We start from the raw sequence: 113,329 nt of genomic DNA, 5'->3' as shown, positions 1-113,329 counted from the left end.
CGTGAGGCGTTGTTGCAGTTGGAGGCGCAGGGGCAGATTTATCGCGAGGAGCGACGGGGCTGGTTCGTTTCGCCGCCGCGTCTGGCGTACAACCTGATGCAGCGCAGTCACTTTCACGCGATGGTCAGTGCGCAGGGGCGTGTGCCGTCGACCGAGGTGATTTCGGCACGTTTGCAGCCGGCGTCGGCGGCGGTGTGTGCGTGGTTGCAGTTGCCGGCGTTGTCGAGCGTGATTCAGATTTGCCGGTCGCGGCGCATTGATGGGCGGCTGGTGCTGTATGTGGAGCACTATTTGAATCCGCAGTTTTTTCCGGGGATTCTTGAGTTTGATCTGAATCAGTCGATGACCGAGTTGTATGCGCGGCATTACGATTTGCACTATGGGCGGGTGCGGTTTGAGATTGTGCCTACGTCGTTGTCGGTGGATGCGGCGGCGGCTTTACGGGTGTCGGTGGGGAGTCCGGGATTGCGGATTGCTCGGGTCAATTATGATCAGCATGAGCGGTTGATTGATTGTGATCTGGAGTTTTGGCGGCATGATGCGATTCACGTCGGGGTTGATGTGGTTTGAGGCTTTGGCCTTGGCGGCCTGTGGGCCGACCAGGCTATTGGGTTCTGTGTGAATATCCGTTTCTGCGGGTGTCGCCGCTGGCGGTTTCGCTCTTACAGCGACTCACTTTTCCAGACGCCGAAAAGTAAGCAAAAGGCTGGGCCCCGGCGTTCGGCCCGCTCGCTAAAGCTCGGGGTTCCTTCGCTCCGGGATCGATCCGGGCGCATCGCCTCCGGTTTGCTTCGCTGCACCTAATCCCTCCACTCAGCCTGCCGAAGGGGCCAGCACGGCAAGATCAAGAGCTGCAGCCGAGCTAACGCTCATCCTGTTGAGTGGTGAGAAGCCGAAGCGGGTTTACCGGTTGGACTCAATCCCTGTGGGAGCTGGCTTGCCAGCGATGGCGGCCTGACAGCCGACCTGTTTCTGGCAGGCTGCACACGGTCCAAATGTGGGAGTGAGCCTGCTCGCGATGGCGGCCTGACAGCCGACCAGTTTCTGACAGGCTGTCCACGGTCCAAATGTGCCAGCGATGGCGGCCTGACAGCCGACCAATTTCTAACTGGCTGCACACGATCCAAATGTGGGAGCGAGCCTGCTCGCGAAAGCGCCCCCACAGTCACCTCATCCCTATTTGTCTGCCCCTGCATTGGCATACAAATAATCCGTCGCCAACGAGGCCAATGTCCTTACCCCGACCACCAGCGCCGACTCATCCACAAAGAACCCGGGATTATGATTCGGCGCTGCCTTGCTCATGTCCTGGTCTCTTGGTGTCACGCCGAGAAACACAAACAGCCCCGGCACTTCTTTGGCAAAAAACGAGAAATCTTCCGCGCCCCCCACCAGCGGTGCATTCACCACATCATCCTTGGCCGCCCACTTCAGCGTCGGCAGCATCTTTTCCGTCAGCGCCGGGTTGTTGATGGTCGGGTCGTATTTTTCGATGATGGTGACATCCGCTTTCGCACCGCCGCTTTCGGCTATTTTTTCCACGGTCTGGCGGACGTCGGCATGCAGTTTCTGGCGGATGCCGTAGTCGTAGGAGCGGATTGTGCCGGTCATGTCGACGGATTCGGGAATGATGTTGTAGCGCGTGCCGCCGTTGATGGTGCCGATGCTGACCACTGACGGATAAGAGGAGATATCGGTGCGGCGGCTGACTACGGTTTGCAGGCCGACGATGGTTTGTGCGCCGACGGTGATCGGGTCGATGCCGTCCCATGGGCGGCCGGCGTGGGTTTGTTTGCCGAGGATTTTGATGCGCAAGTCGTCGGAGCTGGCCAGGGTCGCGCCTGGGCGATAGGCGATCTGGCCGGCGGGGACGCCGGCCCAGACGTGCAGGCCGAAAACGGCGTCGGGTTTCGGTGATTTCATCACACCTTCCTCGACCATCATTTTTGCGCCCCAGGTATTTTTGCCGTCGGGGATGAAGTCGCTCGGGCCTTCTTCGGCGGGCTGGAAGTAGAACACCACGGTGCCGGGCAGGGTGTCGCGCATACCCGTGAGAACTTTCGCCGTGCTGAGCAGGATCGCGGTGTGCGCATCGTGGCCGCAGGCGTGCATGACGTCGACTTCTTTGTCGAGGTAGGTGCCTTTGGCTTTTGATGCGAACGGCAGGTCGGCGACTTCCTTGACCGGCAGCGCGTCCATGTCGGCGCGCAGGGCCACGGTCGGGCCGGGCAAGCCACCCTTGAGGATGGCGACCACGCCGGTGCGGGCGACGCCGGTTTTGACTTCCAGGCCCATGGCCTTGAGTTGTTTGGCGACCAGTTCCGCGGTGCGTTTTTCCGTGTTGCCGAGTTCTGGATGAGCGTGGATGTCGCGGCGGGTTTCCAGCAGTTCCGGCTCGAGCTTTTGCGCTTGTTCGGCGATTTGCGTGCGGGTGCTTTCCAGCGTGGCGGCGCCGGCGTGGCTGGCGAACAGGCTGAGTAGAACGGCTTGGGCAATGCGCGTCAGTTGCATCGGTTTCTCCTTGATTATTGTTGTCGGGCTTCCCTGCCTGTGACTGCAACCGCGCGCCTGAGTGCTATTCCTTCGGCTGGCCGCCACCGGCAGTGATCACTTGCACGCTCATGCGCGGCGTTGCCAGATCGAGTCCGGCTTCGTCGAGGTGGCGTTTGAGCGACAGGTTGAAGGCTCGAGAAACTTCCCATTGTTTGATCGGCGCGGTCTTGAACCGCGCGCGCAGAATCGCGCTGCCGGATTCGAAACTTTCGACGCCCTGTATCTCCAGCGGCGACCAGATGTTGCGCCGTTGCAGTGGATCGGTGCGCATCTTCTGGCCGACTTCGCGCATCAGTTTGATCGCGTCGTCGATTTCCATGTTGTACGGCACCGCCACACGGAAGATCGCGTAGCCGAACTCGCGGGAGTAGTTCTTGATGCTTTTGATTTCGCTGAACGGGATGGTGTGGACGATGCCGTCGATGTCGCGCAGGCGCACGGTGCGGATGGTCAGGCCTTCGACGGTGCCGAGGTGGCCGCCGACATCGACGTAGTCATCAATGGCCAGTGAGTCTTCGATGATGATGAAAAGGCCGGTGATCAAATCCGCAACCAGCGACTGCGCGCCGAAACCGATGGCCAGACCGATCACGCCGGCACCGGCCAGCAGTGGCGTGACGTTCATGCCCATGTTCGCCAGCGCGACGATCAGCGCAATGATGAAGATCGCCACGAACAGCACGTTGCGGATCAGCGGCATCATCGTTTGCGCACGGGCATTCGCCAGACCTTTGCGCGAGCGGGTGAGGGCGTGATGCACGGCGGTGTCGGCGAGGATCCAGATCAGCCAGGAGAAAATCAGTGTGCCGATCAGGCTGAACAGTTTGACGCTGACATCATGCCCTTCGCCCTCGGCGAAACCGATCAGCGACTGGCCCCAGACGCGCAGGCCGAGTTCGATGAAGACCAGCCAGACCACCAGGTGCGCGAGGGTGTAGAAGAAGTTTTTCAGGCGTTCGGAGTACAGCGCGTGGCGTTTCGGCCCGCGTTGCGGTTTCAGTGAGTGGCGGCGCACGAGGCCGTTGATCACCATGCACATCACCAGCAGCACGGTGCAGATCAGCGACTGGCGCAAGGCGGTGCTGGTGTCGCCGGCGGAAACGAACGTGGCGAACAGCGAGATGCCGACCAGCACCAGCGCCGGCACGTACCAGAAGGTGCCGAGGATTTCGATGGTGTCGCTGAGGGCGCGGCGGGTCAGGCGCCGCGACAGCGGCTGGTTGCGGATCAAATGCGCAATCGGTCGGCGGAAACGCAGGATAAACAGACCGGTCGACAGTGCCGCGAGGACATTGGCGATAGTGGCGGCGGTGTGGGCCAGATGCACGCCGAGGCTTTCGATCAGGCGTGGATCGTTCAGCGCCTCACCGAACGCGGCGAAGCTGCCGATCAGCCACAGCGGGCGGAACGCCTGATGACGCAGGATGTACAGCGCGCGATGGCGGTGCGGGCCATCGAGCAGGGAAAACGCGATCACGCAGATCGCCGAAAAACAGGTGCCGACCACCAGCGCATAGGCGAGCACCATCGCCAGGCTTTTACCCAGCGACGACGGCAGCGCGTAGCTCATGTAAACGGTCATCACCAGTGCGATCAGCCACGGCCCGAGCTTGCGCAAAGCGAAGCGCAGCATGTCGAGGGCTTTGGGGTGTTGCGGCAATTCTTCAGTGAGGCCGAAGCGCATGCGCACGCGATGGCCGAGCCAGATCAGCGCGGCGGCGAGCAGGCTCCACACCGCGAGGATCATGGCGAAGCCGAAGATGATCGGCAGCCATTCGTTGGCCGGCAACATCATGCCGCTCAGCTCTTCCTTGGCCAGGTCGAACTCGTTGCCCCAGCGATTGAGCGGGCTGTCGGCGCCGGTAAATTGTTTTTCGAAGTTGGACAGAGTGCCGCCGATCAAGCCGAGCACGCCTTCTTCAGGGCTGGCCTGAGCCTTTTTGGTGGCGTCGCGCAGCTTCTTCAGATCGGTCAGCAACTGTGCGCGTTGCTTGTCGTTTTCCAGCGACTTGATGACTTCGTCGAGGGACTGGCCGAGCGGCTCCTGCGCTTCGGGCTGCGCTTTGTTGGTGTTGAGCAGGCCGGGCAAACCGACCGCGTGGGCGGGGGCCAGCGGCAACAGCGTCATCAGGCAGACGAGGAACAGGCTGGGCAAAGCAAAAAGACGAGCGAACACTAGGCGGTCAACCTCGCAAGGGGCGGATTCGCTGGAGTGTACGAGGCCCACTAATGCATTGCGAGCCGGGCGCGGATTTATTCGTTGAGTTTGGCGAGGATCTTGTACACCACCGTGGCGAGGATCGTGAGCATGCCGATCCACATGGCGAACACGCCGGCGTTCTTGTCACGGAAGTTGAAGCCGATGGCCAGCAGGATCATTCCGCTCAGAATCGGAATGAGCATGGCGTGGAACGAAGACATCGAGATCATGGAGACTGCCTTGTCGAAATGAATGATGTAAGTCTAGGTCGGTTTCTGCCGGCCGGTATTGATCTGAGTAGGAGCTGCCGAAGCTTTTAAGGCAGCTCGCGGCAGGCGTAGAACGCGCTCAGCACTTTGACCAGGTGTGCCAGGTCGTGGCTGCCGCACAGTTCGCGGATCGAGTGCATGGCGAAGGTCGGCAGGCCGATATCGACGGTGCGCACACCGAGGTGGCTGGCGGTGATCGGGCCGATGGTCGAGCCACAGCCCATGTCGCTGCGTACCACGAAGCTTTGCACCGGCACCTCTTCGGCCATGCACAGATGGCGGAAGAAGCCGGCGGTTTCGCTGTTGGTGGCGTAGCGCTGGTTGCTGTTGACCTTGATCACCGGGCCGGCGTTGAGTTTCGGGCCGTGGTTGGCGTCGTGCTTTTCTGCGTAGTTGGGGTGCACGCCGTGGGCGTTGTCGGCCGAGACCAGCAGGGATTTCTGGATGGTGCGGACGAACTCGTCACCTTCCGGCAGCAGACGGCGCAGGGTCTGTTCGAGCATCGGGCCATCGGCACCGCAGGCCGAGCAGGAGCCGACTTCTTCGTGGTCGTTGCACACCAGCACGCAGGTTTCGTCGGTTTCAGCGGTGAGCAAGGCTTGCAGGCCGGCGTAGCACGACAGCAGGTTATCGAGGCGCGCGCCAGCGATGAAGTCGCCATTGAGGCCGATGACCGCAGCACTTTGCGTGTCGTAGAAACTCAGCTCGTAATCGAGCACGACGTCGGCGTTCAAGCCATGTTCGCGGGCCAGTTGATCGGTGAGCACGGCACGGAAGTCGACGCGCTCGTCACCGGCGAATTGCGCGAGGATCGGCGGTAGTTCGGTCTGCGCGTTGATCGCCCAGCCTTGATTGGCTTCACGGTTGAGGTGAATGGCCAGGTTCGGAATGATGGCGATCGGCGCTTTGAAGTCGATCAACTGGCTTTCGACCTTGCCGTCGCGGCGGAAGGTCACGCGGCCGGCCAGCGACAGATCGCGGTCGAACCACGGTGCCAGCAGCGCGCCGCCGTAGACTTCAACGCCCAGTTGCCAGAAGCCCTGGCGCTGCAGCTCCGGTTGCGGCTTGACCCGCAGGCAAGGGCTGTCGGTGTGCGCGCCGACCAGGCGGATGCCGCCGTGCAGTGGCGAAGTGCGGCCCATTTTGATCGCGACAATCGAGGAGTCGTTGCGGGTGACGTAATAGCGGCCGTTCGGCTCGGTGGTCCATGGTTCGCGCTCGTCGAGGCGCACGAAACCGGCGGCCTCCAGACGCTGCACCAGACTGGCAGTGGCGTGGAACGGGGTAGGGGAGGCCTTGAGAAAGTCGATCAGGCCTTGGTTCAACTCTTCGCGCATAAGAAACTCCAGACAGCAATGGGCGGGAGTTTAACGCATCGGCCGGGGAATTGAATCTGCACCGGATCCGTGTAGGAGCTGCCGAAGGCTCGGGCCGCGATCGGACGATCTTTTGATCTCGCTTTTGATTTACGAAACACCAGATCAAAAGATCGCAGCCTTCGGCAGCTCCTACAGGGGTTCAGTGTGGTCGGTCAGAACGGTGCAGGGCACTCGAAGCGCAGGCGTTCGCCGCTTTGCGGATGGGTGAAGCTGAGCATGCTCGCGTGCAGGCACAGACGTGGCCAGGCGGCCAGAGCCTGCTCGTGGGCGTAGAGCCCGTCACCCAGCAGCGGATGCCCGATCGACAGCATGTGCACGCGCAACTGGTGCGAACGGCCGGTGATCGGTGTCAGCTCGACGCGGCACCAGTCACCGCAACGTTCCAGCACACGCCAGAAGGTCAGCGCATGCTTGCCGAATTCATGGTCGACCACGTGGCGCGGTTTGGTCGGCGGGTCGTAACGCAGCGGCAAATCGATGCTGCCACTGTCGAGTTCCGGCTGACCCCAGGCCAACGCGGTGTAGGCCTTTTCAGTTTCGCGGTCGTGAAACTGGCGCGACAGTTCGCGATGCGTATCGGCATCACGCGCCAGCAAAATGATGCCGGAGGTTTCCCAGTCCAGGCGATGGACGATGCGCGCTTCCGGGTAGCCGTTTTCCTGCAAACGGGTAATCAGGCAATCCTTGTTGTCGTCAGCGCGACCGGGCACCGAGAGCAGTAACGTCGGTTTGTTCACCACCAGTACGGCGGCGTCCTGATGGATGATGCGGATGTTGGACAGCGGCATTAAAACAGCCTCGTAACAAATGCCAACGGCGGCTCGGAACTGCTGATAACCCTGTAGGAGCTGCCGAAGGCTGCGATCTTTTGACTTTGAAGATCAAAAGATCGCAGCCTTCGGCAGCTCCTACACAAGCATCAATAGTCCGAGCCGCCGTAGCGACTGCCAAATCGACTCAGCGATCGGGCAGGGTGATGTTGAGTTCCAGAATCGAGCAACTGCCCTGGCTTTCCAGTGCAACATGTACGTCGTCATTGCCGATGTTGACGTACTTGCGGATCACGTCGACCAGTTCCTTCTGCAAGGCTGGCAAGTAATCCGGCGTGCTGCGCTGGCCGCGCTCATGCGCCACGATGATCTGTAGACGCTCTTTCGCTACCGAGGCGGTACTTGGCTTTTTGTTGGCACGAAAGAAGTCAAAAAGGTTCATTACCTACCTCCAAACAGGCGCTCGAAGAATCCCTTCTTCTCGACATCGAGGAAACGGTGGGCTTTTTCTTTGCCCAACAGGCGGTCGACGGTATCGCTGTAAGCCTGACCGGCATCGCTCTGGTCGTCGAGAATCACCGGGACGCCCTGGTTGGATGCCTTGAGCACCGCCTGGGATTCCGGGATCACGCCGAGCAGGGTTACCGAGAGGATCTCCTTGACGTCTTCAACGCCCAGCATCTCGCCCTTTTCAACACGCTCTGGATGGTAGCGGGTGATCAGCAGGTGTTCTTTGATCGGGTCTTCGCCACGTTCGGCGCGACGCGATTTGCTCGCCAACAGGCCGAGCATGCGGTCCGAATCTCGTACCGAGGACACTTCCGGGTTGGTCACGACGATCGCTTCGTCAGCGAAGTACATGGCCAGGTGAGCACCTTTTTCGATGCCGGCCGGGGAGTCGCAGACGACGAACTCGAATTGTTCCTTGAGCTCCATCAGGACTTTTTCCACGCCTTCGACAGTCAGCGCGTCTTTGTCGCGGGTCTGACTGGCGGCCAGTACGTAGAGGTTTTCCAGGCGCTTGTCTTTGATCAGGGCCTGTTGCAGGTTGGCTTCGCCGTTGACCACGTTGACGAAGTCGTACACCACGCGGCGCTCGCAACCCATGATCAGGTCAAGGTTACGCAAGCCCACGTCGAAGTCGACGATCACTGTTTTGTGGCCGCGCAGAGCGAGGCCGGTACCGATAGCGGCGCTGGTGGTGGTCTTACCCACACCACCCTTGCCGGATGTAACCACGAGAATCTTGGCCAAGGTGTTTCACCCCTAAGGAAGAAGGACTTTTTAGCCCCTGAAAAACATCTCTTGAAAACTACTGCAGTCGGACAGCCTTGGCTGGAATTCGGCGTTGAGCCTTTTTCCTACTTCGTTTGAGCCGTTTTCGCTACGTTTTAGAGATGCTTGGAAAATGCGGCAGTATCCGTTAAAGCCGAATGATGTTCAACACGTCGCCCGACAGGCTGACCTGTACGCCCGAGCCCCACATAGGGTCGCGGCGCAAATCTTCGGAGACCTTGTAATGACCGGCGATGGAGATCAGTTCAGCGCTCAATTGCTGACAGAAAATCCGTGCCTTGGTATCACCCTTCACGCCGGCCAGCGCCCGACCACGCATCGGGCCGTATACATGGATGTTGCCATCGGCGAGAAGTTCCGCCCCCGGGCTGACCGAGGACACCACGACCAGATCGCCACCCTGGGCATATATCTGTTGGCCACCACGTACTGGCGTGGTGATGACACGGGTCGGTTTGACGGTGGGTTCCGGCGGTTTTTCCGGTTTCTTTTTGACTTCGGCTTCCGGCGTTTCCAGCGGCCGCTCACGGGCACCGGACGGCGGCAGCACCGGAATGTCGATGGCGATGGCGGCGGCGATGTCTTCGATGCGGCTGGCGCGAATCGCCAGGGTGCGCAGGCCATGTTGGCGGCAGACGCGCATCAGGCCCGGCAGATCGACGGCACCTTCGCTCGGCGGCAGTTTGTCCAGCGCCAGAACCAGCGGCGCGTTGCTGAAGAAGTTCGGCGCCTGGGCGACTTTGGCGGCCAATTGCCGATCGAGGCTTTCGAGGTCGTTACGGGCCAGTTCCAGCACAGTAATGGCCAGCATGCTGCCCTTGAGCTGGAATACGGGATCTTGGTCTAACGGTTCGGTTTGGCTCATGTCGGCATACAACGGCTTGTCACTAAAAGTGCCGAGACTTATAACGAGAACGCCCGCAGGCCGCAAGCCGGGTCGAACGATGTAGAATGCGCGGCCACTGTATTTACGGAAGCTTTAATGGATCGCCCGCGTTTTCGAAAAGCATTTTTATCGCCGCGCTTCTGGCCGCTCTGGTGCGGTCTGGGGCTTTTATGGCTGATCGTGCAGTTGCCGTATCCGGCGTTGCTGACCATCGGTCGAGTTTTGGGCGCCTTGATGTATCGCGTGGCCGGCGACCGGCGGCGCATCGCCAAGCGCAATCTTGAGCTGTGCTTCCCGGAAAAATCCGCCGCCGAGCGCAAACGTCTGCTCAAGGAGAACTTCGCCTCCACCGGCATCGCTTTCTTTGAAATGGCCATGAGCTGGTGGTGGTCGCGTGAACGTCTGGCCAAGCTGGCCCACGTCGAAGGCCTGGAGCATTTGCAAAAGGCCCAGCGCGAAGGCAAAGGCGTGATCCTGATGGCCGCGCATTTCACCACGCTGGAAATCGGCGCAGCGTTGCTTGGTCAGCAGCACACCATCGACGGTATGTACCGCGAGCACAAGAATCCGTTGTTTGACTATGTTCAGCGTCAGGGTCGCGAGCGGCACAACCTCGACTCGCTGGCGGTGGAGCGTGACGACGTGCGTGGCATGCTCAAGCTACTGCGTTCCGGTCGCGCGATCTGGTACGCACCGGATCAGGACTACGGCGCCAAACAAAGCATCTTCGTGCCGCTGTTCGGCATCCAGGCCGCGACCGTGACGGCGACGACGAAATTCGCCCGTCTCGGCAAGGCGTTGGTCGTGCCGTTCACTCAGGAACGTCTGGCCGATGGCAGCGGTTATCGCTTGGTGATTCATCCGCCGCTGGAAGACTTCCCCGGCGAAACCGAAGAGGCCGACTGCATCCGCATCAACCAGTGGGTCGAGAGCGCCTTGCGCGCCTGCCCCGAGCAGTATCTATGGGCGCATCGACGCTTCAAGAGCCGTCCACCGGGCGAGCCGAAGCTGTACGCCAAACGCCGCTGAACCAATCACTGACAAGCACCATGGAGTGTTGCGATGAGCCCAGCTGAACCGGTCACAGGTTTGATTCTTTCCGGCGGCGGGGCTCGGGCGGCGTATCAGGTGGGGGTACTGGCGGCGATTGCCGAATTGCTGCCGTTGGGCGCGGACAATCCGTTCCCGGTGATCGTCGGCACCTCGGCCGGGGCGATCAACGCCGTCAGCCTGGCCAGTGGTGCCACGGATTTTCGCGCCGCCATCGAACGTCTCACCTTGTTCTGGCAGGGCTTTCGCAGCCATCGCGTGCTGCGCAGTGACTGGCCCGGGGTTATCCGTCAGGCCAGCCGCTTTGTCAGCCACAGCCTGCTCGGCCTCGGTCGACAACTGCCGGTGGCGCTGCTCAACAGTTCGCCGCTGCGCGAACTGCTCAATGAAAAACTGCACATGCCCGGCATCGCCGAATCGATCGCGCGCAAGCAATTGCATGCCGTGGCGGTGACTGCGTTCGGCTATGAGTCGGGGCAAGCGGTGACGTTCTATCAGGGCGGCGGCAAGATCGATTCATGGCTGCGCCATCGGCGCATTGGCGTGCCGACGCAACTGTCGGTGGATCACCTGCTGGCCAGTTCGGCGATTCCGTTGTTGTTCGCGCCGGTGAAAATCGGTGACGAATACTTTGGTGATGGTGCCGTGCGGCAGTCGGCGCCGATCAGTCCGGCATTGCACTTGGGCGCGAGCCGGGTGCTGGTGGTCGGTGTCAGCGGCAACCCACGCGGGTTTGATCCGCAGCAGCCGCTGGAGCGCGCCTACACCGGCCAGCAGCCGACGCTGGCGCAGATTGGCGGGCACATGCTCAACAGCACGTTCATTGACAGCCTCGAGAGCGACATCGAGTTGCTGCAGCGTCTCAACCAGTTCAGCCACTTGATGCCCGCCGGCACGCCGACGCGCGAGTTGGGTGTGGCACCGGTGGAGGTGTTGGTGATTTCGCCGAGTCAGCCGATCGATGAGATCGCGGCGCGGCATCGCCAGGAGTTGCCGGCGGCGTTGCGTTTGTTTCTGCGTGGGCCGGGAGCGACCAAGACGAGTGGGGCAGGGGTGTTGAGTTATCTGCTGTTCGAGGCGGGGTATTGCAGCGAGTTGATTGATCTGGGGCGGCGCGATGCGTTGGCCAAGCGCGAGGAGCTGTGCCGGTTTTTGGGATTGCCATTTTAAAGCAAAAAATCGCAGCCTTCGGCAGCTCCTACATTGGAATGCGCTATCCCTGTAGGAGCTGGCGAAGCCTGCGATCTTTTGATTTTTATCAGAAGTGGAACTTCACCAGGAAGCTCGTGGTGCTCTGATTGGTCTTGAACGCACCGGTGTCGTCGATGCCGTACTTGTCTTTCCAGTAGTCGTATTCCACACCGACATACAACTGCTTCTCGCCAAAACTCAACGCCTTGCCCAGGTCGTATTTGACCTGTGGGTTGAAGTGCAGGTTGGCGTGGTAATCGCCTTTGGAGTTGGAATCGTTGTCGGTGACCCAGTCCATGTAGCCATCGATCAGGATGTCCGACTTGCCGACCGGGATGGTGTAGGACCAGACCGGGGTGATCTGCCAGACGTTGTCACCGGCACGCGAGCCTTCGGTGTGACGCTGGTAGAAGTTCAGTTGGAAGTAATCGAAACCCGGGATGGCCAGGTCGAAGCCAGGACCGATCAGGTAGGACTCGGTGTCACCCTCACCGAACTCGTAGGTCATCGCCAGCAGGACGTCTTTGATCGGGCCGAACTCGATCTTCTGGTCGAGCACCTTGCCCAGCGAGATGCGCGGGCTGAACTCACCGTAGTAGGTGTTCGGACCGTTGCTGAAGTCCTTGCCACCGTTGTAGAAGATCTTGTCGAAGAAGAAGAAGTTGTCGCCGTACGTCCACGCATCGGCGTGTTCGAAGGTGACGGTCTGCTGGATGCGCGGGTTGACCTGGAAGTCCTTGCCATACAGGTAGGTCAGGCTGTTGTTCTGCCACTGCAGCAGACCCTCGGCCATGGCCTGGCCGCCGGCCAGCATCGATCCCGCGAGCATCAGGCTGGTGCACATACGTTTCATTCGGTTGCTCCCAAAGTAGGTGTTCCACGTTTATTTTTTTAAGATCGGCGCTCTGGTGTGGCGCCTTTTTTCGTTGCTGCAAAAGTCATCCGATCGGTCAGCTTCGTTGCTGTTAGCAAGAGCCGAGCCAAGGCTTTCGAAAAGCAAAAAAACACCCGCTCGGCTGCTGAAAAACAGTCGATTGAGTGTGTTTTCGGGATGCCTCGGTACTGACCGGGGCCGGGATAAGTTGGCTTTTCGGTCAGGAATTAAATCCGGGCTTTTTTTTAGACCGAATTCAAGAGGCCGCGGAGAATACTGACTCAACGGCCAGGTCTCAAGTGCCCCGCAACAGAGCACCGACGACAGGTATGGGGCACGGTTGCGGGCCATCTTAAAAGTGCACCTTCACCAGCAGGCTGGCGGTGTTCTGGTTGGTGTCGAAGTTGTGGGTGTTTTCGACGCCGTATTTATTTTTCCAATAACTGTATTCGGTGCCGACATACAGTTGCTTGTGGCTCCAGCCCAAGGCTTTGCCCAAGTCATATTTGATCTGCGGATTGATGTGCAGGTTGGCGTGGTAGGTGCCGCGTGAGTTCTCATCGTTGTCGACCACCCAATCGAGGTAGCCGTCGATCAGCACATCGGAATTGCCCAGGGGAAAGCTGTAGGACCAGCCCGGCGTGATCTGCCAGACGCCGTCGCCGGGGCGTGGGCCTTCGGTCTGGCGGCGGAAGATGTTCAGGGTGACGTAGTTGAAGCCGGGCACCTTGAGGTCGAAACCGGGGCCGATCAGATAGGCCTCGCTGTCGCCTTCGCCGTACTCGTAAGTCATCGCCAGCAAGACGTCTTTGATCGGGCCGAACTCGAGCTTCTGGTCGAAGATCTTGCCGAATGAGAAGCGCGGGGTGAATTCACCGTAGAAGGCGTGCGGGCCTTTGTTCGCGTCTTCCTTGCCGTTGTAGAAGATCTTGTCGACGAACAGGAAGTTGTCGCCGTATTTCCACTTGTCGGCGTGCTCGAAGGTCAGCGTCTGCTGGATCGACGGGTTGATCGCGAAATTCTTGCCGTACAGATAGCTCAGGCTGTTGGTCTGCCACAGCAGTAAATCGCCGGCCATGGCCTGACTCGCGGCCAGCAGGCCGCCACTCAACAACATGTTGGTTTGCGTGCGAATCATCTGTTGCTCCCTCTTGTTTTTATTGTTTGAGGCGCAGAGCTGTTTGCCCTTGTAGGAGTGAGCCTGCTCGCGATAGCGGAATGAAATTCAACACATCTGTTGACTGAAAAAACGCTATCGCGAGCAGGCTCACTCCTACAGGGGGATATCGGTGTTGCTTTAGTGCTGGTGTGCGTGGCAGTCGTTGATCGCTGCGCGCTCTTTACCGCCGAGAATGTTGAACAGCAGGTTCAGCGTCAGCGCGCTGAGCGTGGCCATGGCGATACCGCTGTGGGTAATCGGGCTCATCCACATCGGCAGATGCGCGAAGAACTCCGGACGCACCACCGGGATCAGGCCCATGCCGATGCTCACCGCCACCAGCAATTGGTTGCGACGGTCACCGATGTCGGCTTCCTGGAGAATCTTGATGCCGGTCGCGGCAACCATGCCGAACATCGCAATCGCCGCGCCACCGAGTACCGCTGGCGGAATCGACGCCACCAGAAACGCCGCTTTCGGCAGCAGGCTCAGGACGATCAGCAAGCCACCGGCAACGATGGTCACCGAGCGGCAACGTACACCGGTCATCTGCACCAAACCGATGTTCTGCGCGAAAGAGGAGTGGGTAAACGTGTTGAAGAAACCAGCGACAAACGAGGCGCCGGCATCACACAGCAAGCCGCGACGCAGCATGCGCGGGCAGACTTCCTGGCCGGTGATTTTGCCCAGCGCGAGGAACATCCCGGTGGATTCTACGAAGATGATCACGACTACCAGACACATCGACAGGATCGGTGCGAGTTCGAATTTCGGCATGCCGAAATGCAGCGGAGTGACGAACTGAACCCATGGCGCGTTGGCCATGCCGCTCAGGTCGACCATGCCGATCGCGCCGCACAGCAGGTAGCCGAAGCACATGCCGATCAACACGGAAATATTGACCCAGAAACCGCGCATAAAGCGGTGAATCAACAGAATGGTGCCCAACACCAGAGCGGCGATGGCCAGATAAATCGGTGAGCCGAATTGCGCAGCGGCAGCGCCGCCACCGGCCCAATTCACGGCCACGGGGAACAGCGACAAACCGATCGAGGTGATGACCGTGCCGGTCACCAGCGGCGGGAAAAAACGCACGACCTTGGACATGAACGGCGCGATGATCATGCCGAAGAAACCGGCGGCGATCGTTGCACCGAAGATGCCTTGCAGACCGATACCGGGCATGCCGGCCATGGCGACCATGCTGCCGACCGCAGCGAAACTGGCGCCCATCATCACCGGCATGCGGATGCCCATCGGGCCGATGCCCATGGACTGGACGATGGTGGCGATGCCGGCGACCAGCAGGTCGGCGTTGATCAGGAAGGCAATCTCTTCACGACTCAGGCCAGCGGCCTGTCCAATGATCAGCGGCACCGCGATGGCACCACCGTACATCAGCAGAACATGTTGCAAACCGACCAGGATCAGTTGCAAAAGGGGCAATCGCTGAATGGCGGGTGCGTCGGGGATGCGCGCTTTGGACAGCTCGGACATGCAACACCTCGGATCTTTTTATTCTTGTGATTAACAGCTGCCGGGTTGCTCACAGCTGTTTATTTGCATCAGGCGGACCGCATTGCGGCCAATCGCTGGCAAGCCAGCTCCCACACAGGCAGTGCAAAACCCTGTGGGAGCTGGCTTGCCAGCGATGCTTTTACTGCTTAGTTGGTCTGTGCTCCCTGGGCGATCCATGCACCGATCAGGTCACGTTCCTGCTGGGTCATCTGAGTGATGTTGCCCAGTGGCATGATCTGCGTGGTGATGGCTTGCGCCTGGATGCGTGCCGCGTTCTGACGGATCTGCTCTGGGGTGTCGAACATCACACCGGCAGGCGCCGCACTGAACAGCGGGCTGGTTGGTTTGGCCGAATGGCAAACCGCGCAACGCTCTTGAATCACGGTGTGCACCTTGTCGAAGCCAGGACCGGCATTCGACGCCTGCGCCGGTGCTGCTGGAGCTTCTGCGGGGGCAGCAGGTGCCGCCGCTTCAGCCGGTTTCAAACCACCGCCCAGTGCCGTTTCCGGCAACGGTTGATACTCGATTTTCGCTGGCGCCTTGGCCACTTCCGGCGCGGTCGACATCGGCATCGGGCCGGTGACGTACGCCAGACTGATCATGCCCACCGCCGCAACCGGCAGGGTCCAGGCAAACTTGTGGCTGTCATGACGGGTGTTGAAGTAGTGACGCACCAACACCGCCAACACCGCGATCCCGGCGAGGATCAACCAGTTGTACTGGCTGCCATAAGTGCTTGGGAAGTGGTTGCTGATCATGATGAACAGCACCGGCAGGGTGAAGTAGTTGTTATGACGCGAACGCAGCAAGCCTTTGGCTGGCAGCGCCGGATCCGGCGTGCGGTTTTCGGCAATCGCCGCGACCAGTGCGCGTTGCGCCGGCATGATGATGCGGAACACGTTACCGACCATGATCGTGCCGATGATCGCGCCGACGTGCAGGTACGCACCACGACCGCTGAACACTTTGCTGAAGCCATACGCCGCGCCGATGATCAGCACGAACAGAATGAAACCGAGCAGAGCAGGGCGTTTGCCCAAGGCCGAGTCGCACAGGAAGGAGTAGATGAACCAGCCGATAAACAGCGAGCCGATGCCGATCGCCACGCCTTCAGGGCCGCTCAGGGTGCTGCCCGGAGCCAGCAGGTAGAGCGTTGGATTGGAGTAGAACACCACGCACAGCAGCGCGATCCCCGACATCCAGGTGAAGTAGGCTTCCCATTTGAACCAGTGCAGGTTCTCCGGCATCGCCGGCGGGGCCAGTTTGTATTTTTCGAGGTGATAGATACCGCCACCGTGGATCGCCCACAGGTCACCGGCCAGGCCGGTTTTCGGGTTGACGCGGTTGAGGTTGTTCTCCAGCCAGACGAAGTAGAACGACGCGCCGATCCAGGCCACGCCAGTAATCATGTGAACCCAGCGCACGCTCAGGTTCAGCCATTCCAACAGATGTGCTTCCACAGTCTTTACCTCTCGCCTGTCACTCTTGTTGTCGAGTGATCAGACCTTCTCTTATTGGTGGGGGGCGAGGATCAAACGCTCATCCTCTTTGAAAAAATGCTCATCGCAGTTATTGCCTGTGCCACTGCGATCAACCACCAGGAAGTCATCCCGCTTTTCGATCGTCAGCACCGGATGGTGCCAAACGCCGCGATGGTAATTAATGCCCTGCCTGCCGTTGGTGACGAAGGCGCGGACCAAGCCTGATACAGGTTCATCGCCAACTGGCGCGACCACGATCAGAAAGGGGTTGCCGAGCAGCGGAATGAAAGCCTGGCTGCCCAGCGGATGGCGTTCCAGCATGCAAACGGTCAGCGGCATGTCCTGCGCGTCGGCGCGGAATATGCTGATGATCGCGTTGTCCTCAGGCTGAGCGGTTTCGACCGTCGCCAGTTTGTGGAAGCGCATGGTCGAACCGTTGTTGATCATGAAGTGATCGCTGCCGTCGGTTTCGATCACGTCACCGAAAGGGGCGAAGGCTTCTTTGCTCAGCGGTTCAATCGTTAGTGTGCGCATGCTGTTCTTCTTATCCGAATTCGTTGTCTGTTCACTGCATTTCCCTGTAGGAGCTGGCGAAGCCTGCGATCTTTTGACTTTGTTTTTAAGATCAAAAGATCGCAGCCTGCGGCAGCTCCTACAGGCTCAGCATTACTTCGCGACCTTGCCGAGAACGCGCAGGCGGCTCACACCACCGTCCGGGAACACGTTCAGGCGGATGTGGGTGATCGGGCCCAGCGCCTTGATCTGCTCGACGAAGGTGTGTTCGGCGTGCATTTCCAGCTTCTGGCTCGGCAGCAGTTCACGCCAGAACAGCGACTGGGTTTCGATCTGGCTGTCAGTACCGCCCTTGACGAACGCGCCCTGGATCGAGCAGGTGTCTGGGTAGTTACCTTTGAAGTGCAGGGTGTCGACGACGATCTTCTCGATCTCGCCAGGATGACCCAGCGCGACGATCACCCAGTCATTGCCCGGCGTGCGACGACGTGCAGTTTCCCAGCCGTCGCCCATGTTGATGCCACGGCCCGGGTTGAGGATGTTGCTCATGCGGCCGAAGTGTTCGTCGGAGCAGGCGAGGGCGCGGCCACCATTCAGGGCTGCTGCCAGATCGACTTGCTCGTTATCGCCAACCGCCGACCAGTCGCGGAACGGAATGCCGTACACGCGCAGACGGGCTACACCGCCGTCCGGGTAGATGTTGAAGCGCAGGTGGCTGAACGCTTGGTCGTTGCTGATTTCGTGGTAGTGGTGGCTGTTGCCCTGCAGCTCGACGGCCGACAGCACTTCAGTCCACTGGGTGTTTTCATCAGGCTCGCCCGAGGCCAGGAAGCACGCTTCCAGAGAGGCCGATGGCGGGAAGTTGCCGGTGAAGAATGAAGTGTCGATGTCCACGCCTTTGATCGAGCCCGGTACGCCCAGACGAATCACAGCGCTGTCGAAGCCTTCGAAGCGCTTGCGGCGCGATTCCCAGCCGTCCATCCACTTGCCGTTGTCATCGAACACGCCCTCCTTCCATACGGCCGGGGTCGGTTGGAACAGACGATTGGCGTCTGCGAACCAGTCATCGGTGACCGAGATGATTTTGGTGCCCAGACGGGCATCGGCCAGGTTGACGAATTTTTCGAAAGGTACGGCGTAAGCTTTCATTCTTCTTGTCTGCCTTTAAATAAGTGGCTGGGGATGCTTGCAAGACCCTGGGTGCTCTCCGCGTCTGATGCACTCGGGTCAGGCTTCGCTAAAGAGTCAGTAAACGGAACAGGGCGATCTTGTTGATCTCCGCCAGCGCGCATTTGAACTCGGTATCTTCCGAGTTGTGAATACGCGTTTCGAACGCCGCGAGGATCTGATGCCGGTTGCTGCCTTTTACCGCCATGATGAAGGGAAACTTGAACTTGGCTTTGTAGGCGTCGTTCAGCTCGGTGAAGCGCTGGAACTCTTCGGCCGTGCATTGGTGAATACCGGCGCCAGCCTGTTCATTGGTGCTGGCTTCGGTCAGTTGGCCCTGGACGGCGGCTTTGCCGGCCAGGTCCGGGTGAGCGTTGATCAGTGCCAGTTGACTGGCGTGATCGGCGCTCAACAGGATGTCGCTCATGCGCTGGTGCAGGGTTTCGATCTCGTCGATCGATGTGTCCGCGCCCAGGTCGTAGGCCTTCTCGGCCACCCATGGCGAATGTTCGTAGATGTCGGCGAAGGCTTTGACGAAAGCGTCGCGGCTCAGGCTCGACGGTTGCAGGGTTTGAAAGCGGCTCATTGGGCGGCCCCTTGGTACGGCTGGGTTTCGTGCCAGTGACGCGCGATGTCGACGCGACGGCTGAACCAAACCTGTTCATGACTTTTAGCGTATTCGATAAAGCGTTTGAGCGAAGCGATGCGACCCGGACGGCCGATCAGGCGGCAGTGCAGGCCGATCGAGAGCATTTTCGGTGCGTCAGCGCCTTCGGCGTAAAGCACGTCAAACGCGTCTTTGAGGTATTCGAAGAAATCGTCACCCTTGTTGAAACCTTGCACTTGGGTGAAGCGCATGTCGTTGGTGTCGAGGGTGTACGGGATCACCAGATGCGGCTTGCCGGTCGGGTTGTTCGGTTCCCAGTAGGGCAGGTCATCGTCGTAGGTGTCGCAGTCGTAGAGGAAACCACCTTCTTCCATGACCAGACGACGAGTGTTCGGGCCTGTGCGGCCGGTGTACCAGCCCAGTGGGCGCTCACCGGTGATTTCGGTGAGGACGCGGATCGCTTCGAGCATGTGCTCGCGTTCCTGCGCTTCGTCCATGTACTGATAGTCGATCCAGCGGTAGCCGTGGCTGCAGATTTCGTGGCCGGCATCGACCATCGCACGGATCACGTCCGGATGGCGCTGGGCGGCCATGGCGACGGCGAAGATGGTCAACGGAATGTCGAATTCCTTGAACAGTTTCAGGATCCGCCAGACGCCGGCACGGCTGCCATACTCGTAAAGCGATTCCATGCTCATGTTGCGCGCGCCTTGCAGCGGCTGAGCGGCAACCATTTCAGACAGGAAGGCTTCGGATTCTTTGTCGCCGTGCAGAATATTGCGCTCGCCGCCTTCTTCGTAATTCAGCACGAACGACAGGGCGATGCGGGCATTACCCGGCCAGTGTGGGTGAGGAGGGTTACTGCCGTAACCGATCAGGTCGCGAGGGTAGTCAGCGCTCACTGCAGTCTTCCTTCTTGTTCGTTGACAGATTGGTGTGGCGGCCTGGCAGGCTGGCGTCACAGCGATGGGCTGATTGTATACAACTTTATTCGCAATTTGTAAGCCTGAATTTTCGCATTTTTCACCGACTGTCATCTTTTGCTGCTATTGGCGTAAGCCTGCAAGAAACCTGCCTGACCAGTCAGCTAATGGATAGGAGGTTCAATGAATAGGCGTGTTGCTGGCAGAACTCGAGGAAACCCCCGAATGGCGGGGGTGGTGTGAAAAATGTCGTTTTTATTGTGTACAATTTTTTTGAAAAGTGTCTTAATCAATCGCTCGCCGCAGCTTTTCGTGCTCCGAATCGGTGCGGTCTCCTTTTCAACTGACTTCGGGAGGCGCGAAGTCTGACTGCTCCACGCAGGCAGGCGCGCAGAATCAATGGGACGTTTGACAACACACGTTTTGGACGCTGCACACGGTTGCCCGGGCAGTTCGATCAAGGTCGAGCTGTACCGCGTTGAAGGTTCGCAACTGGAATTGGTCGCCAGTGCGGTCACCAACAGCGATGGCCGGGTCGATGCGCCGCTGCTGCAAGGCGATGATTATCGTACCGGGGTTTATCAGGTTCAGTTCCACGCGGGCGATTACTACCGCGCCCGTGGCGTTCAGTTGCCGGAACCGGCATTTCTGGACGTGGTTGTGCTGCGCTTCGGCATCTCTGCCGAGCAGGATCACTACCACGTGCCATTGCTGATTTCGCCTTACAGCTATTCCACATACCGGGGCAGCTGACCCCCAAGCAGCTGCCCCCACCGGGAAGCGACTGCGCATATAGCTTCTTTGGTCTTTCGCCCGCTCACACTGCGGGCTTTTTTTATTCCTGCGTTTTGTGAAGATCTGCTCGCGTGCGCTCCAGAGAACTCTGGAGCGCGTTGCTGTGTTTCCGGGTAATCGTTGATTGCCAGGTCATTCAGCTGTGTCGAATGACGATCAGGTTGTGTTCTTGCGTTGGCACAGGCGCGTTGATGCCCAGCAAAAAAATGATCCTGTTCGTATGCAAATGCTCCACCAGGTCGTCTTTGACATGGGCAACCATGTTGTCGAGCAAGATTCTTTTTTGGAGCCAGATAATTGGATTAGAGAGAAAAACAGTGTTGTTCTGAATTTTGTCCATGAACATGATGAAAACATGGTCAACACCTGTTCGCTTGATCACTAAGGCATCCCCCAGGCTGGCGCCAAATTCATGGGTAATGGAGTAACCGTGTGCGGCAAGAAGATCTTTGAAAAGTGTCCGCGTAGTTCGGCCGCCCCTTCGAAGTTGCGAACCGGAGAGCAGTCCCGGATTGATTTCGATTGTTCGCAGATCTTCAGCGGACGGTCGCGGCATACGCTTGTAGCCATGTACGTCGGTCGCAAGCGGCGATAGGAGCATCAGCGGGTCGCTCAAGTCTTGCCGAACGACCCTGTTATCGCCCACGAACATAGAACGATTTTCCCAGAACTTGAACGTATCGAACAATGCACTGATCCCGGACCCGCTTATTTGATCTGAATGACTGGCCCGATTGAACATCTCCCGTGCCGCTTTGCTTGCAGTAGGGCCGGAAAGGTAGGGGAACTGATCACTGACATATTGAGTCAGGCTTTTTTCAAATGGCCGACTCTCGACAATATTCCAGGTATCACTGCCTTGCCCTGTCCTGTCCACTACCTTTACCGCCACCCTGGGTTGAAGCTCAGGCGTAGTCAGAAGCAACTGTTCGAAAGCATCGAAACGAGTAGCAGAAAACGATGGAGGCTTGATGAAGACGAAGGCGTCAACGGCTCGGGTCGGCTGGTCAAGTATCGCAAAGTGCCTGCCGCCGATTTCGATGGAGTCGCCGGCTGGCGGTTTCGTCGTGGTTCCCCAGCCTTTCCATAGTTCACTGATGCCCATGAGCACGAAGGGATCGAGAGGATCACTGTCCTCTGGCAGTCGAGGGCGTTTATTTGGGCTCGGGCCGGGCGTCTCTGACGGGTTGAGGCTACGAGAACTGCCTGGTTGTGGAGCTTGTTGTGTATCTGTAGAAGTCTGCAGTTTACGGCGCCAGAAAAATTGCCCCGGAGTCCGTTCTAACGTTACATCCGGCACATTGGTCGTGGTTGATGAAGCCTGTTTGTATTCACCTTGTTCATTCCTGCGAATCTGGACGGTTCCTCCTTCTATGTCGACATAGGTAGTTCCGCGCAGCCCTTTGCGGATGCCGTCTGGGGACGCGTACTTGTCCGGGAGATAGGACGCCAGTTTCGGGTCTACGAAAATCAGTTTGGCAGACTGTTGGTGCGCTGGCAGGTCGCGCCGCCTGAAATGAGCCTCGAACCACTGTGCATCGACTTGCCAACGTGGCTGGCCGTCGATTTTTTTCACAATCGGAGGTGTCACGCCTGGCGCTGCGGGCCAGGGAATCTGGTAGTCACCGGCGGTACTGAGTTCAACCCGGTAATGACTGCCGTCTTTCATATGCGCGTAAGTCCGACCGTCCGGGGCCACGAATAGTCCGTCGACGGATCCGTGTGGCTTTAGCAGATGGGCTTGTAATACCGGCAGTGATATCTCGGCCAGTCTGGCATTGGCTTCGTTGATCACCGGGTCCGTAATGTGACTAACCACAACATGTGGGGCGCCGGTAGTTGGGGGGCCAGACGCATGGGGAATGGAAGTGTCGGGCAGTCGATTCGTACCTGGTGCAAGAATGTTGGAGCTGCCAGGAATGGCTCCGCTGCCATTGCCAGCGTTAGACCTGTTGGTAGTTGAGGTATCGGGCGACGCAGGGCGAACCGTGGTCTTTGTGGGTTTGATCATTGAAATGTCTCTGAGCGATTCATGGTTTATTACTGACTGTCCTGCTTGATCATCGGTCTTTGAAAATGAACAGCGTTGTCTGCCCCAGAACATCTGTCTGGGTTCCACCAAGCAGGTAGCTGATTTTTTTATCTCTGCTGTAAGCCGACAGTGGCGTTGGTTCACGGCTGGCTGTGTGCACGACGACCTCGCTGCGTTGAAAACGCTCAGGCTGAAATCGTTGCAGGCGTCCGTCGATAAGAGGCGGCAGTTTCAGCACAAATACGTGATCGATTTTCTCCCTGTAAAAGAGCAATTCGTTCTCGGCAAACGTGCTCTTCGACTGGTTGACCACGTAACCGTCATCTTCCAGAAGCTGGCTGAACAGCCTGCGCAAGTTGGGAGCCGTTGGCGCTGCGGCGTATTCGTTCCAGTGTCGAGAGAAACGTCCGGGATCAAAATCCAGTCGCATCAAGCCTTCACCCAGCGAGGACGGAATCGGCAGGGTTTCTTCAGTTCCGGAAAGTGGGCGCAACATTAAAAGCGGATCAGAAAGTTCTCGACGCGGCGCTCTTCGCTGATCCCTGTTAGCCCAGTAACGAAACACCTGGTTCATCAACGCCAAACCGGGAGCAATGATGATTTCGGATCGGTTCGCCTGATTGAACATGGCTCTGGCGAGTGAGTTGACCGATTGATCCGACAGATATTTGAAGGTTGTGGATATGTACTGAGTAATCGGCATCTCAAAGGGCACAACACTGTCCAGTACCGTCCATTGGTTGTTTCTTTTGACCGCCCATTTCGGCTGCATCGACGGGTTATCCCGCAGCATGTATTCGAAGGCGTCATACAAGGCGGGTGAAAACAGCGGATGTTGCAGATAAACCAGTTGCGGGTTGGCACTCAAGTCCTGTTGCATCACCCGGTAATACTGCCCGTCTATCTCGATATGCTGGCCTAGCTGTGGGCGGACACTGTGCCCCCAGTTTCGCCATAACCCGAAACTCAGATTGATCGCGTCGGGGTTGGCGGACAGCAAACTCTCGGTCAGCGCGTGGGTGGCGTCTGTCCCTTCTCCATGATGCGGTCGCTTGCTTGGGCCGGCCATGAGCTCTGGCATATCGGCCGAGGCTTTGCGTTTTTCCTGTAGCAAACGCTCCGGTTCAGAACCGGTTTGTCCGGTTTTGCGGCGCCACAGGCGTGTCCCGGGAATCTGTTCGAACAATAATGCGGATGCATCGCGCACGTTCGCCGAAGATTGCTGATACTGACCGTTGGCGTTTTTACGCACCATGACGGTTCCTTCAGCGGTATCGATATAGGTTTTGCGGTGCTTGTCGTAGCGGATTCCGTCTGGCGTCTGCCGGGAGGGGGAGAGCAGGGCCGCTGCATCGGGTGCCAGGTAAATCGGGGGTTCCGCAGGAAGATCCTCGGTGACTATATTTCGCCGATCACTTTCCGAGCTGTGCGCCAGCCAATTGGGCCGTTCGAACGTCCAGACGGACTGGCGTTCGGTCTTGATCAGAAAGGTGCCTGGCAAGTGCGGGGTGAAATCGAAGGGAATTCGATAGCGGCCATCGTGCTGCATCTCGACCAGCAGATGTCCTTCGTTTTCAACATTGGCGTACAACTTGCCCCCCGGACTGGTGAACAGGCCTCTGTCGGGATCGAGCCGCTGGAGCAGGTGTACTTGATCGGCAGGCCAGGTAATTGATCGCAGCGCTGACTCAACTTGCGGTGAGTGGAACTCAGCCATTTTGTTGACCTGCACTGACGGTTGATGCGATGGGGCGTCCGGCAGGCCAGCGGAGAATGGTGTGGTTGCCTGGATTTCAACCGGTTGTCGGGGGGATGTACTTGCAATGTTTGGGCGAATATCGGGCGCAGTGACCCCGGCCACACGCTTCGGTGGTTTGACCATTGATTTGATCTCGCTGTATGAAACAAGAGGTTTTATTGCGGCTTGTCCACAGAAACTTGCGGACGCGTTGCAGAAATGCCGGGTTGTGTATTCAACCTTCTCTGACAATGAACAGGGTCGAGTTATCAGGGGAAAACTGTTCTTTGCCCCCCACTAGATAAACCACTTCGTAATGATTCAAATGCTCGGCCAGCGCCTGTCTTTCCACTTGGCTGAGTCTGCTCTGGAAGTCCGGATTGGCAAGTTCGGAGCCGACGACGGTGTAACGAGGAATGGGCGTCTGCGTAACCGGGGTCAACCTCAGTACGAAAATGGCGGCGACGCCTTCCCGGTGAAAAATCATCACGTCTTCGCCACTCGGGTGCGGGTGCCTGTTCGGGTTGATGCTGTAACCGCTCAGACCAAGAATCCTTTCGAACAAGTCGCGTGAACTCGAGGCACTTGGCATCGAATCCTGTTGGCGGGCGTCGAAGTCCAGACGCTGCAAACGGTTCGACGTAAGCGCCGGCAACGTGAGCAGCCCTCCGGCATATTGGTCATGGTGCCGTGCGGGCAATCTGGGCAGCATCATCAAGGGGTCGGAAAGACTGTGCTGTGCCATCGTCTCGTTGACTCCGTCTGCCCAATGGCGAAACGTCAGAGTCATCGCTGAAAGTCCGGCGGCATCAATCCCTTCAGGCGTGGACACGCGATTAAATACGGCTCTGGCGAGGTTATTTACCGAATGTTCGGACAGATATCTCAGGGCGGTGGATACATATTGCGTTGGCGACATTTCGAACGGCGCGTGGTTGTCCAGAACCCTCCACTGGCCATTGCGTTTCAGCGCCCATTTCGGCTGCAACGAGGATTCATGGCGCAGCATGTTTTCAAACTCGTTGAAACCTTCGGGTTTAAACCTCGGGTGTTGCAGATAAACCAGCTCGGTGTCGGCGTGTAAAACCTGTTTTACCAGTGGATAGTGCAATCCCTCTATCTCTATGGACTCACTCGTTTCCGGTTTTGTGGCTTTGCCCCAGTTTTTCCACTGCGCTACGGACAAGTCCAATGCGGCTGCTTGATGGGCTGACAGACGCTCGACCAGCACGTTTGTAGTCGATGCGACGTCGACTTCCTGGGCTCGCTGCGAGCGATTGCTCGGACCGGGTATGGCGTCGGTCGTTTCAGTGGACACTGGATCGGTTGCGGCTTGATGGCGGTGGCGCGGTTCGTCGATTTCACGCCACCGCTTGGTGCCCGGAATCCGTTCAACCCATTTACCCGTTGGAGTCGCCTCCCCGGCATGTGTCTGTCGCCAGCCGTGCGCAGTGTTTCCCACCATGATCATGCCGTCGTCCATTTCGACATACGCTTTATTGTGCTTGTCGTATCGAAACCCCTCTACCGTGTCTGGCTGTAACTTCAGTTGGCTCGCCAACTCGGCGTTGATAAACCCCGAGTGTTGCGCTTGCTCTCTTGTGGAGGTACTTGCGACAGCGGCTTGCCGGCTTTCCCTGAAGTGCAGGGACACCCAGCCGGCGGCACGTGATTGACCCGAACCCTCAGGATAGTGGTGGATGGTGATTGTCGGGCGCGGGGAAGTGACAGGCGGTAAGGGGTGAACGGTGACCGTGCGGGGTGCGGCTATTGCTGGTAAAGCGCTTGAAGACGCGCCGGCTGCGGCAGGCAGATTGACGGCATCAGGAGCAGGATGAGTGATTTCGCCGGTAGTTGGTCCGAGAGGATTGCCCGAGTGTTCGATGGGTGTCCCGGACGAATCGGGCGAAAGCGTGCGGGGAGCTTTCCTGGGGGGCTTTGCCATTGAATGACTCCTTGAGATTGTTGATCCAGTCGTTTGCATAGAGGTGAAGGAGCCATTGTCGGGAAAACAACTTCCGGGCGTGCGGTACATATGTATTGCCTTGTCAGCATTTGTCGCACGATGTTGCGTAATCCAGCGGATGTGTAAAAACTCTCATGGCCGCGTCGCCGGCGAGAGTTTTTACACCGACCTTCAGCGCTCTCTGAGGATGAACACGGATTCGGGATTCGACTGGACCTTCAATACGCCACCGATCAGCCATACCACTTTGTTTTGTGCAGTGGCGGTTGTCAGGGCTTGCAACGCGTCGGCGCCAATTCTGGCCGGCAAGTCCGGGTCTGCCAGCTCATTGCCTGGGGTATGGGACAGGCCGATATATTCCACCGCACCCAGTTTCAGAAAGTAGACCTGGTCATGGGGTTCACGCCGCAGTACCAGGGTTGGCTTACGGTGTTCATATGTCAGGGGAAAGACGTCGTAACCGCTTCGAACCAACAAGGCGCCAAGCAGGCGCCTGAGGTTCAGATCTGTCGGGTAGGTTTTGTAGTGGTTCCACTCGATAGGGAAGTATTTGGGATCGAACGTCAGCCGTTCCAGTTCGCTGTCGACCTGGGAGGGCATCCGGATAAGTTTTTTTCCCTCGAAATCGGTGGATGGCGCCACCGCCAGCATGTTCAGCGGGTCGGCATAAGCCGGTGCGGAGGGAAAGGGGGTCTGCTTCCACTGATGCAGGACGGCTTGAATATTGATCAGTCCGGTGCCGGTAATCACTGGCGAGTTGCCCGCGAGTTCGAAAAGCTTCCTGGCGACGGCATATGCAGTGGGATCAGAAAAGTCGGGAAACGCTCTGGCAACCGACTGCGATATCGGTTCAGAGAAAAAACGTTTACCGGGGTTGATTTCGCCCGGGTCGTTACCTACGCGAAACGTTGCAACTGGCTGCAACGAGGGCGCCGTATAGAGCATATGTTCGAACGCGTCGAAGTCTGCTGGCGCAAAGTCGGGATGCTGCACAAAGTAGACTTTAGGTGCGGGGTTGGAGCCGACGGGCACAATGGGATAATGAAACCAGCCAAGTTGAACGGACTCCACCAGCGGTGGTTTGTTCAGATGGCCCCACGGTAACCAGAAAAACGGTGTTTGCTCGGCCGCGGCGCTTGTGTCGGTGACGGGCGCTGACACTGGATCCTCGGGGGTGTCGGTCCGTGGGCGTTTGCTTGGGCCAGGTTGCGATTCGTCCACTTCGCCACTCTGCCGAGAGCCGCCCTCGGCAGGACCCTCGCTGGTTGGTGAGTCCGGACCCTTTCGGCGCCAGAGTACCGTTCCGGGAATCTGTTCATAAAATACCTCAGGCGAGTTTCTGCTCGTCACCGAGGTAAGTTGATACTCACCTTGTTGGTTTTTCCGGACCATGACCGTGCCCTTTGCCGTATCGACGAAGGTATGTTTGAACTTGTTGTAACGGATGCCACCCGTTGATAGCTCTGCTCTGGTCAGCGTTGTTGCGTCCTCGGGAGAAAGGTAAGAGATGGTTTGTGGCGTGGCAGGCGTACTGGGCCGAGACTCTGTCGATTGCCAGCCGGGGCGCTGAATGTGCCAACTGGCCTCGCCTTCAATCCTGGTCAGCACCGGTCCGGGAACACCCGGCGCAAAGGTCAATGGAACGTAATAGTTGCCCTGTAAATCCCGTTCGACGGCGAATCGGCCTTCGCTGCCGATTTGTGCGTATGTCCTCTGATCCGGTCCGGTGAACAAACCGGTGTTTTCTCCGCTCGGTGTCAGCTCGTGCAATCGGTCCTGAGGCCAGGCGATTGCGCTGCGGGCGGTCCTGTACTCGTTGACGATGACGGCGGGCGACCAACTGGTGGAGGTGCCGGGAGGCGGCGATCCCGGGGACGAATCGACGCTCGACAGTAGGGTGTCAGGTCGGTTTGCGGTAACACGGCTACCCGAGTCAGACTGCACAGCTCTTGTTGTAGCAGTCGTATCGGCGGGTGCTGTCACCGGAGCTTTCTTGGGTGGTTTGGGCATGTGAAATTACTCGTTGAAGGGGGGGGCGCGGACCGCACGGAAGTGCCTCGCCGCATTTTTCAGGCGCACTCGTCTACATCCCGGAACATCCAGGTTGGGAAACGATGGCGAAGTTCGATTACTTCAACTTCGGAGCGCGCGCGTGGTTACGGGTTTGCCTGATGTGCGGCGTGTTAAGCGCCAGGCTCATTGAAAATGTTGAGATCTTGATGGCTGCAACGGTTGATCACCCGTAGCCGGGAGTACTCAACGCGGGATTTGTCGCTGCGCAGGATCCAGCCGTGTGCGGGAAAGCTGTAACTCAGCGCCCCGGGCCGGCTGTCGTCAAAAATGATGTTTCTCACTTTGACCGCTTTATTGGCCATTGCCGCAAAGGCTTCGGGCAAGGCTTTTATCGGGTCGGGTTCTTCAAAGAACCGCGCATCCAGGCCGTCCAGGTAAACTCTGTCGAAGGACAGATCGACGGTATGGACGACTCCTTTTTGAGTGATGACGCGTACCTGATCGATCAGGTCTTCGCTTTCGTAATCGGGCAGGTGAACAATGCAGGTGCCGACATGCAGCTGGTTGTTTTCCAGTCTGATCTCGACCTTGCCAAGTGTTGTCGCGTCAAGATCCCAGGTAGACGAGTAAGGCAGTCTGGCAGGAGCGTTCGCAAGTGCCCCCGGGGTCGAGAGTCTTATCGCGATATCGGCAACCAGATGAATCAGATACGTGGCGCCAGTGCCTTCAAGATTCTGGATCGAGGTTTGTTCGGGGTAGGAAAAAAGCGAACCGCATCCTGCCCTGTCGAATTTGAAGGGCTTGGTATCCGGCAGTTCAAAAGGGGTCTGGTCTGTGCGACGTGGCAACGGCAGTGACATCTGCATCAGCCAACGATCAAAGCCATACGGGGTATGGCTTTCAAGGGGGCAAACATCGGTTTCAGGTGTAAGACCTGCATTGACAGTAATGCCACCTTTAAAAATGAGCACAAACCGGTAGTTGGGACGTGCGGCCATGGTTCTCAGGATTTTGGTCATGTTTCTGGGGTCGGATCCACCTTGCGCGTAGGCAAAATCTCTGAGCTTTATCGTGTTTTGGCCAAAGTGATAAAGCAGGTCGCAGCCAGCAAAGAGTTCTCTATTATTTTTCCACTCGCCAGAACCAAAGTGCGCTTCAACTTTAGTGAGCTCGCTTAAGTCGTAATCCAGATGCAGACGGACTACTGCCTCGGCGCGTTTTATGGACCAGAATGTCGTATTTTTTCTGGACCTTGGCAGGTAATAACTCGCTTCGCGTTGATGATCGATCGAGCACTCGGAAGCGTGGAGGATTAGTGGTCTTTCTGGAGTACCTTTTTTTACAACGACGACCTTGACCTCAAGACCCTGGCCGTTTTCGATACTGGCGGGCAGTTCAGATGCGTCAGGCAGTTTTAAAAAGTAGCCATCGCTGGTCATGAACGTCAGCTTATTATTCTGTAGAACGAAGTTGTCTGCGTTTTTCTTATATACGTGTTTAATGATCACCACACCTTTCGGGGTGTCCGCGAATGGGAACCGTGAACTGATGATCAGTGAGCCATCCTCGATTAGCCAACTATCGATCAGTTCATATTTCCAGTTGAGCAAGATGATACTTTCTTCTGCGCCATCTTCTACGATAGTGATCCGGCCCGGTTTATGGTCAATGATGTATTCGTCAACACCTGCTTCGCCAGCGGCAGTTGCTCCCGCGTGCGACAGATGGATTTGATCGTTCCCGGCCCCCGCATTGATCGTGTCTTCGCCGCGCGAATTAATAATGTTGCGATGTTCTGAGCCGATCACAACACTGTTGGCGCCACTTACGGTTTCGACATTTTCGATACTTTCCAAGAGGCTGTGGAGGGTATGTTTTTCGCCACTTTCGGCAGATGCATCGGTTTCTATTAACTGCAGGGTTTGGGCGAGTAAATCGACGTCATAACCTTTTTTATCTTCGCGGGGGGTGTAAATGTTCCCGGCCAGGACAAGGGTATCGGTGCCTGCGCCACCTTTCAGTGTCGAGTATTCAGGTACCTGGATATCCTCTACCAGAAGATCACCTGCACCCTCAAACACGAAGCGATCGTTTTTGTCCCCCCCCGTCAGCTGTTTCTTTCCCGATCGGTAATGAAAGCTGTTTGGCTTGTTCTCAACGCCCTTGATCGAGTCCTGACCATCGCTGATGAACCAAAGAATGCCCTTGTGTTCGGCAGACGTTCCCAGTTCTGCGCCAGGCGTGTCTTTGGTAATACCGCTGCGGGCATCAATGACATCATCGCCCCCCTTGATCTCGGGGACTTGTATCGTTTCCCAACTGTCTTGTCTGGTCCACCAGTTGCGCTTGCGCACCAGGGATGGTTTAAGGTGGACTTCGAATTTGCCATTCACAATGGCTTCGGTGGTGTCCCTTAATTGGCCATCCAGGAGTTTTCTGGCTGTTAACTGCAATTGTGTCGCGTGTTGCAAGCTGGTTTTAGCCAGCACATAACGGTTCTGCACAGCCTCGTCAGGTTCCATCATGCAGAACGAAAACCAGCCTGTACGCCAGCGTTCGTCCAGTGTCAGTTCGATGTAGTCATCAATGTCGTCAACAATGCGGACTGCGCCATAAATTTGCGATCCGATGGCCAGGATGGCTCCCGCCGCCAAACCTACTGGACCTGCAAATGAGAACCCTGCCAACGCGGCAGTGCCAAGGATGACGGTCATGGCCGCGCTGGTAATACTCAGGCCAGCACTCACGTAGTGATCCATGGCTTGTTTGCCGGTTGTATTTTCTGCGGCATTGATCGATCTGACGGCGGTGAAGATATCGAACGGCAATGTCAGTGCACCGCCGATCAAACCGCCGGAACGGCCGAGCCTCAGCGCAAAACGGGTTTTGGCAAAATCCAGCAGGGCGCCTTGTCCGGCCGAGAGCATATTGGAGGCAATTTTGCTGGCGGCAATATCAACGGCAATGGAGGCGACTTCGGTGCCAATACCCACACTGTTAATTGCAACTTCAGTGGTGTTGTCAGCTTTGATAGCATCCACCACACCGCGCAAACCCATGAATATGCCGAAACCTTGAATGCCGACACTCGAGCCAAGCGTCGCATAACTTTTTGCCATTGCCACCCAGCGGGGATTATGTTTGGGCAAGTTTGCGTGATACAGGTCAAGTTTCTGAGCGGAGCCTAATAGCTTTACCAGTTTGCTGCGGTAATTGCCTTTGTCTGCAGTGACTTGCGAATTTTCTCCTATCAAATGCGGGGCGGTCAGTGGGCGTTCGCTGGCCATCTCGAAAAGCAGTGTGGTCAATAGATAGCTGTCTTGACCCGTTGACGTCTTCATGTAGTGTTCAATATCGACAGCACTCAACTGCAACGAGTTGATGAAGGATCGCTTGGGAACTCGGAAAAAGGTGTTCTTGCCGTTAAGTGGATGACCGTCAACTGTAGCGCCCAAGGCATCAAGAGATGCTCGAGTTATTGAGATGCTGCCGATTTGCAGCGGGCCGAATACTGAGTCGGCGAGTTTCAACTGATCTACTTTGCTTGTTCTTTTTGTGTTGCTGTGTTTGAGATCAATGGTTGAAGCATTATGCTCATTGCGTTCAAAACGCATGTCTGTGATGACGACAGCATCTGCGACTTCCGCAGTTTCCAATGACGCTTTGCGTATCATGGTGGCCATCTGAACTTCCTTGTTCTGGCAGGTTTTTGTTAACGCTAGGCGTGATACTACGATCGATTTCTGGACGATGTACATCAACGGGTTGTTGCTGTGTATTGCGCTTGAGGAATGCAATTGTTGAGGCAGGAATAGGGAGCGAGCAATCCCGGCGGCCGCTGCAAAACTCCAGCGCGAAGTCTTGGCAGCGGCAGCGGGGTGCCGGACCTGGAAACTTTGCCGATCTGCCTGCGTGGAACACGCCGCAGGGCGGGCTGTTGCGGCGCAGCTGGGAAAACGGCCTGAAAGCGATAACCGGGCTGAGGGCTGGTTTATTTATGCTCTGACGCCGTTTTGCCAGTGGCTCGATTATCGGGCAGCGACAGTGGCGGCGGGCGCTTTGCTCTGATGTTCGCAACGCCGCAAAACGTTCAGCTGCGAATAAGTTATTTCCCGAGATTTGTTACTGTCCAGAATCCATTTGCGGTTCGCCAGGTTGTACTTCAGCCTGCCTCGAGTACCGTCGCTCATTGCAACATTGCGCACGTACAGTTCGCGTTGAGCCAGCGCAGAAAACTCTTCGGGCAAATCTTCCATGGACGGCGGGTCAAAATACCTGGCGTCGAGGCTGTCGATATAAACCCGGTCGAACGTCAGGTCTACGGTGTGTACCACGCCTTTTGGCCCGATGACAAAAATCTGATCAATCAGATCTTCGGGGCCGTACTGCGGTAAATGCAGGGTGACCGTTCCGATGTACAGCTGATTTCCCGCCAGGACGATTTTGAAGTCTTTGATTTGCGTCGCGTCGATTTCCCAGGTGGATGAGTTGTCCAGCCGAGTTTTGGCAGTCGCCAGGCCGCCCGGCGTCGAAATCCGAAATACTCTGTTCTCGACCAAATGGATCACATAGGTGGCACCTGCACCTGCAAGGTTTTCGATCGCCGTTTGTTCGGTTAGAGGCAAGAACCCGATACAAGAGCCGTAATCGAGCTCCGCCGCGTAGGTTTCGGGGATCTCGAAAGTCGCGTTGGGGTTGGTTCTAAGCGGGAAACGCAAGTTGTGGCTGGTCAGCGTATTGGCGACAACGCTGTGCTTATAGTTTGCCGGAGGTACCGCGTACTCCTTTTCGAGGATCAGTGTATGGGATATGCCGTCGCGAAATACCAGCATATAGCCATGGGTAGAAACGCTGGCTTCGAGGTTCTTCAGAGCAGCATCAAGCGTCGTTTCTGCATACTGGCCGGCCCCGGCAATCTGCAACAGGTTTTCGCCGAAGTAAAACAGAAAATCTGCCGAGACATTGATCTTGTCCTTGTCCGCCGCTGCGTTCTTCAAAATGGAGGGGGTGGTGGCAAAGGCAACATGCGCACTGGTCATTTCGGCGTAATCGTAATCAAGGAAGATGCGGGTGCCGAAACTGGAATCCGGGGAGCTGCCGGTGATGAATTGAGTGTGCTGGTTGTAGCGCTGAAGGTAAAAGTGGGTGTTTTGCCGGGTGGGCACTTGGCACACTGCTGCGTGGACAATGGTCGTTTTTTCAGGGCGTCCCGTCCTGATTTTTTCTGCGCTTATGTTAACGGGATTATCGTGCTCGATTGTTTCAGGCAAATCCGGTTTCAGGTGATACCCATCCCGGGTAATGATGGTCAATTTGTCATTGTGCAAAACCCGACGGCCGTCTGTTTTTATGTATATGTTGTCGATGAATATTCTGCTTCTGCGGCCGTAATGAAAGTCGAAGCTTACTTCGATGGAGAGACGATTTCTGTCCACCTCCCATTTCTCGATCTGGTCCATTCGCCAGCCCAACGAGATATTACTTTGGTCTACGCCATCTTCCGAGATGAGAACCGAACCCTGCGCCAACTCCACGTGATAAGAATCCACTCCCGATTCGCCGAATGCGTCGGCGTTTTCCTTAAACAGATAAATCAAGTCGTTACCGGCGCCGGCATTGATGGTGTCCGCGCCTCTTGAGGTGATCACATTAGAGGCTGCGGTGCCCGTGACGACGCTTCTTCCGTCTTGCAGCGTCTGAACGTTCTCAATGCTTTCGAGCAGTGCCTTGAAGGAGTACGTCTCGCCATCCACTACAGACGCGTCCGGGTTCGGCTTATAGGTTTGCAAGGTACCCGCCACCAGATCGATGTCGTAGCCGCGGCCGGTGATCGGATGCGACTGGATGCCATCCATTATCAAGGTGTCGCTGCCGGCACCGCCCTTGAGTCGGGAAAACTCACTGCTTTCGACATGTCTTGCCAGGTCGTCCGCGGCATTCTGGGCAATGAACCTGTCATCTTTATCGCCTCCCGCCAGATCCTTTACGCCTTCTCCGTAATAAAAGGCATTGGGCTTTTGCGCAACGCCGGTGATGGTGTCCTTGCCACTACCGATCAGCCACAAAATACCTTTGGTTTCCCCTGGGGTACCCAATACGGCACCAGGGGTTTCAGCCGTTACGCCGTCGCGAGCATCAATGGTATCGTCAAGGCCGACCACCTCCGGGACGTAGGCAATCGGCATGGTTTCGACCCCCCACCAGTGCTTTACGCGCTCGCGTCTTTTCTTCAGGCGATCTTCATAGCTGCCAAACACGACGGCTTCGATGGTGTCCCTTTGCGTCTCGTCGAGTATCTGTTTGGCGGTTGCCTGCATTCGTTTGGCGGTTTCGATTTTGGCTTTGGCCAGTTCGTAACGATTTTTGATGTCCTGGTCTATGTCCATCAACGGCACAAAGGAAAACCATCCGGTGCGCCAACGCTCTTCAACGGTGAGCTCGATGTAGTCATCGATTTCATCCACCATACGTACCGCGCCGTAAATTTGCGATCCAATCGCCATCAGCGCACCCGCCGCGAGGCCGACCGGGCCGGCGAAGGAAAAACCGGCCATGGCGGCGCTACCGAGGATGACGGTCATGGCGGCACTGGCGATGTTCAAACCGGCGCTGACATAATGATCCATGGCCTCTTTGCCGGTTTTATTGCTGGCGGCGTTGAATTCTCTGACGGCGCTGTAGATATCGAACGGCAACGTCAGTGCGCCGCCGATGAGTCCGCCGGAACGGCCCAGGCGAATCCCGGCGCGGGTTTTGGTGAAGTCCGTCAGGGCGCCATTGCCGGCCTCGATCATGCGCTGGCCAACTTTGGTCACGGCCACGTCGGTGACAATCGAAGCCACCTCTGTGCCGATCCCGACGCTGTTGAAGATGATCTCATCCTTGTCATTGCGCTTCACGGCATCGTGAATGCCGCGAATTCCCATGAATATGCCAAAAGCCTGAATACCGACGCTGGCGCCGATCATGGAATGGTTCTTGATGATGAGCCAGCTCGGGTTTTTACGTTTGGCTGAATAGGACAAATGTAAATCGAGGGTTTGGGCCGAGCTCAACAGGCGAGCCATTTTTTTTGCGTATCCACTATCGTCGACACTTGCCGCGATGTCTTCTCTGATGACCGGCGGGGCAGTGGCCGGGCGCAGATTGGCAAGTTCGAACAGAAACGAAGGCAGTAAATAGTCATCACCGAAAGTGGAAATTTTCATGCGCTTTTCGATGGCGGGATAGCTGAGTTGCAGGGCGTTGACGAAAGATCGACTGGGCCGGCGAAACTGTGTGTTATGACCGGTCAGCGGTTGGCCATCGATGGTCGCTCCCAACGCATCCAGGGCTCGGCGGGTTACGGTGTACGAACCTATTTTGAACGGTCCGAACAGATCGTCGAGCGCCTTCAGTTGACCGGGCTTTCGTTGACCGGTCGAGGCAGATGTATTTTCCGTCACATCGGTGCCTGTAGCTTCGAAGTCGATCGTGTCGGCGGTGCGTTCATTGGTGTGCATGCCGATGTCCAACACTTCGACGGTGTCATTTTGGGCATAAGTGTTTTTAACAGTTGTGGCTTTTGACATTGAAACTTCCTTGTTCAAATAGTCTGTAGCATGCGGGGCAATGTTGCTGATAGAGATATAACTTCATGTAGTACGAGTAAAGAACCGATGTGTTGCAATTAAAGAAGGGGGTGGAAGCTCGTATACTTGAGTATTGAAAAATCTGGTTTTTCCAGGCGGGAGTCACTCCGTGCTCCCACACAGAACAATGACTTCACTGTTTTTGGTGAGCCCATGTTCAGCGATTGTGCGTGGTTGTATCGAGGGGAGAGGAGTTTTTATAACAGTATGTTAAGTGTTGCGAAGTGTTTTTGTTGTCTGCAAGTTTCGATCAGTGTTTTCTGATAATAAAGGAAGTTGTTTGCCCTGACGCATCCGTCTGGACTTCTCCTGACTAGTGAATGATCTGCTTCGCCACTTGCGTGCGGTATTTATGTTTTGAGCTGAAGGCAAACGATGCAAGACGTTGCCGCTGCTTGAGGCCGGTGATCCTCAAGGTTGTGTGTAGCGGGGCGGGCTGATTCCAAGAGGAATGAGCCCGCCAGTGTTTCAATGGCTGCTGAGCAAAGACGCCGCGCCGGCACCACCAAACAAACCGGCACTGATCCGGTTGAACCAGCTTTGGCCTTTCCCACTGCGCAGATAATGTGCGGCGCCATGGGCACCCAGTCCGTAGGCCAGCTTGCAGAGCAGATCAAGCACCGTCCAGGTTGCGATCATCACTAACAGCTGCGGGAGGAACGGTTGTTCGGCGCTGAGAAACTGCGGCAGGAATGCGGCGAAGAACAGGATGTCCTTCGGATTGCTTGCGCCCAGCACGAAGGCGCGGCCGAACAGCGTACGGAAGCGTGGCACCGGCGCAGCTTGCGGCACTTCTGCACCCACCGATGGCTGACGCGATTGCTGCCAGCTCTGCCAGGCGAGGTAGAACAGGTACAGGGCGCCAACGATTTTCAGGGCGCTGAACAGTTTTTCCGACGCTAGCAATAATGCACCGAGCCCCAGGGCCGAGGCGCTGAGCAGGCAGATCGAAGCGCTTACGCCGCCGAGAAAGGCCGGGTAAGAACGCCGCAAGCCATAATTCAGGCTGTTGCTGATCATCAACAACGACAGTGGTCCCGGAATCAGGATCACCACCAGCGCAGCGCCACTGAACAGTAGCCAGGTTTCCAGACTCATCACTTTCCTCCTTTTTTTGTTGTACTCAAGAATGTGCAAAAGCCCCACCCGTGAGGGTGAGGCTGTTTTGAAGCTCGAACCGCGTGACGCTTACAAGAAGATGAACTTGGCGATGAAAATCGCGCAGAGCACCCACAGGCTGACGGAAATTTCCTTGTACTTGCCGGTACCGGCCTTCAACGCCACATAGGTGATGAACCCCAGTGCGATGCCGTCGGCGACCGAGAAGGTCAGCGGCATCATGATCGCGGTGACGATGGCCGGGATAGCGTCAGTGGCTTCGTCCCATTCGATGTGGGCCATGCCGCCCATCATCAGCATCGCAACGTAGATCAGTGCACCGGCGGTGGCGTAAGCGGGAATCATGCCGGCCAGCGGTGCGAAAAACATCGCCGCTATAAATAGCACACCTACGGTGACTGCGGTAAGACCAGTCCGACCACCAGCGGCCACACCGGCAGCACTTTCCACATAGCTTGTTACTGGCGGGACACCGACCACGGCGCCGAAGACGCTGGATGCACTGTCGGCTTTCATCGCCCGGGAGAGGTTCTCGATGCGGCCGTCGGCATTGACCAGATTGGCGCGCTGGGCAACGCCCATCAGCGTGCCGGCGGTGTCAAACATGTGCACAAAGAGGAAGGCGAGTACCACGCTGATCATGCTGACGTTAAACACACCGGCCACATTCATCGCCATGAAGGTCGGGGCCAGGCTCGGCGGAGTCGACATGATTCCTTCGTAGTGCACGATGCCCAGGCCCCAACCGGCCAGGGTCACGGTGATGATGCTGATGAGGATTGCGCCGAAGACACGGTGATAGCTGAGGATCGCGATCATCAGAAAGCAGATGGCCGCGAGCAGCGGACCAGGTTCACGCAGGGAGCCGAGTTTGATCAGCGTCGCCGGACTATCGACGACGATGCCGGCGGTTTTCAGACCGATCAGGCCAAGGAACAGACCGACACCGGCACCCATCGCAAAGCGCAGGCTGACCGGAATGCTGTTGAGCAGCCACTCACGAATCCGCGAGAAAGTCAGGATCATGAACAGCACACCGGAGACGAACACCGCACCCAGCGCGGTTTCCCAGTTGTAGCCCATGGTACCGACCACGGTGTAAGTGAAGAACGCGTTGAGGCCCATGCCCGGCGCCAGACCCACCGGCCAGTTTGCGTACAGGCCCATCAACAGGCAGCCCAGTGCAGCGGCGATACAGGTGGCGACGAAGGCTGCACCGTGATCGATCCCGGCATCGGCCATGATGTTCGGGTTGACGAAGATGATGTAGGCCATGGTGATGAAGGTTGTCAGACCGGCAATCAGCTCGGTCTTCACCGTGGTGCCGTGCAAGCTGAGTTTGAACAGACGTTCCAGCAGACCACTGCGTAATGGTGGCGAGAGGTCCAGCGTCGATGCTTCGGATTTGCGGCTTTCCACAGCGAGTACTCCTCAAGAGTTTTATTGTTATTTCCAGGGCCGGACCCATGAGGGGTGGCAGCGGCCCTTTGAGGCATACGCGAATTTGTTGACCATGCGGTCAGGAACTCGCACGCTGTGGATTATGCTTTTGTGTACAAATAAAGCAAATATTGTTTTTGGTTTTGTTTACGAAAGTTCCGTCGATAGGGATATATCGCCTTCGGAGGCCCCTTCGCGAGCAGGCTCGCGAAGAGGTCAGCCAATCAATCAAGAACTGTCTGGCTGTTCCCCAATGCCAGATTCACCGCCAACCAGCCATTCACTGCCGCTTCCCCAGCCTCGGCAAACACCCGCTCCAGCAGTTTCACCTGCTCACGGCGCAACGCCTGCTCAAATTTCGCGCCTTCCGCCGTCAACTCCAGCAGCCGCTTACGCTTGTCAGCCTCGGACGCCACGCTGTCGACCAGATGCATTTCCTGCAACTGCCGCAACGGCATGTTCAAGGCTTGTTTGCTTACGCCGAGCAATCCGAGCAATTCCTTCACGCTCAAATTCGGGTAACGCGCGATGAAAAACACAATGCGCTGATGCACCCGCGACAGCCCACGGCGCTCGAGCATTTCATCAGCCTTGGCGGTGAAGGCCTGATAGCCGAAGAAAAACGCTTCCATCGCCTGTTGTTGGCTTGCAGGGTTTTTAAGGTCAAGCATGTTGACGTACTCACTCAAGCTGTCGTAATTTCAGTCAACCAGTTTGACTCATTTTTCGCATCCCTTGCTACCGGTGACCGCCATGGCTTTTTCCGAACGTGTCTCGCGCCTTAAAAGTTCTTTGATCCGTGAAATCCTCGCCGCCGCCCAGCGTCCGGAGGTGATGTCGTTCGCTGGCGGCTTGCCCGCCGAAGCCATGCTGCCGAAAGTCGAATGGGCGGACATGCCGCTGGCGCTCGGTCAATACGGCATGAGCGAAGGCGAACCGGCGTTGCGTGAAGCGTTGGCAGCAGAGGCGAGGGCGCTTGGCCTGGATTGCGCGGCGAGTCAGGTTCTGGTGGTCAGTGGTTCCCAGCAAACCCTCGATCTGGCAGCCAAGCTGTACATCGACAAGGGCACGGAAATTTTGCTGGAGGCGCCGACCTATCTCGCTGCGCTGCAAATCTTCCAGCTGTTCGGCGCCGATTGCCTGACCGTGCCGCAGGAGCCCGATGGCCCGAATCTGGCGCAATTGCGCGAGCGTCTGGAGCAGCATCGTCCGGCGTTCATCTATCTGATTCCAACATTCCAGAACCCGTCCGCCGTGCGCTACAGCGAGGCCAAGCGTGCTGCCGTCGCCGCATTGCTCGATGAATTCGGCGTCACCCTGATCGAAGATGAACCCTACCGAGAGCTGACGTTCGATGGCGGTAGCGCCAAACCGATTGCCGGGCGTCTGAAGAAGGCGAGCTGGATTTACACCGGCACCGTATCGAAAACCCTGCTGCCTGGTTTGCGTGTTGGCTACCTGATTGCCAGTCCCGATCTGTTCCCGCATCTGCTAAAACTCAAGCAATCGGCGGACCTGCACACCAATCGCATCGGTCAATGGCAGGCGTTGCAATGGATCGGCACGGAGAAGTATCAGCAGCACTTGAGCGAATTGCGTGGGTTCTATCGGCAGCGGCGGGATGCCTTTCAAGCGGCGCTGGAAACGCACTTTGCCGATCTGGCCGACTGGAACATGCCGCAGGGCGGGCTGTTTTTCTGGCTGACGTTGAAGCAACCGCTGGATACGCGAACGTTGCTCAATGAGGCGTTGGCCAATGATGTGGCGTTTATGCCGGGGGAGCCGTTCTTTCCCGATCCGGATAACAATCCTGGACATTTGCGCCTGAATTTCAGCCATATCGATCCGGCGCGGCTGGATGAAGGTTTGAAGCGATTAGCGGCGGTGGTGCGCCAGGCTCAGCTAGAGAAAGCGGCCTGAAAAACAAATAAACCGGCTCATGGGCCGGTTTATGTTTGTCTGGGATTTGTGGTGCCTGTAAGGGCCTCATCGCTGGCAAGCCAGCTCCCACAGTGATCTGTGGCGTTCACAAAACCTGTGGGAGCTGGCTTGCCAGCGATGAGGCCATCAGCATCACCACATACTCATCAGACCGCAGCGAAGCGCTTATCCAGATAATCAATAATCACCTTGGACTCATACATCCACGTCGTCTGCCCATTCTCTTCAATGCGCAGGCAAGGCACCTTGATTCGGCCGCCCTGATCCAGCAGCGTCTGACGATCCTGCTCGTTATTCTTCGCATCCTTCAGCGCCACCGGCACATTCAGGCGACGCAGCGTGCGGCGGGTTTTCACGCAGAACGGGCATGCATGGAACTGATACAGAGTCAGGCCTTGCGCGGCGGCATTGACCTGGGCCTGAGTTTCGGCAGGGCGCTGTTTCTTGCCCGGGCGAGTGATGAAGTCGATGAAGATAACCAGTTGGCCGAGGCCGACACGAAGCGCTTTGACGAACACGTTTAAAGCCTCACGGTGCAAATTGAGAAAGGCGCGCAGCTTACCCGATTTTTCACAGGCGAAAAAAAACCGGCGATGAATGCCGGTTTTCTTCGTGGCGCAAATTACTTGATGAGGCTGAGGAATTCGCTGCGGGTCGCGGCGTTTTCGCGGAACTCGCCGAGCATCACCGAGGTGATCATCGAAGAATTCTGCTTCTCGACACCGCGCATCATCATGCACATGTGCTTGGCCTCGATCACCACCGCTACGCCCAGCGCGCCGGTGACTTGTTGCACAGCATCGGCGATCTGGCGGCTGAGGTTTTCCTGGATCTGCAGGCGGCGGGCGTACATGTCGACGATCCGCGCGACCTTCGACAGGCCCAGCACTTTGCCGCTCGGGATATACGCGACGTGCGCCTTGCCGATGAACGGCAGCAGGTGGTGTTCGCACAACGAGTACAACTCGATGTCCTTGACCAGCACCATTTCGCTGTTATCGGAGCTGAACAAGGCACCGTTGGTGACTTCTTCGAGCGTCTGTTCATAACCGCGGCAAAGGTACTGCATGGCTTTGGCGGCACGCTTTGGCGTGTCGAGCAGGCCCTCGCGGGAAACGTCCTCGCCCAATTGGCCGAGAATCGCGGTGTAGTTCTGTTCCAGTGTCACAGGGGCTGATTCCATAAGGGTTTCAGAGGGGTACTGTTTCTGTCTGTACCAATTTTGTACCAATCAAGCTGTTTTCGAGCTTACCGAGTTCACCCCAGTCAGTGCTGGAATTGATCCATCGGGCGTAAGTCGATAGCAACATCTGAACGCTATGACCGAGCTGAGTGGCAATAAACGCAGGGTTCATACCCGCCATGAGGCACATGGTAGCGTATGTGTGTCGGCAGTTGTATTGCCGGCGGGCGCGAATCCCCAATTCGGTCAGTGCAGCCTGGAAGTGTTTGTCGGTCACACTCGATTGTTGAATGAACTCGAAGTTCTTGGTTGGCGGGAATACGTAGGCTGATTCGGTGCGTTTGCGGCGGCTCTGCGAGGCACGTTGTTGCGCCACCCGCTCGGCTTGCTCGATGGCGTTCAGCGCTCGGCTATTGAGCATGACCTGGCGCACATTCCGGGTTTTGGTGCGCTCCTCGATCTTGTAGTCCGCGACGATCCGACACACGTTGACCAGCCGCTTTTCCTTGTCGACCTCTTCCCAGCGCAGCGCCGCGATCTCGCTGGGGCGCATGCCGGTGTAGAAGGCGAACTCGAAGTACGCCGCGTAGATCCGCATCGAATGGGTCAGCGTCTTGTATAGGTGATCAATGATCTGGTTGGCCTCGCCAACCGTGAACGGATCGATGGGCTTTTTGGCCTTTACCGGCAGCTCGATGGATTCCACCGGGTTACGGTTGATCAGGCCATCTTTCACCGCGGTACCGAACACTGTGGTCAGGCGCTGGATCGCCGCACGCTTCACGCCCGGTGTCGGCCATTCGGTATTGGCTACCACCTTGCGCAGCATCACCGATGTGATGCTGTCGATAGGCAGCATCGCCAGATATGGCATCCAATACAGATTGAGGGAGCCAAGGTAGTTCTTGCGTGTCCCGGCCACGATCTCGCGACTGTTGAGCCACTCCTGGGCGTACTCCCCGAAACGGGGAGTCGCCGAGTAGTTGGCATAGGTGGAGTTGGGGAACAGTTCGGCGTAGCGCTGATCATCCAATACGCCATGCTTGATCAGGCTGGTTACGTTAGCGCGTAGGTCGGCGGCAGCCTTAATCCCCTTCGGCGTTTGGGGATAGGGGAGGGTTTCGCAACGGCGTTGCCCGTTCCAAGTGAAGCGAATGCGGACGGACTGTCCAGCAAATTCAACTCCGGTGGGCAATCCCATTGGCTTTCTAGCCATGCCTCGTATCTCCTTATGCTGTAGTAAATGCGGTTGTCGATGGTGTTCCAAACACCTTTGGGGATAACGCCTCTGGCACGCTTACCTTGTAACGCCCGGCGGGTGGTACCGACCAACTCGGCCATCTTGTCTTCTGGAATCTTGTCCAGGTGATAGGTTGGCAGCGATAAGTCTGCATCGTCATCAACGGGCTTATACCCCTCAGCAAGCTGCGCGGACGAGCGTTGCTGAGCGGTCAGCGTTGCATTGGGTGTCGCTGCCCGGCGCAGCTTTTCTTGGGGGGGAAGTGCCTCGGTAGCGGCTTGAGGAAAAGCACTAATGCCTGCTGCTGCGCAGCAGAGGCTTTTTATTTCTTGGGTGTCGACGCGCGCGCTGTCGCAGAGCAACGCGGTCGATAACCGTGCTCGTACGTGAGATTGCTCGCCGCATTGCTCTGAGATCCGATAATGAGTCGGTCCGAAGTAGGAGAGTGTGCCGTTCATGCGACCTCTCCCTCATGTGCAATCTGAAGAAGGTCGGCCATGGCCAGCGCTTGCTCGCGCAGGGCCCTGGTTTCGCGTTCGAGTTTTTTACCCGTGCGGAAGGCGGCGAAAGTATCGGCTGCGATCCGCAACTGTTCTGCAATCTCCAGCAGGGAGATCCGTGCAGGTTCTCCAAGCTGCGCGGCCTCTAAGGCGCGTTTGTAAAAGTCGTAGAGTTGCTCGTGTTTGTTTTGAACCTGCTTGAGCGATAGCGTGAGGTTGCGGATCTCTTCAGATTTGTCAGCGCTCTGAACTGCTATGCCTTCGCTGTAGCCTTCTGCATAACCCTCGGTGAGGCCGTTGCTGAACCCGTTCCGGTAGGCAAGCCAGTAAATGCCGGCGGTCATTAGGACGATTGCTATCAGCGCGCAGATTTGAATTGCAGTCATGTGGTGTGCTCCTGGTGATGTCGCAGGCTGGTGGTGGCAGCCATTCGGTTTGTGGGTGTTACTCGTTGGTGTCGTCCTGCTGTCGCTGCATGTCTTCGTCGGCCTTGTAGGCGCGGATGTCGATCAGTGAGGCGACGTGCCGGATGTGGGCGTACTTCGGTGCCTTGCGGCTGGTGTCCAGTGTGGTGATGGGGAGCTGGATGCGGCCGCTGCTGATTTCGGCCGCGAACGATTGCTCGTTGAGGTTGCGAAAGTAGCGTTCGCGAACTCTGTCTAGCGGGATCAGAACGTCGCCGAAGGTGCGAAAGAGCAGCTCGACGGTGGCTGACTCCGGTGCCGGGTGTAGGCGCAGCGGGTTTTGTGCTGTGTTACTCATGGCTCTGTTGGGCCTCCTTGCGTTGTTTTCGGGCCGGGTGGTTCCAGGCGTTCAGGCAGTGGGTTCTGGTCAGCTCGCGCAGATGCTCGGGCACTTCGAGGAGCGCGGCATTGCGCTCCTCTCTTGTCCGCATGGCGATGATCTGGCGGGCGTATTCCCTAGGCCACGTCACGGTTGTCTGCCGGGATGGCAGGCAGGTCGATGCCCAACTGTTCGGCCAGCCAGCGTATGCCGGGTTGTTTCACCCTGGTCGACTGGCTGTACTGCATGCCGAGCTGGTCGTGGTACCACTGGCCGTCCTTGATGCGCAGGTAATCGCGGTCGCGGTTGGGGTAGGCCGGTAGGTTCCTCTCGTTCAGCAGGCCTTTTTCTCGCATGCGAGCGATGAGCTTTGGCCGGGTGAGGCCGAGTTGGGTTGCGGCTTGGGCGAGGTTGCGTTCCATGGCGCCCCCCTTATGCTGCGTGCGCGGCTGGGGTGGCCGCTGCAGCGAGGTGGTTGATGGACTCGGTGACCTTGCCGTAGATCTCGACATCGGTGCCGTACGCGGTGAAGCAGCGGGTGTGCGGGCTTTTGTTGCCGATGCTCAGGATGGTGGTGACACCTGAGCGCGATTGCGTGCGATGCACCGCGACTTGCAAGGCGTAATCGAAGCCCATGTCGAGGCTCAGCACGCCGCCGGTGCGTACCAGCTCGAACACGCGTTGCTTGTCGGAGACCTCGAAGCGGCCATATTCACGGCTGGCGTGCGGGCGGTGCACTAGGTCGCAGGTGTTGTTTGCATCGAACGGGCCGTTCGCAATCTCTTCGATAAAGTCGGCCAGCTTGAGGTGCGTTTTCTTGTCGTTCTGCAGGGTCAGCGTGTGACGTTCGCTGCCCAGCTCGACGACGAAGGTACTCTCGGTCGTACCTCGTTCGACCTTGAGACGGAACGCCAGGCATTCACGCTTGGGCGCTGTCCGGAGGACGTGGTTGAAGGTCTCGGTCAGGTTGACCTGGGCGTTGAGCAACTGCAGCGTGCGGTTGTCGATTTTGTACTTGATCATGCTGCGTGCCCTCCGCCGTTCGGATCGAATGGGGTGGGGGCGCTACGAGCTTGTTGCTTCGGTTTGCTGGTGACAAACGAGCAGCCGCTCTCGCGGGCTAAGCGGCGGATTTCGAAGATTCGGAAGGGGTCAGCAGCGGCCGGGTGGACGTGCAGGGTTGCTGTGGTGTGCATGGTTTTGCCTCGCTCTGTGGTGGAAGAGTGAGACGAATATCAACTGCTGGTTGTTAAATGTCAACCATTGGTTGATTTTTGGCGAATTTTGTCTATGAGACTGATTCGAGTACGAACAACTATTTATGTATATGGCCGTTGTGGCCATAAATACCGATTGATGTCTGGCATAGTGATAGTCGAAAATACGTGATTAAATTTACTAAATTCTTGGCGAAAGGAATGCTGCGATGTCAGAGCCATCGGTAGATAGCACGGATAGCGGGACTCAGGCAAGTGATGGGAGAGAGGGGCGGGAATGCGTTCCTTTTTTTAAAAAAGATGAAACTCAGATAACATTCGAATTTTTTTACTTGCTTGGACTATTGCTCGCAGTAGCAGTTTTGATGTTGTTGATTCAATTTGAGTTTATTCCTATGGAGTATAGGAATAAGGTTTTTGTGTTTGCATTGCTTGGTGGCTTTTTAGGTGGTTGGGTATACGACACAAAGTGGTTCTATAGGGTTACAGCAAGAGGCAAGAATGACCAACATAAGTATAAGTGGCAATGTCATAAGTTTTACTGGAGAGTTTTGACTCCCTTTCTTTCCAGCTTGGTCGCCTTTGTAACGTATATTTTGGTTGCTTCGGGTTTGTTCCCAGTTGTGTTGAAAAATTCTGCTGGGGCTAGTGCAGCATTCTCGATTTGCTTCTTGTTTGGATATTTTTCTGATCTGGTGCTAAGTCGTTTGGCGGCATGGGCAGAAGACCTTCTGCCAAAATTGAAAAGCAATACTTCGGACGTAAATCGAGAAAGTAATTCTACTCAGAATTCGAGTGCTAATGATGAAAAGTTGTAATGTCTGTCGAGAGCTTAACTTACAGATGCTCGAAGGGTGTGATCCTCGCTATCAATTATTAATATCGAGCGGGAAAAATATCATCTACGCAAGTGAGGATTTTGTAGTTATTCCGAGCCTTGGTCCGCTGAATGATTCACATGTGATGATCGTACCTAAGAAGCATGTGAATAATTTTTCGGTGCTTTCTGTCTCGGAACTTGAGCAAGTAGATGAAATTACAAAAAAATTGATTTCATATGCTTCAGCGAATTTTGGAAGACGGCTTGTATTTTTTGAGAGTGGTGCGGGCGTTTCTACAAGCCACTCTGGCGGGTGTATCGTTCACGCTCATATACACTGTGTATATGAGTCAGAAGAATTCGAGAGTCGTTTGTTTGATGAGGTTGACTTTAAAGTTAGCTGCAACGGCCGGTATGAAAAGGCGGATGCGAGTAATGGCTATGTTTGGTATATGAATTCTGAGGGTAAATCTTATTTGTGTAACGCACCACAGCTGCCGTCGCAGTTTTTAAGGTATATTTATTCGGCCGCAGTTGGTGACGTTAGGTTCTGGAATTGGCGGCGGCACAATAATTATGAAGGTGTCCTGAAAGTGCTAGATAACTATGGTGGTTTTTCTGTAGGAACCTAAGAGGATATACTCCTATTCAGGGATGAAGGAACCTACAACCTTTCCACAAATATGTGTCTCTTCAGTAATGTCAATTATTGGATATTGAGGATTGATTGGCCTCAAGAATTGCCGTCCGGCATCTGATACTAAAATTTTGAAAGTGGCTTCATTGGTACGTGGAACCCTGGCAATCACTCTATCGCCTGTTTTAGTTTCTGCCTCGGGATCAACAAAAATAATACAGCCAGTAGGATAGCTTCGCCCTGGGCCAGGATTCGTCATTGAGTCTCCGAGCACTTTTAAGGCATAACCTTGATTGCTAATGGGGACGGGGCAAGATAGCCATGAAGCTGTATCGTAGTCGTCAATATTTGAGACTGCTTCGCACCACGCACCTGCCTGTACCCAGGAAATTAAAGGAACTTTCCCAAAGCGCTGGTTGATTTCGCTGATATTACTTTCATTGCTTGAGATCATCCGATGAACATTCCTCCCGCCTGTCTGTTCCTTTGGCAGCACTCCATACTCTAACCATTCACGGCGTACCTTCAACCACGAGCAAAGCGCAGCCATGCTGTCTGCTTCGGCCATTGCTTCAGCATTCAGCCATTTGCTGACTGCCTGTGTGGTTTTCTCCACTCCCATACTTTTCAACTTACGATGGATATCCACACCACGACCCCGGCGGCGCACACCGGCATCATCGAGAGCTTCATGTAGGCGCTCGCTGAACGCTGCGCGGAGAGAATTTTTATCAACCATGGGTTGAGAGTCTCACAAAGATTGCGCAATAGTCAGTTGATCTGTAACATCAACCGCAAGTTGATAAATGGAGGTTGTCATGCTGGACCCCACAGATTTTCCAAGCGCGATTGCGTTTGCTTTTGAAGCAGTAGGCGGCATTGGGGCCGCCGCCAAGATATGCAATCGAAGCTATCAGGCTCTGAACAAATGGCGCCAAGCTGGCTGCCTGCCGCGAACGGATTACACCGGTGAAACCAAATACGCTGAGCTTTTGGCTAGTGCCGCGGAGCGGAAAGGCAACGCCTTTCAAACCGCTTGGCTGCTGAACGCATCGGCTCCCCAGAAAGCTGCAGCGTAGATAGAAAAAAGGCGACCCAAAGGCCGCCCAGTTCCTCCCGGCACGCACCACCACAGCGCTGTCGGGTCGCGATAAAGGTAGGCGGGCACACCACATGCAACCACCTCTCTTTATCGCGCTTTTCCAAGGCTCGGAAGCCTTGGTGTTGCTGCCTTTTCCACCACAGATTGGGCAGCTGTTGCGCCAGGGGTGAACAACGGATTGTTCGCCTCGGCACGGTGCCGGTGTCGATCCCGAAGATCTAGCCGGCGTTTGGGCCCTTTCAAGCCACGCGGCAAATGTATCACCACTGCACGCCGCGCGGCACTGGCAACTTACAAGGATTAATGCCATGAGCCGTATCATTCTGAGCTCTCTAGACCGGGCGCAGCGGGAAGTTTTGCCGCTCGATCTTGCGCTTTACCATGCTGCACGGGACTACCCCGGCGGCGCCGCTGCTATAGCCGCCACCACCGGCCGAAATGCGACCACGCTGCAGCACAAGCTTTCCCCAACCCACCCAAGCCACACGGTGAACATTCAAGAGTTCGGCGAGATTCTGGAGCTGACCAAGGATCGCCGCATTCTGGATGCGGTGCATGCGCTGGTCGGTGACACGACCTGGCAGGAGCTGGCCGAGGCGTATACCAATGACATGCCCGAAACGTTGACCACCGGTATCGCGGAATACTTTCGCAAGGTGGCAGATCTGGCGGACACCTGGGCCAGGAGCATTGGTGATGGTGTCGTCACTGATGAGGAACTGGCCGCGATTCGCCTGCAGGTGTTTCGTGGAATTCAGGGCTTGCTGGGGATGTTCAACCGCGCCACGTATGTCAACCAGACGACGCGGGGTGTTGATCGTGGCTGATATCGCTGACTTCGCTAATGACCTGGTGCAAAAGCGTATCGATCAAGCGCTCGCTGCTCGCAACGCCGCCAAACCCGCTTTGGCGGCGCATTCGTTTCTGTTCTGCGAAACGTGTGATGACCCGATCTCGGAGGCCCGCCGTGTGGCGTCGCCCGGCTGCACCCAATGCGTGGGATGCCTCTCTCTCGCGGAACTGAAGGGGGCTCGCCATGCTGGATGAGGTATTGGGGCAATTCGTCGACTACGGCCTTGAGCCCGCGCAGCCATTGGTGTTCGGCAAGCTCACCCGGTGCAAAACAGCGCAGGACAAGGGGAAGGAAAAGAACGGCTGGTACATCGCCCATGAGCATCGCACCGAGAAGGGCGAGACGCTGATTTTCGGCGCGTTCGGTGACTGGCGTTCGGGTGAGTCGCAGAAGATCAAGGTCAAGGCTGGGCGGATGTCGCCGGAAGAGCGTGAGGTCATGCGCGCTCGGCAGGAGGAGGCCAAGCGACGCGCTGCAGAGATTGCGGCCAGTGCGGCACGTCGTGCAGCCAAGCGAGCGACGGGCATGTTCAAGCGCATGCCGGAGAAGGGCCGTAGCGACTATCTGGATCGTAAGCAGATCGTTGGTATCGGTGTTCGGTATGCACCACGCACTGGTGCGTTCCTGGTGCCGATGTGCAACGTGCGTGACGAGATTGTCGGCTTGCAGGTGGTGTATCCAACCAAACAGGAAGACACCGGTCGGGACAAGACCTATTGGCCCTATGGGATGTCGAAGGAGGGCGCTTTTCACCTGATCGGTCCGCATCCGGATCCGGGTGAGCCGGTGTTGGTGTGTGAGGGCTACGCCACCGGCGCAAGCCTGCATATGGCGACGTCGCTGACGGTGGCCATTGCGTTTGACGCCGGCAATTTGCTGGTGGTGTGCAAGGCGATGCGTGAGCGTTTCGCCGGCTGCCCGCTGATCATCTGCCGGGACGATGACTGGAAGACTACGAAGCCGAACGGTGATGCCTGGAACCCTGGTGAAGAGAAGGCCAACAACGCGGCGCTGATCGTCGGTGGCCAGGTGGTCGCACCGATCTTTTCTGGGGAGCGGGAGATTAAGTGGACCGACTTCAACGATCTGCATGTAGCCGAAGGTTTGGAGGCTGTGCGCCGTCAGGTGCTGGCAGTGGTCAAGCCCCCTGCCGCTGGTGGCTGGAAGGACATGCTGGCTCGGAGTGAAAGCGGGGCGTTGATTGCGCACATGCAGAATGTCGAGTTGATCCTGGCCAACGATGAACGCTGGGCCGGGGTGATCAGTTACAGCGCTTTCAGTTCGAAGATCGTGAAGCTGCGTGCGGCGCCGTATGGCGGCGGCACGGGCGATTGGGCGGACATTGATGATGTGCGGGTGATGAAGTGGCTCGCGCAGCAGTATAACTTGCGGGTGAAGGCGTCGCATGTGATCGAAGCGGTGAGCGTGGTTGCGCATGACCATGCGTTTCATCCGGTGCGACAGTACCTGCGCAAGCTAGAGTGGGATCGCGTACCGCGCCTGGAAAGCTGGCTCACGGATGTCATGGGCGTGAACGCTACGGACTACTCGAGCAAGGTCGGTAAGCGCTGGATGGTGTCGGCTGTGGCGCGGGTGATGAAGCCGGGCTGCAAGGCTGACTCGGTGATGATTCTTGAGGGTGCGCAGGGCGCCGGTAAGTCGACGGCGATGAGCATTCTCGGGGGCGAATGGTTCATGGATACGCCGTTCGCCCTCGGCGACAAAGATGGCTTTCAGGCGATCCGGGGCAAGTGGATCGTCGAGCTGGGCGAGTTGGACAGTTTCAACAAGGCCGAGAGTACCAAGGCCAAGCAGTTTTTCTCTGCATCGACCGATACCTACCGAGAGAGCTACGGCCGTCGCACGATGGATGTGCCGCGTCAGTGCGTGTTCGTGGGGACGACGAACCAGGACGAGTACCTGAAGGATGCGACCGGTAACCGGCGTTATTGGCCAGTGGCGTGTACCAAGGTGGATCTGGAGCTGTTGCGTTCGATCCGCGATCAGCTGTGGGCTGAAGCGGTGTTCTGTTACGACGCGGGTGACCTCTGGTGGGTGACGCTGGATGAGGCGGCGATGTTCGGCGAGGAGCAGGACGAGCGCTTTGTGGTGGACGAGTGGGAAGGGCCGATTCTGACTTGGCTGGAAGAGTCGCAGATTGGCGAGACCACCACCGGCAGCGACGTGCTGACCAGTGCGTTGAAGTTGGACTATGGGCATTGGGGCAAGCCGGAGCAGATGCGGGTCGGGGCGATCATGCATCGCTTGGGGTGGCGGCGTGTGCGGTTGCCGCCGTTGGTGAAGAGTGGCCAGCGGCCCTGGGCTTACAAGAAGCCGGCAGGGTGGGGAGGCGCCTCGGCGTTGAAGCGCGAAGTATTCGAGGAGCCTTGCTTTGATTAAGGAGATCGATTCGCTGCTTCGGTTGTGGGCGCAGGAGCTGCATTCCGAACATTCGAAAGGGGGGCTTGCTGGGGGGAACATGGTTGCCATGATGATGGAGAGCAATGGGCAACTGATCCGTGGACGGCGGGCCTTCCGTGCGCCGCTGGAGAGTTCTCTCGACATCGAGCTGATCGTGACCAAGCATCTGGCGCCCGAGCTGGTGACGGTTGTTCGGGAGCATTACTGCACACTCGACGTTGATATGCGCTTGCGGTACGCGCACTGCGGTTGTGGCCGTGACACGTACTACCAGCGTTTGCATGAGGCACACCTGCAGATCTTCGGCGTGATGATGGGGTTGGCTGCGTGACCCCTGGCAATCGTCCGGCTGTTGCTGTCCCACTGGCCCGTCTTGTCCCGCTGCGTTTTGATGCAGTGGGACAGGTGCGGGCCTTGTCGTTGTTGGGCTGTCCCACCGTCCCGCTACAAAGTGCCTCCCGCCCGTGTAAGCGTAGCGGGCAGCAGTACGCGCGTTTTACGCGCATGCGTGTTCTTTAAGATTCTTCCTTTACACGAGAAAGGAGAGAGATAAGTAGGACAGTGGGGCGAAGCCCCGAATTTAGGCGCTCTCAGGCGTCCCACTTCGATTCCGAATGGTGGGACAGATGGGACGCCGCCGAAACAACAGAATGCCGGGGTGGGATATTCACCGACATTCGCTAGGCGTTCACCCGGTGTTACCCACATATTCGCCGGGTGGCATTAAACCGGGGTTGCTGCCACCGGAATCGACCTGTAAAAAGTAGTCATCTTCGATAGGTGCGACCGCAGAGAGCGGCAGGCACCACACCACCAAACCCGGCCATTGCGCCGGGTTTTTGCGTTTAGGGGTTGGCGATGACAAACGAGCAACAAGCGCTGGCAGAGATGCCGATCTGGTTAGTGATCGTCCTGGCTCTAGTCGGCGGCGTATCGGGGGAGATGTGGCGGGCCGACAAGGATGGGGCGCGGGGCTGGGCGTTGTTGCGCCGCCTCGCGCTTCGATCCGGGGCCTGCATTGTCTGCGGGGTGTCGGCAATGATGCTGATGATCGCCGCTGGCATGTCGATCTGGACGGCGGGCGCCTTGGGTTGCCTGACGGCAATGGCCGGTGCTGATGTGGCCATCGGGTTGTACGAACGCTGGGCCGCCAAGCGGTTGGGCGTTTCGGAGTCGGCATCGACCGACCGAAGCTAGGTCGGTGGCCGGGTGGGGGCGCCATTTTTCCGGGTCCTCCCTGAGGGCCGCCCCCTACACGGGTTAGCGAACTCGCGGGATCTCTGCAGCTGAGAATTTCACAGGGATGTCCGTCTTTTCAAAGGGTTAGACATGGGAAAGACAGTCAGCAAGGCCGACTTGAGCGAGATCGTCGGTCGCGATGAACGCACCCTGACCCGATGGCAGAACGACGGCATGCCAGTGACCGAGTTCGGCCTCGGTCGGGGCAACGAAAACCAATACGACACCGAAGCCGTGATTCAGTGGCTGATGCACCAAGCCGCACTCAACGGCAAAAAAGAATCTTCCCGCGATCGCCTCGACCGGATCCGAGCTGATCGTGAAGAACTCGCGATGGCCAAGGATCTTGGCGAGGTGGTCATCGCTGCTGATTTGATCGAACGCTTCGAAGCAATGATCACCGCTGCAAAAGTGGAGCTGCTCAACTCTTTCCCCGATGTGCTGGCCGCCGAACTCTCGGCGCGCTACGACGTGGAAGTCGACGAGCAACTGATTCGTGACCCCATTGAAGCCATCCTGAGGAGGCTTTCTGACTATGACAAGGATGATGCCGCGTCAGATGGATATTCTGACGAACCGGACGATACGGAGGGCTTTGAGGAAGACGGCGACTAAAGCGCTGCGCGGCGCTTGCCGCAAATGGGCGCCGCCGCCTCGCATGAGCATTATCGAGTGGGCGGACAAGTACCGCTGGCTCGCACCGGAAGAGGCTGCGCGCCCCGGCAAATATCGCTTTGACGTTACTCCTCACCTGATCTGGCCCGGCGGTCCATTGGAAGCGCTGGATGATCCCGCTGTCAGTGAGATCGTCGGACGCAAGTCGGCGCAGGTGGCATGGACGTCGGGTGTTCTGGGTAACGCCTTGGGCAAGTGGATCGACATTGATCCGTCACCAATTCTGGTGCTGTTTCCCAAGGCCGAGGCGGCCAAGCAGTACGTTGGTGAAAAGCTCGAACCGATGATCGAAGCCACGCCGCGCCTGCGCAAGAAAGTCGACCTGCGAAGCCGCAAGCTACAGCAGCGACAGGACTTCAAGCGCTTCCCTGGCGGCTTCCTGAAAATGGTGGGTTCCAACAGCCCGGCCAGCGTGAAGTCCACGCCGGTGCCGCGAGTTGCCATTGAAGAGCCGGACGACTGCAACCTGAACCTGCGAGGCCAGGGCGACAGTATCAAGCTCGCCAAGGAACGACTGAAAACGTTCCGCCGCTCGAAGATCATCATCGGCGGTACACCAACCATCAAGGGCTTGTCCGCCATTGATGCGGAGCTGGAACTGTCCGACAAGCGCGTCGGCCTGGTGCCGTGTCACGAATGCGGCCAAGAACACGCGTTGAGCTTCGACAACCTGCACTGCGACGAGGATCCGGAATACCTGCATGAGGTATACGGCAAGAAGCGGCCGGAGAAAACTTTCTACTCCTGCCCGCACTGCGGTGGAATCTGGGATGACAACCAGAAGAACGCCAACCTCAAGCACGGGCGCTGGTCGGCTACAGCAGAATTTCGGGGGATCGCCGGTTACATCCTCAACGAGCTGTACGCGACGTTTTGGGGATCGCGTTTCCAGGTGTTGATGGAGAAAAAGCTCCAGGCCGAACACGCGGCCTCACAAGGCAACATCGGACCGATGATCGCTTTCGTCAACAGCTCCAAGGGCGAAAGCTACGAGTATCAGAGCGATGCACCGAAGACCGATGAGCTGGAAAAGCGTGCGGAGCCTTATGCGGAGCTGACAGCGCCGAAAGGTGTCCTGCTGATCACCGTTGGCGTTGACGTCCAAGGCGACCGCCTCGCTCTCACCATCATCGGTTGGGGACGAGGCGAAGAGTCGTGGCGCTTGTACTGGGGTGAGCTTCACGGCAACCCCATCGATCCCCATGACGCCGTCTGGCAAGAACTGGATCGGGTTATTTCTCAACCCATACCGGTCGAAAGCGGTGCGCAACTGGCGGTATCGGCGGTCAGCATCGACAGCTCTGACGGCAATACCAGTGACGCGGTGTATGCCTACGTGCGGGATCGTCAACGCTACAACGTTATGGCGATCAAAGGCGCCTCTATCGACAGTCGCGACAAGGAGATCTTTACCAAGCCTCCGCAGTCGGTGGATACCTCACAGGACAACACCAAGGCTGCGAAATACGGCCTGCGAGTCCACATCGTCGGTACGCACAAAGCGAAGACGCTCATTGATGGGCGGCTGCGCCTCAAAGGTGCCGGACCGGGGCGCATGCATTGGTACAGCGAGATCCGCTCGGACTACTACGAGCAACTCACTAACGAAGTCCTAGCACCGCACCCGCGCAATCCCAGCAAAATGGTTTGGCAAAAGAAAGCCGGCCGTCGCAACGAAGCGCTGGATTGCGAGGTGTATGCCTTGCACGCCGCTCGCAGCCTGAAAACTCATCTGTTACGCGATCACGAATGGGACCAGCTGGAGCAGCAGTTGCTGCAGCCAACCCTGTTCAGTACTGAACAACCGGTCGCACCGGTACCGCGCCGAGCAGTCGCTCGCGGGCGGGGCACCCGAAGTCGCGCGGGCTATTAAGGAAACACACATGACAGATGCACAACAGCGCCTCGCGGAAGTCCGGGCGGCGATCTCTGACGTCCTGAAAAAAGGCCAGCGCCTGCGCCGTGCAGATCGCGAGCTTTATCGCGCAGAGCTGAACAGCTTGCGTCTTCTGGAGCAGCAGTACGCCAGAGAGGTCGCGTTGGAACAGGCTCAACAACAGGGACGTGGCCGCAACCGTGTCTCCTACATGAAGATCTGACTATGGGATTTTTTCGAAAAGACCCGGCCGAGCTGCTGATGCGCGAGGCCCTCAAACTCGCCAAGTCAGCAAACGAGTCCAGGCCTATCGTCGCCCAAGGGGGAGGGGGCGGTGTTGAGACGCGTTGGCGCGGGGCTTCTCGTGTACTGCGCAGCATGGCCAGCTGGATTCCCGGTCTCGGCAGTCCGCGTCGAGATCTCGACCAAAACGAGCGTCGAATGCTGGTTGCTCGCTCGCGAGACGCCATGCGCAATCACTTGATAGCCCGTGCGGCGATCACGCGCTTACGCACCAATGTTGTAGGAACCGGGCTGGTTTGCCGGTCACAGATCGATCATGACGCATTAGGTCTCGACGAGACGCAGGCTGAGAAAATCAACAATCAGCTTGATCGCTTGTGGTCGCTGTACGCCGATGATCCACGCGAATGCGATGCCGAAGCGACACTCAACCACTACCAGTTACAAGCACTGGTATTGATCTCGTCCATGGTGGGTGGTGACGTGCTGATTGCCAGTCCTGACGATGAGCGCCCCGGCTGCATCTTCAGCACGCGCTTGCAGTTGATCGAATCGGACCGGGTCTGCAATCCAGCCGGGCAACTTGACGGCGCAAACCTCGTGGACGGCGTCGAGTTTGACCGGCTGGGGGCGCCTTTGGCGTATCACGTCTGCACCGGATACCCCAACGAATACACCGCCGGCCAAGCGCTGAAATGGGAGCGTCTGCCAGCCTTTGGCGAGGCGACGGGCAGGCGCCGCGTCATGCACGTTATGGCCGACAAGGAGCGTCCGGGACAGAAGCGCGGAGCGCCTTACCTGGCTCCGGTGCTGGAACCGCTGCAGAAGCTGGAGCGCTACAGCAGCGCCGAGCTGATGGCGGCGGTGATCTCGGCGATGTTCACGGTGTTCATCAAAAAGACCAACGACTTTCAGGTCGGGAATTTACCGCTGACCGCATTAGCTAACGAAGGTGAAGGCGCTGGAGGTGATACCACTGCAGATGGCGATCTGGCGCTGGGCGAGGGGGCAATTGTTGACTTGGGCCAAGGTGAGGAACCGGTAATCGCCAATCCTGCGCGGCCTAATGCGCAATTCGATCCGTTCTTTACGGCAGTGGTCAAGGAAATCGGCGCTGCTTTAGAGCAACCGATGGAAGAACTGTTGCTCCACTACAGCAGCAGCTATAGCGCAGCCCGTGCGGCGATGTTGCAGGCGTGGCGTTTTTACAGCCTGCGCCGCTGGTGGTTGATCTGTGACTTTTGCCAGCCCAGCCGGGAATTGCTGATCGATGAGGCGGTGGCCCGTGGATTGATCAGCCTGCCAGGTTACGCGGACCCGGCGAAACGCAAAGCCTACTGCCATGCGATCTGGATCGGCCCGGCACGTGGCGCCATTGATGAGCTGAAGGAAGCCAACGCTGCCGGTAAGCGCATCGAGATTGGTGTCAGCAACGAAACACTGGAAACCGCCTCAATGACCGGCGAGCCGTGGCAGCAGGTGTATCGGCAGCGCGTGCGCGAAGTCACCCAGCGGCGCAACGATGGCCTGCACGTTTTACCCAAAGGGCGGGAGCAGGAAACACCGCCGTCCGCCAACCCCAACGAGGAATAACCATGCCCCGCGCATTCGAGCTGGCTGCATCGCAGCCGTGGCTGATGCTGCCCGGCGCCCTGGATAACTTGCTGACCATTGCAGACCGCATGGGCGATCCGGCGGCGCTGGAAACACGCACTGGCATGCGACTGGATAACAGCCGCACTGTCAGCGTACGCAATGGTGTGGCGATCATCCCGGTAGTCGGTCCGGTGTTTCGCTATGCCAACCTTTTCACCGAGATCAGCGGTGCGACCAGCACTCAGGTGCTGGCCACCGACCTGCAGGCCGCGCTCGATGATCCCAAGATCAGCGCGATCATCCTCAACATCGATAGCCCAGGCGGCGTTGCCGCCGGCATCAACGAACTGGCTGACCAGATCCATGCGGCCCGTGACCGTAAACGCATCGTTGCCTACATCGGCGGCACTGGTGCAAGCGCGGCCTATTGGATTGCGTCAGCTGCCAGCGAAATCATCATCGACGAAACGGCGCTCGCCGGGAGTATCGGTGTGGTCGTTGAAGCTGTGGTCGGCGGCGAGGAAGGCAACGGCCGTAAGCGCTATCAGATCGTCAGCCGCAATGCCCCGAACAAGCGTGTAGATCTCTCAACGGAAGAAGGGCGAGCCAAGGTCGGCGAAACGGTCGACGCCATGGGTGATGTGTTCGTCGCCAAGGTGGCCCGCAACCTGGGCGTGGAGCCGGAGCGTGTCCCAGAGATGGGCGACTTCGGCGGCCTGCGCGTTGGCGCCGCGGCTGTCGAGTCCGGCTTGGCCCACCGTCTGGGGTCGCTTGAAACATTGATTACCGAACTGGCCAAACCGGCCGCCACTCAACCGAGGAAATACAACATGACCACCGTCAGCAGCACGGCGGAGTTGCGTGAGGCGCTGGCCGCCGGCACGGATCCGCAAACCATCGAAATCGCTCAGGCCAATCAGCCGGATCTGGAAAGCATCCGCACTCAAAGTCGCGAGGAAGGCGCTACTGCAGAGCGGCAACGCATCACCGGCATCAATGCAATGGCCAGCAAGGGTTTCGAAACTCAAATCTCCGCTGCCATAGAAGCAGGCACCACGGTTGAAGCCACAGCGCTACAGCTGTTCAAGGCAGCGCAGGATCGCGGCATTTCTCTGAGCGCCATCAAGGCCGACGCCACTGGTGCATCGACGTCCACTCCGACGGGCGATGCCGCTCAGGGTGAGCGCAATGCCGTCGTAAACGCCATTGTCGAGGGCGCCTCGCGCCGCTGATTGGAGAACTTTATGAGCAACCCAGAACGCCAAACCTATGTCCCGGACCAGCTGTCCGCCGGTGCCTTTCCGGTGATGATCGACACCGCCGTGATCGCTTCCGGCCAGAAGCTCAGTCGAGGCGCCGTCCTTGGGCAAGTAACGGCCAGTGGCGAATACGTGCTGTGCAAGGCCGCAGCAACCGATGGCTCCGAAGCTCCTGCGGCTGTATTGGATCAGTCCACTGATACGACCTCAGGCGCGCAGGTAGCGCCCATCCGCCTGACCGGTGAAGTGCTGGCCAGTCAACTCACTCTCGGCGAGGGCTTTACTTTGGCGCAGGCAAAAGCTGCGCTGCGTTCCCTGTGCCTGTTCGTTCGTTAATTCGGAGTCTTTGATGGATATTTTTGATACCCGCACCATGCTTGAAGCGGTTGAGCAGATGCCAACCGCGCGGCGCTTTTTGCTGAACACTTTTTTCAACGGTGGCAGTCCTGTCACGTTCCCGACCAAAACCGTGGACATCGACATCATCAAGGGCAAACGCAAAATGGCGCCGTTTGTTAATCCTCGCCTGCCGGGCAGCGTGTCGTTGCGCGAAGGCTATACCACCAGCAGCTACAGTCCGCCGTACATTCAGCCCAAGCGCGAGACCACCGCCGAACTTGTGCTCAAGCGTTCGGCCGGCGACAACCCGTTTTCCTCGCGTACTCCGTTGGAGCGTGCCGGGCAATTGCTCGGTAAGGACCTGCGCGATCTGGACGACGAAATCATCCGCCGGGAAGAATGGATGTGCGCCCAGGCACTTACGACCGGAAAGGTTCGCGTCGTGGGGGAAGGGGTGGATGACACCATCGACTTCCTGATGGCCCCCGATCACAAGATCAGCCTGGGCAGCGGTCAGTGGGGCACCCAAGACGGCGACCCCATTGCCAATCTTCGTAGCTGGAAACGCAAGATTGCCAAAGACTCCGGGCGCACGGCAAACACCGTAGCCATGAGCGGTGAAGCACTGGATGCGTTCCAGTCGAACGAGAAGGTGATGAAGCAGCTCAACACTCGCCGCGTTGACATGGGCTTGATCAAGCCAGAGGAACTGCCAGACGGCGTGACTTACCTGGGCTATCTGAATGATCCAGGTGTCGACCTTTATGGATATGACGAATGGTACCTAGACGGCGAGGATCAGGAGCAGCCAATGATTCCGGCAGGTGGCTTGATTCTCGGCTCGACTTCTACGCGCAACGCCATGCTGTACGGGGCGATTCAAGATCTGGAAGCCGTGGAAAGCGGCTTGGTCGAAGCGGCGCGCTTCCCGAAGAGTTGGGTGACCCAAGAGCCGAGCGCTCGTTGGCTGAAGCTGCAGAGCGCGGCGTTGGCTGGGCTGCTCGAACCGGATGCGTTCATTTACGCCAAGGTGGTGTGACATGGCCAAGAAAGCCGATTTTCTGGTGATCGACGGTTGCGTGCAGGATGGTCGTGTCGTTGTTGTGAAGGGCGAGCCTTACAGTCCATCAAGTAAAGGGGTTGAGGAAGCGTTACTCGCCGAGGGGCGTATCGCTCCACTCAAGGATCCCAGAGCACAAGAACTGCTGCGCCAACAATCCGGCGTTGCCAATGGGGACGACGACAGCGGCGGTGAGTGATGGGCTTTCGCGAATTGAGCGATGACATGGACGCCCTGGTGCTGGATGGCTTGGGCGACATGGCAACGGTCGGCGGTCGAGAGATCGCCGGTTTCTTTTCCGCGCCATGGCTGCAGCCGCGCATGGGGCGGATCAACACCGCATTGCGCGAGCCTCAATTTGAGATTCGAGTCGTCGATGCGACGGGTGTTGAGCCGGGGCAACTGGTCGTAGTAGATCTGGCAAAGCAGGACGGGGGAGGCCAGTACGATCTGGTCAAGCTGGAGCCAGATGGTTCCGGCTGGGTGGCATTGCTTTTGAGGGCTAAAGCATGAGCGTCGGCAGCTATTTCAAACCCTCAGCCAGTGGCGGGATGATCTCGCTGCAAACCTCGGCGGCAGACTTGAAAGCCTTTCAGGACTTTGCCGCCCTGGTGCCGAAAGCAGCATCCAATGCCCAGCGTCGCGCGATCAATAAAGCCTTGCGCTGGCTTGCCACCCACATCGCTCGCGCCGTCGGCCGGCAGGAACGCATTGCGGTCGCCGCTGTACGACAACGTCTGCGGGCCTACCCGGTCAGCGGCGGCGCGAACAGCGGCAAATTGTGGTTCGGCCTCAACGCCATGGAAGCCAGCCGCATAGGCCGGGCACGGCAAACCCGATCCGGTGTGTCAGTCGCGGGGCGACGCTTCCAGGGCGCGTTCCACAAGCGAGTCTATGGGAGCAGCGCAGATGTCTGGATTCGCGTCGGCAGCAAGCATTTCAAATCTTCGGATTACCCCGATAGCGATGTCAGTGCAGCCGGCGGCGCGAGTTCGGGCTGGATTGCCGAACATGACAACCGCTTCCCGCTGGCCAAGGCCAAGGTGTCGCTGGAGCAAGCCCGACCGCACTTCGATAGCTGGGTGCGTAAAGCAGACGAACACCTGGTGCATGTCCTGCAGCAGGAACTCAATTTTGAAGTGCAGAAGTACTTGAAGGGGAAATGACGTGATGGATTCAGTCGACGAACCATTCAGCCTTGAGCAGCTGTATCGAGCCATCGAACGACATCTTCATGATCATTTGCCGGGCGTTCAGACGGTCGCGGTCTGGCCCAACATTGATGATCGCATCGCCTTGCCGGCGGTGCTGGTGGAACTGGCAGAAATGGAGCCGGGCGTTGATCCGGGGACGGGAGAAACCTGCTTGGCCTGCAAGTTTGAGGCGCGGGTGATCACCGATCCGATCCAGCCCGACCATCATCAGCAAGCAGTGTTTTTGGCGGGTCAGTTGGCCGTTCTACTACGGGCGCAGTCTTGGGGCGTAGAGGTCGAGCCAGCCGAGTTCGTTCAGGCCATGCAGGACTGGACCAAACCCGAACTGGACGGCTACACGGTCTGGGTCGTGGAATGGACACAGCAGATCTACCTTGGTGAAACCTGCTGGCCCTGGCCGGATCAGCCACCGGGGACGTTGGTGTTTGACGTTGAGCCGGGTGACGGACCATTCAGGCCAGAGGATCTGCCGTGAGTTACGCGAGCGCCCAGCATGACCGCATGATCGCGGGGACGGTAAAGGCTTGCTACGTGGTCGCGGTGGATCTGTCCGCTTCACCGCCGGTATGTCGAGTGTCGGACGGCAGTGAATGGGTCAGCGCTTGGGTGCGCTGGCACAGCATCGCAGCGGGCAAGGCCAGGCACTGGCGGGCACCGTCTTTGGGCGAGCAGGGCAGTTTGATCAGTCCCAGCGGTGACGTGTCGCAAGGCACGTTTGTCCCGGGACTGTATGGCAACGCTGGTCCCCCGCCAGACAACCGCGACCACGTCGAGGTATGGCGTTTTGATGACGGCGGCTCGCTCATCTATGACTGGCAGGCCAAGACATACAGCATCACCCTACCGAGCGGTACGGTCAGCATCAAAGTGGCGAGCACGGAAGCGGTTGTAACTGATAGCGCCGTGAGCGTGACCACCGGCAACATCAATCTGAAAGCGGCGGTGATGATCGAAGGGGCGTTACACGTCACCAAAGGCATCACCAGCGCCGGCGCGATCATTGACGCCACCGGAAACAGTAATCACCACACGCATTAATTCATTCACGACAGCCCGCCCAGTGCGGGCTTTTTCATGCCTGGAGAAATACATGGCCAAGATCGATACCGTCACCGAGGTGCAAGCGTCCTCGGAGCTGGCAATTGCATCCTCACCGTTCTCATCGCTCGAACTCTTGAAATACCGCGACAAGCTCTACACGTCGCGACTGTTGATCGTCCCCGGCACTGACCGTTCCTATCCGGTGGAGAAGGCGACGGTCATGGTGCCGGCCTCCGACATCGAGGCGGTCAAGTTCCTGAAAGCCAGCGAAGAATACGAGCCGTTCAAGGAGTGACATCGATGATCGGAATGGATCGCCAGACCGGCCTACCCATATCCGGCATCGAGCACCTGCGGCAATCCATTGCCGACATCTTGAGCACGCCGCTGGGCAGTCGCCGGCACCGCATGGAGTACGGCAGCAAGCTGCGGCGGTTTGTCGATTTGCCCGTTAACGAGGGCTGGAAAAGCGCCGTACAGGCTGAGGTCGCCCGCGCTTTGGGGCGCTGGGAGCCACGTTTGAATCTCGACCAGGTGCGTGTCCTTTCCGTCATTGGTGGGCAAATCAATCTGCAAATCGTCGGGAAGTACCTGGGCGACGACGTCACGTTGGAGGTGGCTGCATGAGTACCGTTGATCTGTCGTCGCTACCGGCGCCGACCGTGCTGGAGCCTCTGGACTTCGAAGAGGTTTATCAGGACGGTTTAGGCGTCTTTCGCGGGTACATGGGGGGCAACTGGACGGCCGCGCTGGAAAGCGATCCAGTGGTCAAAGTGCTTGAGGTCGGGGCTTACAACAAGGTCAGCAACCGCGCCCGGGTCAATGACGCCGGCAAGGCGCTATTGCTGGCCCACGCCATTCGCGGCGACCTCGATCACTTGGGGGCCAACGTCAATCTGCAGCGCCTGGTCATTCAGGCCGAGGATCTGCTGGCAGTGCCGCCGGTGCCCAAGGTCATGGAAGACGACGACCCGTTTCGCGAACGCATCCAGTTGGCCTATGAGGGTTTGACCACGGCCGGCCCGCGCAACAGCTACATCCTGCATGCGCGTAACGCTTCTGGGCTGGTGGCAGACGCCACGGCCGAAAGCCCGGCGCCTTGCTACGTTACGGTAACGGTGCTGGGGTTTGATGGGGAGGGTGAAGCGCCGCCGGAGCTGCTGGCGACGGTGGCCGCTGCGCTGGATGACGATGACGTGCGCCCGGTCGGTGATCGTGTGACCGTGCAGAGCGCGCAGGTGATCCGCTACGAGATTGACGCCATCTTGCATATGGCCGGCGCCGGCCCGGAAGCGGATGCCAGTTTGGCCGAAGCGAAAAGCCGATTGGCCGGTTGGATCAATCCACGCAAGCGGCTGGGCGTCGAGGTCGCACGCTCCGCTATTGACGCTCAGTTGCACGTTGCCGGCGTTGCCCGGGTTGAGTTGGTCGGGTGGCAGGATCTGGCCCCGACCAAGGCTCAAGCGGCGTTCTGCACGCGCTACAACGTGAGGCTGGCGGGCTGATATGAAAAGTCTACTGCCGCTCAATAGCACGCAACTGGAACGGGCCATGGAGGCCGCGTTTTTCGAAAAGACGATTGTCCCACTGCGCGACCTCTACAACCCCGACACCTGTCCGGTGCATCTGCTGCCGCATCTGGCGTGGGCGTGGTCGGTCGATCGCTGGGACTACCGATGGTCTGAGGCGACCAAGCGCGCGGCCATCAAGGCGTCTTTCTACATCCACAAGCACAAGGGCACGATCGGCGCGATACGTCGTGTGGTCGAGCCGCTGGGCTATCTGATCGAGATTGTCGAGTGGTTCAAGACCGTGCCCGAAGGGGTGCCGGGCACCTTCGCGCTGAAGATTGGCGTTCTCGATACCGGTATCACCGAGGAAATGTATCAGGAGCTTGAACGCCTGATTGACGACGCCAAGCCCGTCACCCGGCACATGATCGGGCTGGCGATCAGCCTGGAAACACAGGGCAATTTGAATGTGGGTGTGACGCTCTACGACGGCGATGAACTCGACATATTCCCGCCGGAAATGCAGGACATCGAGATAACCGGCAGCTTCGGCGTGGTCAGCCGTGAACACTCCATAGACATCATGGACATTTATTAAATGATTGATGCGAACTCAAAGTTTTTCGCGATCCTGACGGACGTGGGGGCGGCCAAGCTGGCGAATGCCAATGTGCTGGGCGTGCCCTGGAATATCACGGAAATGGGCTTGGGTGATGCCAACGAAACCGATCCGCAGCCCAATGCCAAGCAAACCAAACTGATCAACGAATGGCGCCGCCGGCCGCTGAATCAGTTGCGCATCGATCCGGTCAACCCGGCGGTGATCATTGCCGAGCAAGTCATTCCGGCCGACGAGGGCGGGCGCTGGATTCGTGAGGTCGGGCTGTACGATGCTGACGGTGATCTGGTGGCGGTGGCCAACTGTGCGCCGAGTTTCAAGCCGGTTCTGTCACAGGGATCGGGTCGTACGCAAGTGGTGCGGATGAACCTGATCGTTTCCAGCACGGCGCAAATCAGCCTCAAGATCGACCCGTCGGTGGTACTGGCGACGCGTGAGTATGTTGATTCGCGCATTCTGGAAGAGCTGAGCAAGCTCGACATCAAGCAGTCAGTGCGCGCGGCGACCACGGCCAATATCGCCCTGGTCGGTTTGCAGGTCGTGGACGGTGTTTCGCTGAATGCCGGCGATCGCGTGCTGGTGAAGAATCAGGCGGCCGCGAAGGATAACGGCCCGTATGTGGTGGCTGTGGGTGCCTGGGCGCGGGCCAAGGATGCCGACAATAACGCGAAGGTCACGCCGAATCTGACGGTAGCGGTCGAGGTGGGTGCGACGCAGGCCGACACGATCTGGCAACTGGTGACCGATGGCCCGATTGTCGTGGGCACCACGGCGCTCACGTTCAAGGACATTACAGACGGCTTTGCCCGGCTGCTGTCGCCAAGCTTTGCCGGCAATCCCACGGCCCCGACGCCGGCGCAATTCGACGGCAGCAAGTCGATCGCTACGGCGGAGTTTGTAAAGCGTAGTGGTGTCGAGTTCTCGGGCTTCTCCACGAACGCTGCAAACTTGGCTTTGACGGCAGCGCACGTCGGTGGCCTTCACAGCTTTTCCGCTGCTGCGCAGCTTCAGGCCACTTTGCCGCCGACGGCAGGTGTCGCGCAGGCTGCAACCATTACGCTTGTTTGTGCCGGCAATGGCGGTCTTAAAATCGTCCCGGCCGGTACTGACGTGGTGTACACCTCGACCGGCGTGGCCGGCCCGCTGGTGTTGGCCCTGGGCGACACGGCTGAGTTCATCCGCCTGCAAGACCAGTGGCGGCTGATTGGTGGCACGGCGGCGCTCGCCTTTGCTGGCGTCATGGCCGGGCCAAACTTCGCGACCCGGCCTCAGTTCGACAACAGCAAGGCGCTGGCTACGGCTGAGTTTGTGCAGCGTGCGCAGGGGAATTTTGCCGGGCGTGTCGATATCGCGGCGTTGCCGGCGACATTGAGTGTTGCGGCCGCTGGCCATCGCATCGTTCTTTCAGCGTCAGGGACGTTGACCTTGCCGCCTGTTAATTCGGTGCCCACCGGCACCAATTTTTTCATGTTCAACACCACGCCGGGCGTGGTCAATATTGTTCGGCAGGGCACAGATGTAATTAGTGCGATGTCCGTTAATTCCCTGACTTCTGTAACACTTCAGTCCCTGTCTACCATCGTGATCACTGCAGGCAATGGGCAGTGGGTCGTTGAAGACGGCATGTCTGCCCTGAAATATGCGCCCGAGTTCGCCAACTACATCGCGGCGGGCATGGGGGGCAATGGTTATCAGCGATTGCCATCGGGAGCGATCGAACAGTGGGGTTCAGGCCAGACGGATGCGAACGGGTACGTTTACATCACATTTCCGATCCCATTCCCCAACGGGCTGCGAAACATCGCGCCGGTGCACGTCGGCTCGCTGTGTTTGATGCATGCGCTCATGGGGTCGACCGTGACTACAACAGGTTGCACGGTACGAGTGCAAAATCAGGCGGGTGCTGCCCAGGCAGGCTGGACGGTTTGGTGGCGAGCGATAGGGTATTGAAGATGAACAAAGTTGTGTTTTTCAGTCCGTCCACGTGTGGGGCTTACCGCCCTGAAATTCATGGCGCGGACATGCCTTCGGACGTGGTCGAGGTGCCGGAAAGTGTTTGGCTGTCGCTGCTCAATGAGCTGTCGACCAGTCCAAAGATGATGTCGTCCCGGCCTGACGGTCAGCCGATGCTGATTGATCCGCCGGCATTGGATGCCGAGGCGCAGACTGCTGTTGAGCGCGCCTGGCGTGATGCGCAATTGGCGCTGACGGATCCGCTGGTTTCCCGTCACCGTGACGAGATCGAGGAGGGCGGCGCAACCTCGCTCACGGCCGACCAGTACGCGGAGTTGCAGGCGTACCGCCGGCAGTTGCGCGACTGGCCGCAAGGGGATCAATTCCCTCTCGCCGAACACCGGCCGCCGGCGCCGACCTGGCTGGCAGCACAACCCAACTAAACGCCCCGCACTGACGGGGCGTTTTCTTTTCCGTTACGCGTAACACGAACACCCTCACAGCCTCGCTTATGCGGGGCTTTTTCGTTTCTGGAGACTGACCCTTATGAGTTTTTTCCACGGCGTCACGACCACCTCGGTCGACACCGGCGCGCGCACCATCTCGCTGCCCTCGTCGTCGATTATCGGTCTGTGCGACACCTTCACCCCGGGCGTTCTCGGCGGCGGCACGGCGAAAGCCGGCGAACTGAAGCTGATCACTACCGAGCGCGAGGCCATTGCCGCCTTCGGCGCCGATTCGGCAATCACCAAGGCGTGTAAGGCGATCTACGTCAAAGCCAAGGCGGTGATCGTCGCCATCGGCGTGCCCAAGCTGGAAGACGCGGCGCTGCAAACCTCGGCGATCATTGGCGGTGAACTGGTCTCGGGTCAGCGTACCGGCCTGCAGGCGCTGCTCGACGGTAAAAGCCTGTTCAACGCTCAGCCGCGATTGTTGATCGCCCCGGGCCACACCGCGACTCAGGCGGTGGCTACGGCGCTCGACAGCGTGGCGCAGAAGCTGCGCGCCATCGGCATCATCGACGGCCCGGGTACGACCGACGAGGCCGCTATTGCCTACGCCGAGAACTTCGGCAGTCGCAACCTGTTCATGGTCGACCCGGGCGTCAAGTATTGGGACACCGTCACCAGCGCTACGGTCGACGCGCCCGGCTCGGCTTGGGCTGCAGGCCTGTTTGCGTGGACGGATGCTGAATACGGCTTCTGGGCTTCGCCATCGAACAAGGAATTGACCGGCATCACCGGTACCGGCCGCGCGGTCGAGTACCTGGACGGCGACGAGACCTGCCGGGCCAACCTGCTCAACAACGCCAATATCACCACGATCATTCGCGACGACGGTTACCGCCTGTGGGGCAACCGCACGCTGTCGAGCGATCCGAAGTGGGCGTTCGTTACCCGCGTTCGCACGCTGTTCATCCTCATGGACGCGGTGCAGGCCGGGCACAAGTGGGCGGTTGACCGCTCGATCACCAAGACCTACGTGACCGATGTCACCAACGGTCTGGATGCATTCATGCGCGACCTGAAAGCCCAGGGCGCGATCATCAACTTTGAAGTGTTCGCCGACACCGAACTGAACACGGCCAGCCAGATCGCCCAGGGCAAGGTGTATTGGCGCATCCGTTTCACCGACGTTCCGCCTGCAGAAAACCCGAATTTCCTTTTCGAAGTCACCGATCAATGGATGACCGAAGTGCTTGAAGCAGCCTAAGGGGGCGTAGCAAATGATTCCTCAAACCTTGTTCAACACCAACCTGTTCGTCGACGGCGTGAACTTCTCCGGAGACGTACCCAGCCTGACGCTGCCCAAACTGACCACCAAGACCGACGAATATCGTGGGGGCGGCATGGCCGGCCCCATCGAGATGGATCAGGGGCTTGAGAAAATGGAAGCCTCGTTTGTCACCAAGGGCGTGCGCCGCGAGTCGCTGAAGTACTTCGGCCTGGCCGACGGCACGGCGTTCAACGCCACGTTCCGAGGTGCCTTCAAGGGCCAAAAGGGCGCTGTGACAGCAGTCGTTGCCACCCTGCGCGGTCGCCTCAAAGAGGTCGATCTCGGTGACTGGAAAGCCGGTGATGCGGCCGAGATCAAACACGCCGTTTCGGTCACGTACTACAAGCTCGAAATCGACGGGCGCCTGATGTACGAGATCGACATGGTCGCCGGCATTCAGGTGATCGACGGCAAAGACCAACTGCTCGAAGTGCGCCAAGCACTCGGCATGTAAGGAATAGATCCAGATGACTCAAGTAATCGCTAAAACCCTGCCGGCCTGGCTGTCGCTCAGTGCAGTCGGTGCCGTCGTAACGCTGACCCGCCCAAGCCAAGCCAATAGCATCGACGTCGAGACGTTGAACCTGCGTAACCCGACCGTGCGTGAAGTGCGCGCGGCTGATCGTGCTGCCAACGGCGATGATGAACAGCGCGAACTGATGCTGTTCGCCGGTCTCGCCGAAGTCGGACTGAAGGATCTGGAAGGCCTCAAGTTGACGGATTATCGCCGCGTGCAAACGGCGTATTCGCACTTGGTACCGAAAACCGATTATTCGGACTCGATGCCGGCGTGGTTGTCGCTAACCACCGATCAGGTGCTGGTGACGCTGTCGTGTCCGAGTGAAATCAATGGCGTGACCGTCGACAAGCTGGCCTTGCGTTCGCCGACTGTGGGCGACGTGCGAGCGGCCAACCGTGAGGTGGGTAGCGACGATGAGCAGCGCGAGCTGGTGTTGTTTGCTGCGTTGTCCGGCGCTTCGGTGGCGGATCTGGAGGGGCTGAAGCTGGTGGATTTTAACCGCTTGCAGGCCGGCTATTTTCGCATGGACAACTACGACGGGCTTTAACCCCAGCGTGATCAAGTCGGCGGCGAAACGTCTGGCGGCGGAAACCGGATTTTCCGCCGCCGAGATCCAGTCGATGCCGTTCGCGGATATGGTGTGGTGGCTCACGGATTGAGCCGCCACCGGTAGTGCTGGGCACATGAGGGCCATGATATGGCAAACAAACTCGCCCTCGGGCTGGTGATCGGCGGCGCCGTCAGTTCCACGGTCGGCGCCGCGTTCAAGGACGTGACCGGGCGCATCAAGCGCCTTGAGGCTGAAGGCAACAAAGCGCGCGTGCTGCAGCGCACGATTGGCGACACCATCCGCCTGCGCGAAGAATGGAAGAAGGCTCACGACACCGGCGCTGCCGGTGCGTCCAAATTACTCAACCGCTTGAACTCGAACCTGGACAGTTTGAAAAAGCAGGGGATCGAGGTCGGCAAGCTGGAAAAAGCCTATCGCTCGATGGGGCAGACGGCCAACAAAGCCGAGCTGAAAGCCAAGGGGCATCAGCAGATCGATTCTGGCGTAAAGGGCATGAAGGGCGCTGTCGGTGCGGCGGTGGTCGGTGTCGGTGCCATGGCGGTACCGACCAAGGTCAGCGCTGATTTTGGCGCGATTGTGCGTGACATCGCGATCAAGGCCGGCATTGCCAACAAGCCGCAAGAACAGGAGATGTCGCGCAAGATCATCGACACTTCACGCGACACCGGCATGGCGCGCAACGATGTGGCCGACGTGGTCAATCAGTTGGTCGGCGCCGGTATGGATCTGAGCAAGGCGCTGGAATACGCGCCTGTCGCGGCCAAGTTTGTCGTGGGGCAGGGATCCAGCGGTGTCGACACGGCGAAGATGATTAACGCCCTGGGGCAGAACGCCAAGATCACCGACCCCAAGCAGATGCAGCAGGCGCTGGAGGCGATCGCCTACCAAGGGCAGGCGGGCAGCTTTGAAGCGGCCGACATGGCCAAGTGGTTTCCGGAGCTGTTGGCCAACATGGCCAGCAACGGCATCACCGGCTTGGATGCGGTGACGCAACTGGGCGCCATGTTACAGGTGCAGATGAAGCAGGCCGGCAGTTCGGACGAAGCGGCCAACAACCTGAAAAACTGGATGGGCAAAATCGGCTCGACCGACACGGTCAAGGCCTACGAAAAAGCCGGTATTGATTACAAGGGGTCGATGCAGACCGGCTTGCAAAACGGCATGTCGACGCTCGAAACCAGTATGGCGCTGGCTCAGAAATACATTCAGGCGACCGATCCGAAGCGTGCGGCGGCCATGGCCGAAGCCACGTCAAAAATCAGCAAGGAAGCCGACCCGGAGAAGGCCAAGGCCATGATGGCCTCGCTGGAAGAGTCCCTGCGCACCGGCGACCTGTTCGCTGACATGCAGGTCAAGGCGGCGCTATCGACCTACATGCAGAACAAGGCGCTGTACAGCCAGCTCAAAAACGATTCGCGTGACGCGACCGGGATCCTCGACAAGAACCTCGCCGAGCGGCGCGAGTCGTCATCGCAGAAATGGGCGGAAATGGCTCAGTCGATGGATGACGCCATGCGCAGCATCGGTGATGCGCTGCGCCCGGTGACGGACACCGTGGCCGAGTCGTTGACCAAGGTTACTAAAGGCATTACGTCGCTGACTGATAGCGCGCCCGGGGTGGTTGCCGGTATCGCCACGGTCGGGGCGGGGCTGATCGCCTTAAAAGGTATCTTCAGCACGATAAAGATCGGCAAGGGGCTGCTAAACCTTGCGCGTGGGTCGCGCGGTGGCAGGAATGGGAGCGAAGCCCCAAATAAAAACCCCGGAGAACTTGATCTGGTAGCGACTGGCCTGGATGTTGTTTCACGGGTGAAGGACGCGGCAACAGGCGGTGGCCTTGGTACTGAAAGTGGTGCAGGTAACGACGGCGTCAAGAAGGTTTTCGTCGTCAATGCCGGCGCTATGGGTGGCGGTGTGGATGCGTCAGGCGAATCGCGCCGACGTGGACGTGGGTCAAGGCGCAGCGCTCGGCGCCGGTCGTTGCCGAGTTCGAGATCTGTGCCTCGTCCACCTGTTCCGGTTTCACGTCCATCTGTTCCGGTTTCACGGCCACCCGTTCCGGCTTCGCGTCCCCCTGTTTCGATCCCAGCGCCATCAGTCCCTTCTGTTCCAAGTGGGGCATTGTCCAAGCTCGGCGTCGTCGTAGAAACGGTCGGTAAGGTCAGCAAGGCGGCCAAGGTCATTCCTGGCGGCACGCTGCTGGAGTCCGGCGCGATGGCGCTTGAAACCTTTCAAAACGCCAAGACCAAGGACGAAAAAGCCGAAGGTTACGGTTCGGCTGCCGGCAACCTAGCCGGCACCATGGCCGGTGCAGCAGCAGGCGCCGCCATTGGTTCGGTTGTGCCGATCATCGGCACCGCGATCGGCGGCATGATCGGTGCTTACCTGGGCAGTCAGGGCGGTGCGGCGCTGGGCGGGTCGTTGGGTAAGTCGCTGTTCGGCGGTGAGGATGAAAAGCCCGAGCAAACGGCAAAGGCGCCGGTGCCGACCACGCCGCTCATGATGGCGTCAGCGGCGCAGCAAGGCCCGGTGCTGGGGGATGTCGCGCGCTCGATGGCAGTGACGGCGCCGCTCAAGTCGGCGGCGATGGCCATCCAGCCCAAGGAGGCGGCGAAGCCGGAGCCGGCCAAGGTGGATCAGCAGTTTCAGTATTCACTGAACATGCCGGTGACCGTGCAGGGCGATGTCAAAGACCCGCAAACCTTGGCGCAGGATCTGATGCCGCACATGCAGCGAATGATGGCGGACGCGGCGAGGAGTAACGCTGCCAAGCTGTACGACGAACCCCATGTCTAAGGAGGTTTCATGGCTTACATGGAGCAGATGCAATCAAGTCTGAAGTATCTGGTGGATGCAGCGGAAACCGGGCGGCGTAGCGCGGATGGCATGCTGTCCCCGGTCAATGGCGCGATCCGGGAACTGACCGGCGCCGCGTCCGAGCTGGAAAACATCCCGTTCGTCGGGCCGGCCATCGGCGCCAAGCTTCAGCGGGTGATGCGCGGCGTCGACGCGGCTCAGGCCAAGGTCGGTCAGGTGGCGGCGGTGTACGGCCGCGCCACCCGGGCGGCGGCAGAAGTGCAGGAGCGGCTGGGCACATTGAAGGAACAGGCGGGCAAGGCGGCCACGGCGATCAACAACGTCGCCGGCAAGGTCAGTCCGTCGCTGGCCAACATCGTGCCCACCAGTTCCTTTGCCGTGGAGGCCACGCCGGCGCCGGAGGCGGTGAAGCCGTTCCCGCATCTGATGATCATTCAGCCGCGCGATCCGAAGATTGAGCCGTATTACTTCAACCTGGACACGGCAGCTTTCGACGAGCTGAGCCGTTCGACCGAATTCCGCTGGGCTTCTCAGGAGCGGTTGACGCGTCGGCCGGCGAAGCAGGCCATCGGTATGGGCGATGAAAAGTTAACGCTCAAGGGCACGATCTATCCGGGCTTCAAAGGCGGATTGAAGCAGCTGGACACGCTGCGTTCCATCGGGGCCAGGCTGCAACCGCTGACCCTGACCACGGGCTATGGCGAGGTGATCGGGACGTGGTGTCTGAAAAACATCAACGAGGAACAGTCCGCACTTCTGCACGGCGGGATTGCTCGCAAACAGGGGTTCACTTTGGAGTTTGAGCGTTATGGCGACGACATGCAGGACGTCTGATGGCGACATGCTCGATGTCATTTGCAACAACGTTTACGGCCATCTGAATGGCAGCGTCGAGGCCGTGCTCGATGCCAATCAGGGGCTGGCTGATGAACCTCAGCCGTTCCGGTCGGGCGTGATTATCGTCCTGCCGGATCTGCCCAGCCCGACAAGTGAGGGCGTGAGCCTATGGGATTGACCCGGGGTGATGCCTTCGCCGGTGCCGCGCCACCTCACGACACATTGTTTTTCTGACCCGCCTTGTGCGGGTTTTTATTGGAAAAAATCCATGACACCGATGTTTCGAATCGTCGCCGATGGGGCCGACGTCACGGCCAAGATCAATGATCGGCTGTTGTTACTGCGTACCTCGGACAAGCCGGGCATGGAGTCCGACGAGTTTGAGTTGCGTATCGACGACCGTGATGGGCAAGTGCAATTGCCACGGCGTGGCAGCTCAATCGAGATCTACTTGGGTTACTCCGAAACGTCCTTGGCGCGAATGGGCAGTTACACCGTGGACACGGTCGAGGTATCAGGCCCACCCGATACCATCGTGATCAAGGGCAAGGCCAGCGACATGCGTGGCAGTGGCAAGACCATCCGTAGCGGAAGCTGGGAAGACGTGCCGCTGTCCAAGATCGTGGCTGACGTCGCCGCGCGCAATGGCTGGCAGCCGGTGTGCCCGGTGTCGACCAAGGTCGCCCGCGTCGACCAGCTCAACGAGTCCGACTTTAATTTCATCACCCGGCTGGCCAAGCAGTACGACTGTACAGCCAAGGTGGCCGACGGCAAGTTGTTGGTGATGCCGCGCCAAGGTGGCCAGACCTCGAGCGGCAAGGCGTTCGGCGCGATTACGCTGCCCCGCCGCGACGTCAGCCGCTTTCAATTCAGTCTCGGGGATCGCAATTCACACAAGGCGGTTGCGACCAAGCATCAGGACAAAAAGAACGGCAAGTTGGCGGTGGTCACCATCGACAACGACGACGCCCCGGACGGCCTGCCGGCGGTGCATACCGACCGCCATATCTACCCGAACAAGACCGCCGCCGAAGCGGCCGCCAAGGCGCGACTGTCAGCGTTCAACCGCTCGACCGCCGACGTACGGTTTGAGATGGAAGGACGGACTGACATCTTCGCCGAGCGGCCGATTCTCGCTCAGGGTTTCAAGGTCGGGCTTGATGGCGAATACCTGGCGGATTCGGTCGAGCAGGTGTTCACCCAGTCCGGCTGGTCGACCACGGTCGAATGCAATGCCGGCAAAGCCGGTAAATCCAAGGGCAAGAAAAAGAAAGGGCCGAAACCACCCCTCAAGGTGGTGAACATCGAGAAGCAATAGCCGCATCCCATCGCCGCCTGAGTGCGGTTTTTTTATGTCTGGAGTTTGTAATGTCCATCACTGAACAACAGCTGCAAAGCATCATGCCCAACGCCCGCCGCCAAGCGGGCGTTTTTGTATCCGCCCTCAACGCAGCCATGGCCCATCGACAGATCAACACGCCGAAACGCCAAGCCGCGTTCCTGGCGCAAGTCGGCCATGAGTCGGGCCAGCTGCAATACGTCCGGGAACTGGGCGGCGATCAGTACCTGAGCAAGTACGACACCGGCAACCTGGCTGCGAAACTGGGCAACACGCCGGCGGCGGATGGTGATGGCCAGCGCTATCGCGGTCGCGGCCTGATCCAGGTCACTGGCCACGACAACTACCTGCGCTGCAGCTTGGCGTTGTTTGGTGACGAGCGATTGCTGCGCACGCCTGAACTGCTGGAGTTGCCGCAGTGGGCTGCCGAGTCGGCCGCGTGGTTTTGGTCGGTGAATGGGCTGAACGCGCTGGCCGATCAAAACGAATTCAACACGATCACCCGCCGGATCAACGGCGGTCTCAACGGCCTGCAGGATCGGCTGGAGTTGTGGGGACGGGCGAGGGCGGTGCTATGCGTCTCGGCGAACTGATCCCGGCGCCGTATCGGCTGGTGAAAGGGGTGTTGCTGGTCGTTTTAGTCGGTGGTTCTGCGGCCATTACTTGGCAAGTCCAGGATTGGCGCTACGGCAAACAGCTCGCAGAGCAGGCCCGGCTCCACACCGAAACCCTTAACCAGTTGGCCCTGGCCACGGTTGCGCAGCAGCGTGCCGAACAGGACAAACGCTTTGCGCTCGAGCAGCGCCTGGCAACCAGTGAACAAACCCATTATCGAGCCTTGAGTGATGCCCAACGTGATCAAGGTCGCCTGCGCGACCGTCTTGCCACTGCTGATCTGCGCCTGTCAGTCCTACTCGACGCCACCACCGGCGCCGGCAACGGATCGGTGTCAGCCACCACCGCCACCGGCGGCATGGTTCATGGCCCCACAAGATCCGAACTTGACCCAGCGCATGCTCAACGAATTATCAGCGTCACCGATGACGGCGACCGGGGGCTGATTGCCCTCGCGGCCTGCCAGGCATACGCCAAAGAAGTCTCAACACCGAAGTGAAAAGAGCGGCCGGTCCAGATGCGTCAACATCCAGATCGACCGCCGTCCCTGCAGATGCTCCCTGCAAGTCCAGCCAAGGCTCTTGCTCCGTGCACAAAGCGCGGCGAGCCTAGCACCTGTTTATCCATACAGTAAAGGTCTTGCTTTTTATGTCTACACCCATCATCCCTTGGATGGGCGGCAAACGCCGCCTTGCCGACCGCCTCATTCCGCTTTTTCCGCCACACGAATGCTACGTTGAAGTCTTTGCCGGCGGTGCCGCGCTGTACTTCATGAAGCCCCAGCCATCGCCCGTCGAAGTCCTCAACGACATCAACGGCGATCTGGTCACGCTTTACCGCGTCGTGCAGAACCACCTCGAAGAGTTTGTGCGCCAATTCAAATGGGCACTCAGCTCGCGGCAGGTGTTCGAATGGCAGAAAATGACCCGCCCCGAAACCCTCACCGACATCCAGCGCGCCGCCCGATTCTTCTACCTGCAGCACCATGCCTTCGCCGGCAAGGTCTCCGGTCAGACATTCGGCACTGCGACCACCGCACCGGCCATCAACCTGCTACGCATCGAGGAGAACCTCTCGGCCGCGTGGCAGCGCCTGTCCGGCACCTACGTCGAAAACCTCCCCTGGCTTGAATGCGCTGAACGCTACGACCGTGCACATACCTTCCATTACATGGATCCGCCTTACTGGCAGACCGCAGGTTATGGGGTGGACTTTCCGTTCGAAAACTACGAACGGATGGCCGATTTCATGCGCCGTTGCAAAGGCAAGGTGATGGTCAGCATCAACGACCACCCAGACATCCGCCGGGTGTTCGAAGGCTTTCACTTTGAGACTCTGGATATTCGCTACAACATAGCCAATCAGCGGCAGGGAAAGGCTGAGGTCAGTGGTGAGCTGGTAATCATGAACTGGGAACCGATAGCGTTGGGTGGGTTGTTCTGACAGATGCCGGTTATCACTTCTTTACTTCCCACCCTCCCGTCTATCCGATATTTCCTGCAGAAATTGACCGAATGCGGTTCTCAACGTTAACTGTATATTCGTACAGTATCGGAAGTCGTGCGTCATGAGCTTTTCAATCCTAGGCCCTATGGCTGTGGCCGGTCGGAAATTACCTCTTTGTCTTTTTCGGGTGCCGGCAGGTTTTCCTTCGCCGGCAGCGGATCACATCGAAACCCACATCTCGCTCGACGAAGTGCTCAACATTCGCGCCCCGCATGTTTACCTGGTGAAAATTGCCGGAGAGAGCATGCAGGGTGCGGGGATCTTTGACGGCGATTTGGCGGTAGTGGATCGCTCACTGGAGCCGGTGCACGGGCATATTGTTGTTGCGCTGCTTAACAATGATCCGCTTTGCAAGCGGCTGTGCATCCGTGGAAAAGAAGTGATCCTCTTGTCCGAAAACCCCAAGTACCCACCGCGCTACGTATTGGAAGGCGATGAGCTGGCGATTTGGGGCGTGATCATTGGTAGTGTGCGCAGTCATGTCTAGGCGGGTGCCGGTGTTCGGCCTTATCGACTGCAACAGCTTCTACGCGAGCTGCGAGCGAGTGTTCCGTCCTGACCTGGCAAAGGTCCCCATCGTTGTCTTATCGAATAACGACGGTTGCGTCATCGCCCGCAGCTACGATGCCAAGCCATACGTGAAAATGGGTGAGCCCTATTTCCAGATCAAACATAAGCTAAAGCAGCACGGCATCGTTCCGTTCTCCTCGAACTACGCGCTGTACGGTGACTTGAGTGAGCGCGTAATGACGCTGATCGAGTCAATGGTGCCCGCAGTCGAGGTATACAGCATCGACGAAGCCTTCGTCGATCTCACCGGCATCAGCGATTTGGACGGCCTAGGTCGACAGATTCGGGGTCAGGTGCTGAGGTGCGCAGGCATTCCAGTCGGCGTTGGTATTGCTCAGACCAAGACGCTGGCCAAGCTGGCCAACCATACGGCCAAACGCCTGCAAGCGCAGACGGGCGGTGTGGTCAATATTTGTGACCCAGCTAAGCGTGACTGGGTGCTGCGCAACACTGATGTCTCAGAGGTGTGGGGTGTAGGGCGTCGAATGAAAGCGCACCTGGGTACCATTGGAATCAGAAGTGCTATGGATTTGGCCAAGACTGACCCTTGGACACTGCGCAAAAACTTCAGTGTGGTGATCGAAAAAACGGCTCGCGAACTGGCGGGCACTCCCTGTCTGGAACTAGATGAACCGGATCCGCCGAAGCAGGAGATCTGCTGCAGCCGGATGTTCGGCACTCGCCTGACGGAACTGGCACCGATCAAGGAGGCGGTGGCGACGTACATGATGCGTGCCTCGGAAAAACTCAGGGCGCAAAAATCGCTGTGCAAGAAGGTGCGCGTGAGCATCCGCACCGGAATGTTCAATCCTGAGGAGGCGAAGTACGCCAATGGTGTTGTGATCGATATGCCTTACCCCACGGATGACGTCCGGCTACTGACCAAGGCCGCAGTCGATGCGCTGGACCGGATATATCGCCTTGGTTTCAAGTATAGCAAGGCGGAGGTATTGTTGATGAACCTGTGTCAGCCGGGCGAATACACGGATGATCTGTTTGCGGCTTCTCAACCGACCGAATCTACCAAGGTCATGGCCGTACTGGATCAGATCAACGAAAGATGGGGAAGAGGGACGTTGCGAGCGGCGAGCGTCCCTAGCAACCCCGAGTGGGCCATGCGGCGTGAAATGATGAGTCAGAGCTACACGACCCGCTTGGATCAATTGTGGACGATCAACTGTAGGTAGTAAGTCGTCCGCTATCAGCCAAGAACTGCCGCTCGAGAAATGCAGCTTCTGACCCATTACAGACATCGATTCACGGGCTACTGGAATAGATGAGCACAGCTATGGATGCTACGAATGGAGACAGCAGAATCAGTCCATTGACGACAACTGCCCAGCCCCAGGCAAAACCACTCTCACCCTTGAAGTGGCCGCCACTCAGCAAACCCAGCACAAAAGCACCAATGCGATGAGCTATCAAATCGGTAACGAAATCCATTGCGCCTTTCTCCTTGTCGGTTTCCCCGGGAATGTCAGAACGTCCGCTTCTGGCAGAAAGCGATCGCTGGCTGGCTCTTAATGCGTCAAAGCCCCGGTCCACAAAGATTACGACGACCATCATCGATCGATTTAACAAATTGCCTTTTCCCGACCTCAACCTGAAATTTCGCAGTGCTATGCTTCCAGCCTTCCGAGTGGAGTCGAATGTATGACCAGTGAATACTCCCTCACCGTAGTCATAGACAAAATATACGAATATCAGCTTGCCCTTGAAGCTGCTCTGATGGAATTGGTGCACCTAACACAGCAGCAGAGGCACGAGATTGCTGGGGAGAATGCATGCGATGCTCTGAAGCGAATTGGAGAAGATTCCAGCCTCATTAAACAAGGTTTAGCGCACCTGAGGACGATTCATAAGGAAAAGGCGGTCAGGCGAAAGCCTACATTTTCCTGACTTAGGTTTTGGCGGAGGGTTTAATGACTGGGGAAAATCAGTGGCTCTCGCTACGCGAATATTTGTACGGATCACCTGTCGTGCTAGCATCGAACGCAATGCTCGGCAGCATGGAGGCGAGAAGGCTAATGACGAACCAAAAAAATCACGTACAAATGTCTAACTCGATGAATTTGACACTTTCGTCGATATCGTTGTTTTCAAAAAAAACCACACGACATTCAAGTAACAGCCAAAATAAAACTCTGGCACAGAAGCCATCAACATGAAGATGGCGATTTGTATAGACTACGATAATCTTCATAAGCCACAAAAAGCCGCTGGAATAATGTCGGTTATATCCAGTGCACTTATCAAAATGCCAGAAATATTTAAAACCCCCTTTGGCACATGCGAAGTTAGACTGTACGGCGGATGGTTTGAGGGCGAAGACTTAACCAAGCTATCACAAGATATCTACGTTAACATTGAGCGTGACTTTCCCGCAATCTTAAATCTGCCTACCGCAGATGGAACGTGCAGAATTAGTGTTACTGTGGAGCTCGCATACTCCCTACTTGAAGATCCCAGCCATCACTTATTCAATACCTATCGAAAAAAAGGTAAGCCAAATAATTTAAGAGTTGAAAAGCAAGCAAACTTAGGTTGCTCAACACCCACATGCCCGCTACCTATGGCTCGAAAATTATTAGAAAAAGGTTTCTGTCCAACTGATGGATGCGCCCACTCAGACAAATATATAGTGTACCGGCATGAGCAAAAACTCGTGGATACGATGCTCACATGCGACCTAATATATCTTGCCGCACAAAGTTACGACTATTTAATCATCATAAGTGCTGATGACGACTTCTTACCTCCAATAAGAACTTTGTTATTACGCGGCTCCAAGGTCGTCAGGGTGCACCCAAGGCTTAATATCGGAAGCCAGCCTGTAACCGTTGCTGGACGAAAACTAATTGAGATAGGTCTTTAACATGCAGATCGACACATTCAAATCAATTATCTCGACTTTTGCTGACCCTGGCGTAGATATTATTTACGACAGACAACGTGTCATGTTCTCAATTAATGGCAGCGTGATTGATGCGGCCATTTCATCGAGAAGCGGCGATATCTATATTGATGAAGGAACCGGTTTTGTTCACGCAAGCAAGTGGATCATTACGCGATTAGCAAATTTGCCACTATTGGCGAGTAGAATTAACGAACAGATTCCAATCCAAGAAAATTTTGTTGCTCCTGCGGCCGATATTTTGCCTTCTCTTAATGCCAGTCCTGATGAAAGCAAAACTAAAGTAGAAAACGCGCTCACTGAAATTCTTTCAACCCTAAGTGACAGATCGCCACTAGAAACGACAGTTCTATATTTAACAAGTGATGCAGGCGAAGGGAAAACCTCACTAATAAATAAAGCCGCACGTGAGCAGGCAAAGAAATTCAGCTCCGGAGATTCAGATTGGTTGCTCGTTCCAATTATTTTGGGTGGGAGACATTTTCTACGCTTCGACGACATTACGGTTGGCGCACTGCAAAACAAATATCGCTTCCCATTCCTTTACTACAACTCTTTCCTAGCTCTTGTGCGAATGGGCGTGATTGTTCCAGCATTTGATGGCTTCGAAGAGATGTTTGTTGAAAATAGTTCTGGTGAAGCACTCTCTGCAATGGGAATTTTGGTCAGTGCATTACAATCTACTGGCGCAGTAGTTATTGCCGCGAGAAAAGCTTATTTTGAGTTTGAAAATTTACGATCACAAGAAAAGCTGTATGACACCATAAGCCAGTTTGATGTCGGCTTTTCAAAGCTTGAAATTAACAGATGGAGCAAAAAGCAATTTCTAGAATACTGCGTCAATAGAAAAATTTCGGACGGCGAAACTATTTACAACCGAGTAGCTGAGCGTTTAGGGCCCAATCACTCGCTATTAACACGCCCAGTCTTGGTAACAAGACTTTTAGATATCGCAGGAAGAAGCGACTCATTAGAAAGCTTTATTGAGCGAATTCAATCTTCAGGTTCAGATTTCTTTTCCGTTTTTGTACGTGGAATCATTGAAAGAGAAGCAACGGAGAAATGGATTGATCGCTCTGGAGACATGGGCTCCAACTTGCTTACGGTTGATGAGCATTGTGAGTTGCTGTCATTAATTGCTATTGGAATGTGGGAGTCTCGTACGGAGCACCTCAAGAAAGATCATTTGGAGATGATTGCTGAATACTTCTGTGAAAGCAAACGTAAGACTGCGCTTCAATCACAGCAGGTTGTTGATCGAATCAGAGGCCACGCGCTTTTGATTTCATCACCTGATACAACTGCTGCAGTTCAGTTCGACCATGATGAGTTCAGACAATTTTTCCTAGGTGACGGGCTAGCTGCCGCTGTAGCTCCAATGGACAAATCAGCAGTAGCTGAAACGTTCGGCATTCTACGGCGCGGGATACTTCCGGAACATACGCAGCTGTCTTTTATCAGAGCTGTGAAACGAAGAGATGAAACAGAATTATCAAATCTTGCAGCGGCTAATTTTATCGCTAAAGTCAGCGCTCTCGATGGACAAGCCTCATATACAAAAGAGAACTGCGGCAACCTCATCGTCCGACTTCTAAGCGAATTGGATGCCGAAGGAACCATGTTTGAGGAGATCGTATTTGGGATTGATTGCTTGCGCGACTGCAAATTGGCGGGAGTTTCATTCAAGAACTGCCACTTTTCGCAAGGCAGCTATGAGGCAACAATGATCAGAAGCTGCTCGTTTGAAAACTGCACTTTTGGTCAAATCCGCTTTCACCCATCAACGGTATTCGACAATAATCATTTCGAAAACTGCACCGTGGACTCAATTCGAATTGAAAGCACAGGCGTTGAGATCTGGGAGCCAAACGCAATCAACATGTTCCTAGCCACATTAGGCACAACATTTGAAACCCCTATTGATGTCGACCTCGAAATACTGCCGCCCGAGGTTGATGAAAACTTAGTAAATATCGAAAAGCTACTTCGCTATTTTATGCGCAGTACTCACATCAGTGAATCCGTCATTAAAATTAAACTCGGTGACAGAGGACAGTCATTCATTGATTACTCCTTGCCTGACCTCTTAAGCCGAGGAATTGTTGTTGAAATTGACAATAGAGGTTCAGGACAGCAAAGAAGATTTAAGTTAGGGAAGCAGCTGCAACAATTGAATGGAAAGCTTTCTGAAGCGAAGGGCTCATACACTGCATTCCTTCAAAGCTATGAAAGTTCAAGAGACGATTAACCTGTGCGGGCGGAGGTAGGGGAAGTAGTGAAATATGGCCTCTACCTCTGGCTACAAAACCTTACGAATTTCAGCGGATTAGGCCTAGTAAAACGTTGCAATGCGCTCATCGTCATTTTGAGTCTGCACTAGAAGGGGGTCAGGGAAGTTGGTGGCCATCACTGTCTCGCTCCGCGCTAAGCTGTCAGCACCATAAAATTAAACGTCCAAAGGAGAACCCATGGTGAGTAATGAAGTAGTCAAGGTGTTGGCAAACTTGCTGCACGATGAGAGCGAGTATGAAGACCTTCGCGTAGCTGCAGCTGAAGGTCTTGGGTATGGAGGTTTCAGCGGCGCTAGAGACGCTCTGCTACAAGTTGTCCAAGACTCTAGCGAGGGCCTAACAATACGTGCGGCGGCTATCCGCGCCTTGGGCCGCACACTACACACTGCCAAATAGTCTTGAGACTCGGCGCCGCATTACTGACGTGCAAGCTGTAGACATCAAGATGAAGAAGCCGCCTTGATAGGCGGCTTCTTTCATCGCTGGGGATCGATGACTAAAGCATGCTCGCCTTCAGCTTCGCTGGTCTTAACCTGCTTCCGTTGCATCTATTGTGAATGCTGCCGCATCTATTGGACTCGGCGTTGGCCCTAGCACGTGCGTATGAGCAGTAAGCTGTGTATTCAGCTGCTGTAGCAAAATCTAGCGTGTCGCATTCCACTTTAAAGAGGATCACACCTCTGAAACCGATCCAGCTCTTCGGCGCGTGCAAACGCTGAGTGGCGCGAGCCACGCTTTTACGCAGCCTACACAAATCTTTTGCCGCAATGTCTACTATTGGCTGAAAGCTGCCGCTCATGGAATGTTGCTTTTGGCCGATTGCTGCCTGCAAAGGCGATATTAGGATTGCCGTATCCGCAAAATCGCATCTGTGATCGCTTTTGCATTTGTGTCTAAGGTCTCCATAGCCGCCACAGCGTTATCTGCAACCACTGCCACGCCACTGGCTGAAAGCCAAACGGCGACCTCCTCGATTGCTGCCGCCAGTGCATGCTGGTTGTGCAGGAGCAATGTCAGGGCGTCAGCAGTAGCGATATTAGAAGCTGAGTTATTTGGCATGCGATCCATCCTGGCAATGAGGGGTTCGCAAAGCCTAGCTCATGCGGCCGCAGCAGAGAGGCTTGGATACCGTATGCTTAAAAATTGCTACGCCGCGCAGATGATTTGAGACTTTAGCCAATCAGTTTGGGGGGAAGGCGGGCTACTGCACCCAATCCATCATTGGATGGGAGTCCTAGGTCAGTGATCATCGAAAATCTGCTTCCAGTCAGGTCACATGGGCCTAATCGGTATATCGATACTGTGATGACTAATCTTATTTGTAGAGGGGTTATACCTTGCCTGGTAGAAGTTAAATTCCTTCCGTTCGTGCTTTAAGCATAGCGATCTGATAATGGAAATGATTTTGAGCTTTGCTTGCGTTGGGGTCTTTATTCCGAAAATTAATCCATTCAGACACTTGAAGTCGTACCTGCATTTTCTAGCTGCTGCATTTGAAATGTCGAAAGCTGACGGATGTAGGATGGCTCGATATTCTTTTTCATACTCCCAGTCCTTAAGTTTAGTCGTGTTTGCCTCTATAACGCCGTCCCAATATGATTGGCGCCATTGTAAACTGCCCACGCCCGCACCGCATGTGCTTTTGTTGCCATTGCCATCGGTATACCAAAATTTATTTAAAGTTGGAACTGGTAGGCTGCCTAGGGAATTGAAAAAATCGATTTGTGCAAAACTTCTTTCATAATCCACTTTGTGAAGTTCTAACGGTACAAGGCCGGTTATTAATCCGTCTCGATCTTCACCTACAGGGATTTCAAGGTTGATCGTGGGTCGGTTTCGGTCTGATGAGTTGGCTTGATAAATTAAACACACTCCCGTGTGATTAGATCCATATGACCCCCAAACTGATGAGTTGGTACAATCTGCCATAAAGCAAGCTGTATACCACTTTGGGTGTATTAGTTCTTCGAGAGCAATGCTGAAATACTCTGGAAATTCCACCATTAAAAAGAACCATCTCTGTTGTTGCTTGTTTTGCATGTGTTCTATTTTTGCGGCGAGTTTAAATCCCAACGCCTTTTCATAAAGAGTTTCTGCAAATGTATATTTTGTGCTGGCTTTGATCGCGGCCGCAGTGTGGCCGCAAGTCGTGAGGTCGTCAGCTAATCGCTCTACAATATCTGAGGTCTTGAAAGGTGAAAGTCGCAATGATTCAAGTTCTGAAAAAATGCTATGCACCATTATTCGATGGAGTACATTTAAATGGAAGGTTAGTTCTTGTAATCGAATTTTTCGGAAGTCTGATATTGCGCTTATGTAGTCGGTGACTTGGTGGTGGCGATATGCTCTTAGTTGTGCAGCCCGAACTATATCGGCGACTGTGTTTGGTAGGGAGTCGGAATGATTTCTGATTAGAATAGATGGGTTGAATGGGGCTGGCGAAGTTAAGGAGGTCAGGTGTTCGAATATATGTTGTAATAGGCAGGTTATGTAGTGGTTGATAAGATTGGTCCATGCGATAGAGTCACCTGCCCAGTAGATATCCTTATATCCCTCAAGAGGATCATTTAGTTGGGAGGGGTGTGAAAAGAAAATCTCCAGCTTTTCAAGCTCTCCATGGCGTTCATCTTTACCCAATAACCGGTCCAAACTCCGAAATCTGTAAAATAGATCGTCCATGGCGGACCCTCTTCGTTGCCTTTGAACCGGCATATTGGGATTTGTTATAGCCTAAAAAAGCCCCACACGGTTGCAACCGATGCGGGGCTTTAGTGACGGGGCGCAGATCATAAAGATCTCGTACCAAATCTCGTACCACTGTCCGTGTTTTCTAGTGAAGCGAATGGTTCATATCTACGTTAAGGCGCTGATTTCATTGACCCTTATCACTTAGTAATCCCCCCTGAACATGGCGGTGTAATTCTGTTCCAGGGACATGAAACTACCTGTGGGGATTTTCGCAAAGGGCAAGGGTACGGTGGCGGACACAACCCTGCAAGTTCGGTGTAACGCGATTATTCGTCGCGGCCTTCCATCATGGTGCGTTTGAGCATCACGTAAACCGCGCCGGCGCCGCCGTGTTTGGCCTGACACGAGCAGAAACCCAGCACTTGGGCATGCTGGCGCAACCAGGTGTTGACGTGGCTTTTGATCATCGGCCGCTTGCCGTCCAGGCGCACAGCCTTGCCGTGGGTGACGCGCACGCAGCGGATTTCGAATTTGGTCGCTTCGGCGAGAAATGCCCAGAGAGTTTCGCGGGCCTTTTCCACGCTCATTCCGTGCAGGTCGAGGCTGCCTTCGAACGGAATCTGGCCGACCTTGAGCTTGCGCATCTGACTTTCCTGCACGCCGTCACGGGACCACATCAACTCGTCTTCCGGGCCGACATCAATCACAAACTGATCGGACAGGCCATCAACGGTAGCGGTGTCGGTGCGTACGGTGGCGGACTGGCGCAGCTTGGCGATCTGTGCGCGGTCAGCCTTGGGTTTGCCGGTGTCGGCGCGGTCGTGCTTGATCGGCTTGACGCCTTGGATCGCACTTTTGAACAGGGAAAAATCGTCGTCTTGCATGTCAGCCTCCGCGAAGGGCGGCCAGTTTACCCAAGTCGAAACAAAACGGCCCGGCAAAAAGCCAGGCCGGTGATTCAGTCGTGTTTTTTCATCAGGTGCGGGGACATGTTCAATTCCCGCGATTGCCGTGCGCGACGGCGGCAGCGCCGCCACAGGGCGACACCGAAATACAGAAACAACAAACCGACCGCCAGAATGATTGCCGAGCCCATCGGCGTAGCGTTCAAGTCACCGAGCGCCGGCGGGCGCCCGAGCAGGCTGGCCGCCCCGGCCATCGCCAGCAGCACGCCGAACGTTGCCAGAATGGCTGCGATCGCTGCGCCGAATCGAAAACGCCAGTTGCTTTGGCCTTTGGGCCGCAAGCGGCGTGCGTCAAATCCATCGGATAACTTCATTCCGACCTTCCTCAATGGGTATCGGCCCTTCGACCGGGAGTTGACCGGGTTGTTCCTGAGGCTATGGCATTTGCGGCAAATGAGAGGACTTTGCGGATGAGCGGCGCCGTGAGCCGCTCATCAGAGCAGATCAGATCAGGTCTTGAGTCAACGCGAGCGTGGCGAAATTGTCCGCCATGATCGCCATTTCGGCTTCCTGCACCACCGCGGCGCTGAGCACGCGGCCCTTGAATGGCAGATCGCGGGTGGCGCAGGCGTCTTCCACCAGCGTGCAGCGGAAACCCAGATTCTTCGCCGCACGCACAGTGGTGCTGACGCTGGAATGACTCATGAAGCCGCAGACAATCAAGTCCAGCGAGCCAAGGTTTTGCAGGCGATCGAGTAATTCGGTGCCATGGAAGGCGCTCGGCAGCAGTTTGCCGATAATGGTTTCGTCACCTTGTGGCTCAAGGCCAGGGATGAATTCGCCGCGTTCGCCCTGCGGGTCGAACAGGCCACCGACGGTACCGAGATGACGCACGTGCACGATCGGCCGACCGGCTGCACGGGCTGCGGCAACCACTTGTTTGATGTTCGCGACGGCCGCGTCCATGCCGCTCAGGGCCAGCGGGCCACTGAGATATTCTTTCTGGGCATCGATGATGACCACGGTGGCATGGCTCAGTGTGGCCGCTGCGTAACCGCGACCGCTGAGTTGAAACATCGTTTTTGGAACGGACATTCTGGGGCTCCTTGGGGTGGGGCTTTTGCGACATTGTCCTCTGGCGGAGCGGTTCTGTGAATCGCTACCATCGTAGGCACCGTCGTTATTGGCCTGCAGCCTTGTCAAGTTACACGTTCTGTTCAATAGCCGATGCAAAAAACAGAAAACTCCTACCGTCGACGCGATGTTTTTCCTGCGTCGTCGTTACGCGTTTTGGCTGCTAGAATCGCCAGTCGTTTTTTCTGGAGTTCTGCGCCGTGATCACTTCCCGCCTTCGTACCCTGCGTGACCATATCCGTTGGGCCGTCAGCCGCTTCCATGGGGAGGATCTGTTTTTCGGCCATGGCACCGACAATGCCTGGGACGAAGCCCGACAACTCGTACTCGGCGCGTTGCACCTGCCGTGGGAAATCGCCGACAGCTACCTCGATTGCGCGCTGGAAGACGACGAGTTGGTTAACCTGCAACGCCTGCTCAAGCGCCGTATCGAAGAACGCATTCCCACCGCTTACCTGTTGGGTGAAGCCTGGTTCTGCGGCATGTCGTTCATTGTTGACGAGCGCGTGTTGATTCCGCGTTCACCGATTGGCGAACTGATCGAAAACCACTTCGCCCCGTGGATAGGCACCGAACCTGCGCGGATTCTCGACCTCTGCACCGGTTCCGGTTGCATCGGTATCGCCTGCGCCTACGAGTTCCAGAACGCCGAAGTGGTGCTGGCCGATTTGTCCTTCGAGGCGCTGGAAGTGGCCAACCAGAACATCGAGCGGCATGGCGTCGATGAACGTGTGTACACCGTGCAGGGCGATGGTTTCGATGGGTTGCCGGGTCAGCGTTTCGACCTGATCGTGTCGAACCCGCCTTACGTGGATGCGGAAGATTTCGCTGACATGCCGGACGAATATCAGCATGAACCGGAACTGGGTCTGGCCTGCGGCGATGATGGGCTGAACCTGGTTCGACGCATGCTCGCCGAAGCGGCGGATCACCTGACCGAGAAGGGTTTGCTGATTGTCGAAGTGGGCAACAGCCAGGTGCACGTTGACGCGCTGTACCCGGAAGTCGATTTCGCCTGGCTGGAATTCGAGCGCGGCGGGCATGGCGTGTTCATGCTGACAGCGCAGCAGTGCCGCGATCATCAGGCGCTTTTCGCTTCCCGCGTCTAAAGGCAAAAGGCAAAAGATCGTCCGATCGCGGCCCGAGCCTTCGGACGATCTTTTGATCTACCGGTGCGTGGCAATCCAGATCAACAATCCCGCCTGAAACACCGCAAACGCCACCAGACACGTGATGGTGAAACGCAAACCAGCATCTTCACGCTTGAACTTGCTGACCTTCTCGTCCTGCTTCTTCAGCTTCACTTCCTGCTCGGCCAGATTCTGCTCGGCCTGCTGAAGCATCTGCGCCGCTTCAAGAATTTCGACGATCTGCAGCTTTTCGCTGTTCCAATCGCCGAGCAAATCGCCAACCTGCACTTCCTTGACGCTGCCCTTCAAATGCTGGGCATCGGCGTACACCACATCAAAACCGTGCACGCGCAAAAAGTGATCGCGACGCAGACGCGTGTCTTCGTTCAGCGCGTCCTTGTTGTTCAAGTCCATGCCGTCGACGGTGTAGGCGGGCCAGCGTTTTTTCGCCCAGTTGATGCCTTGTGCGGCCATGAAACGGCCGATGCCACGGTTCAACGGTTCGATCTGCAAACCGCTGTCCGGGCCGAAACTCACCCGCTTGGTGGTGTGATCGACCCACACATCGAGATGATTCTGCTCTTTGCGAACGCGTTGACTCGGCAGCTTGATTGCCATGCGCATCAGACTTTTTTCTTTGCTGTTGCGCTCGGCGTAACCGAATTCGACGAAGCGCAACGGCCGCCCGCCGGTGTTGCGGTCGGTTTGCAGCGGGGCCAGGCGGAGCATCTTGTGGTGCTCGACGTGGACATCCGCCCACGGCAGCTCGGCCGCTGGCGGTGCGTCTTTTTCAGCGGTGGTGTCGGGTGAAGTCTGGGTATCAGTCATAACGGCGAGATCCTGTCCAAGCCCTGCTTGTCGCCAGCTGTTGCGCTGGCGACAAAGGCTTATCGGCCGTTTCTGTCAGGACTAGAGGGCAAACAACGGTTAACGGGTGCGAAGTCCGTCAATAAACTCGATGATCTGGCTGCCCAGTTCTGCCGCCAACGGCAAATTCGGATCCTTGTAAGACGCCAATTGCCGCTTCATATCGTTGTGAACGATGCGCATGACGTGGTTCATGCCGTCGATCACCGCGAGTTCGGCGTCGGGTTTGGCGGCCTTTAGCGCTTGCGCATCGCCAACGCCGACCTGCATGTCGTTGCTGCCCTGAACGATCAGTGCCGGCATCTGCAATTGCGCGAAGGCTTTCGCCGGGTCCTGACGGAACAGCGAAATCAGATACGGCTGCACGCTCGGGCGGAAAATCACCTGCAACGGTTGCGGCACATTGTCATCGGTATGGCCAGCCTTGAGGCTGTCGAGCAGTTCGTTACTGCGTAGCATCAGCGGCGGCGGCAGGCTGCGGGCCAGTTGCTCGCGGATCACCTGATCGACCGGACGGGCGCTGCCGGACAGGGAAATCACCGCTGCGGCATCGACTTTCGGCGCAGCGAGGCTGGCAATCAGCGCGCCTTCACTGTGGCCGAGCAGGATCAATTTGCCGAAACGCGGGTCAGCCTTGAGCTTCTGCCCCCACGCCACCGCGTCCGCCGCATAGGCCTCCACCGACAAATTGCGCTCATCCGGCGTCGCCGCCAGGCTCGCCGCAACACCGCGCTTGTCGTAACGCACGCTGGCGATGTTGTGTTTGGCCAGCACCCAGGCCAGACGCTTGAGGCTGTCGTTGCGCCCGCCGTCGGGGTTGTTTCCGTCGCGATCCGTAGGACCCGAGCCAGAAATGATCAGGACAACCGGCACCGGACTGTCGGATTTTGGCAGCAACAGCGAGCCGAAAAGCTCGCCGGTGCCGGTATCCAAATTTACCGGGCGTTGTAGGACCGTCGCTTGGGCAAAGCCCGTAAAGAGGGTAAGACTCAAGATCAAAACTCGCAGCATCATCACGCCATCATTCGCCAAGGTGCCGGTTGGACTCGCCAGCACCACTAAGGTTCGAGGATGAACTACTCGGTTAGCCTGCGTATACTGGCGCGCATCACGAATTTGGGTTTGATTTCACGGAGCGTCCTGCATGTCCGGCAATACCTACGGCAAGTTGTTCACTGTCACCACCGCTGGCGAAAGCCATGGTCCGGCGTTGGTCGCCATTGTCGACGGCTGCCCGCCGGGCCTGGAGATCTCCCTCGAAGACCTGCAGCGCGACCTCGATCGCCGCAAGCCCGGCACCAGCCGCCACACCACCCAGCGTCAGGAAGCCGACGAAGTCGAAATCCTCTCCGGCGTGTTCGAAGGGCGCACCACCGGTTGCTCGATCGGCCTGCTGATCCGCAACACCGACCAGAAATCCAAGGACTACTCGGCCATCAAGGATCTGTTCCGCCCGGCCCACGCCGACTACACCTACCACCACAAATACGGCGAGCGCGACTACCGTGGCGGTGGCCGCAGTTCGGCGCGCGAAACCGCGATGCGCGTGGCCGCGGGTGCGATCGCCAAGAAATACCTGGCCAGCCAAGGCATCGTCATTCGTGGCTACATGAGCCAGCTCGGCCCGATCGAAATCCCGTTCAAGACCTGGGATTCGGTGGAAGAGAACGCGTTCTTCAGCCCGGACCCGGACAAAGTGCCGGAGCTGGAAGCCTACATGGACCAGTTGCGCCGCGATCAGGACTCGGTCGGGGCGAAGATCACTGTCGTTGCCGAAGGGGTGATGCCAGGCCTGGGCGAGCCGATTTTCGATCGTCTCGACGCTGAACTGGCCCACGCGCTGATGAGCATCAACGCAGTGAAAGGTGTGGAAATCGGCGCCGGATTCGCTTCGGTTGCCCAGCGCGGCACCGAACACCGCGATGAAATGACCCCGGAAGGTTTCCTCAGCAATAACGCTGGCGGCATCCTCGGTGGTATCTCGTCCGGTCAGCCGATCGTTGCCCATCTGGCGTTGAAGCCAACGTCGAGCATCACCACCCCGGGCCGTTCGATCGACATCCACGGCAACCCGGTCGACGTGATTACCAAGGGCCGTCACGATCCGTGCGTCGGCATCCGCGCCACGCCGATTGCCGAAGCGATGATGGCCATTGTGCTGATGGATCACCTGCTGCGTCACCGTGGCCAGAACGCCGATGTGCGCGTGAGCACCCCGGTGCTGAGTCAGCTTTGATGGCGGGCCCTGAAGCCGTCGCGGCATAACCGTGGCGGCGCTCCCTTACTGGCGGCTGTCCAGTTTCTATCTGTTCTATTTCGCCTTGCTCGGTTCGACAGCGCCGTTTCTGGCGCTGTACTTCGATCACCTCGGCTTCAGTCCGGCGCGGATCGGTGAACTGGTCGCCATCCCGATGCTGATGCGCTGCGTGGCGCCGAACATCTGGGGCTGGCTCGGTGATTACACCGGCAAACGCCTGGCCATCGTGCGCTTTGGCGCGGTGTGTACGCTGCTGACGTTTTCGCTGATTTTCGTCAGCAAAACCTACGCCTGGCTGGCGATGGTCATGGCGCTGCACGCATTCTTCTGGCATGCGGTGTTGCCGCAGTTCGAAGTCATCACCCTGGCGCATTTGCAAGGGCAGACCTCGCGTTACAGTCAGATTCGCCTGTGGGGTTCGATCGGTTTCATCATTACCGTGGTCGTACTGGGCCGGTTGTTCGAATGGCTGAGCCTCGATATCTACCCGGCGGCGCTGGTGCTGATCATGGCCGGCATCGTCCTCAGCAGTCTGTGGGTGCCAAACGCGCAACCGCCGCAAGGCAATCGGCCGAGCGGTGAAGGATTCCTCAAACAACTGCGCAACCCCGGTGTGCTGGCGTTTTACGGCTGCGTGGCGCTGATGCAGATGAGCCACGGCCCGTATTACACCTTTCTGACCTTGCACCTGGAACGACTCGGCTACACACGCGGCACGATCGGCATGCTCTGGGCCGTGGGTGTGGTCGCTGAAGTGCTGATGTTCATGGCGATGAGCCGGATTCTTGCGCGGTTTTCCCTGCGCCGCGTATTGATGGCGAGTTTTCTGCTGGCGGCGCTGCGCTGGTTGCTGCTAGGTTCGTTCGCCGAGTTCCTGTGGGTGCTGTTGTTCGCGCAGGTTCTGCATGCGGCGACCTTCGGCAGTTTTCACGCCGCTGCCATCGCCTTCGTGCAACGTAGCTTCGGCGCCCGCCAGCAAGGGCAGGGCCAGGCGCTGTACGCGGCGCTGGCCGGCACCGGCGGTGCGCTCGGCGCGTTGTATTCCGGTTACAGCTGGAGTGCCCTCGGCGCAACATTGACCTTTAGTATTGCCAGTCTCGCAGCGCTCGCTGCTGCCGTTATCATTGCCACACGTATGCAAGAGGACAGGCCATGAGCCTTACGCGTGAACAACTCGCCCAGCAAATCGTCGACGCCGGGCGTTTTCTGTATGGTCGCGGCTGGTCGCCGGCCACCAGCAGCAACTACTCGACGCGCCTGTCGCCGAGCGAAGCGCTGCTGACCGTGTCGGGCAAGCACAAAGGCCAGTTGGGTCTGGACGATGTGCTCGCCACCGATCTGTCGGGCAACAGCCTGGAGCCAGGCAAAAAACCGTCCGCCGAAACCCTGCTGCACACCCAGCTGTATAGCTGGCGGCCGGAGATCGGCGCAGTGCTGCACACCCATTCGGTGAACGCCACGGTGCTGTCGCGCCTGACCCCGCAAGACTTCATAGAGTTCGAAGACTACGAATTGCAGAAAGCTTTCAGCGGCGTTTCGACCCACGAATCCCGGGTGCGCGTGCCGATTTTCGACAACGATCAGGACATTGCGCGCCTCGCCGCCAAGGTGCAGCCTTGGCTCGACGCCCATCCCGATTGCGTTGGCTATCTGATTCGTGGCCACGGCCTCTACACCTGGGGCGCGCAGATGAACGACGCGCTGCGGCAGATCGAGGCCTTTGAATTTCTGTTTGAATGCGAGTTGAAAACCCGCAGCGTCATGAACCGCCAAGGCTGACTTCACCGGAAGTAGCCCATTTGCCTGATGAAATGCTGTGCCCGACCGGTCTGCAAGAACCGGACGGCAAGGCCGATACCGAGGAATTGCCCCAATGAGCAGCCTGTCCGTCTATCACGTCACAAGCCCTGACATTCCGAACAAGGTGCTGACCCACTTCGAAGACATCGCCTCGACCCTGGCCGAGCAGGGCGTGCGCTTCGACCGTTGGCAAGCCGCCGCAAAGATTCAGCCCGGCGCTACCCAGGAAGAAGTGATCAGCGCCTATAAAGAGCAGATCGACAAGTTGATGACCGAGCGCGGTTACATCACCGTCGACGTCATCAGCCTGAACAGCGATCACCCGCAAAAAGCCGAACTGCGCGCCAAGTTCCTCGAAGAACATCGCCATGGCGAAGACGAAGTCAGATTTTTCGTCGCCGGCCGTGGGTTGTTTACTCTGCACATCGACGATTACGTCTACGCCGTACTCTGTGAGAAGAACGATCTGATCTCGGTACCGGCCGGCACCAAGCACTGGTTCGACATGGGCGAGCATCCGCACTTCGTGGCTATTCGTCTGTTCAACAACCCGGAAGGCTGGGTTGCCAATTTCACCGGCGAAGACATCGCCGGCCGCTTCCCGCGTCTGGAGGACTGATTCGATGTCGATCAAAGCCATTGTTACGGACATCGAAGGCACCACCAGCGCGGTGAGTTTCGTGTTTGACGTGCTATTTCCGTATGCCGCTAAACACCTGCCGGATTTCGTTCGGCAGAACGCCGAACGTGCTGATGTCGCCGAGCAACTCGACGCCGTGCGCCGTGACAGCAATGCGCCGCAGGCCGATGTTGAACGGGTTGTCGAGATTCTCTTGAGCTGGATCGAAGAAGATCGCAAAGCCACGCCGCTTAAAGCTTTGCAGGGCATGGTCTGGGCCCAGGGTTATCACGCCGGGCAGTTGAAGGGGCATGTTTACCCGGATGCCGTTGAAGCGCTAAAACGCTGGCATGCGGCGGGTTATCAACTGTTTGTGTACTCGTCGGGTTCGATTCAGGCGCAGAAGCTGATTTTCGGTTGCTCGGAGGCGGGGGATCTGACGCCGCTGTTCAGTGGTTATTTCGACACCACGTCGGGACCCAAGCGTGAGGCGCAGTCCTACACCAATATTCAGCAAGCCATCGGCGTTGAACCGCAGGAGATTCTCTTCCTTTCGGACATCGTTGAAGAGCTGGATGCTGCGCAATCTGCCGGCCTGCAAACCTGCGGCCTGGCCCGTGAAGGCGGGGAACTGGGCAGCCACATCACCGTCGACACCTTCACCGGCATAGAACCCGAAGCTTTCTAACCCACACAATCCCTGTAGGAGCTGCGGAACGCTGCGATCTTTTGATCCTGATCTTCAAAAACAAGATCAAAAGATCGCAGCGTTCCGCAGCTCCTACAAAGAGTTAGAGATCGCAGTAAAGATCGCGCACAAAAAAACAGGCCGTGAAGCGAAAGCTCCACGGCCTGTTTTGTTTAAAGCGCTTTGGAAATTACAGCGAATGATAGGTCGGCAGGGCAAAACGCTGCTGACTCTGCAGCATCGCAATCTGCGGCAGCTCACTGGCTTGTTCAGCCAAGTCACGACGAATCGCACTGATCGCCCACGATAGTTGATCGCCGGCATGCAGTTGTTGATAAGTCAGTGCGCGTTTAAACACTTTGCCATCGCTGCTGCGCAGGGTCAGCAGGATCCCGCCATCGGGACGTGGCGCAGTGGTGACGTCGAAGTTGGAGAACAGGGAGGTAAATTTTTCTTGGATCAGGCTCATGTCTTTCAGCTCCGTATGCACTTGAATGGCAAGCATGCAGAGGAGGTTGCAGCGATTGTGCCAGCATTTGAAAATAATAAATTCCTTGTAAATCAATGACTTAAAAAATATGAAAATTCCAGGCGTCGTGCAAACTGCATGAATGGCCATCGTGCATCCTGCATTTTGCGGGATCGTTGTCCAATTCACGGAACCAATCGCCAACCCGGTGATCACCACAGCCGCCGGCCGATCCGCGGATACAAAACATTGCAAAAACCGCGTGTACAGCGTGAGAAGCGCTGACGTATTTTCGATCTCGACCCGCGCTCGCACGCGTCGGTTGCATCAAGTCAAAGCCCGAAAAATAAAAACATCGACCTGCACGCCAAGGTCGAACGGGGAGCTTCCATGAGTCACGCGCCAAGCGACACGATTACCTGGGGCATGATGCTCCGCAAACTGCCGATGATTGCCAAAGCTATCCCACGGGTGGTCAAGGGCATGAAGGTGGCCAATGTCACGGATCCGACCCAAAGCTGTGGCCTTGGCTGGACGTTCGAGCAAGCGACGCTGCGCAATCCAGACGGGCCGGCCTTGTTGCAGGGCGATGTATCGCTGACCTATTCGCAGGTCAATCAGTGGGCCAACCGCATTGCCCACTATCTGCATGCGCAGGGCATCGGCAAGGGTGACGTGGTCGCGGTGTTTATCGAAAACCGCCCGGAATTGCTGGTGACCATACTGGCGCTGGCCAAAGTCGGCGCGGTCAGCGCGCTGCTCAACACCTCACAAACCCGCGACACACTGATCCACAGCGTGAATCTGGTAGCGCCGGTGGCGATTGTGGTGGGCGAAGAACTGCTTCCGGCGTATTCGGCGATTCGCGACCAAGTGGCGATTACCACGCCGCGCACCTGGTTTGTCGCCGATCGGGACACCTACAGCCATCCGGGCATTGCGCCCGACGGCTACGTCAACCTGATCAGCGCCAGTGCCGACGCTGCCAGTGAGAATCCGCCGAGCAGCCAGCAGATCTTTTTCGACGATCCCTGTTTCTATATTTACACCTCGGGCACCACGGGCCTGCCGAAAGCCGGAGTGTTTAAACATGGGCGCTGGATGCGCAGCTCCGCCAGTTTCGGCATGATCGCCCTCAACATGAGCCCCGACGACGTCGTCTACTGCACCTTGCCGCTGTACCACGCCACCGGTCTTTGCGTGTGCTGGGGTTCTGCGGTCAACGGTGCTTCGGGTTTCGCGATCCGGCGCAAGTTCAGCGCCAGTCAGTTCTGGAACGATGTGCGCCGCTATCGCGCGACCACCATCGGCTACGTCGGCGAGTTGTGCCGTTACCTGGTCGATCAACCGGCCAGCGCCGATGACAGCCGTCACGATGTGCGCAAGATGATCGGCAACGGCTTGCGCCCCGGCGCCTGGGCCGAGTTCAAGACACGCTTCGCTGTCGATCACATTTGTGAACTGTATGCGGCGAGTGACGGCAACATCGGTTTTACCAACATTCTCAACTTCGACAACACCATCGGTTTTTCGCTGATGGCTTGGGAGTTGGTGGCCTACGACCATGACAGCGGTGAGCCGCTGCGCAGTGCCGACGGCTTCATGCGCAAGGTCGGCAAAGGCGCGCAGGGCCTGTTGCTGGCGCGAATCGACGAGAAGGCGCCGCTGGACGGCTATACCGATCCGCAGAAAACCGCCAAGGTCGTGCTGCACGACGTGTTTACCAAGGGTGACCGTTTTTTCAACACCGGTGATCTGCTACGCAACATCGGTTTCGGCCACGCACAATTTGTTGATCGCCTCGGTGACACCTATCGCTGGAAGGGCGAAAACGTCTCGACCACGGAGGTCGAAAACCTGTTGCTGCAACATCCGCACATTTCCGAGGCGGTGGCCTATGGCGTGGAGATCCGCAACACCAACGGCCGCGCCGGTATGGCGGCAATTACCCCGGCGGAATCCCTCGCAACGCTGGATTTCGCCGAGCTGCTGAGCTTTGCCCGGGAACGCATGCCAGCCTATGCCGTGCCGTTGTTTCTGCGAGTGAAGGTCAAGATGGAGACCACCGGCACCTTCAAATACCAGAAAACCCGTCTGAAGAATGAAGGTTTCGATCCCGGCCAGACGGGTGATGACCCGATCTACGCATGGCTGCCCGGCACGCAGACTTACGTTCGGGTGACTGACCAGGTGTTGGCGGAAATTCATCAGGGTAAGCATCGTTATTGAATCTGGCTATGAGCTGACTTGAGAAAAAGGGGGTGACAGCCACCGTCTCGCTCGGGAAACTGTCGGCTTTCCGATTGACCGAAAGTGGAGTTGCCCCATGTCCGACCAAAGCCGCCAGATGACCCCTGAGGAAGCTGCCGAATTCACCGAGCAGGTTTTCAACAAGGCGCGCGACGGTGATGCCGAGATGCTCGATCGCCTGGTCACCGCCGGTTTGCCGGTGAACCTGAAGAACAGTAAGGGCGACACGTTGTTGATGCTGGCCAGTTATTACGGCCACGTCGATGCGGTGAACGTGCTGCTTAAACACAAAGCCGATCCGGAAATGCGCAATGGCAACGGCCAGAGTCCGATTGCCGGCGCGGCGTTCAAAGGTGATTTGGCAGTGGTCAAGGCGCTGGTCGAGGCGGGTGCCGAGATCGAAGGCTCGTCGTTTGATGGTCGTACGGCGCTGATGATGGCGGCGATGTTTAACCGTGTTGAAATCGTCGATTACCTGATCAGTAAAGGCGCCAACGCGCAGGCCAAGGATGCCAATGGCGTGACGGCGCTCGACGCTGCGCGGACGATGGGCGCGGTTGATACCACTGCGCAGCTGGAAAAATTGTTGGGTTGATAAGATCAGAAGATCGCAGCCTGCGGCAGCTCCTACACTGATTGCGTTTGTGGCCCGTTTTGCGGTCGAACGCTGAACTTGCAGGAGCTGCCGCAGGCTGCGATCTTTTGCTTTGTGCGCTATCCTCCGCGCCCTGAAATTTCACCTTCGCCACAGGATCCGCCCTCATGAAAGCCGCACTCGTCGAACTCATCAGCAAAATCAGCTCCGGCTGCATGGGCGAGGACGAGATCGTGAAAGTCGCCGATGAAGCGGCACAGGCCTACGCCGATGCCGATGCTTTTCTGGCAGCCAACCTCGACATCAACTACGACGACACCTTCCCGATCCCCTTGGGCGAGTGGGTCGTAGTCGGCAGTCTGCCGGAAACCGTGCTGTTCCAGGCTGACACCTACGTTGACCTGTTCGCGCAGATCGTTGCCTCCTTTGGCCCGGGCGTTGATTTCAACCTCAAACCCAAGCAACTGGCCAAGACCGAAGCACTGGTCGCGCTCAACCGCATCCAGGTGCAGATGAGCAGCATGAACAAGGAAAACGGCGGCTACACGCTGATGAACTTCAGCCAGTTGCTCGACGACGAACTGCAAATGGTGCTGGTCTACGGCAACGACGTGCCACGGGTACTGGAGTTGTGCGCCGAAGTCGGCATCGCCGCCGCGCCATCGCTTGAAGCCCTGAAGATCGCTGTTCACGTCTGAACGCAATAAAAGGGAACCCTGCGCGCGACCGTCTATCCTAAAAGTGCATGCCACTATTCTGGAGCGACACCATGGGTTCCACGTTCAACGGTCTGATCGGCCTGATCATCCTTGCCCTCGACATCTGGGCCATCATCAACGTGTTGAAAAGCGGCGCGACCACCGGGATGAAAATCGTCTGGGTGCTGCTGATCATCCTCCTGCCGGTACTGGGCCTGATCATCTGGGCGATTGCCGGACCGCGCGGCAACGTGCGGATCTGAATCACCTAACACCGCGATACCCCTGTAGGAGCTGCCGAAGGCTGCGATCTTTTGATGTTGATTGTAAAAAACAAGATAAAAAGATCGCAGCCTTCGGCAGCTCCTACAGGGATTGTGGTTGTGAGGTTCGACCTGTCATCTTCGGCAACGTAGAATGCGCGCCTTTCCCGGGCAATCGTCCACACGATTGACGCCCGCGCATTCATCGGAGCACTTGACCATGACCGTTACCAAAACCAGCGAGTACCTGGAAACCCTCTACGAAGGCTACGGCCAGCGTTTTCGCATGGAAAAACTGTTGCACGAAGTGCGCACCGAACACCAGCATCTGGTGATCTTCCAGAACCCGCGCATGGGCCGTGTCATGGCACTGGACGGCGTGATCCAGACCACCGAAGCCGACGAATTCATCTACCACGAAATGCTCACTCACGTGCCGATCCTCGCCCACGGCAGCGCCAAGCGCGTGTTGATCATCGGCGGTGGTGACGGCGGCATGCTCCGCGAAGTGACCAAACACGCCGGCGTCGAGCACATCACCATGGTCGAGATCGACGGCACCGTGGTCGACATGTGCAAAGAGTTTCTGCCGAACCACTCGAGCGGCGCCTACGACGATCCACGCCTGAACCTGGTGATCGACGACGGCATGCGTTTCGTCGCCACCACCACGGAAAAATTCGACGTGATCATCTCCGACTCGACCGACCCGATCGGCCCGGGCGAAGTGCTGTTCTCGGAGAACTTCTACCAGGCCTGCCATCGCTGCCTGAACGAGGGCGGCATCCTCGTGACCCAGAACGGCACGCCGTTCATGCAGATCGACGAAGTGAAAACCACGGCTGGTCGCCTGAACAGCCTGTTCCCGGACTGGCACTTCTATCAGGCCGCGGTGCCGACTTACATCGGCGGCTCGATGACCTTTGCCTGGGGTTCGACCAACCCGGCCTACCGCAAGCTGAGCCGTGAAACCCTGCAACAGCGCTTCATCGGCAGCGGCATCGTCACCCGTTACTACAACCCGGAAATCCACATCGGCGCGTTCGCCTTGCCACAGTACGTGCTGCAGGCGATCAACAAGCCAAGCAACGACTAAAGAACACTGCAACTCCCCTGTGGGAGCCGGTTCGCTCCCACATTTGTTTGCTCCACACGATAGATGTCGTTTTTTTCATCTTTGTCCGCTGTAATCCTTTTGAACCAACTTTCGGCGCACCAGTCGATTTAGGTGTAAGCCCATTTGCGGGTTTGATCGAGGAGGCACCGATGCAAAAGTGGAAAGTCACTTTCGTGGACGATCATGGTGAAATTGTCGATGAGGTGTTCGAGCGCGCGGAATGCCCCAGTGATGATGAGGCCGCTCGATTGATCAAGGCACGGCTTCTGCCCGTCGCCGCCGAACTGGACCTGAACGATCTGGAAGGGCGCACCGCCGATGCTGGCGTGAAAAGCCTGAAAACCCAGAACAGCATCGAAATCCGCAGCATCACCCCAATCTGAAATTCTTCTTGTCACCTTCAGCACCAGGCCTTGGCAGCAGCTCTATCTTGGGGCTACTCTGCAAGCGAGATCAGCGAACGGATCGCTAAGGTCTGGTCTTGTCAGCTACATGCTTGTTCCCGCGTGCAACCACGTTGCCGTAGTACTTTGGCCAGAGGCCCGGGGCGGGAATACGGAAAGTCTATCCATCTATGCGAGGGGGACGATTCATGAGCACAGCCTATCAAGAAGACATCAGCAGCAATGTTCTGCGCCGCATGAAAGAAGGCGGTTTCGATTTTTCCCGATTCCATCCCATCGAGTTCTACGCCATTTTCCCGGACGAGGAGCGGGCGCGCAGGGCGGCAGGCAAATTTCGCGGTGAATCCATCAATGCCCAGGTCAGCCTGCGGGATGATGGCGCATGGGCGTTGGAATTGAGCAAGGTGATGTACGCGACATATGACGATATCGGTGACTTCGAGCAGGGCTTTTCCGCCGTGGTCGAACCGCTGGGTGGCATCATCGAGGGTTGGGGCGTAAAGCAGGAGGTGCGCAACCGCCACCGTTTGAACTGATCTCAGGTTATTTGATTACCAACGGCTGACCTCTGGGTTGGCCGTTGCCATTTTTAAAGATCAAAAGATCGCAGCCTTCGGCAGCTCCTACACCGATCACCTGTAGGAGCTGCCGGAGGCTGCGATCTTTTGCTTTTGCTTTCAAAACATTTCCAAAAGGCAAAAAAAAGCCACCGGAGAGGGTGGCTAAAAGGGAAGACCGATAAGGAGAGGAAACCGGTCAGGGTTGCAGCGGGGCGGGCCGCCGAGGCGATCCCGATCAGTTGAGCTGGCCGCTTCATGGCGCCGGGCCTGTGAAGTTTTGCAGCGAATGCGCGGATTATCCGCAGGCAGCGACGGGCAGTGAAATCAACTCTGACTATGCTGGTGATAGGCGATGCAGTGCGTCGCAATGAAGCGGGGGCAATCAGGTTGGGGCATTTGCCGCACAGGAATGGTGCGGCGTCTGTGGCGTGAATATCCAACCGATTGAAATCAAAGCGTTTATGCCGATGGCACGGGCCTTGCGAAGGCCTGTATGTCCGGGTGACAAGGAGTACGGCATGATCCGCACCTATTTTGATGAGATGTACGATGCCGGCGGCCAGGTTCGCCCGCATTATCGGGAGTTCGCCCGCTGGTTGGCCGACACGCCTGACGAGCTGCTGGCCCAACGGCGACGCGAGGCTGACTTGCTGTTCCATCGAGCCGGGATCACTTTCACGCTCTATGGGGACGAGCAGGGCACCGAGCGCCTGATTCCTTTCGACACCATTCCGCGCAGCATCCCCGCCAGCGAATGGCGGATCGTCGAGCGCGGCTGTATCCAGCGGGTCAAGGCGCTGAACATGTTCCTCGCCGACCTCTATCACGAGCAGCGCATCATCAAGGCCGGGATCATTCCCGCCGAGCAAGTGCTGGCCAACGAGCAATACCAGTTGGCGATGCAAGGCCTGGATCTGCACCGCGATATCTATTCGCATATCTCCGGCGTCGATCTGGTGCGCGATGGCGACGGCACCTATTACGTGCTCGAAGACAACCTGCGCACACCGAGCGGCGTGAGCTACATGCTCGAAGACCGCAAGATGATGATGCGCCTGTTCCCGGAGCTGTTCGCCGCCCAGCGCATTGCGCCGATCGATCACTACCCGAACCTGTTGCTAGATACCCTGAAAAGCTCAAGTCCGATCGACGACCCAAGCGTGGTCGTGCTGACGCCGGGGCGCTTCAACAGCGCGTTCTTCGAGCACGCGTTTCTCGCGCGGGAAATGGGCGTTGAACTGGTCGAGGGTGCGGATCTGTTCGTGCGTGACGACAAGGTCTTCATGCGCACCACCGACGGCCCGAAAGCGGTGGACGTGATTTACCGCCGCCTCGACGACGCGTTCCTCGATCCATTGGCGTTCAACCCGGACTCGATGCTTGGTGTACCGGGGCTGCTGTCGTCTTATCGCTCGGGCAATGTGGTGCTGGCCAACGCCATTGGCACCGGCGTGGCAGACGACAAATCGGTGTATCCGTTTGTTACCGACATGATCCGTTTCTACCTCGACGAAGAGCCCATTCTGAAGAACGTGCCGACCTGGCAATGCCGCAACCCGTCTGAACTTTCCCATGTGTTGGCCAATCTTCCGGATCTGGTGGTCAAGGAAACCCAGGGCTCCGGCGGTTACGGGATGTTGGTGGGACCGGCGTCGACGAAGGCGGAAATCGATGCCTTCCGCGAACGGATCAAAGCCAAGCCGCACGCGTACATTGCGCAACCGACGCTGTCGTTGTCGACCTGTCCGACCTTTGTCGAAAACGGCATCGCGCCGCGCCATATCGACTTGCGTCCATTTGTCTTGTCCGGGCGCGAAACCCGCGTGGTGCCCGGTGGTTTGACCCGCGTCGCGTTGCGCGAAGGCTCCTTGGTGGTGAATTCCTCCCAGGGTGGCGGAACCAAGGACACCTGGGTGGTCGAGGATTGAAGGAAGCTTGCCATGTTAAGTAGAACTGCCTCGGATCTGTATTGGATGTCGCGTTACCTGGAGCGGGCGGAAAACCTCGCACGGATGCTCGACATCAGTTATTCGCTGTCGCTGATGCCGCAGGACGGTCGCGGCGATGGTTTGCACGAATTGGCCATGCCGCTGTTGATCACCGGCACTCTCGACGATTATCTGGAGCGCCATGGCGCGCTACATGCTGAACGCCTGCTGCATTTTTTCGCTCTCGATGCGGCCAACCCGGCGAGCATCTACAGCTGCCTCGGCGCGGCACGGGCGAGTGCTCATGCGGTACGCGGACGTATCACCGCGGACATGTGGGAGAACATCAACGCGACGTGGCTGGAGATTCGCGGGATCGCCGAGCAGGGCCTGAGCCGCTACGGCATGAGCCGTTTCTGCGAGTGGATCAAGGAGCGTTCGCACCTGTTCCGTGGTGCGTCGTACGGCACGATCATGCGTAATGATGCGTTTCGCTTTATTCGTCTTGGCACGTTTATCGAGCGCGCCGACAACACCCTACGACTGCTCGATGCACGTTATGAAATGGCCGGCGATCAGGCCGAAGCGGTCAGCGACGGCACGGCCCACGCCTATTACCAGTGGAGTGCCTTGCTGCGTGCCTTGTCGTCATTCGAGGCCTACACCGAAATCTACCGCGATGCGCCGGGCGCCCGGCATGTTGCCGAGTTGCTGCTGTTGCGTGCCGATGTTCCGCGTTCGCTGCGTGCTTGCACTGAGGAGATCGATCAGATTCTCGCGCAACTGCCCGGTGCCAACGGCCGTCCGGCCCAGCGTCTCGCGGCAGAGATGGACGCGCGCCTGCGCTACACCGGTATCAACGAAATTCTCGAGGAAGGCCTGCACGCGTGGCTGACCGAATTCATCCCGCTGGTGCGCCAGTTGGGCAACGCCATTCACAGTTCCTACCTGGAGGCTGCATGAGACTTTCCATAAGCCACGAGACCACCTATCACTACGAAGATCAGGTGCGCGCGAGCATCCAGTACCTGCGGCTGACACCCCATGACAGCGAGCGTCAGCACGTGTTGAGCTGGCAGCTCGACCTGCCGCGCCCGGTGCGCGCGCAACTCGATCCGTTCGGCAATATCCTGCATGTGCTGACCATGGATGAACCGCACGAGGCGATCATCATCGGTGCGCGCGGTCAGGTCGATATCGACGAACTGCGCGAGGCCGAACATGAGAGCCAGTCGGCGCTGCCGTTCCTGCGCTTTACCCGGTTGACCGAGGCGGATGAGGCGTTGCGCGCGTTCGCCGAGAAATCCTGCAAGCAGCGACGTGATCGCACGGCGCTGATTGATTTAATGCACGGTTTGAATCAGCACATGACCTATACACCGGGGTCCACTGAGGTTGATACCAGCGCGGCAGAAGCCTTCGCCGGGCGTGCGGGCGTTTGCCAGGATCATGCTCACGCATTTCTGGCGTGCGCACGCAGCCTCGGGATTCCGTCGCGTTATGTCTCGGGGTATTTGTACAGCGAGGATTGCGAGCATCTGGCCAGCCACGCCTGGGCCGAAGCCTGGCTGGATGACGCCTGGTACAGCTTTGACGTGACCAATCAACTGGCGCGGCCGGAGCGACATCTGAAACTGGCGGTGGGCCTGGATTACCTGGATGCCTGCCCGGTACGCGGCATGCGCCGGGGCGGAGGGTGTGAGCAAATGCACGCGAAGGTATTTGTCTCGCCGACGCCGGTCATCTCCGTACAACAACAGTAAACACGATCCCCTGTAGGAGCTGCGGCACGCTGCGATCTTTTGATCTTGATTCCGCAGATCAAAAGATCGCAGCCTCGTTGCACTCGACAGCTCCTACAGAGTGGGGCGCAAGCGTCAGGGCTTAACCTTGCGCCCAGCCATGTGTTTCAGATACCCCACCAGCAACTCCAGATCTCCCTCCGGCAAAACCTCCGCCGAAAACCCCGGCATCTTCGCCTGCGGCCACTGGCGCAAACTCTGCGGATCGCGAATGTAACGCTTGAGGAAATCCGCACCGAAATATTCGGTCGGGTTATACGGAATATTCAGGTCCGGCCCGAATTGCGCATCGCCCGCACCGTTCAACCGGTGACACGCCAGACAGTTCTTCTGAAACAGCGCAAACCCCAGGTTCACCGGGTCATCCGCCTTCAGCGCAGGATCTGGCAGCAGGGCTGGGAAGCGTTCGGCCACTGGTGCCATGCGCTTGATGCTCGCGACCTGGAATGGCCATTGCTCCGGGCTGATATTGCCGGCTTGCGGATCGGTCCACACCAGATAGAACGGCCCGGCGCTGTGCTTGCCTTCCGACAGTGGCGGCCAAGGCTGAGCCGGATCTTCGATAGCCAGCCAGGCCCGCGCACCTGCTGTCTTGAGCAACGGCGCCGCGGCCAATTCTGCGGCAAAGCCGTCCAGTGCCACCGCTTGCAGGTGATCCTGCGGTTTGATGCCGCTCAGCAGCGCGGCCACAGGCACGGCGCGATAGGTCATGTCCTTCTTGTAGGACACATCGTTTTTGATCGTGAGGGATTGCACTTGAGGGTGCTTGAGCAATTCCTCGGTCTGCCAGGTGCGGCTGTTCTCGCCCAGTTGCAGATCCAACTGTGCGGCAGACAAGGGCATGCTCAGCAGCATGGCGCCGAATAAGATGAGCGCTTTCAAATGATCGCCGTCCATGTCGTGGGAGTGCGCAAAGATTGGCACAGCCACGCTGGCCCGGGTAGCGGGCCAGTCACATTTTCAATGGCGATAAACAGCACCTGCCGCTCGATTCAGCCGATGACCTTGGTCAGATTCGGCAAAATCAACAACAGCGTCGTGGCGAAAAGAATGAGCCCTGCTTGACGAACTTTCGGTTGTTTGAACATGGCTTGACCGCCTTTATTGTTATTTCCTGGTGCTTGCCTGCATATCCATGACGGCACGCGTTGCACTTCCTGTTGAAGAACGCCTGCCTCGGCAAAACCCGACGACCATGACGTACATGTTCTACATTAGGGGCCGCGTCACGCATGGCTTAGATCCATTTCGTATGGAGTGCTTGGAGATTGCGATAAAAAAGGCATGAGGCGTATTGCCAGCTTCTTTGCCGCCCGCTGGCTAGACAACTCGCCGACCTGAACCGGTTCACCCGCTAGCCAATGACCGTCCGTCTGAGCGTGTGGGTCAACCGCATTGAGCGCTGTGGTCATTGAATCCGGGAGCGCTCGGGCGAAGAGTGCAGGTACAAGAAATCACTCCCCGCACAGGTTCGAGGACGTCATGACCCAAGCTTTGATATTCGATGCGTTACGCACGCCCCGTGGCAGAGGCAAGGCCGATGGCGCCTTGCACAGCGTCAAACCGGTGAATCTGCTGGCCGGTCTGCTGACCGCTCTGCAAGCGCGTACCGCGCTGGACACCAGTCAGGTCGATGACGTAGTGCTCGGCTGCGTCACGCCAATTGGCGATCAAGGCTCGGACATCGCCAAAACCGCCGTGCAAGTGGCCGATTGGGACGTCAGCGTCGCGGGTGTGCAGATCAACCGTTTCTGCGCCTCGGGACTGGAAGCGGTGAACCTTGGGGCGATGAAAGTGCGCTCGGGTTTCGAAGACCTGGTGGTGGTCGGTGGCGTCGAGTCGATGTCGCGGGTGCCGATGGGCAGTGATGGCGGCGCTTGGGCGCTGGACCCGCAAACCAACCTGCACAGTCACTTCACCCCGCAAGGTGTTGGCGCTGACCTGATCGCCACGCTGGAAGGCTTCAGTCGTCAGGACGTCGATGCCTACGCCTTGCACTCGCAACAGAAAGCCGCACGGGCGCGGGCTGATGGCTCGTTCAACAAGTCGTTGGTACCGGTGCAGGACCAGAACGGCATCATCCTGCTCGATCATGATGAGTTCATTCGTGCCGAGTCGACCCTTGAGGGGTTGGCCAAGCTCAAGCCGAGTTTCGAAATGATTGGCCAGATGGGCTTCGACGCGACGGCGCTGCGGGTCTACAGCCATGTCGAGCGGATCAATCACGTGCACACACCCGGCAACAGTTCCGGGATCGTCGACGGCGCTGCGCTGATGCTGATCGGCTCCGAAGCCAAAGGTCGGGCGCTGGGCTTGCAACCGCGGGCGCGCATTGTCGCCACGGCGGTCACCAGCACCGACCCGACCATCATGCTCACTGGCCCTGCGCCGGCAACGCGCAAGGCACTGGCCAAGGCCGGGTTGCGTGTTGAAGACATCGACTTGTTCGAGGTCAACGAAGCGTTTGCTTCGGTGGTGCTGAAGTTCATCAAGGACATGGCCGTCGATCCGGACAAGGTCAATGTCAACGGCGGCTCCATCGCCATGGGCCACCCGCTGGGCGCGACCGGTTGCGCGATCCTCGGCACCTTGCTCGATGAGCTGGAAGCGCGACGCCTGCGTTATGGCCTGGCGACGCTGTGCGTCGGCGGCGGCATGGGCATTGCCACCATCATCGAACGCCTCTGAGCCCCGAATTCAAGGAACCTTGTTATGAGCGAAGCCATTCGTTACGAAAAAGGCCAGGACGCGATCGTCGTGCTGACCATCGACATGCCGGGCCAGAGCGCCAACACCATGAACGCCGTGTACCGCGAGGCGATGGCCGAGTGTGTCGCCCGTCTGGTGGATGAAAAAGACCAGATTGCCGGGGTCATCATCACCTCGGCGAAGAAAACCTTCTTTGCCGGCGGCGACCTCAATGAGCTGATCAAGGTCGGCAAGCCTGAAGCCAAAGCTTTCTACGACATGGTGCTGACCCTCAAAGCTCAGTTGCGCACTCTGGAAACCCTCGGCAAACCGGTGGTTGCAGCGATCAACGGCGCGGCGCTGGGCGGTGGTTGGGAAATCTGCCTCGCCTGTCACCACCGGGTGGCACTGGATGACGCGTCGGTGCAACTCGGTCTGCCGGAAGTGACGCTCGGCCTGTTGCCGGGCGGCGGCGGGGTGGTGCGCATGGTGCGTATGCTTGGCATCGAAAAGGCGCTGCCGTATTTGCTCGAAGGCAAGAAAGTGCGTCCGCAACAGGCGTTGCAGGCGGGTTTGATTGATGAACTGGCGGCGAACCGCGATGAATTGCTGGTCAAGGCGCGCGCCTGGATTGTTGCCAATCCGACGGCAGTGCAGCGCTGGGATGTGAAGGGTTATCAGATTCCGGGCGGCACGCCGTCGAACCCGAAAGTCGCGCAGATGCTGGCGATTGCGCCGTCGATTTTGCGCAGCAAGACCCAAGGGACAATGCCGGCGCCGGAGAAAATTCTCTGCGCGGCAGTCGAGGGCGCTCAAGTTGATTTCGACACCGCGCACCTGATCGAAACCCGTTACTTCACCGAACTGACCACCGGGCAGATCTCGAAAAACCTGATCGGCACGTTCTGGTTTCAACTCAATGAGATCAACGCCGGAGGTTCGCGGCCGCAGGGTTTTGCGCCGTATGTCACGCGCAAGGTCGGCGTGCTCGGGGCGGGCATGATGGGCGCCGGGATTGCTTTTGTCAGCGCTTCGGCGGGCATAGAGGTGGTGCTCAAGGACATCAACCTGGCAGCCGCCGAGAAGGGCAAAGCACATTCTGCAGCGTTACTGGACAAGAAGGTCGCTCGCGGACAGATGGATGCGTCGAAGCGCGAGGCGGTGCTGGCGCGTATTCGTGCCACGGAAAGTGACGCCGATCTGGCGGGTTGCGATTTGATCATCGAAGCGGTGTTTGAAGATCGCGAGCTCAAGGCCAAGGTATCTTCGGCCGCCCAGCGGGTGGTCGGTGCCGAAGCCGTCATTGCTTCGAATACCTCGACGCTGCCGATCACGGGACTGGCGACCGCTGTACCTGAACCTGGCAAATTTATCGGCCTGCACTTCTTCAGTCCGGTGGAAAAAATGCCGCTGGTGGAAATTATCAAAGGTGCGCAGACCAGCGATGAAACCCTCGCGCGCGGTTTCGATTTCGTTCTGCAAATCAAGAAAACCCCGATCGTGGTCAACGACAGCCGCGGCTTTTTCACCTCGCGGGTATTCGGCACCTTCACCAACGAAGGCATCGCCATGCTCGGCGAAGGTGTGAGTGCGCCGATGATCGAAACCGAGGCGCGTAAGGCCGGCATGCCGATCGGGCCTCTGGCGATCTCTGACGAAGTTTCCCTCAGCCTGATGAGCCATATCCGCCAGCAAACCGCCAAAGACCTACAGGCAGAAGGGAAGCCGCTGATTGAACATCCGGCCTTTGCCGTGATTGACTTGCTGCTTAACGAATACAAGCGCCCGGGCAAAGCCGCAGGTGGCGGTTTCTATGATTACCCGGCGGGCGGGCAGAAACATTTGTGGCCTGAACTGAAGGTGTGCTTCGAGAAGCCCGACGGGCAGATTTCGCCCAAAGACGTGCGTGATCGGTTGCTTTTCGTGCAAGCCATCGAAACCGTGCGCTGTGTGGAGGAGGGTGTGCTGACCTCGACAGCGGATGCCAACGTCGGCTCGATTTTCGGTATCGGGTTTGCGCCGTGGACCGGCGGTGCGTTGCAGTTCATCAACCAGTACGGCGTGAAAGATTTTGTCGCTCGGGCGCAGTATCTGGCTGAGCAATATGGCGAGCGTTTCGCCCCGCCAGCGCTGCTGCTGGACAAAGCGGCAAAGGGTGAAATGTTCTAACGGGAGGCACACTCCGGGGCTTGCCTTGCCAGGGTGTTTCAAGGCAGGCTCTGGGGTGTTCATTATTCCCATCACGTGTCAGGTATTTTTTATGTCGCTACGCATCTGCATTCTGGAAACCGACATCCTGCGTCCGGAACTGGTCGATCAATATCAGGGTTACGGGCAGATGTTCCAGCGCCTGTTCTCACAGCAACCGATTGCCGCCGAGTTCACTGTCTACAACGTGATGCAGGGCGAATACCCGAGCGACGACCAAACCTTTGACGCGTACTTGGTCACCGGCAGCAAGGCCGATTCGTTCGGTACTGATCCGTGGATCCAGACCCTCAAGGAATACCTGCTGACGCGTTACGAGCGTGGCGACAAACTGCTCGGCGTGTGCTTCGGCCATCAACTGCTGGCGCTGCTGCTCGGTGGCAAGAGCGAGCGCGCAACGCAGGGTTGGGGGGTCGGCACCCACAACTACAAACTGGCGGCCAAGGCGCCGTGGATGAACCCGGTACGTGAAGAGCTGACGCTGCTGATCAGTCACCAGGATCAGGTCACTGCACTACCAGAAAACGCCACGGTCATTGCATCCAGCGATTTCTGCCCGTTCGCGGCGTATCACATCAATGATCAGGTGCTGTGCTTCCAGGGCCATCCTGAATTCATCCACGATTATTCGCGGGCGCTGCTGGACCTGCGTCAGGAAGCGCTGGGTTCGCAGATTTACAGCAAAGGCGTGGCTAGCCTGGAGCAGGAACACCATGGCGCCACAGTGGCGGAATGGATGATGCGCTTTGTGGCGCACAAGCCAGAAACGGTTTAACAGCAGATCAAAAGATCGCAGCCTCCGGCAGCTCCTACACTGAGACCCTGTAGGAGCTGCCGAAGGCTGCGATCTTTTGCTTTTTTTATAACCACCCAGACTTCTTGAAACTCGCCCACAAACTCACACATCCCACCGCAATAAACCCCAGCACACCGAAATAGCCGTAGTGCCAGCTCAACTCCGGCATGTTCTGGAAGTTCATCCCGTAAATCCCCGCCACCGCGGTCGGAAACGCCAGAATCGCCGCCCAGGCAGCAAACTTGCGCTGCACCACACTTTGCCGTGACGCTTCGAGCAGCACACCAATCTCGATGGTCTGGCTGGCAATGTCGGCCAGGGTGCTCAGGTCCTCCATTTGCCGCGTGACGTGGATCTGCACATCGCGGAAATACGGGCGCATATTCTTGTCGATAAACGGGAAGCTCAGCTTCTGCAGTTCCTCGCCAATCTCCACCATCGGCGCCGCGTACCGACGCAGGCGTACGACATCACGGCGCAAGCCATGCAGCTTCTGAATGTCACGCTCATTCAACGCGCTACACAACACGTTGCGCTCCAGCTCATCAATTTCGGCATGGATCGCTTCGCCGACTGGCTGATAGTTCTCGATGACAAAATCGAGCAGCGCATAGAGTACGAAATCTTCCCCGTGCTCCAGCAGCAGCGGACGTGCCTCACAGCGTTGGCGGACATGGGCGTAGGAAGCCGAGTGGCCGTTACGCGCGGTGATGATGTAGCCCTTGCCGGCAAAGATGTGCGTTTCGATAAATTGCAGAACGCCGTTCTCGCGGATGGGCGAGTAGGTGACGATAAACAAAGCGTCGCCAAAGGTTTCCAGCTTCGGTCGACTGTGTTTTTCCAGAGCATCTTCGATGGCCAGTTCGTGCAGGTTGAACTGACGTTGCAGATTGGACAGTTCCTGAGCGTCCGGCTCCTCCAGACCGATCCAGACAAAGTGACCGGTTTTCGCGGCCCAGGCAGCGCCTTCGTCGAGGGTAATATTGGTGACTTTCTTGCCTGCGCTGTACACCGCAGCAGCAACAACTCGACCCATGGTGGTGATTCACTTCTTCTTGGCAGGTGGCAGGGAATACAAGGCTTCAGCTTAGCCGTGTCGATGCTTGAGAGTCAGTGAAATCTGTACAGTTCACCGGGCAAAAGATAACCCGCACAGGGCGGGTTGTCTTCTTAGGCGGCTTGCAGTTGCCGGTCCATCGACTCAATGCACTCGCGCATCTGTTCACGGCACTGATTGATGAGCATGGGCATGTCATCCATGGTCAATCCGGCTGTGGGAATTGCCGGCAACGAGCGTATGAGGATTTTCCCGCTGCGCCAGCTATTCAGGCGCATGTGCTTGATGTAACTGCTGACGCAAACCGGAACGATCGGCACCCCTGCGGCAATCGCCATCTGGAACGCACCTTTCTTGAATGGCAGCAATTCTTCACCGAGGTTGCGCGTGCCTTCCGGGAACACCCAGATCGAGGTGTCTTCGTTCTGCAAGGTATTGGTCGTGGTGAGCATCGATTGGCGCGCCTTTTGCGCATTGCCACGGTCGATCAACACATTGCCTGCCAGCCAGAACAGTTGTCCGAACAGCGGTACCCATTTCAGGCTCTTTTTGCCGATGCACACGGTACGGCGTGGCACTACGTTGCCAAATACGAACAGGTCATAGTTCGATTGATGGTTGGCGATGATCACGCAGCTGTCGGGTTTGTTCAGCAAACCGCTGACATCGGATTTCACCCGTAAACGCAAAATACACATTGCCGGCAATGCGTAGAGGCGGGCGCACAGACGGCTGTTGTCCGGATTGAACGGGCGGCAGATCCCGAGAATCACTCCGAGCACGCCGGCCAGAATAAAGTGCAGGCCCATCAATAACATACGAAACACGAACAGCATTTTCAGGCCCACCGGGACAAAAGGTGGCGCAGTGTACGGATGTGCACTGTTTTCGGCAATTGCCACTATAGAGTGCGGAGATAGCCGATGTTTAAGCGCATGTTTCCGAACTGATGGTCAGACCTGTCCTAGAGCTGTTGCAGGCTTTTAAACCATGCGTGCAAGAAAAAGCCCGACACGACGGTCGGGCTTCACTTTACTTGCTTGAGTCCAGGCTTAACCCAGATGCTCCTGATCCTGGATGATCGCGTTATCCAGTGCATCCAGCAGCGCTTTACGCACTTTCAACTTGGTGTTCTTGTGCGCGAGCATGTTGATCTTCTTCAGTTGGCGCGCAGCGGCGAGGGCGGCGCCTTGCAGCTCTTCGGCGGAAACTACCTTGTCGAGGAAACCGGCATCCACCGCGCTTTGCGGATCGAACATCTCGCCGTTGATCACCGAGCGGTGGAACGCCGAGCGGCGCAGACGATCACGCGCCAGCTCGATACCGGCGTGGTGCATGGTCATGCCAATCTGCACTTCGTTCAGACCGATGCTGAACGGGCCGTCGACACCGATGCGGTAATCGGCAGACAACAGAATGAAAGCACCTTTCGCCACAGCATGACCGGGGCACGCGACGATGACCGGGAACGGGTGAGAGAGCAAGCGACGGGCTAAGGTCGACCCAGCGGTTACCAGCGACACAGCTTCTTTAGGGCCGGCGGTCATCACTTTCAGGTCATAGCCGCCGGACAGAATCCCCGGCTGACCGGTAATGATCACGATGGCACGATCAGTCACTGCCTGATCCAGCGCCGCGTTAAATGCCGCAATCACGTCCGGAGAAATGGCATTGACCTTGCCATTGCTCAAAGTCAGGGTCGCGATACCGTCTTCGAGGTGGTAGGAAATCAACTCACTCATGACGCTATTCCTTGTAAGAAAGATGGGCAGACGTTACCCACCGCCGCAGGCCAGGTAAAGCGCCGTGACTGACTCGCCAGTCACCGTTTCCCGGCCCGTCCAGCGAGGCGAGGCGTTCTCCTTCTATATAGAAGGGCCGCGCCCACCGAAGATTGGCCGGTTTGCCATGGGCTGGCAGCGGAGAAAACGGCTTTTTCTCTTAACCGCATGAAAATTCTGAAAAAAAGTTTGCCATCGCAAAAGCTTTCGACTACATTAGCGCGCCTCGACAGACAGAACATGTTTGAAGGGATACGGTGAAGTGTCCGAGTGGCTTAAGGAGCACGCCTGGAAAGTGTGTATACAGGAAACTGTATCGAGAGTTCGAATCTCTCCTTCACCGCCACATTTAGTAAACACAAACCCCTGATTTTCCTAGAGAAAGTCAGGGGTTTGTGGTTTTTGGCGTCTGGAAAAAGGCCCCATGGGACTGATATGGGACTGGTGCACTGTTGTAGTGCGAAAAATGGAGCTGCTAGATAGCGTTTGGCCACTCTAATCTGCCCACATGAACTAGGCTTGCCAAACCCCTCATTCCAGGATGGATCCCATGCCCTATGACTCTGAATCCAATATCGCCACCGCAGATGCACTCACATTGCTTCTGCATAACCAGCATGCCTTGGCGGCGGCGATCGAGGAGGTCACCAAGTGGCTTTCAGAAAATGGCGTAGAGACAGTTGCAGATAACGCGGTCGGGCCATGGAAACTCTGGATACCAACGCGAAAGCGATTGAAGATGCGATTATGCGTTTACGGCAGTCCTAGAGAATTGCCGCTGATTCTGGGTACGCAAATAGCTAGATCGTTCACGAGCATTCAAGGTTGTCAGCTATCGACGAATTGCGGCCATTCGCCAAAGGCAGCGTTGGCTGATCCCCCGTCTTGTCTCTTTAATGCAAAACGCCCGCTGCGATGCATCGGGCGTTAGGGTGGAGTAGATGTAAGCCTATTAAGACCTAAACCATGCACTCATC

The 113,329-nt window shown here is 57.5% G+C and carries 113 protein-coding genes, 1 tRNA gene and 1 pseudogene (1 of these 115 running past the window's edge); 68 read left to right on the top strand and 47 right to left on the bottom strand.

Features of this window, described 5'->3' with window-relative positions:
• Positions 1-570 carry the 3' portion of a UTRA domain-containing protein gene (locus tag M5G26_RS10750; protein WP_007916338.1) on the top strand. It extends 144 nt beyond the left edge of the window, so only the last 570 of its 714 coding nucleotides appear in the window; the start codon falls outside the window, past its left edge; its stop codon occupies positions 568-570.
• 606 nt (positions 571-1,176) lie between these two features.
• Here the strand turns inward: M5G26_RS10750 and M5G26_RS10745 are convergent.
• The 8 genes from M5G26_RS10745 to minC all read right to left on the bottom strand — a co-directional run bounded on the left by M5G26_RS10745 (position 1,177) and on the right by minC (position 9,332).
• Positions 1,177-2,511 (bottom strand): amidohydrolase, encoded by a 1,335-nt coding sequence (locus M5G26_RS10745; protein WP_273915285.1) that lies wholly within the window; start codon positions 2,509-2,511, stop codon positions 1,177-1,179.
• Positions 2,512-2,575: 64 nt separating this feature from the next.
• Positions 2,576-4,729 carry a mechanosensitive ion channel family protein gene (locus tag M5G26_RS10740; RefSeq protein WP_137219053.1) on the bottom strand — a complete coding sequence of 718 codons (2,154 nt, stop codon included), beginning with the start codon at positions 4,727-4,729 and terminating at the stop codon, positions 2,576-2,578.
• A gap of 77 nt (positions 4,730-4,806) precedes the next feature.
• The gene (locus tag M5G26_RS10735) at positions 4,807-4,983 is read right to left on the bottom strand and encodes a hypothetical protein (protein WP_163004785.1); all 177 of its coding nucleotides are present in this window, start codon (positions 4,981-4,983) and stop codon (positions 4,807-4,809) included.
• 86 nt (positions 4,984-5,069) lie between these two features.
• Positions 5,070-6,359 (bottom strand): M18 family aminopeptidase, encoded by a 1,290-nt coding sequence (locus tag M5G26_RS10730; RefSeq protein ID WP_007919200.1) that lies wholly within the window; start codon positions 6,357-6,359, stop codon positions 5,070-5,072.
• A 194-nt stretch (positions 6,360-6,553) separates the two neighbouring features.
• Positions 6,554-7,189: an RluA family pseudouridine synthase gene (locus M5G26_RS10725; RefSeq protein ID WP_273915284.1), complete on the bottom strand. Its 636-nt coding sequence runs from the start codon at positions 7,187-7,189 to the stop codon at positions 6,554-6,556.
• 169 nt (positions 7,190-7,358) lie between these two features.
• Complete coding sequence (gene minE / locus M5G26_RS10720; RefSeq protein ID WP_003223146.1) at positions 7,359-7,613, bottom strand: cell division topological specificity factor MinE; 255 nt, start codon at positions 7,611-7,613, stop codon at positions 7,359-7,361.
• Positions 7,613-8,425 (bottom strand): septum site-determining protein MinD, encoded by an 813-nt coding sequence (minD, locus tag M5G26_RS10715; protein ID WP_007913953.1) that lies wholly within the window; start codon positions 8,423-8,425, stop codon positions 7,613-7,615. The genes minE and minD overlap by 1 nt, the downstream gene beginning before the upstream one ends.
• Positions 8,426-8,594: 169 nt before the next feature.
• Positions 8,595-9,332 carry a septum site-determining protein MinC gene (minC, locus tag M5G26_RS10710; RefSeq protein WP_026000431.1) on the bottom strand — a complete coding sequence of 246 codons (738 nt, stop codon included), beginning with the start codon at positions 9,330-9,332 and terminating at the stop codon, positions 8,595-8,597.
• Positions 9,333-9,449: 117 nt separating this feature from the next.
• Between minC and M5G26_RS10705 the strand changes: the two genes are divergently transcribed.
• Entirely contained in the window at positions 9,450-10,382 is a 933-nt protein-coding gene (locus M5G26_RS10705) for a lipid A biosynthesis lauroyl acyltransferase (protein WP_007913957.1), read from the top strand.
• Between the two features lie 33 nt (positions 10,383-10,415).
• A complete protein-coding gene (locus M5G26_RS10700; protein WP_007913959.1) occupies positions 10,416-11,573 on the top strand; it encodes a patatin-like phospholipase family protein in 1,158 nt (385 codons plus the stop codon).
• A gap of 88 nt (positions 11,574-11,661) precedes the next feature.
• Here the strand turns inward: M5G26_RS10700 and M5G26_RS10695 are convergent, their stop codons facing one another.
• From M5G26_RS10695 to puuE, 8 genes are all read right to left on the bottom strand, one after another.
• The gene (locus M5G26_RS10695; protein ID WP_134175088.1) at positions 11,662-12,447 is read right to left on the bottom strand and encodes an outer membrane protein OmpK; all 786 of its coding nucleotides are present in this window, start codon (positions 12,445-12,447) and stop codon (positions 11,662-11,664) included.
• 373 nt (positions 12,448-12,820) lie between these two features.
• Positions 12,821-13,606 carry an outer membrane protein OmpK gene (locus tag M5G26_RS10690; RefSeq protein ID WP_095114337.1) on the bottom strand — a complete coding sequence of 262 codons (786 nt, stop codon included), beginning with the start codon at positions 13,604-13,606 and terminating at the stop codon, positions 12,821-12,823.
• 159 nt (positions 13,607-13,765) lie between these two features.
• A complete protein-coding gene (locus M5G26_RS10685) occupies positions 13,766-15,124 on the bottom strand; it encodes a nucleobase:cation symporter-2 family protein (protein WP_095119998.1) in 1,359 nt (452 codons plus the stop codon).
• A 167-nt stretch (positions 15,125-15,291) separates the two neighbouring features.
• Positions 15,292-16,605 (bottom strand): urate hydroxylase PuuD, encoded by a 1,314-nt coding sequence (locus M5G26_RS10680; protein ID WP_134175084.1) that lies wholly within the window; start codon positions 16,603-16,605, stop codon positions 15,292-15,294.
• Between the two features lie 51 nt (positions 16,606-16,656).
• A complete protein-coding gene (locus M5G26_RS10675) occupies positions 16,657-17,160 on the bottom strand; it encodes an ureidoglycolate lyase (protein ID WP_034151759.1) in 504 nt (167 codons plus the stop codon).
• A 132-nt stretch (positions 17,161-17,292) separates the two neighbouring features.
• Positions 17,293-18,288: an allantoicase gene (gene alc, locus M5G26_RS10670; RefSeq protein WP_007913974.1), complete on the bottom strand. Its 996-nt coding sequence runs from the start codon at positions 18,286-18,288 to the stop codon at positions 17,293-17,295.
• A gap of 88 nt (positions 18,289-18,376) precedes the next feature.
• The gene (gene uraD, locus M5G26_RS10665; protein ID WP_150694774.1) at positions 18,377-18,892 is read right to left on the bottom strand and encodes a 2-oxo-4-hydroxy-4-carboxy-5-ureidoimidazoline decarboxylase; all 516 of its coding nucleotides are present in this window, start codon (positions 18,890-18,892) and stop codon (positions 18,377-18,379) included.
• Positions 18,889-19,815 carry an allantoinase PuuE gene (gene puuE, locus M5G26_RS10660; RefSeq protein WP_273915281.1) on the bottom strand — a complete coding sequence of 309 codons (927 nt, stop codon included), beginning with the start codon at positions 19,813-19,815 and terminating at the stop codon, positions 18,889-18,891. The genes uraD and puuE overlap by 4 nt, the downstream gene beginning before the upstream one ends.
• A gap of 420 nt (positions 19,816-20,235) precedes the next feature.
• Here puuE and uraH point away from each other — a divergent pair, with 420 nt between their 5' ends.
• Complete coding sequence (gene uraH, locus M5G26_RS10655; RefSeq protein ID WP_008080901.1) at positions 20,236-20,589, top strand: hydroxyisourate hydrolase; 354 nt, start codon at positions 20,236-20,238, stop codon at positions 20,587-20,589.
• Between the two features lie 178 nt (positions 20,590-20,767).
• On the opposite strand, the gene M5G26_RS10650 is transcribed toward uraH, so the two are convergent.
• From M5G26_RS10650 to M5G26_RS10610, 9 genes are all read right to left on the bottom strand, one after another.
• Entirely contained in the window at positions 20,768-22,642 is a 1,875-nt protein-coding gene (locus M5G26_RS10650; protein ID WP_273915280.1) for a hypothetical protein, read from the bottom strand.
• A 49-nt stretch (positions 22,643-22,691) separates the two neighbouring features.
• A complete protein-coding gene (locus tag M5G26_RS10645) occupies positions 22,692-24,545 on the bottom strand; it encodes a hypothetical protein (RefSeq protein WP_273915279.1) in 1,854 nt (617 codons plus the stop codon).
• A 91-nt stretch (positions 24,546-24,636) separates the two neighbouring features.
• On the bottom strand, positions 24,637-26,346 hold the full coding sequence (locus tag M5G26_RS10640; protein ID WP_150694778.1) for a hypothetical protein: 1,710 nt from the start codon (positions 26,344-26,346) through the stop codon (positions 24,637-24,639).
• Between the two features lie 192 nt (positions 26,347-26,538).
• A complete protein-coding gene (locus M5G26_RS10635; protein WP_273915278.1) occupies positions 26,539-28,377 on the bottom strand; it encodes a hypothetical protein in 1,839 nt (612 codons plus the stop codon).
• A gap of 173 nt (positions 28,378-28,550) precedes the next feature.
• Complete coding sequence (locus M5G26_RS10630) at positions 28,551-32,063, bottom strand: calcium-binding protein (RefSeq protein ID WP_273915277.1); 3,513 nt, start codon at positions 32,061-32,063, stop codon at positions 28,551-28,553.
• Between the two features lie 345 nt (positions 32,064-32,408).
• Positions 32,409-35,951, bottom strand: a complete 3,543-nt coding sequence (locus M5G26_RS10625; protein ID WP_273915276.1) for a calcium-binding protein — start codon at positions 35,949-35,951, stop codon at positions 32,409-32,411.
• 528 nt (positions 35,952-36,479) lie between these two features.
• Complete coding sequence (locus M5G26_RS10620; RefSeq protein WP_273915275.1) at positions 36,480-37,109, bottom strand: LysE family translocator; 630 nt, start codon at positions 37,107-37,109, stop codon at positions 36,480-36,482.
• Positions 37,110-37,199: 90 nt separating this feature from the next.
• Complete coding sequence (locus M5G26_RS10615) at positions 37,200-38,549, bottom strand: NCS2 family permease (RefSeq protein WP_007914003.1); 1,350 nt, start codon at positions 38,547-38,549, stop codon at positions 37,200-37,202.
• A gap of 245 nt (positions 38,550-38,794) precedes the next feature.
• A complete protein-coding gene (locus tag M5G26_RS10610; RefSeq protein WP_122598921.1) occupies positions 38,795-39,241 on the bottom strand; it encodes a MarR family winged helix-turn-helix transcriptional regulator in 447 nt (148 codons plus the stop codon).
• Positions 39,242-39,323: 82 nt separating this feature from the next.
• Between M5G26_RS10610 and M5G26_RS10605 the strand changes: the two genes are divergently transcribed.
• Entirely contained in the window at positions 39,324-40,490 is a 1,167-nt protein-coding gene (locus M5G26_RS10605; protein WP_273915274.1) for an aminotransferase-like domain-containing protein, read from the top strand.
• Between the two features lie 167 nt (positions 40,491-40,657).
• On the opposite strand, the gene M5G26_RS10600 is transcribed toward M5G26_RS10605, so the two are convergent.
• The 8 genes from M5G26_RS10600 to M5G26_RS10565 form a co-directional block, all read right to left on the bottom strand.
• On the bottom strand, positions 40,658-41,029 hold the full coding sequence (locus M5G26_RS10600; RefSeq protein WP_093441696.1) for a glutathione S-transferase N-terminal domain-containing protein: 372 nt from the start codon (positions 41,027-41,029) through the stop codon (positions 40,658-40,660).
• A gap of 104 nt (positions 41,030-41,133) precedes the next feature.
• A complete protein-coding gene (folE, locus tag M5G26_RS10595) occupies positions 41,134-41,679 on the bottom strand; it encodes a GTP cyclohydrolase I FolE (RefSeq protein ID WP_010456659.1) in 546 nt (181 codons plus the stop codon).
• A 22-nt stretch (positions 41,680-41,701) separates the two neighbouring features.
• Positions 41,702-42,850: a tyrosine-type recombinase/integrase gene (locus M5G26_RS10590; protein ID WP_273915295.1), complete on the bottom strand. Its 1,149-nt coding sequence runs from the start codon at positions 42,848-42,850 to the stop codon at positions 41,702-41,704.
• The gene (locus M5G26_RS10585) at positions 42,751-43,392 is read right to left on the bottom strand and encodes a hypothetical protein (RefSeq protein WP_273915273.1); all 642 of its coding nucleotides are present in this window, start codon (positions 43,390-43,392) and stop codon (positions 42,751-42,753) included. The genes M5G26_RS10590 and M5G26_RS10585 overlap by 100 nt, the downstream gene beginning before the upstream one ends.
• Positions 43,389-43,820, bottom strand: a complete 432-nt coding sequence (locus M5G26_RS10580; RefSeq protein ID WP_273915272.1) for a hypothetical protein — start codon at positions 43,818-43,820, stop codon at positions 43,389-43,391. Before M5G26_RS10580 ends, M5G26_RS10585 begins: the two co-directional genes overlap by 4 nt.
• Before the next feature lie 58 nt (positions 43,821-43,878).
• Positions 43,879-44,196: a pyocin activator PrtN family protein gene (locus M5G26_RS10575; protein WP_249490066.1), complete on the bottom strand. Its 318-nt coding sequence runs from the start codon at positions 44,194-44,196 to the stop codon at positions 43,879-43,881.
• 158 nt (positions 44,197-44,354) lie between these two features.
• Positions 44,355-44,639: a phage antirepressor KilAC domain-containing protein gene (locus tag M5G26_RS10570; RefSeq protein ID WP_163974171.1), complete on the bottom strand. Its 285-nt coding sequence runs from the start codon at positions 44,637-44,639 to the stop codon at positions 44,355-44,357.
• Positions 44,640-44,649: 10 nt separating this feature from the next.
• A complete protein-coding gene (locus tag M5G26_RS10565) occupies positions 44,650-45,240 on the bottom strand; it encodes a hypothetical protein (protein WP_273915271.1) in 591 nt (196 codons plus the stop codon).
• A gap of 403 nt (positions 45,241-45,643) precedes the next feature.
• On the opposite strand from M5G26_RS10565, the gene M5G26_RS10560 reads away from it, so the two are divergent.
• Complete coding sequence (locus tag M5G26_RS10560) at positions 45,644-46,252, top strand: hypothetical protein (RefSeq protein ID WP_273915270.1); 609 nt, start codon at positions 45,644-45,646, stop codon at positions 46,250-46,252.
• Complete coding sequence (locus M5G26_RS10555; protein WP_273915269.1) at positions 46,239-46,886, top strand: HIT family protein; 648 nt, start codon at positions 46,239-46,241, stop codon at positions 46,884-46,886. Before M5G26_RS10560 ends, M5G26_RS10555 begins: the two co-directional genes overlap by 14 nt.
• Positions 46,887-46,898: 12 nt before the next feature.
• On the opposite strand, the gene M5G26_RS10550 is transcribed toward M5G26_RS10555, so the two are convergent.
• Entirely contained in the window at positions 46,899-47,630 is a 732-nt protein-coding gene (locus M5G26_RS10550) for a LexA family protein (RefSeq protein ID WP_273915268.1), read from the bottom strand.
• A gap of 79 nt (positions 47,631-47,709) precedes the next feature.
• Here M5G26_RS10550 and M5G26_RS10545 point away from each other — a divergent pair, with 79 nt between their 5' ends.
• The 36 genes from M5G26_RS10545 (at position 47,710) to umuC (ending at position 77,630) form a co-directional block, all read left to right on the top strand.
• Positions 47,710-47,970 (top strand): hypothetical protein, encoded by a 261-nt coding sequence (locus tag M5G26_RS10545; RefSeq protein ID WP_273915267.1) that lies wholly within the window; start codon positions 47,710-47,712, stop codon positions 47,968-47,970.
• Positions 47,971-48,301: 331 nt separating this feature from the next.
• Positions 48,302-48,820 carry a phage regulatory CII family protein gene (locus M5G26_RS10540; RefSeq protein WP_273900627.1) on the top strand — a complete coding sequence of 173 codons (519 nt, stop codon included), beginning with the start codon at positions 48,302-48,304 and terminating at the stop codon, positions 48,818-48,820.
• Positions 48,813-49,040 carry a TraR/DksA family transcriptional regulator gene (locus M5G26_RS10535; RefSeq protein ID WP_273915266.1) on the top strand — a complete coding sequence of 76 codons (228 nt, stop codon included), beginning with the start codon at positions 48,813-48,815 and terminating at the stop codon, positions 49,038-49,040. Before M5G26_RS10540 ends, M5G26_RS10535 begins: the two co-directional genes overlap by 8 nt.
• Positions 49,030-51,246: a VapE domain-containing protein gene (locus M5G26_RS10530; RefSeq protein ID WP_273915265.1), complete on the top strand. Its 2,217-nt coding sequence runs from the start codon at positions 49,030-49,032 to the stop codon at positions 51,244-51,246. The genes M5G26_RS10535 and M5G26_RS10530 overlap by 11 nt, the downstream gene beginning before the upstream one ends.
• Positions 51,239-51,598, top strand: a complete 360-nt coding sequence (locus M5G26_RS10525) for a PA0613 family protein (protein ID WP_119739013.1) — start codon at positions 51,239-51,241, stop codon at positions 51,596-51,598. The genes M5G26_RS10530 and M5G26_RS10525 overlap by 8 nt, the downstream gene beginning before the upstream one ends.
• A 527-nt stretch (positions 51,599-52,125) precedes the next feature.
• Positions 52,126-52,464: a phage holin family protein gene (locus M5G26_RS10520; RefSeq protein WP_273915264.1), complete on the top strand. Its 339-nt coding sequence runs from the start codon at positions 52,126-52,128 to the stop codon at positions 52,462-52,464.
• A gap of 132 nt (positions 52,465-52,596) precedes the next feature.
• Entirely contained in the window at positions 52,597-53,121 is a 525-nt protein-coding gene (locus M5G26_RS10515) for a terminase small subunit (RefSeq protein WP_136493850.1), read from the top strand.
• 43 nt (positions 53,122-53,164) lie between these two features.
• Positions 53,165-55,054 carry a phage terminase large subunit family protein gene (locus M5G26_RS10510; protein WP_103305625.1) on the top strand — a complete coding sequence of 630 codons (1,890 nt, stop codon included), beginning with the start codon at positions 53,165-53,167 and terminating at the stop codon, positions 55,052-55,054.
• Positions 55,055-55,064: 10 nt separating this feature from the next.
• Positions 55,065-55,280: a hypothetical protein gene (locus M5G26_RS10505; protein WP_103305626.1), complete on the top strand. Its 216-nt coding sequence runs from the start codon at positions 55,065-55,067 to the stop codon at positions 55,278-55,280.
• 2 nt (positions 55,281-55,282) lie between these two features.
• Positions 55,283-56,893, top strand: a complete 1,611-nt coding sequence (locus tag M5G26_RS10500; protein ID WP_273915263.1) for a phage portal protein — start codon at positions 55,283-55,285, stop codon at positions 56,891-56,893.
• A gap of 2 nt (positions 56,894-56,895) precedes the next feature.
• Positions 56,896-58,128: a S49 family peptidase gene (locus M5G26_RS10495; RefSeq protein ID WP_273915262.1), complete on the top strand. Its 1,233-nt coding sequence runs from the start codon at positions 56,896-56,898 to the stop codon at positions 58,126-58,128.
• Between the two features lie 12 nt (positions 58,129-58,140).
• Complete coding sequence (locus M5G26_RS10490; RefSeq protein WP_129998920.1) at positions 58,141-58,491, top strand: head decoration protein; 351 nt, start codon at positions 58,141-58,143, stop codon at positions 58,489-58,491.
• Between the two features lie 13 nt (positions 58,492-58,504).
• Complete coding sequence (locus M5G26_RS10485; RefSeq protein ID WP_273915261.1) at positions 58,505-59,533, top strand: major capsid protein; 1,029 nt, start codon at positions 58,505-58,507, stop codon at positions 59,531-59,533.
• Position 59,534: 1 nt separating this feature from the next.
• A complete protein-coding gene (locus M5G26_RS10480; protein WP_273915260.1) occupies positions 59,535-59,753 on the top strand; it encodes a hypothetical protein in 219 nt (72 codons plus the stop codon).
• Positions 59,753-60,067 carry a head-tail joining protein gene (locus M5G26_RS10475; protein ID WP_273915259.1) on the top strand — a complete coding sequence of 105 codons (315 nt, stop codon included), beginning with the start codon at positions 59,753-59,755 and terminating at the stop codon, positions 60,065-60,067. The genes M5G26_RS10480 and M5G26_RS10475 overlap by 1 nt, the downstream gene beginning before the upstream one ends.
• Positions 60,064-60,720, top strand: coding sequence for a hypothetical protein (locus tag M5G26_RS10470; RefSeq protein WP_273915258.1), 657 nt, complete (start codon positions 60,064-60,066; stop codon positions 60,718-60,720). The genes M5G26_RS10475 and M5G26_RS10470 overlap by 4 nt, the downstream gene beginning before the upstream one ends.
• A gap of 4 nt (positions 60,721-60,724) precedes the next feature.
• A complete protein-coding gene (locus tag M5G26_RS10465; RefSeq protein WP_273915257.1) occupies positions 60,725-61,243 on the top strand; it encodes a hypothetical protein in 519 nt (172 codons plus the stop codon).
• Positions 61,240-61,806, top strand: coding sequence for a phage baseplate assembly protein V (locus M5G26_RS10460; protein ID WP_273915256.1), 567 nt, complete (start codon positions 61,240-61,242; stop codon positions 61,804-61,806). Before M5G26_RS10465 ends, M5G26_RS10460 begins: the two co-directional genes overlap by 4 nt.
• Positions 61,807-61,858: 52 nt before the next feature.
• Positions 61,859-62,104, top strand: a complete 246-nt coding sequence (locus M5G26_RS10455) for a hypothetical protein (RefSeq protein WP_273915255.1) — start codon at positions 61,859-61,861, stop codon at positions 62,102-62,104.
• Positions 62,105-62,109: 5 nt separating this feature from the next.
• Positions 62,110-62,436 carry a GPW/gp25 family protein gene (locus M5G26_RS10450; protein WP_273915254.1) on the top strand — a complete coding sequence of 109 codons (327 nt, stop codon included), beginning with the start codon at positions 62,110-62,112 and terminating at the stop codon, positions 62,434-62,436.
• Positions 62,433-63,314: a baseplate assembly protein gene (locus tag M5G26_RS10445; protein WP_273915253.1), complete on the top strand. Its 882-nt coding sequence runs from the start codon at positions 62,433-62,435 to the stop codon at positions 63,312-63,314. The genes M5G26_RS10450 and M5G26_RS10445 overlap by 4 nt, the downstream gene beginning before the upstream one ends.
• Before the next feature lies 1 nt (position 63,315).
• Positions 63,316-63,918, top strand: a complete 603-nt coding sequence (locus M5G26_RS10440) for a phage tail protein I (RefSeq protein WP_273915252.1) — start codon at positions 63,316-63,318, stop codon at positions 63,916-63,918.
• The gene (locus M5G26_RS10435; protein ID WP_273915251.1) at positions 63,919-65,889 is read left to right on the top strand and encodes a phage tail protein; all 1,971 of its coding nucleotides are present in this window, start codon (positions 63,919-63,921) and stop codon (positions 65,887-65,889) included.
• A 2-nt stretch (positions 65,890-65,891) separates the two neighbouring features.
• Positions 65,892-66,335 (top strand): hypothetical protein, encoded by a 444-nt coding sequence (locus M5G26_RS10430; protein ID WP_273915250.1) that lies wholly within the window; start codon positions 65,892-65,894, stop codon positions 66,333-66,335.
• Positions 66,336-66,438: 103 nt separating this feature from the next.
• Positions 66,439-67,605 (top strand): phage tail sheath subtilisin-like domain-containing protein, encoded by a 1,167-nt coding sequence (locus tag M5G26_RS10425; protein ID WP_150775372.1) that lies wholly within the window; start codon positions 66,439-66,441, stop codon positions 67,603-67,605.
• A gap of 13 nt (positions 67,606-67,618) precedes the next feature.
• On the top strand, positions 67,619-68,122 hold the full coding sequence (locus M5G26_RS10420; RefSeq protein WP_273915249.1) for a phage major tail tube protein: 504 nt from the start codon (positions 67,619-67,621) through the stop codon (positions 68,120-68,122).
• A 13-nt stretch (positions 68,123-68,135) separates the two neighbouring features.
• Positions 68,136-68,735 (top strand): phage tail assembly protein, encoded by a 600-nt coding sequence (locus tag M5G26_RS29515; protein WP_443218381.1) that lies wholly within the window; start codon positions 68,136-68,138, stop codon positions 68,733-68,735.
• A gap of 150 nt (positions 68,736-68,885) precedes the next feature.
• On the top strand, positions 68,886-71,555 hold the full coding sequence (locus M5G26_RS10405) for a phage tail tape measure protein (RefSeq protein ID WP_273915248.1): 2,670 nt from the start codon (positions 68,886-68,888) through the stop codon (positions 71,553-71,555).
• Between the two features lie 9 nt (positions 71,556-71,564).
• Complete coding sequence (locus tag M5G26_RS10400; protein WP_273915247.1) at positions 71,565-72,410, top strand: phage tail protein; 846 nt, start codon at positions 71,565-71,567, stop codon at positions 72,408-72,410.
• Positions 72,385-72,591 (top strand): tail protein X, encoded by a 207-nt coding sequence (locus M5G26_RS10395; protein ID WP_064596196.1) that lies wholly within the window; start codon positions 72,385-72,387, stop codon positions 72,589-72,591. Before M5G26_RS10400 ends, M5G26_RS10395 begins: the two co-directional genes overlap by 26 nt.
• Before the next feature lie 90 nt (positions 72,592-72,681).
• Entirely contained in the window at positions 72,682-73,731 is a 1,050-nt protein-coding gene (locus M5G26_RS10390) for a phage late control D family protein (protein ID WP_273915246.1), read from the top strand.
• 50 nt (positions 73,732-73,781) lie between these two features.
• Positions 73,782-74,345 (top strand): glycoside hydrolase family 19 protein, encoded by a 564-nt coding sequence (locus tag M5G26_RS10385; protein WP_123377008.1) that lies wholly within the window; start codon positions 73,782-73,784, stop codon positions 74,343-74,345.
• Positions 74,327-74,866 (top strand): lysis system i-spanin subunit Rz, encoded by a 540-nt coding sequence (locus M5G26_RS10380; RefSeq protein ID WP_273915245.1) that lies wholly within the window; start codon positions 74,327-74,329, stop codon positions 74,864-74,866. Before M5G26_RS10385 ends, M5G26_RS10380 begins: the two co-directional genes overlap by 19 nt.
• Before the next feature lie 149 nt (positions 74,867-75,015).
• A complete protein-coding gene (locus M5G26_RS10375) occupies positions 75,016-75,810 on the top strand; it encodes a DNA adenine methylase (RefSeq protein WP_273915244.1) in 795 nt (264 codons plus the stop codon).
• A gap of 124 nt (positions 75,811-75,934) precedes the next feature.
• A complete protein-coding gene (locus M5G26_RS10370; RefSeq protein WP_273915243.1) occupies positions 75,935-76,360 on the top strand; it encodes a LexA family protein in 426 nt (141 codons plus the stop codon).
• Positions 76,353-77,630: a translesion error-prone DNA polymerase V subunit UmuC gene (gene umuC / locus M5G26_RS10365; protein ID WP_273915242.1), complete on the top strand. Its 1,278-nt coding sequence runs from the start codon at positions 76,353-76,355 to the stop codon at positions 77,628-77,630. The genes M5G26_RS10370 and umuC overlap by 8 nt, the downstream gene beginning before the upstream one ends.
• Positions 77,631-77,700: 70 nt before the next feature.
• Here umuC and M5G26_RS10360 read toward each other — a convergent pair whose 3' ends face one another.
• Positions 77,701-77,886: a hypothetical protein gene (locus tag M5G26_RS10360; RefSeq protein WP_273915240.1), complete on the bottom strand. Its 186-nt coding sequence runs from the start codon at positions 77,884-77,886 to the stop codon at positions 77,701-77,703.
• A 210-nt stretch (positions 77,887-78,096) separates the two neighbouring features.
• Between M5G26_RS10360 and M5G26_RS10355 the strand changes: the two genes are divergently transcribed.
• The 4 genes from M5G26_RS10355 (at position 78,097) to M5G26_RS29510 (ending at position 82,044) form a co-directional block, all read left to right on the top strand.
• Positions 78,097-78,342: a hypothetical protein gene (locus M5G26_RS10355; protein WP_273915239.1), complete on the top strand. Its 246-nt coding sequence runs from the start codon at positions 78,097-78,099 to the stop codon at positions 78,340-78,342.
• A 265-nt stretch (positions 78,343-78,607) separates the two neighbouring features.
• Positions 78,608-79,318 carry an NYN domain-containing protein gene (locus tag M5G26_RS10350; protein ID WP_273915238.1) on the top strand — a complete coding sequence of 237 codons (711 nt, stop codon included), beginning with the start codon at positions 78,608-78,610 and terminating at the stop codon, positions 79,316-79,318.
• 1 nt (position 79,319) lies between these two features.
• Positions 79,320-81,605 carry a pentapeptide repeat-containing protein gene (locus M5G26_RS10345; RefSeq protein ID WP_273915236.1) on the top strand — a complete coding sequence of 762 codons (2,286 nt, stop codon included), beginning with the start codon at positions 79,320-79,322 and terminating at the stop codon, positions 81,603-81,605.
• A gap of 220 nt (positions 81,606-81,825) precedes the next feature.
• Positions 81,826-82,044 carry a HEAT repeat domain-containing protein gene (locus M5G26_RS29510; RefSeq protein ID WP_443218380.1) on the top strand — a complete coding sequence of 73 codons (219 nt, stop codon included), beginning with the start codon at positions 81,826-81,828 and terminating at the stop codon, positions 82,042-82,044.
• A 444-nt stretch (positions 82,045-82,488) separates the two neighbouring features.
• On the opposite strand, the gene M5G26_RS10340 is transcribed toward M5G26_RS29510, so the two are convergent.
• The 5 genes from M5G26_RS10340 to M5G26_RS10320 all read right to left on the bottom strand — a co-directional run bounded on the left by M5G26_RS10340 (position 82,489) and on the right by M5G26_RS10320 (position 86,336).
• Positions 82,489-82,707, bottom strand: coding sequence for a hypothetical protein (locus tag M5G26_RS10340; protein WP_273915235.1), 219 nt, complete (start codon positions 82,705-82,707; stop codon positions 82,489-82,491).
• A 213-nt stretch (positions 82,708-82,920) separates the two neighbouring features.
• Complete coding sequence (locus M5G26_RS10335; protein ID WP_273915234.1) at positions 82,921-84,327, bottom strand: DUF2971 domain-containing protein; 1,407 nt, start codon at positions 84,325-84,327, stop codon at positions 82,921-82,923.
• Between the two features lie 335 nt (positions 84,328-84,662).
• Complete coding sequence (locus M5G26_RS10330) at positions 84,663-85,220, bottom strand: Smr/MutS family protein (RefSeq protein ID WP_038366959.1); 558 nt, start codon at positions 85,218-85,220, stop codon at positions 84,663-84,665.
• 74 nt (positions 85,221-85,294) lie between these two features.
• Positions 85,295-85,615: a hypothetical protein gene (locus M5G26_RS10325; RefSeq protein WP_007914024.1), complete on the bottom strand. Its 321-nt coding sequence runs from the start codon at positions 85,613-85,615 to the stop codon at positions 85,295-85,297.
• Between the two features lie 130 nt (positions 85,616-85,745).
• On the bottom strand, positions 85,746-86,336 hold the full coding sequence (locus tag M5G26_RS10320) for a cysteine hydrolase family protein (RefSeq protein ID WP_007914026.1): 591 nt from the start codon (positions 86,334-86,336) through the stop codon (positions 85,746-85,748).
• Positions 86,337-86,575: 239 nt separating this feature from the next.
• On the opposite strand from M5G26_RS10320, the gene prmB reads away from it, so the two are divergent.
• A complete protein-coding gene (gene prmB / locus M5G26_RS10315) occupies positions 86,576-87,484 on the top strand; it encodes a 50S ribosomal protein L3 N(5)-glutamine methyltransferase (protein ID WP_273915233.1) in 909 nt (302 codons plus the stop codon).
• Positions 87,485-87,541: 57 nt separating this feature from the next.
• Here the strand turns inward: prmB and M5G26_RS10310 are convergent, their stop codons facing one another.
• Both M5G26_RS10310 and M5G26_RS10305 read right to left on the bottom strand, forming a co-directional pair.
• Complete coding sequence (locus M5G26_RS10310) at positions 87,542-88,333, bottom strand: hypothetical protein (protein WP_273915232.1); 792 nt, start codon at positions 88,331-88,333, stop codon at positions 87,542-87,544.
• Positions 88,334-88,432: 99 nt separating this feature from the next.
• A complete protein-coding gene (locus tag M5G26_RS10305) occupies positions 88,433-89,386 on the bottom strand; it encodes an alpha/beta hydrolase (RefSeq protein ID WP_273915293.1) in 954 nt (317 codons plus the stop codon).
• Positions 89,387-89,516: 130 nt separating this feature from the next.
• Between M5G26_RS10305 and aroC the strand changes: the two genes are divergently transcribed.
• The 5 genes from aroC (at position 89,517) to mtnC (ending at position 93,736) form a co-directional block, all read left to right on the top strand.
• The gene (aroC, locus tag M5G26_RS10300; RefSeq protein ID WP_273915231.1) at positions 89,517-90,608 is read left to right on the top strand and encodes a chorismate synthase; all 1,092 of its coding nucleotides are present in this window, start codon (positions 89,517-89,519) and stop codon (positions 90,606-90,608) included.
• A 31-nt stretch (positions 90,609-90,639) separates the two neighbouring features.
• Positions 90,640-91,785 (top strand): MFS transporter, encoded by a 1,146-nt coding sequence (locus M5G26_RS10295; RefSeq protein WP_273915230.1) that lies wholly within the window; start codon positions 90,640-90,642, stop codon positions 91,783-91,785.
• Positions 91,782-92,408, top strand: coding sequence for a methylthioribulose 1-phosphate dehydratase (locus tag M5G26_RS10290; RefSeq protein WP_273915228.1), 627 nt, complete (start codon positions 91,782-91,784; stop codon positions 92,406-92,408). The genes M5G26_RS10295 and M5G26_RS10290 overlap by 4 nt, the downstream gene beginning before the upstream one ends.
• Positions 92,409-92,502: 94 nt before the next feature.
• Positions 92,503-93,048, top strand: coding sequence for a 1,2-dihydroxy-3-keto-5-methylthiopentene dioxygenase (locus M5G26_RS10285; RefSeq protein ID WP_038366943.1), 546 nt, complete (start codon positions 92,503-92,505; stop codon positions 93,046-93,048).
• 4 nt (positions 93,049-93,052) lie between these two features.
• Positions 93,053-93,736: an acireductone synthase gene (gene mtnC, locus M5G26_RS10280; RefSeq protein ID WP_273915227.1), complete on the top strand. Its 684-nt coding sequence runs from the start codon at positions 93,053-93,055 to the stop codon at positions 93,734-93,736.
• 190 nt (positions 93,737-93,926) lie between these two features.
• Here mtnC and M5G26_RS10275 read toward each other — a convergent pair whose 3' ends face one another.
• On the bottom strand, positions 93,927-94,205 hold the full coding sequence (locus M5G26_RS10275; protein WP_008080936.1) for a DUF3509 domain-containing protein: 279 nt from the start codon (positions 94,203-94,205) through the stop codon (positions 93,927-93,929).
• A 390-nt stretch (positions 94,206-94,595) separates the two neighbouring features.
• On the opposite strand from M5G26_RS10275, the gene M5G26_RS10270 reads away from it, so the two are divergent.
• The 10 genes from M5G26_RS10270 (at position 94,596) to M5G26_RS10225 (ending at position 103,783) form a co-directional block, all read left to right on the top strand.
• Positions 94,596-96,434, top strand: coding sequence for a long-chain-acyl-CoA synthetase (locus M5G26_RS10270; RefSeq protein WP_273915225.1), 1,839 nt, complete (start codon positions 94,596-94,598; stop codon positions 96,432-96,434).
• 97 nt (positions 96,435-96,531) lie between these two features.
• Positions 96,532-97,050 carry an ankyrin repeat domain-containing protein gene (locus tag M5G26_RS10265; RefSeq protein ID WP_122597653.1) on the top strand — a complete coding sequence of 173 codons (519 nt, stop codon included), beginning with the start codon at positions 96,532-96,534 and terminating at the stop codon, positions 97,048-97,050.
• A gap of 167 nt (positions 97,051-97,217) precedes the next feature.
• Positions 97,218-97,748 (top strand): hypothetical protein, encoded by a 531-nt coding sequence (locus M5G26_RS10260; protein WP_273915224.1) that lies wholly within the window; start codon positions 97,218-97,220, stop codon positions 97,746-97,748.
• Between the two features lie 71 nt (positions 97,749-97,819).
• Positions 97,820-98,011: a PLDc N-terminal domain-containing protein gene (locus M5G26_RS10255; protein WP_007914053.1), complete on the top strand. Its 192-nt coding sequence runs from the start codon at positions 97,820-97,822 to the stop codon at positions 98,009-98,011.
• Between the two features lie 220 nt (positions 98,012-98,231).
• Positions 98,232-99,107, top strand: coding sequence for a polyamine aminopropyltransferase (gene speE, locus M5G26_RS10250; protein WP_016982904.1), 876 nt, complete (start codon positions 98,232-98,234; stop codon positions 99,105-99,107).
• Between the two features lie 170 nt (positions 99,108-99,277).
• A complete protein-coding gene (locus M5G26_RS10245; protein WP_007914057.1) occupies positions 99,278-99,511 on the top strand; it encodes a hypothetical protein in 234 nt (77 codons plus the stop codon).
• Between the two features lie 209 nt (positions 99,512-99,720).
• Positions 99,721-100,068 (top strand): ribonuclease E inhibitor RraB, encoded by a 348-nt coding sequence (locus M5G26_RS10240; protein ID WP_093441760.1) that lies wholly within the window; start codon positions 99,721-99,723, stop codon positions 100,066-100,068.
• A gap of 542 nt (positions 100,069-100,610) precedes the next feature.
• Positions 100,611-102,020: a circularly permuted type 2 ATP-grasp protein gene (locus tag M5G26_RS10235; protein ID WP_007914061.1), complete on the top strand. Its 1,410-nt coding sequence runs from the start codon at positions 100,611-100,613 to the stop codon at positions 102,018-102,020.
• A 12-nt stretch (positions 102,021-102,032) separates the two neighbouring features.
• Complete coding sequence (locus M5G26_RS10230) at positions 102,033-102,983, top strand: alpha-E domain-containing protein (RefSeq protein WP_007914063.1); 951 nt, start codon at positions 102,033-102,035, stop codon at positions 102,981-102,983.
• Positions 102,980-103,783: a transglutaminase family protein gene (locus M5G26_RS10225; RefSeq protein WP_034151732.1), complete on the top strand. Its 804-nt coding sequence runs from the start codon at positions 102,980-102,982 to the stop codon at positions 103,781-103,783. The genes M5G26_RS10230 and M5G26_RS10225 overlap by 4 nt, the downstream gene beginning before the upstream one ends.
• 114 nt (positions 103,784-103,897) lie before the next feature.
• Here the strand turns inward: M5G26_RS10225 and M5G26_RS10220 are convergent, their stop codons facing one another.
• Positions 103,898-104,719, bottom strand: coding sequence for a c-type cytochrome (locus M5G26_RS10220; RefSeq protein ID WP_273915292.1), 822 nt, complete (start codon positions 104,717-104,719; stop codon positions 103,898-103,900).
• A gap of 585 nt (positions 104,720-105,304) precedes the next feature.
• On the opposite strand from M5G26_RS10220, the gene M5G26_RS10215 reads away from it, so the two are divergent.
• The 3 genes from M5G26_RS10215 (at position 105,305) to M5G26_RS10205 (ending at position 109,493) form a co-directional block, all read left to right on the top strand.
• Positions 105,305-106,510 (top strand): acetyl-CoA C-acetyltransferase, encoded by a 1,206-nt coding sequence (locus tag M5G26_RS10215; protein ID WP_273915223.1) that lies wholly within the window; start codon positions 105,305-105,307, stop codon positions 106,508-106,510.
• A 24-nt stretch (positions 106,511-106,534) separates the two neighbouring features.
• Positions 106,535-108,679, top strand: coding sequence for a 3-hydroxyacyl-CoA dehydrogenase NAD-binding domain-containing protein (locus M5G26_RS10210; RefSeq protein WP_273915222.1), 2,145 nt, complete (start codon positions 106,535-106,537; stop codon positions 108,677-108,679).
• Positions 108,680-108,770: 91 nt separating this feature from the next.
• Positions 108,771-109,493, top strand: coding sequence for an amidotransferase (locus M5G26_RS10205; protein WP_099758443.1), 723 nt, complete (start codon positions 108,771-108,773; stop codon positions 109,491-109,493).
• Positions 109,494-109,578: 85 nt separating this feature from the next.
• On the opposite strand, the gene M5G26_RS10200 is transcribed toward M5G26_RS10205, so the two are convergent.
• From M5G26_RS10200 to M5G26_RS10190, 3 genes are all read right to left on the bottom strand, one after another.
• A complete protein-coding gene (locus tag M5G26_RS10200; protein WP_134175048.1) occupies positions 109,579-110,550 on the bottom strand; it encodes a magnesium and cobalt transport protein CorA in 972 nt (323 codons plus the stop codon).
• A gap of 134 nt (positions 110,551-110,684) precedes the next feature.
• A complete protein-coding gene (locus tag M5G26_RS10195) occupies positions 110,685-111,407 on the bottom strand; it encodes a lysophospholipid acyltransferase family protein (RefSeq protein ID WP_273915221.1) in 723 nt (240 codons plus the stop codon).
• 216 nt (positions 111,408-111,623) lie between these two features.
• Positions 111,624-112,313 (bottom strand): crotonase/enoyl-CoA hydratase family protein, encoded by a 690-nt coding sequence (locus M5G26_RS10190; protein ID WP_150694791.1) that lies wholly within the window; start codon positions 112,311-112,313, stop codon positions 111,624-111,626.
• Between the two features lie 295 nt (positions 112,314-112,608).
• Between M5G26_RS10190 and M5G26_RS10185 the strand changes: the two genes are divergently transcribed.
• Positions 112,609-112,698: transfer RNA gene (locus M5G26_RS10185), tRNA-Ser, on the top strand.
• 204 nt (positions 112,699-112,902) lie between these two features.
• Positions 112,903-113,120: pseudogene (locus M5G26_RS10180) on the top strand (hypothetical protein).
• Positions 113,121-113,329 lie beyond the last annotated feature (209 nt).

This window comes from Pseudomonas sp. TNT2022 ID642 (genome assembly GCF_028656995.1).
Lineage (GTDB): Bacteria > Pseudomonadota > Gammaproteobacteria > Pseudomonadales > Pseudomonadaceae > Aquipseudomonas.
Note: the sequence above shows the minus strand (reverse complement) of the source record. Positions and strands in the feature narration are given on the sequence as shown.

What these genes read in the sequence shown, in the direction of transcription:
- M5G26_RS10745 (WP_273915285.1), bottom strand. Translation starts at nt 2,511, where the DNA reads ATGCAACTGACGCGCATTGCCCAAGCCGTTCTACTCAGCCTGTTCGCC.
- M5G26_RS10735 (WP_163004785.1), bottom strand. Translation starts at nt 4,983, where the DNA reads ATGATCTCGATGTCTTCGTTCCACGCCATGCTCATTCCGATTCTGAGC.
- M5G26_RS10730 (WP_007919200.1), bottom strand. Translation starts at nt 6,359, where the DNA reads ATGCGCGAAGAGTTGAACCAAGGCCTGATCGACTTTCTCAAGGCCTCC.
- M5G26_RS10725 (WP_273915284.1), bottom strand. Translation starts at nt 7,189, where the DNA reads ATGCCGCTGTCCAACATCCGCATCATCCATCAGGACGCCGCCGTACTG.
- minE (WP_003223146.1), bottom strand. Translation starts at nt 7,613, where the DNA reads ATGAACCTTTTTGACTTCTTTCGTGCCAACAAAAAGCCAAGTACCGCC.
- minC (WP_026000431.1), bottom strand. Translation starts at nt 9,332, where the DNA reads ATGAGCCAAACCGAACCGTTAGACCAAGATCCCGTATTCCAGCTCAAG.
- M5G26_RS10705 (WP_007913957.1), top strand. Translation starts at nt 9,450, where the DNA reads ATGGATCGCCCGCGTTTTCGAAAAGCATTTTTATCGCCGCGCTTCTGG.
- M5G26_RS10700 (WP_007913959.1), top strand. Translation starts at nt 10,416, where the DNA reads ATGAGCCCAGCTGAACCGGTCACAGGTTTGATTCTTTCCGGCGGCGGG.
- M5G26_RS10695 (WP_134175088.1), bottom strand. Translation starts at nt 12,447, where the DNA reads ATGAAACGTATGTGCACCAGCCTGATGCTCGCGGGATCGATGCTGGCC.
- M5G26_RS10690 (WP_095114337.1), bottom strand. Translation starts at nt 13,606, where the DNA reads ATGATTCGCACGCAAACCAACATGTTGTTGAGTGGCGGCCTGCTGGCC.
- M5G26_RS10685 (WP_095119998.1), bottom strand. Translation starts at nt 15,124, where the DNA reads ATGTCCGAGCTGTCCAAAGCGCGCATCCCCGACGCACCCGCCATTCAG.
- M5G26_RS10675 (WP_034151759.1), bottom strand. Translation starts at nt 17,160, where the DNA reads ATGCGCACACTAACGATTGAACCGCTGAGCAAAGAAGCCTTCGCCCCT.
- alc (WP_007913974.1), bottom strand. Translation starts at nt 18,288, where the DNA reads ATGAAAGCTTACGCCGTACCTTTCGAAAAATTCGTCAACCTGGCCGAT.
- uraD (WP_150694774.1), bottom strand. Translation starts at nt 18,892, where the DNA reads ATGAGCCGCTTTCAAACCCTGCAACCGTCGAGCCTGAGCCGCGACGCT.
- uraH (WP_008080901.1), top strand. Translation starts at nt 20,236, where the DNA reads ATGGGACGTTTGACAACACACGTTTTGGACGCTGCACACGGTTGCCCG.
- M5G26_RS10650 (WP_273915280.1), bottom strand. Translation starts at nt 22,642, where the DNA reads ATGATCAAACCCACAAAGACCACGGTTCGCCCTGCGTCGCCCGATACC.
- M5G26_RS10645 (WP_273915279.1), bottom strand. Translation starts at nt 24,545, where the DNA reads ATGGTCAAACCACCGAAGCGTGTGGCCGGGGTCACTGCGCCCGATATT.
- M5G26_RS10640 (WP_150694778.1), bottom strand. Translation starts at nt 26,346, where the DNA reads ATGGCAAAGCCCCCCAGGAAAGCTCCCCGCACGCTTTCGCCCGATTCG.
- M5G26_RS10635 (WP_273915278.1), bottom strand. Translation starts at nt 28,377, where the DNA reads ATGCCCAAACCACCCAAGAAAGCTCCGGTGACAGCACCCGCCGATACG.
- M5G26_RS10630 (WP_273915277.1), bottom strand. Translation starts at nt 32,063, where the DNA reads ATGGCCACCATGATACGCAAAGCGTCATTGGAAACTGCGGAAGTCGCA.
- M5G26_RS10625 (WP_273915276.1), bottom strand. Translation starts at nt 35,951, where the DNA reads ATGTCAAAAGCCACAACTGTTAAAAACACTTATGCCCAAAATGACACC.
- M5G26_RS10620 (WP_273915275.1), bottom strand. Translation starts at nt 37,109, where the DNA reads ATGAGTCTGGAAACCTGGCTACTGTTCAGTGGCGCTGCGCTGGTGGTG.
- M5G26_RS10610 (WP_122598921.1), bottom strand. Translation starts at nt 39,241, where the DNA reads ATGCTTGACCTTAAAAACCCTGCAAGCCAACAACAGGCGATGGAAGCG.
- M5G26_RS10605 (WP_273915274.1), top strand. Translation starts at nt 39,324, where the DNA reads ATGGCTTTTTCCGAACGTGTCTCGCGCCTTAAAAGTTCTTTGATCCGT.
- M5G26_RS10585 (WP_273915273.1), bottom strand. Translation starts at nt 43,392, where the DNA reads ATGAACGGCACACTCTCCTACTTCGGACCGACTCATTATCGGATCTCA.
- M5G26_RS10580 (WP_273915272.1), bottom strand. Translation starts at nt 43,820, where the DNA reads ATGACTGCAATTCAAATCTGCGCGCTGATAGCAATCGTCCTAATGACC.
- M5G26_RS10575 (WP_249490066.1), bottom strand. Translation starts at nt 44,196, where the DNA reads ATGAGTAACACAGCACAAAACCCGCTGCGCCTACACCCGGCACCGGAG.
- M5G26_RS10570 (WP_163974171.1), bottom strand. Translation starts at nt 44,639, where the DNA reads ATGGAACGCAACCTCGCCCAAGCCGCAACCCAACTCGGCCTCACCCGG.
- M5G26_RS10565 (WP_273915271.1), bottom strand. Translation starts at nt 45,240, where the DNA reads ATGATCAAGTACAAAATCGACAACCGCACGCTGCAGTTGCTCAACGCC.
- M5G26_RS10560 (WP_273915270.1), top strand. Translation starts at nt 45,644, where the DNA reads ATGTCAGAGCCATCGGTAGATAGCACGGATAGCGGGACTCAGGCAAGT.
- M5G26_RS10555 (WP_273915269.1), top strand. Translation starts at nt 46,239, where the DNA reads ATGAAAAGTTGTAATGTCTGTCGAGAGCTTAACTTACAGATGCTCGAA.
- M5G26_RS10550 (WP_273915268.1), bottom strand. Translation starts at nt 47,630, where the DNA reads ATGGTTGATAAAAATTCTCTCCGCGCAGCGTTCAGCGAGCGCCTACAT.
- M5G26_RS10545 (WP_273915267.1), top strand. Translation starts at nt 47,710, where the DNA reads ATGCTGGACCCCACAGATTTTCCAAGCGCGATTGCGTTTGCTTTTGAA.
- M5G26_RS10540 (WP_273900627.1), top strand. Translation starts at nt 48,302, where the DNA reads ATGAGCCGTATCATTCTGAGCTCTCTAGACCGGGCGCAGCGGGAAGTT.
- M5G26_RS10530 (WP_273915265.1), top strand. Translation starts at nt 49,030, where the DNA reads ATGCTGGATGAGGTATTGGGGCAATTCGTCGACTACGGCCTTGAGCCC.
- M5G26_RS10520 (WP_273915264.1), top strand. Translation starts at nt 52,126, where the DNA reads ATGACAAACGAGCAACAAGCGCTGGCAGAGATGCCGATCTGGTTAGTG.
- M5G26_RS10515 (WP_136493850.1), top strand. Translation starts at nt 52,597, where the DNA reads ATGGGAAAGACAGTCAGCAAGGCCGACTTGAGCGAGATCGTCGGTCGC.
- M5G26_RS10510 (WP_103305625.1), top strand. Translation starts at nt 53,165, where the DNA reads ATGAGCATTATCGAGTGGGCGGACAAGTACCGCTGGCTCGCACCGGAA.
- M5G26_RS10505 (WP_103305626.1), top strand. Translation starts at nt 55,065, where the DNA reads ATGACAGATGCACAACAGCGCCTCGCGGAAGTCCGGGCGGCGATCTCT.
- M5G26_RS10500 (WP_273915263.1), top strand. Translation starts at nt 55,283, where the DNA reads ATGGGATTTTTTCGAAAAGACCCGGCCGAGCTGCTGATGCGCGAGGCC.
- M5G26_RS10495 (WP_273915262.1), top strand. Translation starts at nt 56,896, where the DNA reads ATGCCCCGCGCATTCGAGCTGGCTGCATCGCAGCCGTGGCTGATGCTG.
- M5G26_RS10490 (WP_129998920.1), top strand. Translation starts at nt 58,141, where the DNA reads ATGAGCAACCCAGAACGCCAAACCTATGTCCCGGACCAGCTGTCCGCC.
- M5G26_RS10485 (WP_273915261.1), top strand. Translation starts at nt 58,505, where the DNA reads ATGGATATTTTTGATACCCGCACCATGCTTGAAGCGGTTGAGCAGATG.
- M5G26_RS10480 (WP_273915260.1), top strand. Translation starts at nt 59,535, where the DNA reads ATGGCCAAGAAAGCCGATTTTCTGGTGATCGACGGTTGCGTGCAGGAT.
- M5G26_RS10475 (WP_273915259.1), top strand. Translation starts at nt 59,753, where the DNA reads ATGGGCTTTCGCGAATTGAGCGATGACATGGACGCCCTGGTGCTGGAT.
- M5G26_RS10470 (WP_273915258.1), top strand. Translation starts at nt 60,064, where the DNA reads ATGAGCGTCGGCAGCTATTTCAAACCCTCAGCCAGTGGCGGGATGATC.
- M5G26_RS10465 (WP_273915257.1), top strand. Translation starts at nt 60,725, where the DNA reads ATGGATTCAGTCGACGAACCATTCAGCCTTGAGCAGCTGTATCGAGCC.
- M5G26_RS10455 (WP_273915255.1), top strand. Translation starts at nt 61,859, where the DNA reads ATGGCCAAGATCGATACCGTCACCGAGGTGCAAGCGTCCTCGGAGCTG.
- M5G26_RS10450 (WP_273915254.1), top strand. Translation starts at nt 62,110, where the DNA reads ATGATCGGAATGGATCGCCAGACCGGCCTACCCATATCCGGCATCGAG.
- M5G26_RS10445 (WP_273915253.1), top strand. Translation starts at nt 62,433, where the DNA reads ATGAGTACCGTTGATCTGTCGTCGCTACCGGCGCCGACCGTGCTGGAG.
- M5G26_RS10440 (WP_273915252.1), top strand. Translation starts at nt 63,316, where the DNA reads ATGAAAAGTCTACTGCCGCTCAATAGCACGCAACTGGAACGGGCCATG.
- M5G26_RS10435 (WP_273915251.1), top strand. Translation starts at nt 63,919, where the DNA reads ATGATTGATGCGAACTCAAAGTTTTTCGCGATCCTGACGGACGTGGGG.
- M5G26_RS10430 (WP_273915250.1), top strand. Translation starts at nt 65,892, where the DNA reads ATGAACAAAGTTGTGTTTTTCAGTCCGTCCACGTGTGGGGCTTACCGC.
- M5G26_RS10425 (WP_150775372.1), top strand. Translation starts at nt 66,439, where the DNA reads ATGAGTTTTTTCCACGGCGTCACGACCACCTCGGTCGACACCGGCGCG.
- M5G26_RS10420 (WP_273915249.1), top strand. Translation starts at nt 67,619, where the DNA reads ATGATTCCTCAAACCTTGTTCAACACCAACCTGTTCGTCGACGGCGTG.
- M5G26_RS29515 (WP_443218381.1), top strand. Translation starts at nt 68,136, where the DNA reads ATGACTCAAGTAATCGCTAAAACCCTGCCGGCCTGGCTGTCGCTCAGT.
- M5G26_RS10405 (WP_273915248.1), top strand. Translation starts at nt 68,886, where the DNA reads ATGGCAAACAAACTCGCCCTCGGGCTGGTGATCGGCGGCGCCGTCAGT.
- M5G26_RS10400 (WP_273915247.1), top strand. Translation starts at nt 71,565, where the DNA reads ATGGCTTACATGGAGCAGATGCAATCAAGTCTGAAGTATCTGGTGGAT.
- M5G26_RS10395 (WP_064596196.1), top strand. Translation starts at nt 72,385, where the DNA reads ATGGCGACGACATGCAGGACGTCTGATGGCGACATGCTCGATGTCATT.
- M5G26_RS10390 (WP_273915246.1), top strand. Translation starts at nt 72,682, where the DNA reads ATGACACCGATGTTTCGAATCGTCGCCGATGGGGCCGACGTCACGGCC.
- M5G26_RS10385 (WP_123377008.1), top strand. Translation starts at nt 73,782, where the DNA reads ATGTCCATCACTGAACAACAGCTGCAAAGCATCATGCCCAACGCCCGC.
- M5G26_RS10380 (WP_273915245.1), top strand. Translation starts at nt 74,327, where the DNA reads ATGCGTCTCGGCGAACTGATCCCGGCGCCGTATCGGCTGGTGAAAGGG.
- M5G26_RS10375 (WP_273915244.1), top strand. Translation starts at nt 75,016, where the DNA reads ATGTCTACACCCATCATCCCTTGGATGGGCGGCAAACGCCGCCTTGCC.
- M5G26_RS10370 (WP_273915243.1), top strand. Translation starts at nt 75,935, where the DNA reads ATGAGCTTTTCAATCCTAGGCCCTATGGCTGTGGCCGGTCGGAAATTA.
- umuC (WP_273915242.1), top strand. Translation starts at nt 76,353, where the DNA reads ATGTCTAGGCGGGTGCCGGTGTTCGGCCTTATCGACTGCAACAGCTTC.
- M5G26_RS10360 (WP_273915240.1), bottom strand. Translation starts at nt 77,886, where the DNA reads ATGGATTTCGTTACCGATTTGATAGCTCATCGCATTGGTGCTTTTGTG.
- M5G26_RS10355 (WP_273915239.1), top strand. Translation starts at nt 78,097, where the DNA reads ATGACCAGTGAATACTCCCTCACCGTAGTCATAGACAAAATATACGAA.
- M5G26_RS10350 (WP_273915238.1), top strand. Translation starts at nt 78,608, where the DNA reads ATGAAGATGGCGATTTGTATAGACTACGATAATCTTCATAAGCCACAA.
- M5G26_RS10345 (WP_273915236.1), top strand. Translation starts at nt 79,320, where the DNA reads ATGCAGATCGACACATTCAAATCAATTATCTCGACTTTTGCTGACCCT.
- M5G26_RS29510 (WP_443218380.1), top strand. Translation starts at nt 81,826, where the DNA reads ATGGTGAGTAATGAAGTAGTCAAGGTGTTGGCAAACTTGCTGCACGAT.
- M5G26_RS10340 (WP_273915235.1), bottom strand. Translation starts at nt 82,707, where the DNA reads ATGCCAAATAACTCAGCTTCTAATATCGCTACTGCTGACGCCCTGACA.
- M5G26_RS10335 (WP_273915234.1), bottom strand. Translation starts at nt 84,327, where the DNA reads ATGGACGATCTATTTTACAGATTTCGGAGTTTGGACCGGTTATTGGGT.
- M5G26_RS10330 (WP_038366959.1), bottom strand. Translation starts at nt 85,220, where the DNA reads ATGCAAGACGACGATTTTTCCCTGTTCAAAAGTGCGATCCAAGGCGTC.
- M5G26_RS10325 (WP_007914024.1), bottom strand. Translation starts at nt 85,615, where the DNA reads ATGAAGTTATCCGATGGATTTGACGCACGCCGCTTGCGGCCCAAAGGC.
- M5G26_RS10320 (WP_007914026.1), bottom strand. Translation starts at nt 86,336, where the DNA reads ATGTCCGTTCCAAAAACGATGTTTCAACTCAGCGGTCGCGGTTACGCA.
- M5G26_RS10310 (WP_273915232.1), bottom strand. Translation starts at nt 88,333, where the DNA reads ATGACTGATACCCAGACTTCACCCGACACCACCGCTGAAAAAGACGCA.
- M5G26_RS10305 (WP_273915293.1), bottom strand. Translation starts at nt 89,386, where the DNA reads ATGATGCTGCGAGTTTTGATCTTGAGTCTTACCCTCTTTACGGGCTTT.
- aroC (WP_273915231.1), top strand. Translation starts at nt 89,517, where the DNA reads ATGTCCGGCAATACCTACGGCAAGTTGTTCACTGTCACCACCGCTGGC.
- M5G26_RS10290 (WP_273915228.1), top strand. Translation starts at nt 91,782, where the DNA reads ATGAGCCTTACGCGTGAACAACTCGCCCAGCAAATCGTCGACGCCGGG.
- M5G26_RS10285 (WP_038366943.1), top strand. Translation starts at nt 92,503, where the DNA reads ATGAGCAGCCTGTCCGTCTATCACGTCACAAGCCCTGACATTCCGAAC.
- mtnC (WP_273915227.1), top strand. Translation starts at nt 93,053, where the DNA reads ATGTCGATCAAAGCCATTGTTACGGACATCGAAGGCACCACCAGCGCG.
- M5G26_RS10275 (WP_008080936.1), bottom strand. Translation starts at nt 94,205, where the DNA reads ATGAGCCTGATCCAAGAAAAATTTACCTCCCTGTTCTCCAACTTCGAC.
- M5G26_RS10270 (WP_273915225.1), top strand. Translation starts at nt 94,596, where the DNA reads ATGAGTCACGCGCCAAGCGACACGATTACCTGGGGCATGATGCTCCGC.
- M5G26_RS10265 (WP_122597653.1), top strand. Translation starts at nt 96,532, where the DNA reads ATGTCCGACCAAAGCCGCCAGATGACCCCTGAGGAAGCTGCCGAATTC.
- M5G26_RS10260 (WP_273915224.1), top strand. Translation starts at nt 97,218, where the DNA reads ATGAAAGCCGCACTCGTCGAACTCATCAGCAAAATCAGCTCCGGCTGC.
- M5G26_RS10255 (WP_007914053.1), top strand. Translation starts at nt 97,820, where the DNA reads ATGGGTTCCACGTTCAACGGTCTGATCGGCCTGATCATCCTTGCCCTC.
- speE (WP_016982904.1), top strand. Translation starts at nt 98,232, where the DNA reads ATGACCGTTACCAAAACCAGCGAGTACCTGGAAACCCTCTACGAAGGC.
- M5G26_RS10245 (WP_007914057.1), top strand. Translation starts at nt 99,278, where the DNA reads ATGCAAAAGTGGAAAGTCACTTTCGTGGACGATCATGGTGAAATTGTC.
- M5G26_RS10240 (WP_093441760.1), top strand. Translation starts at nt 99,721, where the DNA reads ATGAGCACAGCCTATCAAGAAGACATCAGCAGCAATGTTCTGCGCCGC.
- M5G26_RS10235 (WP_007914061.1), top strand. Translation starts at nt 100,611, where the DNA reads ATGATCCGCACCTATTTTGATGAGATGTACGATGCCGGCGGCCAGGTT.
- M5G26_RS10230 (WP_007914063.1), top strand. Translation starts at nt 102,033, where the DNA reads ATGTTAAGTAGAACTGCCTCGGATCTGTATTGGATGTCGCGTTACCTG.
- M5G26_RS10225 (WP_034151732.1), top strand. Translation starts at nt 102,980, where the DNA reads ATGAGACTTTCCATAAGCCACGAGACCACCTATCACTACGAAGATCAG.
- M5G26_RS10220 (WP_273915292.1), bottom strand. Translation starts at nt 104,719, where the DNA reads ATGGACGGCGATCATTTGAAAGCGCTCATCTTATTCGGCGCCATGCTG.
- M5G26_RS10215 (WP_273915223.1), top strand. Translation starts at nt 105,305, where the DNA reads ATGACCCAAGCTTTGATATTCGATGCGTTACGCACGCCCCGTGGCAGA.
- M5G26_RS10210 (WP_273915222.1), top strand. Translation starts at nt 106,535, where the DNA reads ATGAGCGAAGCCATTCGTTACGAAAAAGGCCAGGACGCGATCGTCGTG.
- M5G26_RS10205 (WP_099758443.1), top strand. Translation starts at nt 108,771, where the DNA reads ATGTCGCTACGCATCTGCATTCTGGAAACCGACATCCTGCGTCCGGAA.
- M5G26_RS10200 (WP_134175048.1), bottom strand. Translation starts at nt 110,550, where the DNA reads ATGGGTCGAGTTGTTGCTGCTGCGGTGTACAGCGCAGGCAAGAAAGTC.
- M5G26_RS10195 (WP_273915221.1), bottom strand. Translation starts at nt 111,407, where the DNA reads ATGCTGTTCGTGTTTCGTATGTTATTGATGGGCCTGCACTTTATTCTG.
- M5G26_RS10190 (WP_150694791.1), bottom strand. Translation starts at nt 112,313, where the DNA reads ATGAGTGAGTTGATTTCCTACCACCTCGAAGACGGTATCGCGACCCTG.